Origin of the sequence: Nocardia sp. NPDC051911 (assembly GCF_040681035.1) — a bacterium.
In the GTDB taxonomy this organism is placed as follows: Bacteria; Actinomycetota; Actinomycetes; order Mycobacteriales; family Mycobacteriaceae; genus Nocardia; species Nocardia sichangensis.
Window position 1 is genome coordinate 171,437 of the sequence record NZ_JBFAXY010000003.1, and the last position, 115,343, is coordinate 286,779.

The window sequence follows — 115,343 nt, forward strand, 5'->3', positions numbered from 1 at the left end:
TGCGGGGGATCGACGGGTCCGCCGCCGACGGTGATCATGTCGCGGAACCGATAGGCGTGGTGGTGCGACTACTTCCGGGCACACCGGTCGGCGTGCGGGTGACGGCCGGTAAGGAGGTGGGGTGATGGCGGGGCTGAACCTGCGCTTGCGGGGGGTGTCGTGCCGGCACGGACGTGTCGACGTGGTCAGTGATGTCGACCTCGACATTTCTGCCGGTCAACGGGTCGCATTGACCGGTACCAATGGCTCGGGCAAGACGACGCTGCTGCGCGCGGTGATCGGCCTGCACGCGGCTGTGCGGGGCGAGATCTCCGTGGGAGGCCGTGGTGGTCGCACATCGGCGGACTATGCGTGGCGGCGGCGGGTGTGCGGGTGGATTCCCCAGCGGCCCGCGGCGGGCCGATTTCCGCTGCTGGCCGGTGAGCTCTTGGCCAGCAGTGGAGACGTCCGTCAGGCGCAGGCGATGGCGACACGGCTGGGTGTGGGCGAGCTGCTCGGCCGACCACTCGACACGCTCTCGGGTGGGCAACTGCAGCGTATGCACCTGGCCCGCGCGGCGGGGTGCGTGGCAGCTGGTGCGAGCGTCGTTCTGGCCGACGAACCCACGGCCGCGTTGGATTTCGCTGGTCAGGAGGAAGCCGCCGATGTCCTGACGGAGCTGCCTGTCACCCTCGTCGTGGTCACCCATGACCGCGCCATGGCGCGGCGTTGCGACCGAGTGCTGGAGATGGCCGCAGGCCGACTGCGGGAGTTGTCGTGAACGGGCCTGCGCAGCTGTTCGATCTGCTCGGAATGGGGTCGGTGCAGCGTGCCGGGGTGGCGCTATTGGTGGGCTCGATCGGGCTGCCGGTGGTCGGTGTGGCCATCGTGGGGCTGGAGATCATCCCGGTCCGGTTCGCGATGATGCACGTCGCGCTGCTGGGCGCCGCGGTCGGCATGCTGACCGGATGGGATCCGGCGTTGTGTGGTCTGCTCGCGTGTGCGGTGGCCGGGGCGGGGATCACTCCGCTGGCGCGCACGCCGGAAACCCTCTCCGGCGCAATGGGTTTGCTGATGAGTTCGGCCGTCGCGGCAGCGCTGCTGGTGCTTGCGGTGGCCGGAGTGAACGCTTCGGCGGCGTTTTCGCTGCTGTGGGGTTCGATTCTCGCGGTCCGGGTCCAGGACGTCGTCGTGTTGGCGGTGCTCGCGGTAGTGGTGCCTGCGCTGTTCTGGTGGCGAAGACGTGATTTGGCGCTGCTGTTGCACGATCGCGAGCTGGCGTTGGTTTCCGGTGTGGCGGTGGGGCGGCTCACGCTGATTCTGCTGGTGCTGATCGCGGTTGCGGTGGCCGGAGCGATCCGGCTGACCGGTGCGCTGCTCGTGGATGCGCTCACCTTGCTGCCGGCTTTGGCCGCGCGGCGGTTGGGCCGCTCGCTGATTTCGATCATCGTCTGGGCTGTCGGTATCGGCGTTGCGGTGAATTCCGTGGGATTCGTGCTGGCGCTGGCCTTCGATCTTCCTCCTGGGCCGGTGCTGGTCCTCACCGCGGGGGCAGTCGCCTTCGCGGCCCATCTGATTCCTGAACGGAGAACATTCTCATGGCACGCTTTCGACCATTGACCGCCGGTATGAGCCTGACGACTGTGGTCGCGGCAACCGTGCTGCTGAGCGGGTGTTCCAGCTCCGAAAGCGAACAGCACGACCACCATGGACACACCCACCCGGTCGTCGTGGCGACCACCACCTGGGAGGCTGCGTTCGCCGAAGCCGCAGGCGCGGCGGACGTGAAAGTCATTGTTCCGCCGTCGGTTCACCATGCTCCGGACTACGATCCCAAACCGTCGGATCTGACCGCGGTGGCGGAAGCGGATTTCGTGCTCTACGCGCCGTTCGAGCCGTTCGCGGCCAAGATCAAGGAAGCCGCGGGATCGAAGGCCGAAGTGATCGAAGTCGATCTGGACAACTCCGCGGCCAAGGTGAAAGCCCAAGTGCAGGCGCTGGGCGAGCGCTTCGGCACCACCGCGGCGGCGCAGGCGTGGACCGCGACGTTCAGCACCGAGTACGACAAGCTCGGCGGGGACGTCCGCTCGGCTTGGCCGGGTGGAAGGCAGCCGACGGTCATCGCCCAGGTGTTCTCGACGTGGGCGGCCGAGCTGGCAGGTGCGCAGATTGTGGGCACCTATGGTCCTGAACCCGTGACGCCCGGTCAGTTGGCGGAGTTGAGTGCGAAGAAGCCGCAGTTCGTGCTCGACAACGCGCACATGTCCACCGGCGCCGTGCTGCCGGACTCGGGCGTCGAACAGGTATCGATCGTGAACTATCCCGAGCAGGGCCAGGATCTTCTGTCCGTCTATCGGGGTGCGGCAACCGCGTTGAAGAAGGCGCTCTCCGGGTCCTGACCAGGCGGATCGTGAGGCGGGGCAGCCGTGGAATGGCTGCCCCGCAGTGTTTTCAGTGCCTGACGGCGGTGAACCGTGTTTGCAGAGCCGCGCGGTCGGGTTTGCCCGCAGGGGTCAACGGCAGGGCATCGAGCAGCAGGAGCGATTCGGGGTGTTTGCCTCGCTCCATGCCGTTGGCCGCCAGATGAGCACACAGCCCTTCCAAGTCGAGCATGCTGCCCGGCCGTGGCACGACGCAGGCCGCGAGTCGCTCACCGAGCACGTCGTGGGGGACGCCGATGCACGCCACGTCGCGGACATCGGGATGCGTGGCCAGCATGCGTTCGACCTCGGCGGGGCTGATGTTCGCGCCACCGCGAATGACGATCTCCTTGAGCCGCCCGACCACGTGCAGTCGGCCTGCGGGGTCGAGGACGCCGAGGTCACCGGTGCGTACCCAGCCGTCGCTCGTGCGATAACGTGAGTCCAATTGCGGGTCCCCGACGTAGCACAGCGGCGTCATCGGGCCCCGGGCGACTATTTCTCCGGTTTCACCCGGCGCCGCGGTCCGGCCGGTGTCGACCCGGTCGATGCGGATCTGCGCCACCCGCGGGTCGGGTCGCCCGACCAGCACTCCCGAAGTCCCGTCGTCGGAATTGATTTCGCCGGAATCGATTTCGTCGATGTCCGTGTGACAGTTGACGCCGTCGGCCGACCCGTAGAGGTTCACCACCGTGCATCCGAATGCTTGTTGTGCCTCCCGGGCGGTGGTGGCGTCGAGTTGGGAACCACCGAGCACCAGTGCCGTCAGTGCGGAGGTGTCGGTCTCGGCTGCGCCGTTTTCGAGCATCATCCGGATCATGGTGGGGACGCCGAGCACGTGCGTGGGACGATGCCGTTGGATCGACGCCAACGCTTCCCTTGGCGAGAAATGATCCAGCAGAATCAGCGCGCCGCCGTGGCGGGCCAGCGTCACAGCCGTGCCGTTGCTGCCGAACGCCGTGGCGAGCGGTACGAGAAACAGGCTGCGGGGCGGTCGGTCGTCGGTCAACAGCGATGCCATGAAGTTGCCGCGGCCGCCTGCCAGCGCGTTGTGAGAGTAGGCGACCATCTTCGGTTCCGACTCCGACCCGGAGGACACCAGGATGCGAGCGGCCGCGTCCGGATCGGGGCGATCCGGGACGAAATCGTCATAGTCGCCAGGGAACAGCTCGGCGAAAGGCACACAGCTTTTCGGCGCGAAGTCGATACCGACGGAGACTACGAAACGCAATGTCGGCAATTGGCCGAGCAACTGCGCGAGATCTGTTGCGTGGTGGTGTCCACGGAACTGGGCGGCGGCCAGGACACCGACGGCTTCCGATCTCCGCAGCAGCGACTCGGCCTCGCGCATGCCGCGGCCGGCGGGGAACGGCAGGGCTACCGCGCCCAGTGCGGCCAAAGCGAGGTCTGCGATGACAGCGGCGCGGCAATTCGGCAGCTGGATGCCGACGACATCGCCGGCTTGTACGCCTCGGGCGGCCAGACCGGCGGCCAGTTGCCGCGCCAGGGCGTCCAATTCCGCGTAGCTGACCTCGCCTTCGTTGTCGACCAGTGCGGTTCGGTGCGGGTGCTGGCAGCGGCGTGCCCGGAACAGCGAATACAGGTCGAGGTCGGGGTAGCTGCCGTCGGCCGCCCAGGTTCTGCGTAGCTTGCGGGGGACCAGATCGTGTAGTGCGACGCTCATCGGAACCTCCAAGGCGACGACACGGCGACGGCGCCGTGTTCGTCGCGTGTCATGGCGCCTGCGAAGCGAGAATCGGTGGGCAGGGTGGTGAGATCGGTGGTCACCGAGGTGGTGATGATGCCTCGGCCGCGAAGCATCGCGCAGGCGTCGTCGGTGGACAGCGCACGCACCTGTGCCGCGGTGTCGGCTGCCGCGACGGCGTGCTCGTCAGCGGGTGCGATGAGCCCGTCAGCGGTCGGCAACGGGCGACGGAATCCGGCGGGGTGACGGAGGGGAAGACCGTCATGCGCCCGGCGCAGAGCCGGCGCGGTCAGTAGTTGCGCGGCGGCCAACAGGGAGGATTCCACGCGCACGCCGCGGCCGGTGCGTTCGCGGGTCAGCAATCCGGCCAGAATCGCTTCGGCGCCCAGCATGCCGCCGAGCACGTCCAGCAGGGTCATCAGTGACGGTGTCGGTGGTTCGTCGGCTGGGCGGGCCGCCTCTCCGACGGCGGTGCGGGCTTGCACCATGAAGTCGGTGCCCATGGGGGCGTCGGGGAGCCGTCCTGCCCAGCCGCTGGTGTAGGCGTAGATCAGGCTCGGGTTGGCGGCCGACAGCGTGTCGGCGGCGAGCCCGAGATGCTCGGCTTTGCCGGGCGCCCAGTTGTGTAGAAAGACGTCGGCGTCGGCTGCCAGTTCGAGCAACCGCTGTCGGTCGGAGGGGGACTTGATGTCGATTTCGATCGTGTCCTTGCCCCGGTTGAGGGCCAGCCAGCGTGCGGAGATGTCCGAGCAGGTGGGTGGCATGCCACGCAGCGGGTCACCGCCTGGCGGTTCGATTCGCACGACGGTCGCGCCGAGCAGCCCCAGCAGGTGCGCGGCGAGTGGGGCCTGGACTCGACGCCCTGCCTCGAGCACGGTGAACCCCGCCAGAGGGCGCTCGTCGCTACATCGGCCGCGTGCCGGTATCGCCGCGGGGATCCCCGGGTAGGTGGCCAGTTCCCAGGGCAGCGTCGATTCTCCGCCGTCGTGCAGTTCTGCCGAGCGTTCGGCGAGGGTGTGTAATCGGCAGACGTCGGCGCCGGATTCGGCCGCGGCTGCCTGTACCTGTGCCCACGTGCTGGCCAGCGTGGCGTGATGCAGCTCGTCGGGGATCGGAGCGCAGGCGGTGGCATAGCGGAACTGGAAGGGTCGCCAGCCTTTTCGTGCGGCTTGCATCGGTGCTCGCATGGCCTGCCAGAATTCGGCCCACACCGCGACGTCCAGTGCTTCGAGTTCGAATCGAACGCCGTCGGCAGTGGTGAACGGTGGCCCACCAGGCGCCAGTGGGCTGGCTTCATCGTCCTCGGCGCACGCTGCGGCGAGGTACTGCGAGACGGTCAGCAGCGCCACGCGATCGAGCGAGACATCCGCCGAGGTGACCAAGGTGCCCCTCGCGCGGCCGATGAGCGCGGCCAACAGGCCTTGGACGGCGAGCACACCGGAAGCGGTCGAGACGTAGTCCACGGCCAGTCCGCGGGGTGAGCCGTCGCGACGTCCGTGCACGAGCATCAGTCCTGCGGCGGCCTGCGCGGTCGCCTCATCGCACACCTCGCTGTCCGGCCTGCCCCAGAACAGGCGGGTTTCGACTCTCGCGCCGTCGAGGTCGGTGAGAGTCAGCGCGTCATGGTCGGCCGTGGAAGGTTCGGCGCCCAGCAACCGCAGGTGCTGCGCCGCGATCGAGACCGGACCCGGCGGTCCACCGGTCTCGAGCTGCACCCCCTCCAATGGTTTCGCCGTCAGTTGGTTGTCGGAGGTCCGCGTAGCGCCGAGTGTCATGGCTCTCCTTCTCGAACAGAGTGACCGCCGCGGGAACTCGGTGGCGATCGCCGCCGACCACTCCCGCGGACAACAGCAGTCGCAGCGCGGGGACGTCGAGTTCCCGGCAGACGAGGAGAAGCCATGGACCCGTATGCATCCGACACCCGTATGTCCGCCGCCGCGATCGACGGCACGTCGCTGCGTGAGCGTGTGGAAGCCTTTGTGGCGAAACGAGTGATGCCACAAGAGATCCTGCTGGACACAGGTGGCCCGGATGCTGCGGCAGCCCGTTCGCAGTTGGCCGACGCCGCGCGGGCGGAAGGGCTGTGGGGGTTGCCGCTGCCGAGGGAACTTGGTGGTCGGGGACTTTCGTTCGCCGAGTACGTGTGCTTGGCCGAGGCCGAAGGCGCCAGTGACCACGGGCCTGCGGTGCTCGGCTCGGCCTCGCTGTTGGATGTGCGGATGTTGCAGCGTCATGCCGGTGACCGCGTTCGGGAGACCTACCTGGGGCGACTGGTTTCCGGGGAACTGCATGCGGCGTACGCGATGACCGAACCCGACACACCAGGCACCGATCCGACGTTGACGGCCACCCGAGCGACGGAGGCTCCGGACGGTTCGTGGGTGCTGTCCGGTCGCAAATGGTTCGTCAGCGGCGCCCAGGACGCCGATGTGATCACGGTGCTGGCTCGCACCGACGGGCGGGCGTCGGACCGGGATGGGCTGTCGTTGCTGCTGGTGCCGACGGACGCTCCGGGCTTCCGGCTCGTGCGTGAGCTGCCGGTCCTCGGCGTTGGTGGGCAGTGGGAGATCGCCCTGGACGAGGTGCGGCTGCCGAAAGACCATCTAATCGGCGAGCGGGGACGTGCGTTGCCGATCGCGCGGCAGCGGTTGCAGCTCGGCCGGACGTTGCGCTGCCTGCGCTGGCTCGGCCAGGCGCAGCGGGCCTATGACCTGATGTGCGAGCGAGCTCGCACGCGCGGTCAGTCATCGGGAACGCTGGCCGAACGCCAGCTGGTGCAGCAGCATGTTTTCGAGTCGCTGTTGGCCATCCGGAGCACCCGGCCGCTCGTGCACAAGGCGGCCGCGCTCCTCGACGCAGGTCATGACGCTCGCGTGGAATCCGGTTTGGCGAAGGTGGCCGCGGCGCGGACGCTGCAACAAGTGGCTGATTCCGCGATCCAGGTGTACGGGGCTGCCGGGCTGGGACCGGATACCGCGCTGCCGGGACTGCTGCGAATGGGGCGGATGGCGCGCTTGCTGGATGGTCCGGACGAACTGCATATCACCTCCGTGGCCAGGTCGGTGTTGCGCTGAGGCCGCGTCAGGTGTCGAAAGGAGCGATCAACCCGGTCTGTATGGCCAGAGCCGCGGCGAAGAAGAAATTGCCCCAGATCAGCTCGTGGTTGGTGGCAAGCCCGCGGCCGAAGTCGTAGCATCCGCCACCCAGCCTGCCCCCGGGTTGCGGCGCGCCGGGACCGCTCATGAAGTCCGTGGCAAGCCGTCGCGTGATCTCGGTGGCTCGCAGCCGCATCGCTGCGGACCGTGCTGTACGCGTTTGTGCTGCAGCAAGTTTCAGCAGCGCTACCGCCTCGATCGCGGCGGCCGAGGTGTCTGGTGGCGCGTCAGGATGGTTTTCGGCGGTTGGTACCAGGAGTTGATCGGCATCGAGGAGTGCACAGGCATCGAAGAGGAATTCCGGGGACAGGTACCGGCATGCGTCGGCCAGTGCGAGCAGGAGCCAGGCCCTGCCTCGGCTCCATCCTCGCTGCGGTTGCGGCGAGGGAAGCCATGTGCCATCCGACCAGGCCCATGCCGGGGTGCCGATCGGTGTTGTCCGCCAGAGGTGCAGGTGTGTTGAGAGATGTTCGCGGGCGATATCCGCGCCGCGGGGGTCTTTGTCTGTGGCCAGAAGTGGTACTAGGCCGGGAATTCCGTCCACGCGAGCGAGGAGGCGTGGGCCACCGAACGCTGAACCCCATGGCAGTACACGGAGATTGTGATCGAAGTCCGAACGGCACTGGCGTGCGGCACTCTCGCGGAGCGCTGAGGCGCGGGAGTCTTCCCCGCGCCTGGTTGCCAGGGCTGTTCCGTACCAGAGAATCAACCCGCGGGTGGAAGTGTCCGATGTCGCCCAGTCGGCCAGGCGTTGTGTCGTCTCTGCGGCGGCGTTGCGATGCTCGTGCCGACCGCTAGCTGATGCGCGCAGCCACAGCAGGCCTGCCCAGAAGCCGCCGGTCCAGGATCCGCGGGAGGTGGTTGTCCATTCGCCGGAAATGCTGTCGGCGTAGAGCGGAAACCGGGTGCCCACAGCGGCTTGTGTGCTCGATACGCGGTTCATGAGGGCATCGAATGCCTCGCACGCCCAATCCGTCACCATGTTGCGCCCCCGCACCATTCCGTCGTATGCAGCTGTTGAACTGTACGTAATTAAAACTGCTGTCGCGGCGCACGTTTCGTGCATTCACAGCGGCGCTTGTCATGCATATTCCTCACGCCCGCTCCTCGACGCGGGCCTCACGATCGCGCACTGCCCACAACGCCGCGACTGCCGCCGCGACAGCGAATTCCACCGCGACCATCAGCCAGCTGTTGCTGTATCCGATCGAGGGCACCACGGTGCCGAAAAACGGCGGGCCAATCGCGAATCCGGCGAAGAACCCCGCCGACACCAATGCCGAGTTGCGTCCGGCTCGTCCAGGGGCCGAGCGCTGGATCACCAACACCATGGACACCGCGTTGCCCGCCATGCCGAAGAAGCCGACGGCAATCACCGCGATCCACACCACCCCGGTCATCAGGGCGGAGGCGGCCAGCAGCAGCGCCGCGATGCCGGATCCGAACGCCAATCCGGCGGGCAGGACGACTGCCGCGCGCGGGTTCCCCGCCACACGTGCCCAGCCGATGCGACCTGCGATGCCCGCTACGCCGAGCACGGCCACCAGGGTCCCCGCTGCCGCAGCGCCGAGGCCGAGCCGTCGTTCGCCGAACAGCGCCAAGTAAGTGTTGATCGATGCCATGGCGGCTCCCAGAAACAGGGAGTACACGGCCAGCCAGTACACGATGCCGTCGTTCCCGCGTGGTTGCGGCTTGTCACCGATGCCCGAGCTGGACGCGCCGTGATGCTGTCGCGACGGGTCGGCGGGCAGGGTACGCCACACCCACAGCGCTACTAGCAGCGCGATACCCGCCGCCGTCCACACCGCAGTACGCCAGCCCGCCGAAGCGGCCAGCGCGGTGAGCGGCAATCCAGCGGCGATGGCGCCGAGTTGGACACCGGATTGTTTGGCGCCGGTCACCCCTGCGCGATAGGTCGGCGGGATTGCAGCCAGGATCGCTTTGTTCGTTGCGGGGTTGGCCAGTGCCTGCGGCACGCCGCCCAGGGCCACCGCGGCGAGGAGGACGCCGTAGGCCGGTGCGGCGGCGATGGCGCCGAGGGCCGCACTGACGGTCAGCAGCAGCGCGATCAGGCATCGTCGTGGACCGAGCAGATCCACCGCGCTACCGGCCAGCGGCGACAGCAGCGCGGCTGTTCCGAAGCCCATGGTCGTCGTCAATCCCAATGCGGTGGTGGACATCCCGAGATCCGGAACGAGGCGCGGGCCCAGCGCGCCGAGGACGAACAATTGCAGCATGGAGAAGGCCATGGCTGCTGTCAGTACGCCGGTCACCGAGGCTGTCGTCAGCCGGTCCCGTCCAACCGCGGGGTGTGTCTGCACTGCCGTCCTCCCAGCCATGCCACGCCGCCCATCAGCGGCCCTGAGGTCAGATAGTCGCGCGGCGTGCGGGTTCGGTTCCGCCAGCAGGCGAGTAGCGGAGCCCGGCCCTACCGATCGGAAGCGTCGGCGACGCGGTGGCGTCCGGTCCACCGATGTCGGGAACTTTCCGTCGGTGCGATCCGACCACTATGCGCGAGCTGTTTCCTCTGGAGGGCAGTACTTTCTGGTCGGAGGTCGGGTGGATCCAACGGTGGACGTGAATCGCGGAGATGTCCGTTGCATTGGGATCGTCGCGGTGGTGGTGTCGCTGACGCTCGTCACCGGCGCCGTGCTGGCGATGGGTGAGGTTCCTTACCGCGCGGCCGGCACGACGTATCCCGGGCTTGCGTCCGCGTTGGGCTACGCGCTGTTGCGGACGGTGGCCGCGCTCGCGGGCGCGGTGGCGCTCGGTTCTCTGGTCTACGCGGTGTGCTGTACGCGGGTCTCCGCACAGGGGCGGATCCTGGTCGACGGCTATGCGGGCTTGCGGCTGGCCGAGCGTGCCGGCCTGGTCTGGTTCGTCTCGGCGCTGGTATTGATACCGGTCACAGCAGCGGATGTCGGTGGGTTGAGCCTGTCGGGCCTGGTGCGCGCGGGCGCGCTCGGAGCGTTAATCGATGCGAGCGAGAAACCCAAGGCATGGGTTGTCGTCGCCGCGCTGGCCGCTGTGGTGAGTCTCGGTGCACGGCTGACGTTGTCCTGGAGCGGGGTCGTCTTGCTGACGTTGGTGGCGGCTGTGGGCGTGCTGCCGCCCGCGTTGGTCGGCAACGCGGGTGAAGGGCCGAACCACGATTACGGCACGGGCGCGATGATCCTCTTCCAGGTCGCGGTGTCGGTGGGGCCGGGGTTGTTCTGGTGTGTGGCCGAGCAGCTGCGGCGCGGTGGTTCGGACACGGCGGTCGCAGTTCGGCGCGCCGTGGTCATCGGGATGCTGTGCACGGTGACCGCGGCGGCCGGCGGGCTGGTGCTCGTACTCGTGCTGTTACCGTGGTCGTGTGTGCTCACGACCGGATACGGACGGTTGGCACTGTTCGCGGGATTGGGGCTCGTCGCGGCGGGGTGGACGCTGTGGCGCTCTTACCGCACCCGGGTGCCGGATGATGGGAATGTATTCGTATACGCCTGTAGCGCAGCGCTTTCCGCAGTGGTGCTGAGTGTACTGGTGGCGATGGCGGTGCAACCGGCGCCCGCGTTCGCCGACCGGTCGTTCACCGCGCAGGAGGTGTTCCTCGGTTTCGAACTGACGGATCGGCCCGCCTTGTGGCGGCTGCTGGCGTCGTGGCGTTTCGATTTCGTGCTCGGGACGGCGGCGTCGGTCGCGGTTGTGGCGTATGTCCTCGGCGTGTGGCGTCTGCGTCGTCGTGGGGACCGCTGGTCGCGATGGCGCACTCTGTCATGGATGGGTGGTTGTCTAGCGCTACTGATCGCCACGTCCTCGGGCATCGGCACCTACGGTCTCGCGATGTTCAGCATGCACATGATCACGCATATGGCTTTGAACATGTTCGTCCCGGTGCTTCTTGTGCTCGGCGCGCCGGTGACGCTGTTGCTGCGAGCTCTTCCGTCGGCGGCGCGGGGCGCGGTGCACGGGCCGCGCGAGTGGGTGCTGGCGCTGTTGCATGCCAAGCCGACCGCTGTCCTGGCTTACCCCGGCACAGCGATCGCGCTGTTCGTGGTCTCCTTGTACGGGCTGTATTTCACGACGCTGTTCGAGAACCTGACCCGCTACCACTGGGGCCACGTCCTGATGAACGTCCACTTTCTGATCGTCGGGTACCTGTTCTACTGGGGCATCATCGGCATCGATCCGGGTCCGCGCAGACTGCCTCATCTGGGGCGGCTGGGGATGCTGTTCGCGGTGATGCCGTTCCACGCGTTCTTCGGCATCGCGATCATGTCGATGAATTCCGTTGTGGGCCAGCGGTTCTACGGCAATCTCCAGTTGCCGTGGGCGATCGATCTGCTGGCGGATCAGCACGCCGGGGGCGGCATTGCCTGGGTGTCCGGTGAGGTCCCGATTCTGCTGGTGGTGGGCGCGTTGCTGACGCAGTGGGCGGCCCAGGATCGGCGCACCGCGGTGCGCACCGACCGCAAGGACGACGAGTACGGCGATTCCGACCTCGCCGCTTACAACGCGATGCTGGAGCAGCTGGCACGCAGCCGTAGGTGATCTTGCCCGAGCCGTTTGACCAAGATGCCCGGTACCCGATCACCCGCCCAGCCGCGCTCGGCGCAGGCGCAGGCTGTTGGAGACGACGAAGAACGACGAAAAAGCCATCGCCGCGCCCGCGATCAGGGGGTTCAGCAAACCCAGCGCGGCCACCGGGATGGCGACGATGTTGTAGCCGAAGGCCCACACCAAGTTCCCTTTGATGGTGCGCAAAGTCGCGTGCGCCAGCTCGATCGCGTCGGTGGCCGCGGCGAGGTCTTCGCACACCAGGATGACATCGGCGGCGGCGATCGCGACATCGGTGCCCGCGCCGATCGCCATGCCGAGGTCCGCGGTGGCCAGCGCCGCGCCGTCATTGATGCCGTCGCCGATCATGGCGACTCGATGTCCGCGCTCCTGCATCTGTGCGATCAGCTCGACCTTGCCTTCGGGCAGTAGCTCGGCCACCACCTCGTCGATGCCGATCTCGTCGGCGACGGACTGCGCGGCATACGCGTTGTCGCCGGTGAACATGAACACGCGCAGACCGAGTCGATGCAGTCGGGCGACAGCAGGAGCCGCGCTGTCTTTCACGGTGTCGGCCACCGCGACGAGCGCGACGGCGACCCGGTCCACCCCGACCAGCACAACGGTGCGGCCGACTCGTTCCTGACGGCGGAGCTCCCGCAGTAAGGCCCGGGGCACGTCGATGCGCTGTTGGTGAAAGAGACGGAGCCTTCCCACGTGCACTTGCGCACCTTCGACGATGCCGCGTGCACCCAGTCCCGGTAGTGCCTCGAAGGATTCGATCGTAGGCAGGGTGTCGTGGATTTGTCGTGCATGCCGGGTGATCGCGGCCGCGACCGCATGTTCGGAGGCCGATTCCACGGCCCCGGCCAAACGCAGCACCTCGCCGTCGGTGCGCGTGCCCTCGACGGTTACGGCGACGACGCTCATCACCCCGTGGGTGAGGGTGCCGGTTTTATCGAGCACCACGGTGTCGACGTCGCGAGTCGCTTCCAGCGCTGGATGACCCTTGATGAAGATGCCCAGCTGCGCACCACGGCCGGATGCCACCAGCAGCGCGGTGGGTATGGCCAGGCCCAGCGCGCACGGACAGGCGACGACCAACACCGCCAGCGCTGCCGCGGCCGCACGCTCACCTCCGCTCCCGGTCATCCACCACACGCCGAAGGTCACGCCTGCGAGCAGGAATACGCATGGCACGAAGACCGATGACACACGGTCGGCCACGCGCTGCATGCGCGCCTTACCGGTCTGAGCCTGCTCGACGAGCCGGATCATGCCCGAGAGTTTGGTGTCGGCACCGACCGCGGCGGCCTCGACGATCAGCCGCCCAGTCAGCGCGGTGGTGCCGCCGATCACCGCCATACCCGGCGTGATGTCGACCGGAAGGGATTCGCCGGTCATGGCGGAGGCGTCGATGCTGGATTCGCCCGACACGACCAGTCCATCAGTGGCGATCGTCTCACCTGGCCGTACCACGAATCGCTGCCCCTCCACGAGTTCGCTTATCGGAATGCGCATCTCGCGCTCGTCGCGGGTCAGCACAGTGACCTCGCGGGCGCCGAGTGCGGCCAGTGCCCGCAAGGCGCTGCCCGCCGAGCGCTTCGCCTTCGCCTCGAAGTATCGCCCCGCGAGAACGAACGCGGTGACGCCCGCGGCGACTTCGAGATAGATGGCGTCGCTGGCCCAGATCGCAGCCCACACTCCGTCCGGCGCGGTTCCGGTCCGGGATGGGTGCAGATACATCGTGTCCAGCGACCACAGGGTGGCGGTGAGTACGCCGACCGAGACCAGGGTGTCCATGCTCGCGGCGCCGACTTTCGCGCCCGTGAACGCGCGCCGGTGGAACGGCGCCGCCGACCATAGCACGACGGGCAGGGCCAGCGCGGTGAGGATGAACTGCCAGCCGGGAATTCTGGTGGACGGCAGAGTCGCGAACATCACCGACAGGTCGGCCAGAGGGAAGAACGCCATCAGGGCGACCACGAGGCGGCGCAGGAGGTCCTTGACCTCGGCGTCCTCGGGGGTGGCGCTGATCGCCTCGGTGTGGTCGATGATGGGTGACGCGCCGTATCCCGCGGCGTCGACTTCTGCGCAAAGGTCTTCGGCGGTGACATGGTCGGCGGCATCGATCGTGGCGACTCCGGTCGCGTAGTTCACCGATGCGGTGACGCCGTCGACTTTGTTCAGCCTGCGTTCGACTCTGTTCGCGCATGCGGCGCAGCTCATTCCGGTGACGGCGAGAGAGATCCGGTTGGGCGCGTGGGTTGTCGAGTCGAGCTCGATGGTCATGTGAGTCCCTCTTATTATGCGGCGGGATCTTGGGTCGAGCGGAGATGATCTGCGCGTCTGCCCAATCGGGCGCCTGTGGGCAGGACGAATTCAGTGGGTGCGCGGTCGCCGACCGGAGGAGAGGTGTCAGGTCGTCGCGTGCGGTGGACGATGGTGACCAGTGCGAGCGCGACGACCAGTACGCCGTGCGACGCCACGCGCGGCAGTGGCACCACGCCGGAATGCAGGTCGGCGACAACGAAGGCGCTGAGTACGGCGACGACTGCGGCGAGCACGGGCAGTATTCCCGCGGCCGTCGATGGACGTATCGCACAGGCGAGCAGTCCGACCCCGATGGCCAGGTTCCACGCGGTGCTCTCGTTGAGCAGGTGGCGAGTCATTTCGGCACCGTGGTGGCTCATTCCGAAGTCGAGGCCTGCGATTTGGGCCAGTGCGAGGGCGACCTGCACGACACCGAGCGCGCCGAGCAGCAGTCTCGTCAGCTCGACCCGCGAACTCGGCACGATTGCGCGCAATGTCGAGGAGACCGATCGCCTCGGCCGTTGCAGTTCGGCTGCGGCATAGATCACGTCGGTGAGGTCGGGTGCGCGCGACCGGCTCCCGCGCACGAGCTTCGAAACCTCCACGGCCGTGAGGTACCAGGAACAGCACTCTCGGCACTGCTCCAGGTGCTCATCCACCCGCGTCGAGGGGACGGCTTCGGGCTCACCGTCGATCCGAGCCGACAGTGCTGTCCGGCAAACTTCGCACTCCACGTGCAGATTGTCGTCCACTCCGACACTCGAGTTCCCCGAAGGCCGCGATTACCGTCCCGCGGGAAACCGCAGCCTCAGAGTGGACTCGGCTCGGAGGCGTGTGTGGCGCCGATCCAGGGCAAGAGTTGGTAGATCGTTTCGGTGGTGAGGCGGTAGCGCATGAAGCCGGTCTCATGCCCTGGCGCGTCGTCGGATGCGGTGTAATCGTGCTGACCGACCCGCCTGAAAAGCCGGAACACGAACCCTTCTTGTTCACGTGGCGGTAGATGGTGGGCCGGGTGACGCGGACCCCGTGCTTCCAACTCTGGAGGTGGACAGCCTCCATCGAGAACGGACGGCTGATGGGAGTGGACGTGAACATCGAGGAAATGCTGGACCGGCTCGGCTCGGTGATCGGGCCGCCGCCTGTGGGCGGAGTGGTATGAAGCCGCTGCGACCTCTTCACAACTGTCAATGGCTGGGCCGGCGAGCGTCGGGTGCCGGTCCGTGAATCACCCTCTACCAGGGCATATCCCGAACTTCGTTGGATTCTCGGTGAGTCCGGAACCCCTTCCAGGGGCATACGAGCAGGTCAAATATGGGATGGCACCAACAGCGAGCCCGGTGGCTGAGCATTTGGTCCCCGAGTGATGGGTCAGAGTGCTTGGGTCGTGTAGAGGGCGGCGGTCGCGATGGCCACGCCGCCGAGGGTGAAGCGCAGTGCGGTTTCCGGTAGCCGGGGTTGCAGGTGTGCGCCGAGGTATCCACCGGCCAGCCCGCCGATGCCGCAGCCAAGGCCGACGATCCAGTCCGGGGCTATGTCGGTGCCGCCGGTGGCGACGGCGATGCCGGCGTAGGTGGCCACGCCCGCGATCGAGGTGATCAGTGTGGAGGTCAGCGCCGCCGGTGCGAGTTCGGCCAAGGGGACGCCGCGTCCGGCCAGGATCGGGCTCAGCAGCGATCCGCCGCCGATGCCGTAGATTCCGCCGACGACGCCGACCCACCGCTTGGCCGACGCGCTCGCGGCGGGCGGCGCCCGGTGCGCCGAAGTCACCTTCCGCACCCCGGGCGCGGAGCAGGTACTCGAGACGATGGCGGCTCACGGCGGCCTGAGAGTCGGCGCGGGCACCATATTCACCCGGGATCAGGCGGAACGGGCCGTGGCCGCCGGAGCCCGCTTCGTCGTCTCGCCCGGCTACGACGAGGAGGTCGTAGCACGGTGCCAGGAGCTGAGTGTGCCCGTGGTGCCGGGCATAGCCACCGCCACCGAGCTGATGCGCGCCCTGCGGGCAGGCTGCCACACCCTCAAGCTCTTTCCCGCCGAACCACTCGGCGGATTGCGAACGCTGCGGGCACTGGCGGCGCCCTTCCCGCAGGCCCGATTCATTCCGACCGGCGGGATCGAAGAGCGCCACCTGGCTTCCTACCTCGCCGACCCCGCGGTCCTTGCCGTCGGCGGCAGCTGGATGGCGACCGTAACGCACCTGGAGCGGGGCGACTACGCGGAAATTCGCCGGCTGACTGCCGAGGCTGTCGATCGGAGCACGCCGTGACCGACGTCATGGCCCTGGGCGAGGTGATGCTGCGCTTCGACCCGGGCGAGGGCCGCATCCGCACCGCCCGCACCTTCCAGGTCTGGGAGGGCGGCGGTGAGTACAACGTCGTACGAGGCCTGCGCCGCTGCTTCGGACTGCGCACCGCGATCGTCACCGCCCTCGCCGACAACGCCGTCGGCCGACTGGTCGAGGACCTGATACTCCAGGGCGGAGTCGATACCTCGCTGATCCGTTGGATGCCGGGCGACGGCATCGGCCGCACCGCCCGCAACGGGCTGAACTTCGTCGAACGCGGCTACGGCATCCGTGGCGCGCTCGGCGTCAGCGACCGCGCACACACCGCCGTCAGTCAGCTGCGCAAGGGTGATTTCAACTGGGACGCCGTCTTCGCGGCAGGCCCGCGCTGGTTCCACACCGGCGGCATCTTCGCCGGCCTCTCCGAAACCACCGTCGATGTCGCCGAGGAGGCCATGACGGCCGCCCGCCGCCACGGGGTCACCGTGTCCTACGACCCCAACTACCGCGCCAGCATCTGGGCCGACAGAGGCGGCGCGGACAGGGCCCGCGAGGTCGACCTGCGACTGGCCCGGCACGCCGACGTCGTCGTGGGTGCCCTGGGGCTGGCCGGCACCCGCCCGGGTGATGTGCGTGTCGGTGCCGAGGAGATACCGGACGCGCTGGTGGAGGCGGCGGGCCGGGCCCCCAACGCGTCGGTCGTGGCGACGACGCTGCGCGAGGTCCACTCGGCCGATGTCAACGACTGGTCCTCGGCTGCTTGGTCCGCCGAGACCGGCTTCGTTTCGGGCCCCTGGATGCGCGGCCTGCATGTTCTGGACCGCGTCGGTTCCGGCGATGGCTTCGCCGCCGGACTGATCCACGGTCTGCTCACCGGCGCCTCGATCGAACGCGCTCTCGCCTACGGCACGGCCCACGGCGCCCTCGTCATGACGACACCCGGGGACGTCTCCATGGCCACGCTCGCCGAGGTCGAAGCACTCATCGAAAACGGATCAGCCCACGTCACACGCTGACCGCGATGGTTGACCACCGAGACGCGGTGACAAACTCCAAATACGCTGGCAACCACGAAATTTCGAAGCACTACATCGCGACACTGAGGTGGCCCTGCTTCTGGCCGGGGACTGCTTCGCTAAGGGTGTTTGCGGCGATCTCTATCAATAGGTTTGGACGTCGGGCCAGCGGTCGGCGAAGGTGATCGCGAACGCGTTGACCGCGGGCTTCCAGCGCATCGTCCTTCGTGCCCGACCGGCGCCGGTCGGGTCGAGTGATCGGGTGACCGGATACAGGCACTTCAGCGCGGCTTGCTCGGTCGGGAAGTGGCCTCGGGCTTTGATCGCGCGCCGGTAGCGCGGCCAATCCGCGCTCGAGCCCGCGACCGGCGGCTGCGAACGCAAGCGTAAGATCCTGCGCGTCCTGTTCGTGATGGCCGATGGGAGGTCGGTGAGCCAGTGGATCCCGCGCTCCGGCTCAGTCGGGCTGCCCCGGGTCCCTCGACGCTTCGGACGTCTCGGATCTGCAGTCCCCCTGGCCTGCGATGCGCAGGCTCGGTCGACTTCACCACCCGCGAAACCTGGCGCGAGGCTGTCTCGGAACTGACTGCCAGGGACCACGACGTCCACTTGGACCTGTCCGGCCTTACGTTCATCGACACTTACGGAACCTCGATTTTGGTAGAAGCCGCCACCCGATCCTCGGAGGTTCGGCGAATCGTGGTACATCGGCCCCCGGCGATGATGCTTCGGGTACTCGCGGTGTTCTGGCCCTCTCTACAGACGATCGAGGTAGTGCACACATGAGCTTGCCTGGCGTTACCGACCCATTCGTGCACCCCGCGCTGTTCTACCGCGACACGGCGGAGTACCTCGCGGGCACCCTCGGCTTCATCCGCCAAGGACTCGAGAACGGCGAACCGGTCGCGGTGGCGGTCCCCGGTCCCAATCTGTCGCTTCTGCGCACTGCACTGGGCTCCGACGCCGCCTCGGTCCAGCTGATGGACATGACTGTCGAAGGCCGCAACCCGGGCCGCATCATTCCCGGCGTGCTTCGCGCCTTCGCCGATAAGTACCCCGCCGGACGCGTGCGAATCATCGGCGAACCGATCTGGGCCGGACGCTCGTCGCTGGAGTATCCAGCCTGCGTTCAGCACGAGGCTCTGATCAACGCGGCATTCACCGGGCGGGAAGTGAGCATCCTGTGTCCCTATGACACCGAGCGTCTTTCGACCCAGGTCTTGAACGACGCGCACGCTACCCACCCTGTGCTCATCGATCACGCGGGCCGGCGAACGAGCAGCGCCTACAACCCCGACCACATCGTCGACTTCTACAACAGAGAACTGCCCTCCCCGCCCGCGGCCTCCGCAACCGTAGCCTTCGACGCGACGTCGCTGCCCCACATCCGGCGCCTGGCCATCGATTACGCCCGCGACGCCGGCATGCCCGAGCACCGCGAGATCGATCTCGAACTGGTGATCGCGGAGACCACCACCAACTCGGTCGTCCACGGCGGTGGGCGCGGCAGGCTCACGATGTGGGCCGAGCAGAACGAGATCCGCTACCAGATCAGCGATCAAGGACACATCACGAATCGCCTCGCGGGCCGCCTGCCCGCACAGTCCTATCGCCCAGGCGGCCGCGGGCTGCTGATGGTCAACCAGCTCACCGACCTCGTCCGAATCCACACCACCCCGCACGGCACCACCATCCAGCTCCACTTCGGCTTGGATCGCGATTCGCCTTAGCACCGCGCTCTGCACCCGGCGGCACCGTCCGTGCGCACCAGCACCTTGCGGCGCGCCGACGCCCCAGCCGCTCTCCGAGCCGGAGCGCGCAAGGGCGGTCGGCGGACCGGCCCGTGACGAGTTCACTGCGCTTTCGGCCTCGCGAAAGGTCTCGGAGGCAGAACTTTCCACCGTCGCCGCGTGCCGAGTTCGTACCGGACTCGCACCGGCGTCCTCGGTCGGCCGGTCTCAGCTGCCCGGGGAGTCTTGACCCGGCCCCACTTGAATACCCACCACGCACGTGTCGTCGTCGGTATCGGCATCGCTGCCGTCGAGCAATTCGTCCAGGCGCTCGTCCAGGGTTCCGCTGAGCTGTGCCGACCTCACGAGCAACCGTTCGATGCAGTCGTCCAGCAGCCGGTCTCGGCGCTCGATCAGCCCATCGGTGTAGAGCAGGAGAGTGTCGTCCGGCTCCAGTTGCAGTTCGGCTTCCTCGAACGTCGTCTCCGCCACAGCTCCGAGGAGCATCCCTTGGAGCAGGGGCAAGCTGGACGCCTGGCCTGCGCGCACCAGCACCGGCGGCAGGTGGCCCGCGCGGGCCCAGCGCAGGACGCGGGTCTGTGGGTCGTAGAGCCCGCAGATGGCGGTGGCGAAGATGTTGTCGGTCAGGTGGTGGGCCACCAGGTTCAGCCACGTCAGCATCTGCCCTGGACCTGCGCCGGTGGCGGCGAGGCCACGCAGGGCGTTGCGGAGCACCACCATGCCTGTGGCTGCCTTGACGCCGTGGCCGGTGATGTCGCCGACGGACACCAGGATCTGCTTGGAAGGCAGCACGACCGCGTCGTACCAGTCTCCGCCGACGGTGTATTCCTGCTCGGCGGGCCGGTATCGCACCGCTATGCGCAGACCGAACGCCTCGATGGACGGCTGCGCGTCCGGCATGATCGCCTGCTGGAGCTGCCGGGCCAGCTGGCTCTGTTCGGCGGCGTGCTGCTCGCTGTGCGCCAGCCGGTCGCGTGTCGCGGACAGCGCGACCTCGGTCCAGTGCTGCGCGGAGATGTCCTGATAGGCGCCGCGGATGGCGGCCAGGTGACCTGCCTCCAGGACCGGCTCGGCGACGATCCGGATGTGCCGGGTCACGCCGTCCGGCCGGATCAACCGGAAGGCCGTGGAAGCCGAGCGGCGGTAGCGCAGCAAGGTCCGCAGGAACCGGTCGACGGCATTCGCATCGTCGTCGTGGACGTGCCCCGGCAGTTGCGCGAGCGGGATCGGCTCCGCGGTGGGCGCGAGCCCGTAGAGAGCGAAAAGTTGACTGCTCCAGGTGATCTCGCCGCTTGCGGCGTTCTCTTCGAACCCGCCGACGCGGCCGAGGCGCTGTGCGTGCTGCAGCAGCGCCGCCAGCCGCGCCGTCTCGTCCTCCACCCGCCATACCAGCAGCACGGTGTCGCCGTGGCGGCTGATGCTGAGGGCGGTCGAGACGGTCAGCGGCACTTGGCCGACCAGTTCGGTCAGCATCATTCGGTCGGCACGGTAGGTCTCGCCGGTGGCGAAGACGTGCTCGATCCGCTCGAACAGCTGCCTGTCACTCGCCGCCATGGGGTACGCCTCGAGCAGCAACGCGCCGTTGACCAGGCCGCGCGGACGCCCGGCCGGGTCGACGAAGCAACTGTTGACGTGGTGGATGCGGAAGTCGGCGAGCGCGCCGTCCTCGCCGAGGTGGGGCAGCAGCACGAGCGCCGGGTCGAAAAGGCCGTCCGCGAGTCGCACGAGATCCGCGACACCGGGGCGGTCCGGCGCCCGCACGGCGGCGAGGTCCGCCTCCAAGGTGTGTGCGCACAGCTCGGCCAGTGCCTCCAACTGCCGGAGCACCTGGGGCGGCTGTGGTTCGAGCGGTTGCGGCCAGCACACCTCGAGGACGCCGAGCAGCTTGCCCCCCGCGCCCGCCGGAATCGCCGCCCTGCCGCCCTCGCGGTCACCGATGGACGGCGGCCCGGCCCGGTTCAGGTCATCGATCCATACCGCGTTGCGCTCCATCAGCGCCTGCCGGGCCGGAGTCACCACACCGGGCGGCACGTATCGCCAGCGCTCGGCCTCGTGGGGGCCGATGCCGGCGAAACCGGACAGGGTCAGCGACGCGTCGGCGCCTGCGGACCAGATCGCCACGGCGGTGGCGCCCAGCGGCGTCAGAGCGTGCTCCAGCACCGACTCCGCGACACGTTGACTGTCACCGGCTGCAAGCAGCCCGCTTTCGGCCGTACGCAAGCGCACGGCCGCGGATGGCTCTCCCGGTGAGGCGGCGCGCAGCAAGAACTCGCCCACCACCGCGCTGACCTTGTCCTGGGCCGACTGGTCGACCAGTTCGGCGGCCAACTCGAGCGGTGTGATGCCCGCTCGCTCGGCGAGGGCCTCGAGTTGCCGTGCCGCCTGCGCGGGCCCGCAGTGCAGCCGTTCGACCAGAACGCCTTTGGCCATCTCGATCAGCGCGCGTCCGTCGGCGGTGGCCTGGGCCTGTTGGATTTGCGCACGCAGCCGCTCTACGGTGGCCGCGAGGCGGTGGACCGCGGGGCCAACGGGCGAGGGAGCGTCAGCTGCCGCGCCGGCCTCGGTGTAGGGGTTGTCCAGGTCGGTCATCAGGCATCCAGCCAGTGCTGGATGCACGCGATCAAGGCGTCCGCGTCGACCGGTTTGGTGACGTAGTCGTTGGCTCCGGAGGCGAGGCTCTTCTCGCGGTCGCCCAGCATCGCCTTGGCTGTCACGGCGATGATCGGCAGGCTCTCGTACCGTGGCATCTCGCGGATCGTCGCCGTCGCGGTGTAGCCGTCCATCTCGGGCATCATCACGTCCATCAGGACCAGGTCCGTCTCCGGGTGGGCGATGAGCTTGTCGATGCCCTCCCGCCCGTCCTCCGCGTGCAGAACGCTCATGCCGTGCAGTTCGAGGATGCTGCTGAGCGCGAAGAGGTTGCGGGCGTCGTCGTCGATGATGAGCACCGTGCGGCCGGCGAGCTTGCCGTCCGGCCGCTGTGGCGCCGGGGCGGATGCGTCTTCGCGACGGACCAAGGGCAGCATGTCGCCGGGTGCCTCGGCGGTGACGTGCAGCGCGATCCGCTCCCGCAGATCGTCCAGGCTGGACAGCAGCTCCAGCGGCTGGCTTGTGGCGCGATGTTGCAGCATGCGTTCCTGCTCGGCGTCGAGCCGGCGGTTGTGAACCAGTACCGGGACGCTTCTCAATGCGACGTCCCCGTCCATCGTCTCCAGGAACCGCAGCGCGGCGCCGTCGGGCAAGTCCAGCTCGAGCACGACGCAATGGAACGCTTCGGCGGCCATCGCCGCCACCGCCTCTTCCACCCCCACCGTAGTGACGACCTGAACCGGACCACGCGGGTCGTTGCTGTCGGCCAGTTCGGCGACAGCGCTCTGCGCGACCAGCGACAGCAGGCCTTGCGGGCGCTCCTCGACGACCAGGAGCCTGCGGTGCTGTTGAGGTGTGGGAGCATGGGTGCGCTCCGGCCGACTGTCGGCCTGCTGCGTGTCGTCCCGCTCGCGAGGCGGCGCCTCCTGGAAGTCCGGCCGCGCCACCGGGAGGTAGAGGGTGAACGTGCTGCCCTCGCCCAGCGTGCTTTCGGCGCTGATGGCGCCGCCGAGCAGGTAGGCGATCTCCCGGCTGATCGACAGACCCAGGCCGGTGCCGCCGTACTTGCGGCTGGTGGTGCCGTCGGCCTGCTGGAAGGCGCCGAAGATCGACTCGAGCTGGTGTTCGGCGATGCCGATCCCGGTGTCGATCACCCGGAACGCGACGGCCGGGCCGTGCTGGCGCACTGCGGCGGGCAACTCGCTCGCCTCCGCCGGTTCGATCCGCAGCTGTACCGACCCGGTCTCGGTGAACTTGACCGCGTTGGACAGCAGGTTCCGCAGCACCTGCCGCAGCCGCGAGTCGTCGGTGAGCAGGTCCGACGGCAGGCCGGGTGCGGTCGTGACGCGGAAGCGCAGACTCTTCTGGGTGGTCATCGGCCGGAAGGTGGCCTCGAAGTAGTCCAGCAACTGACGCAACGACACGCGTTCGGGCGTGAGGTCCATCTTGCCCGCCTCCACCTTGGACAGGTCGAGGATGTCGTTGATCAGCTGGAGCAGATCCGAGCCCGCCGAGTGGATGATGCCCGCGTACTCCACCTGCTTGGGCGTGAGATTGCGGCTCGGGTTCTGGGCCAGCAGCTGGGCGAGGATGAGCAGACTGTTGAGCGGGGTGCGCAGCTCATGGCTCATGTTGGCCAAGAATTCCGATTTGTACTTCGACGCGAGCGCGAGTTCTTGGGCACGGGTCTCGAGTTCCTGCCGCGCCTGCTCGATCTGAAGGTTCTTGGCTTCGATGTCGCGGTTCTGCATGGCCAGCAGTGCCGCCTTGTCCTCCAGCTCGGCGTTGGATCGCTGCAGTTCCTCCTGCTGCACTTGCAATTCCTCGGAACGGGCTTGCAGTTCGGTGGTCAGGCGCTGGGATTCGACCAGTAGCTCGTCGGTGCGGGCGTTGGCGATGATGGTGTTGACGTTGACGCCGACGGTTTCCATCAGCTGGTCGAGGAAATCCCCGTGGATGCGGGTGAAGCGGTGCACGGAAGCCAGCTCGATCACGCCGAGGACCTGTTCCTCCACCACGATCGGCAACATGAGCAGGTTGACCGGTGCGGTCTGCCCGAGCCCGGAGGAGATGGTGACGTAATCGCCAGGCACATTCTCCACCGCGATCGTGCGGCGACTGCGTGCGGCCTGGCCTACCAGGGACTGGCCGAAGGCGAACCGCGACGGGCTGCCCGGTTCCTCCGGGCTGCCATAGGAGCTGATCAGCCGCAGCTCCGGCCGCTCGTCGCTGTCGTCGGCGAGGTAGAACGCGCCGAACTGCGCGGAAACCAACGGCACCAGCTCGTCCATGATCAGCCCGGCCACCACGTGCAGGTCGCGTTGACCCTGCATGAGACCGGAGATACGAGCGAGATTGGTCTTCAGCCAGTCCTGATCCTGGTTGGCTTTGGTGGTCTCGCGCAGCGACTCCACCATCGCGTTGATGTTGTCCTTCAACTCCGCGACCTCGCCGGAGGCCTCCACGGTGATGGAGCGGGTCAGGTCGCCCTCGGCGACGGCGCTGGTGACCGCGGCGATCGCGCGGACCTGGCGGGTCAGGTTGCCCGCCAACTCGTTGACGTTCTCGGTCAGCCGTTTCCATGTGCCCGAGACGCCCTCGACCTCGGCCTGGCCACCCAGCCGCCCCTCCGATCCCACCTCGCGGGCGACGCGGGTGACCTCGGCCGCGAACGCGGACAGCTGGTCGACCATCGTGTTGATCGTGGTCTTCAACTCGAGGATCTCGCCGCGCGCGTCCACGTCGATCTTGCGGGTCAGATCGCCTTGCGCGACCGCGGTGGTGACCTGGGCGATGTTGCGGACCTGGTTGGTCAGATTGTTCGCCATGGAGTTGACGTTGTCGGTCAAGTCCTTCCACGTGCCCGCCACATTCGGCACGCGTGCCTGGCCGCCGAGCATGCCCTCGGTGCCGACCTCGCGGGCGACGCGAGTGACCTCGTCGGCGAACGCGGACAGCGTGTCGACCATCGTGTTGATCACCCCGGCAAGCGCCGCGACCTCGCCCTTCGCCTCCACGGTGATCTTCTGACTCAGATCACCGCGCGCCACCGCCGTGGCGACCTGAGCGATCGAACGCACCTGGCCGGTCAGGTTCGACGCCATCACGTTGACGTTGTCGGTCAGGTCCTTCCACGTGCCCGACACGCCCCGCACAGTCGCCTGGCCACCGAGATTGCCCTCGGTGCCGACCTCGCGGGCCACGCGGGTGACCTCGTCGGCGAATGCCGAGAGCTGATCGACCATCGTGTTGATGGTCTCTTTCAGCTCCAGGATCTCGCCGCGGGCGTCCACCCTGATCTTCTGACTCAGATCGCCACGGGCCACCGCGGTGGTGACCTGGGCGATCGAACGCACCTGCGCGGTGAGGTTGTCGCCCATGACGTTGACCGACTCGGTGAGGTCCTTCCAGGTACCTGAGACGCCCTTCACGTCCGCCTGCCCGCCCAGCCTGCCCTCGGTGCCGACCTCGCGGGCCACGCGGGTGACCTCGTCGGCGAACGCCGAGAGCTGATCGACCATCGTGTTGATGGTGCTCTTCAGCTCCAGGATCTCGCCACGGGCGTCCACTCTGATCTTTTGCGACAGATCACCCTGCGCCACCGCGGTTGCCACCTGAGCGATCGAACGCACCTGCGCGGTCAGGTTGCCCGCCATGAAGTTCACCGAGTCGGTGAGGTCGCGCCAGGTGCCGGAGACGCCCTTCACATCCGCCTGGCCACCGAGGATGCCCTCGGTGCCCACCTCGCGCGATACCCGCGTGACCTCGTCGGCGAAGGACGACAGCTGATCGACCATCGTGTTGATGGTGTTCTTCAGCTCGAGGATCTCGCCACGGGCGCTCACTGTGATCTTTTGGCTCAAGTCGCCTCGCGCCACCGCGGTCGTCACCTGCGCGATGTTGCGGACCTGGTCGGTCAGGTTGCCCGCCATGAAGTTCACCGAAGCGGTGAGGTCGCGCCACACGCCACCGACGCCGGGCACCTCCGCCTGACCGCCGAGCCGGCCCTCCGAACCTACTTCGCGCGCGACGCGGGTGACCTCGTCCGCGAACGCGGACAGCTGGTCCACCATCGTGTTGACCGTGTTCTTCAGCTCGAGGATCTCACCGCGTGCGTCCACGTCGATCTTCTGGGACAGGTCGCCCCGCGCCACCGCGGTCGCGACCTGGGCGATGTCGCGCACCTGGCTGGTGAGGTTGCCCGCCATCGCGTTCACCGAGTCGGTGAGGTCCTTCCAGGTGCCGGACACGCCGGGCACCTCGGCTTGACCACCCAGCCGCCCGTCCGTGCCGACCTCGCGCGCGACCCGGGTGACTTCCGAGGTGAACAGCGACAGCTGGTCCACCATGCCGTTGAACACCGTCGCGATCTCGCCGAGCAACCCGTCGGCGTCCGTCGGCAACCGGGTGCCGAAATCGCCGTCGCGCACGGCTGTCAATCCGGCCAGTAGCTGGCGCAACTCGACCTGATCCGCGGCCGTGACAGCCTGCCTCGATGCGGTGCGGGCAGGTGCCGCCGTGTCTGTCATGCTCATCCTCGCTCTGCCCCACCCCATTCGGACGCGATGCCGCGCACGACGGGATCGCCGACCAGCGGTGCTGTGCTGGCTGCTGAACACAGAGACACCCGCGCATATCGCTTCGAAACTATCATTCACGAGACGCGATGCCCGGCGTCCGGTTTCGCGGAACCGATTTGGAAGGGCCCAACGGCCCAGCCCGCAGCAGCATGGCCATCAGGTTCGGCACGCGAAAGGAGCGCTGCATCCAGCCATGCGGCTGTGATGCGTGCGCGGCATGCAAGGGGACGGAAGTCGCCAATGGTAAGCATGCGAGATCGGTCGAGAGAGGGACCTTCGCCAAGGCTCGTTCAATCCAGCTGAGTTGGGGGCCGGGCACCGCCCCGTGACCGCTTCGCTCAGCGCGCACAGCGGCTACTTAAGACTGGTGTCAGGGCTTTTGCCGCTCACCCGACTTCAGGAACCTCCGCCGGGCATGGGTGGCGATGGGTGGAGCTGTGCGGGTGGCGATTTCGGCCAAGTCTGTGGCGCTGGTGATTTGGGTGATACTGGCGGGGTGAACGGGACTTGGGAGGCGTGGGGCGGGGTCGTGGTGGCCGCGATCGCCGCGATACCGGTAGCCGGTCTCGTGGCCTGGTGGCTGGTTGGGCGGCGCGGGTGGCGGGCGGCGCTGTGCGATGTCGGGATGGTGACGGGTACCGCGCCGTGGTTGTGGATGATCCTCACGCCGACCGGAACGGGTCGTTCGCTGAATCTTGTGCCGCTGCGTGATCTGGCCCAGCAACTGGCCGACGACCGGGTGATCGAGCAGTTCGGCGGGAATCTGTTGGTCTTCGCCGCACTCGGCTTCCTGTTGCCCGTGCGCCGACCCTGGTTCGCCCGCTCGTACCGCATCCTGTTGGCGGGAGCAGCAGCTTCGATCGCGGTGGAGACTGCACAGTTCGCCCTCGCAATCGGCCGTCACGCATCCGTCGACGACGTGCTGTTGAACGCGGCCGGTGCATGCCTGGCGGGCCAGCTTTCACGACATCTGTGGGCGTCGCGCGCAATTACCGGCCGTTCCGAGCCGGCTTTACCCGAAGAGCCGACACGGGGCATCGTCTCCGAGCGATACGGCGTCCTCCAGCCCACCTTCCCCGAGTAGGGAGATCATCGAGAAAGTGCGTGGCCGCTGGGGCGATGCCAGCCATGCGCGACGAGTTGCCCCGATCAACAGATCCCACACTGGAGACCGATCCCGCTGGATGCACGGAAATCGGCATGAGCGCGCACTCGAGTTCACTAGAGCCAGCTCGGTGATCGGCCGGGGGAGTGGTTCCGAGGTGTTGCCGAGCGGCGGTTGGACCCGTGAGCCGCGTGTAGAGATTATTCGGCTTCGGAACGAAGAGTTGAGCTCTCAACAGGGGTTTGACGTGCAGCGCGAGCGAAACTCTGTTCCCCGTCGGGTGAAAGCCGTTCGCTGCCGGGTGGGTGGATGGGCTCCGGGCGAGTGATGACCAAGCGGCGGATGGCTCGCATGTACTCGTCCTCGGGTGAAAGCGGTTCGCTGCCGGGAGGATAGAGCGGCTCCGGGCGAGTTCCGAATAGGTAGTCGCGGAAGGCTCGCAGGTACTCGTCCAGGTCCCGTTGATCGGCGAACCTGGTTTCGGTCCCGTCGAACCATTCATCCGGTGTCGGGCGCCACGCGATCATGTAGTCGAGAGCTTCGCGCACCATGTCCCCGTAGGTCGGATCCGTGGCGCAGACGGCGCGAAGCGCTGGGGCGCTGAGCCGCATTCCGCGGCCGTACTCGGCGTGGTGCATGGTCACCAGCGGCCACAGCAGCCCATTGATATGCGGGATTTCGTCCCGCCATGTGGTTTTCGTGTGCAGTGTCTCGCTGACCCGCATTCGGCGGCCCGATGCTGTGACGGGTGCCGGGTATTCGGAAGGCGCGCCTCTTCGGTCGATGGCGCGGGTCGGCCCGGTTTCAAGATTCACGGGTGGATACCACACGCCGCGCCACACCGGGACTCCGAGATAGCGAGGATTCACCGGCAGTGGCTCGGCCAGTGAGATGTCGGCCGTAATTCGGCGCACAGGTGGCATCGGTTCGTCGGGGAACAGCTTCGCCACCATCGACAGGCAATCCGGTACGTCGAATCCAGTCACGCCGACGCCCTGCCGGAACCGTGGGTCGGAGCACTGCTGTGGGTCGAATCTGATCCAGTACCGCCGCGGCGTGGTCATCCGCGATTTCCTTCCATCGGCATCAATGTCGAACGCTGACCCGATGGTCCCAGAGCTGATCGGCGTCTACCACTCGATAATCGGCAGAAGCGGATGTTCGTCGAGTTCGGACGTAGGGTGAGGTCCCGTGGAGTCAGACAGCAAGCTAGAGGACTTACGGTCGGTGCTCTCCTGCGTTTTCGAGAAGCTCGGTGCCGAGAGCCTCACCGAGCCCGACCGGATCGAGTTGGTGGCCCGCGCCGAGGTGGTTCAGGACCAGATCGACGCGATCGAGGATGTCATCGACGACGAGGAGCGCGTACGCGTGGGAACGACGCCCGTGCCGGAGCCTTCGGGTGATCGGCTGTTCTGAGGCGGCGCTGAACCGCCCGGGTCGCGACAACACAGCGCGTTCGAAGCCGAGACTCGGAGTGCTCGCGCAGCGCATCAGCGCAGTCCTCGTTCGGTAGCGGTGGCCGCCGATGCGCGCGGCGCCAGTGTCGAATTCGGTGAACCGCTTCAGATTGTTCATGCCGCACGTGGCGCTCCCCGAGGCAGTGGAACAAGGTCGAGGCTGCAACGGGATCTGGCTGCCCGCCAATGACACGGCGCGCGGGCACGGCATCCAGTGATCGTCGCCGACACCTGGAACGGCTGGTACTACAGCTCCGCCGACGTCACGGTGACCACGGCGGCCTTCCTGTCCTGGGCGGGTCCGGGGCAGCGGCCGCCGAACACCCCGTTCGTAGACTCGAAGCATGACGGTGCGTGCTGAGGAGACCGTGCTGCCGCCGAGCCTGGTGGATTTGGCGGTGCGGCATGTGCGGTCGGAGGTACTGAGCGGGGCGTACGCGCCGGGCGATCGGATCGGCGAGGAGGCGCTGTGCGCCCGGCTGGGCACCAGCCGGGCGCCGGTGCGGGAGGCGCTGCGGCTGCTGGTGCAGGAGGGGCTCATCGAGCATCTGCCGCGCCGCGGCTTCCGGGTGGTGGTGTGGTCGGCCACGGACGTGCGGCAACTGTTCGAGCTGCGGCGGGTCCTGGAGCGGCACGCGGTGGAGAGCGCGTTTCCGCTGCCAGCCACGGGAGATCCGCTGCGCGCGGTGCGCGCCGCGCTGGCCGACATGCGGGCGGCCGACGGCTGCGGCGACGACTTCGAGCGGGACAACGCGCACCGCCGCTTCCACGCCGCGATCGTCGCGCTGGCCGGCCATCGGCAGCTGGATCTGGCCTATGCGCCGATCCTGCTGAAGCTGCAGCTGCCGATGGCCCGCAACCTGCGGGAGGAGGCGCGGGCCACGCACCGCCGCGACGGGGTGCGCCGGCACGCCGCGCTGCTGGCCGCCCTGGAGACCAACGACCGGGACATCGTGCTGGAGGAGATGCGCACGCACGGCGAGCTGGCCTACCTCGATTTCGAATTCCGCTGACCGGCAACACAGCCGAAACACACGAATACACCGGGCTTCACGCATTCTGTCGACAATCGACAAATGCGCAGCACGGGACCCAGCATCGCCGAGATCCTGCATTCACACGAAAGCGGTAGCGGCTCACCGACGAACACCGCGGCGCGGGTCGCCGACGCGATCGCCGCCAACGGCGACGACGGCACCTGGATCACGCCGGTGCCCCGCGCGCAACTGCTGGCCGCGGCGGCCGAGATCGAGCGGCGGCCGGGCGCGCGCACGCTGCCGCTGTACGGCGTGCCGTTCGGGGTGAAGGACAGCATCGATGTCGCGGGCTGGCCCACCACCCTGGCCTGCCCCGACTTCGCCTATACGGCAACCGGAACCGCCCCGGCGGTGCAGCGCCTGCTGGACGCGGGCGCGCTGTTCGTCGGCAAGACCAACCTGGATCAGTTCGCCACCGGGCTGAACGGCACCCGCACCCCATACACCATCCCGCGCAGCGTCTTCGGCGGCGACCTCGTCTGCGGCGGGTCCAGCTCCGGCTCCGCGCGGGCGGTGGCCCTGGGCGAGGTGCCGTTCTGCGTGGCCACCGATACCGCCGGGTCCGGCCGGGTCCCGGCCGCGCTCAACGGCATCGTCGGCTGGAAGCCGTCGCGCGGGTTGATCAGCGCGGTCGGGCTGGTCCCGGCGTGCAAGTCGCTGGACTGCGTCACCCTCACCGCGACCTCGATCGAGGACCTCGACCGGGTCTTCGACGTGATCGCGGCGGTGGACCCGGACGATCCCTGGAGCCGCCCCCGCGGGCCGCGCCACCGCGGCGGTCGGCTGCGCGCCGGGCTGCCCGCCGCGGCGGAGCTGGAGTTCTTCGGCGACACGGTGTTCCGTGATGCGCACCTGACGCTGCGGGAGCGCCTGTCCGGGCTCGGATTCGACTGCGTGACGACCACTCTGGAGCCGTTCCTGGCGGCGGGCGAGCTGCTCTATCAGGGCCCCTGGGTGGCCGAGCGGCTGGTGGAGTTCGGCGACTTCCTGGCCGATCATCCGGACTCGATACTGCCGACAGTGCGCGAAATCCTCACCGGTGGCTACCGGTTCGACGCGGTGGACGTGTTCCGGGCGCAGCAGCGGCTACAACGGCTGCGCGCGCGAGTGGCCCGGATGTGGGCCGACTTCGACGTGCTGGTGCTGCCGGCTATCGGCACCACCTTCACCGTGGCGCAGGTGCTGGCCGATCCTGTCGCCACCAACACCGTGCTCGGGCACTACACCCATTTCGGGAATCTGCTCGACCTCACCGCCGTGGCGGTGCCGGTGGGCGTGACCGGCGACGGGCGGCCGCTGTCGGTCATGGTGGCCGGTCCCGCGCTCGCTGACGACACCGTGCTGGCGGCCGCGGCGCGCATCCTCGACGAACCCCGCACGGTGGTGACCGCCACGGCCGCCGCCCGAGCAGCGAAGGAGCGACAGTGACCGCCACACAGTCCATTCCGGCGCGGCCGGGACCCTTCCGATACGAGCCGGGCACCCTGGCCCTGCTGATCATCGATATGCAGCGCGACTTCCTGCTGCCCGGCGGCTTCGGCGAGAGCCTCGGCAACGACGTCGGACTGCTGCGCACGGTGATCGAGCCGCTGCGCGCGCTGCTGGCCGCCGCCCGCGAGGCGGGGGTGCCGGTGCTGCACACCCGGGAGGGTCACCGGCCCGACCTGTCCGATTGCCCCCCGTCGAAGCTGTTGCGCGGCAACCCCTCCCAGCGCATCGGCGACCCGGGGCGGTTCGGCCGCATCCTGATCCGCGGCGAGTACGGCCACGACATCGTCGACGAGCTGGCACCGCTGCCGGACGAGGTCGTGATCGACAAGCCGGGCAAGGGCGCCTTCTACGCCACCGGCCTCGCCGACGAACTGCAGCGCGGGGGCATCCGCTCCCTGCTGGTCACCGGGGTCACCACCGAGGTGTGCGTGCACACCACCGTGCGCGAAGCCAACGACCGGGGCTACGAGTGCCTGGTCGTGTCCGACTGCGTCGGTTCCTATTTCCCCGAATTCCAGCGAGTGGGGCTGGAGATGATCGCGGCACAGGGCGGCATTTTCGGCTGGGTCGCCGATTCGGCCGCTGTCGTCGCCGCGCTGACCACCCCCGCCCAGCTCGCCCCTTCCGCCGATACGCCCGGTCTAGTGAACAGGAAAGCCGATGTCCCTCGAAACGCAACCCAGTGACACTGCACCCGCCGAGGAACCCGCCGCCCTCCGCTTGCCCTGGTGGACGCGCGGCGACACCAACGCCTACTTCGGGCTCTGCTTCAACATCCTGGTCAACGTGCTCACCCTCACCACGCTGTCCATCACGGTGGTGAACATCTCCAGCAAGGACGTGCTGGGCAGCGTGCTGCCCGCGCTGGGGGTGGCCCTGGTGCTCGGCAACCTCTACTACGTGCTGCTGGCCCGCCGCCTCGCTCGCCGCGAACAGCGGGCGACGGTGACGGCGCTGCCGTACGGACCCAGCGTGCCGCACATGTTCATCGTGGTGTTCGTGGTCATGCTGCCGATCTATCTGGGCAGCCACGATCCGCTGAAGGCGTGGTCGGCGGGCCTGGCCTGGGCGTTCCTGATCGGCGTGATCGTCATGATCGGCGGCTTCGTGGGCCCCTACATCCGCCGCATCACCCCGCGCGCGGCAATGCTCGGCACGCTGGCGGGCATCTCGATCACGTTCATCTCCATGCGCCCGGCCGCGCAGATGTGGGAGGCCGCGTGGATCGCGCTGCCCGTGCTTGCGATCATCCTGATCGGCTTCTTCACCGACGTGCGGCTGCCCGGCAACGTCCCGGTCGGCCTGGTGGCGCTGCTGATCGGCACGGCGATCGGCTGGATCGGCGGGTTCATGTCGGTGCCGGACGTCAGCAAGGCCGCGCACGACATCGCGATCGGGCTGCCGACCCTGCACCTGCACTTGCTGTTCACCGGCCTCGGCAATCTCAGCCCGCTGCTGGCCACGGCGATTCCGCTGGGCGTCTACAACTTCACCGAGGCGATGAGCAACGTGGAGAGCGCCGCGGCGGCGGGCGACAACTACAACCTGCGCAGCGTGCTGCTCGCCGACGGGCTCGGCGCCGTCGTCGGCTCAGGCTTCGGCTCGCCGTTCCCGCCCGCGGTCTACATCGGCCATCCGGGCTGGAAGGACGCCGGCGGGCGCACCGGATACTCGCTGGCCAGCGGCGTCACCATCGGCGTGATGTGCCTGCTGGGGCTGTTCGGGGTGCTCGCCACCCTGCTGCCGATCCCGGCGATCGTGCCGATTCTGCTGTATATCGGCGTGCTGATCGGCGCACAGGCGTTCCAGGCGGTGCCCAAGTTGCACGCCGTGGCGGTGGTCGCGGCGCTGATCCCCAACCTCGCCGAGTGGGCGGTCGGCCAGATCGACAACGCGCTGACGGCGGCCGGTACCACCGCCGACAACGTCGGCGACGCCGCGCTCGGCCAAGCGGGCGTGGTGTACGACGGGCTGAAGACGCTGGGCTCGGGCGGCGTGCTGGCCGGTCTGGTGCTCGGCGCGGTCGTGACCTTCATCCTGGACAAGCGCTTCGTCGCCGCGGCCACCGCGTGCGCCGCCGCCGCGGCACTGAGCTGGATCGGCCTCATCCACGCCGCCCAGATCGCCTGGGCTGCGGCACCGAAGGTGGCGCTGGGCTATCTGTTATGCGGGCTGGTCTGCCTCGCCTACTCGCGGCTGGCCGGGGCTCGGAAGCCGCTCGCGGCGGTCCCGGCAGCGCCCGAACGGCCGACGCGACCGGCAGCGGCCATACCGGCGCAGCCCGAGCCGGTGGCCGCGGAGCCCGCCGCGACGCCGCTCGACTGAGCTAACCCGTTCTGTGTGCCACGGGATTGTCAGACGGGTCTTGCAGCGGGCGGCCCGCGTTGTTGATCAACATATCGAGATTCGCCGATCGGCAGTGGTCTACGACGGTGCGAGCTAGCTCAGCTGCCGACGAGCGGTCGGCTCGGAGGAACACCGACGGTTGCGGTGCTATCCGGCGAACTCGTCGGCGAGGGTGTTCCAGAACATGAGTTCGTAGTTCTGGAAGAGTCTGGCGTACAGGTGGGCGTCGTTCGGATTCAGTCGGTCGGTGTCGATTCCGGCCTGGATTGCGGCGAGGGCCCGCTGTTCATATTCGGGGCTATCGGCCGCGAAGAAGTCGAAGAATGCGCAGGCCGGGTCGTCGAACTTGTAGTTGGTGCGCATGCTGTCGGCGACCACACGGCAATAGCGGCCGAATGCGGCGACATTCGCGTAGATACCGGCAGTCGCTGCGGAGGGTTCGGCGTTGAGCGCCAGCCACGCGACATACGCGGGATAGGCCTGACAACCCGCTCTGGGCGGCTCCATGCCCTGATCTGGTCCGGCCGCCGCCACGAGTGCGTCCAACAGAGCCAGTGCCTGCTGCTCGCCGGGCGGGAGGCCGTCGAGGAACGCTCTGACGTGCGGGTCGTCCGCTCGCGCCGCCATGGCGTGGAAGCTGCGCCAGTCGCTGCTTATGATGCGCTGTTCCTCGGCGGCGATCGCCGCGAATACCGCGCGTGGCGCCCTGCCCACCGAGATCAGCGGAACCATGCGATTGTCGTCGTCGTGCGGGGCCAGCTCGGCCTGGATCCCGTAGAGCAGGTCACGAGCGGTAAGGGTCATCGGGAACCTCCCTGTGGGAATGCTTCCATTCAAGCGCTGTCCGCCCGCCCGCGACAGGTGTTCAGTCGCCGTGCTCGGCATCCCAGTGTCGGCGCGCGTCGGCGATGCGGTCCTTGTGCTCGCGCGACCAATCGGCGAGTGCGCTGATGGCCGCGGCCAGGCTCTGGCCGGTCTCAGTGAGCCGGTATTCGACCTGCGGTGGGATCGTCGGGTACGCGATCCGCTCCACCATGCCGTCGCGGCACAGGCGTTTGGTGGTCAGTGTCAGCATCCGCTGTGAGATGCCCGGAATCGCCCGCTCCAACTCACGGAAACGCCGCACCCCTTTACTCAGTTCGACGATCACCAATACCGTCCACCGATCCCCCAATCGGTCGAGCACATCGCGGATGCCGCAGTCGTCATCGCCACAGGGCCCGTCGGGAATAGTGCCCGCGACCTGCGCGGTGACCGCAGTGTTCGTGACCGACATGAAAGTGCCTCCTTATGCCGCGCGCCGCGGCCGCCGATGCTGGGTCGAATCCAGCAACTACAACAATCGGGAGTGTTGCGATGATCCTGGTAACCGGCATCTCCGGAGCCCTCGGCGGCCTCGTCCACCGCGGCCTGTCCACCCTCGACGACCTGACCGTAGCGGCGGGCAGCCGCTCCGGTGACGACATCACCACGCGTCGTATCGATTTCGACGACCCGGCGACGCTGTTCGCGGGACTGCGGGATGTCGATGTCCTGGTCCTGATTTCGGCCGGATACGCCGAAGACGATGTGGTGTTGGCCCGCCACGGTGCGGTGATCGACGCCGCCAGCGCGGCCGGTGTCCGGCACGTGATCTACACCGGTCTCGCGGGATCCGGCGATCTGATGACCATCGCCCTGCCGCACCGCTGGACCGAAAAACGTCTCGCCGCAGCACCTTTCGACGCGACCGTCCTGCGCAATGGCCTCTACGCGGAGGTGCCGGTCGGCCTCGCCGTCGCCGGTGCCGCCTCCACGGCCGAATCGGGTGTATTCGCGGCGGCATTCGGCACCGGCCGGATCTCGGTGGTGGCGCGCGAGGACCTGGCCGAGGTAGCCGTTCGGGTAGCCGCGGAATCCGAGCGTGATCTGGCTGAGGGGCGGCCCAGCAGACATGCGGGCAAGGTATACGAGCTCGAGGGTGTGACCGCGATCGGTGGCCCGGATATCGCCGAGATCCTGAGCGAATCCCTCAATCGCCCAGTGCGATACGTGCCGATATCGCTCGGCGAAACGCGGGATATGTTGCAGGGCAGTGGATTGGAGCCGTACCAGATCACGCATACCCTCTCGTTGTTCGCGAATCTCGGTGCCGGACTGCTCGAGGCATCTAGCACCGACCTCCTCGAGCTGCTGGCGGGCGCACCGCGCGACGTTCGGACGCTCATCACCGACGCGGTGCAGGCGGGCGGGTTTCAGTCGGCATCGGTGAACGCGTCGCGCTGAACAGCAGGCCGGGCGAGTCAAGAATGTCCAGCTCCTGTGCGATATCGCTGTAGCGCATTCCCGACAAGATCTGGGTCCACGGATCGATCCGCGTGCGCGACGGTCACGCCGCCACACTCACCGCATCCTCGCGCAACAGCGTGAACTACCAGCGTTTCCTCGAAATGCTCGAACCGGCCAACCCCACCGGTGATATCTATGTCATCACCGACAACCTCTCCAGCCACAACAGCAAATCCGCCCGCGAATGGCTCGAGGGTCACCCCCGGATCAAACATGCCTTCATCCTGGTCGGGGCATGCTGGCTCAAGCTGCAAGAGCCGAAACCCAGGACCCTACGCCGCCGTTTTATCTACCACCTTTGAGGAACGCAGCATTAGCAGGATCGGTTAGAGGCGGAACCCGTCTGCGTCGATCGGCAGTGGAATCGTCGGCATCGAGTCCTCCCCATGCGCAACGGCGAGCAAGGCGGGGAACGAGGCGAGTTTGCGCCTCGGCCGTCCCTGAACCGCGCCGAGGTCGCGCTCGGTCCGATCGATCGCCCTCCACTCGTGCACACCGACGGCGGTGGGCCGGCGCTGCCGGACCAGTGCGTCGAGGTCCTGCGGGGTTGTTGCCGGGGCGGGAAGCAATCCCGCGGAATGGTCGGCGAGGAGTGCGGCGACAGTGTCCAGTGCGCATTTCTTGTTGGCGCCGATGCCTCCGGACGGGCCCCGCTTGATCCATCCCGCCGTGTAAACGCCGGGGATGGGTTCGCCGGTGCCGGCGAGGACTCGGCCGAAGTCGTTGGGCAGCACACCGCGGTCATGGTCGAAGGGCAGGCCGGACAGCGCAGCGCCGCGGTAGCCCACCGCCCGGAGTACCAGGCCCGCCTCGATGGTCTCTTCGATTCCGGTCGGGACAGCGCGGACGCCGCCGCCGGGGCCGTGTTCGAGCCGATTGCGGGCCACCCGCACCCCGGTGACTCGTTGATCGCCTGAGATCTCCAGCGGAGAACACAAGTAGCGCAGGACAATACGGCGCGACGCGCTGCGGTGGCGTGTGGTGAGTTCCGCGGCAGCCTGCGCTTTGGCCAGCCCGATCGGGTCCGATCGAAGTGCGGCGAGCTGGTCGGGATCCAACCTGGCCTCGTCGGGCAAGGCGAGGACATCGGCGCCGTCGAGGTCGGTCAGGGCGAGCAGCTCGGGAGTGGTGTACGCGGCCTGCGCGGGGCCGCGCCGGCCGAGCACCACGACTTCCTCGATCGTGCCTGCGGCCAGGGCGGCCAGCGCGTGGTCGGCCATATCGGTGGCGGCGAGCTCCGCGGGATCGGCGACCAGGAGGCGGGCGATGTCGAGGGCGACGTTGCCGTTGCCGACGACGACCGCACGGCGACAGGAGAGATCGAACGTGCGGTCGATGAAGTCCGGGTGGCCGTTGTACCAGTTCACGAACTCGGTTGCCGACGCGCTGCCCGGCAGGTCCTCGCCGGGAATCCCCAGGCGGCGGTCACCGGAGGCCCCATAGGCATAGACGACGGCGTGGTGCGCTGCGGCCAGCTCGTCGTGGGTGATGTGGGTACCGACCTCGACGTTGAGGTGGAAGCGGAAGCGGCCATTGGCGGCGGCGCGCTCGAATACCTCGGTGACGGATTTGGTGGACGGGTGGTCGGGGGCCACGCCGCCTCGCACCAGACCCCACGGTGTGGGCAGCCGGTCGAACATCGTGACTGTCGCGCCCGGATGCTCGAGCAGCTCGAGTGCGGCATACGCGCCCGCGGGCCCGGAGCCCACCACCGCGACTCGAAGCTCCTCGATCTCGGCCCGCGCAGCGGGCGGCGAGGCGTCGGGGATGCCGGGCGGCAGCGGGTTTCGCTGGTAATAGGCCTCCGCCAGGTCCAAGAACCGGCCTGCGGCGGGCGCGGTGTCGCGGGTGATCGCCCCGACCGGGCACTCGGCGACGCAGGCGCCGCAATCGATGCAGCTGGCGGGGTCGATGTAGAGGGCTTCGGCGGAGGCGAAGCCCGGTTCGTCTGGGGTGGGATGGATGCAGCCGACCGGGCACACCGGCACACAGGAGGCGTCGTTGCAGCACGGCTGGGTGATGACGTGGGGCATGGCGTTCCTTGCTAGCGGGAGTCGGGGAGCGGTTCCACGGTGACCGGGATTCCGTTGAGGGCGGCGTTTCCGCTGACGGTGTCCAGGAACAGCGGGTCGGTGACATCGTTGGCGCTCGCGCCCGCGACGCGGGAGGCCACGGACAGCCGACTTTCCGCCGCCGCGTGCCCGTACCCGTGCGGCAGGCTGACCGTGCCCGCCATGATGTCGGTGGTCTGCCTGACGTCCACCCGCACGGCGCCGGTGCGCGAGCGCAGCACGGCGGGCCCGTCGGCCAGTCCGAGGCGGGCCGCGTCGGCAGGATGCATGAGCAGATGGTGCCGTTGCGGACCGGCGACGAGGCGGGCGTAGTTGTGCATCCAGGAATTGTTGGAGCGCAGGTGCCGTCGGCCGATCAACAGCAGCGACCCTGGGTCCGCCGGAGCCGTACCCAGGTCGGAGCGCAGGGTGTCGAGGGCGTCCGCGATCTCCGGTGGCACGAGGTGTAGTCGGCGGTCGGGAGTGCGCAGGCGATGCTCGACGCCCGGCCGCAGCGGGCCCAGGTCCAGCCCGGCCGGGTGAGCGAGCAGTCGCCGCACGCTCAGTTTGTAGCGACCTGTGCGCAGGAGCAGGTCCACCAGCCGGCGCGGTGGTGTCCGCAGCCGAATCTCGGTGGCCACGGCGGGCCTACTGAGGCGACGGCGCAATACCCGCATCCGGCCGCCTCCGAGGTGGCGTTGGTAGGCCGAGCCGAGGTCGCGGAAGATCTCCCAGTCGTGCCGCGCGCCGCGCGGCTTGGGCAGCACCGCGGGCGAGTATTTCGCGGTATTGCGGACGGCGAAGGACCGGAAAACCAAATCGTAGTGGTCTCGTTCCAGCGCGCTGGTCGGCGGCAGGATGACGTCGGCGTGGCGAGTGGTCTCGTTGAGGTAGAAGTCCACGGCCACCATGAAGTCGAGGCCGCCGAGCGCGGTGCCGAGTGCGGCTCCGGCAGGAGTGGACAGCACCGGGTTTCCCGCGATCGTCAACAGCGCCCGGACCTGCCCCTGGCCCGGCGTCGTGATCTCCTCGGCAAGGGCGGCGACCGGAAACTCCCCGGCGAAGGAAGGAAGCCCGCGCACACGGCTGCGGCGTCGGCCGAAATGGCCCGGGCTCAGCAGCCGTGTCATGTCGATGGCCGGGTCGGTGAACAGCGTCCCGCCCTCGCGCCCCAGGTTGCCGGTGATGATATTGAGCACCTGGATGGCCCACTGGCACACAGTGCCGTGCCGCTGGGTCGACACGCCGAACCTGCCGTAGCAGGCGGCGGGACCCGCGTCGGCGAAGGAGTGGGCGAGGCGGGTGATCGTGGCGGCGGGCACGCCGCTGAAACGGCCGGCGGCTTCCGGCGTGAACTCGGCGACCGCGTCTCGGAGCGCGTCCGCACCCGTGATGTAGTCGGGCAGGCGCGGTGCCCGGTCTCGCAAGACGACGTGCACCATGGCCAAGAGCACCGCGGCGTCCGTGCCGGGCCGGATGAATACGTGCTCATCGGCGTCCGCGGCCGTCTCCGTGCGGCGCGGGTCGATGACGGTGACCCGCCCGCCGCGCTCGCGGATTTCCCGCAGCCGCCGCGCCATATCCGGCGCGGTCATCAGGCTTCCGTTCGACGCACGCGGGTTGGCACCGAACATGAGCAGGTGCTGTGTCCGGTCCAGATCCGGCTCCGGCAGCAGGAACTGGTGCCCGTACAGCAGTGCCGAAACGACCTGGTGCGGCAACTGGTCGACCGAGGATGCCGAGAAGTGGTTGTGGGTTCGCAGCAATGAGGCGAACGCGGACCCGTGGGTCATCGCGCCGAGGCTGTGGACCGAGGGGTTGCCCAGGTAGACCGCCACCGCATTCGCGCCGTGCCGCCGACGGGCCTGAGCGAGTCCGCGGGCCGCCGCGTTGATCGCCTCGGACCAGTCCACCTCCACCCATTCTCCGTCGATCTTGCGCAGCGGCCGCCGTAGCCGGTCCGGGTCGCTGTGCACGTCGGTCATCGCTACGGACTTGGGGCACACGTGGCCGCGGGATAGGGGGTCGTCGCGGTCGCCGCGCACACCGACGGCCCTCCCGCCCTCGATGGTGATCTCGATCCCGCAAATCGCCTCGCACAAGTTGCAAGCGGCCTTCGCGGTGCCGCCGCCCCCGGAGCCGCGTATCGCCCGCCCCGCCTCGGTCAACGCATCGACGGCTGCCCCGGTCGCGCTCATGGTGTAGTCGCCTCCGCAAGAGATCCGCTGAAACATGAACATGACGTCATGTTATTTTTTTCGTGTCTACCATGGATGCCGTGCCCGACGCCAGCCCCCTCCGCCGCGAACCGGTCCAGCAGCGCAGCCGCGAGCGCGTCCAGCGGATCTTGGACGCCGCCGTGGAGATCATCACGGCCGAGGGAACCGACGCGGCGACGGTCCGTTCCGTGGCGGAACGTGCTGGTGTCCCGTCCGCGACGGTGTACCAGTTCTTCACCAACCGCGACGCCATCTTCGAGCAGCTGCTCGCCCGCGAACTCACGCGCCTCGATAGCGAACTGGAGGAGTCCCTCGCCACCGCCCGGCCACACCCGGACATCGCGGCCGCCGTCGAGGCGTTCATCGCCTTTCACGGCCGCCACTACATGTCGCACCCGGACTTCGTCGCGCTCTACTACGCCTCCCGGCACAACGAGGCTCTCCGCGACGACATCAGAGAACACCTCGGCAGGCTCACCGACCTGCTCCACCGCCACCTGCTTGCCACCGGCCTGCTCGCGCCCGGCACCAGCCGACGCGTCGTCGAGGTGGCCGTGGAGCTGGGTGACCACGTCTTCGAGCTGGCCCACCAGCGCGGCGACGAGAGTGACGCGCTGACCGACGAGGGTCGGATCGCCATCACTCGCTACTTGCAGGTCTATGCTGCCGCCCGCCACGACGAGCCGATCGGGCTCCGTGAGCGGATGGTCCGCGCCGAGCCGATGGCTTCGGCTGTTTCACCGAGCGCGCAGGCGTCGTCGTAGCGTCGCGCATGCAGCGTATGCGCGCCAGCACTATTCCCCCTGACCAGCGGCTGGAGTCGCGCGGCGCGTGGCCCACCGACCGGCGTTCGGTGGTGTGCCGGCCCTGGTAGAGCATGCGGTGCTCCGGCCGCGATGGCCCAGCTAGCGTTGCCCCCTCGAGATGGTTGCCGCAGGCTCCCGCCGTTGACGACCGCTGAGTCTATGGAGTCGAGCCGACGCGCGGCAGGTCCAACGGCGGTAGCGGGCGTCGGCAGATCTCGTGGGCTTCCTCGGAGGAGAGCCCGAACATGCGCAGCAGGTCCTCGGCCACCTGGTCGGCGGCCTCGGCGTCGTCGCGTTCGGGATGGTCGTGCAGCAGGCGTCCGAGGCCCAGGGCCGCGGCGGCGACGATGGTCATCGACAGTTCCGGGTCGCGGATGTCGAAGCGCCCGGCTTCGGCCGCGGCCTCGATGTCGCGGCGTGCGCGAGGCGCGAGCCCGCGGTCCGAGTTCGCCACGCCGAGCCCGTCATTGAGCAAGACCTTGCTGAGGGTGGGATGCAGGCGGTGCAGGCGGCCGGTGAGGCGGAAGCTCTGCGCGAAGACCTGAGCCGGATCCTCGACGTCTTCGCACAGCAGATCGAGCAGTGCTCCGTGCCGGTCGAGTGCCTCCTCGACGGCAGCATGGAACAGCTCCTCGCGGCTCTGGAAATGGTTGTAGAACGATCCCATGCCGACGTCGGCGGCCTGGGTGATCTCGAGGATCGGCACATTGATCTTGCCCTCGGCCAGCAGTGATTGCGCCGCGCCGACCAGCGCGGCGCGCGTGCGGGCCTTGCGGCGTTCCAGGCGATTGGGTGCCGACCCATTGTGCGTGGTCATCGATGCATCTCTCCTACTGGACAGGCTCACCATCATAGCCGCTCGATTCAATTTTGACGGAATCGTCAGATGGTATTGACTGACGCCGCTCTCGTGAGTGACGATATCGTCAGTTATTGGAAGGGAGTGGTCGATGAGCGGCCATCACGATGTACACAGCGGTCTGCACAGCGAGCAGGGGGCGCACGCGGGTGAGCATCCGGGCCGGGCGCGCAATCCCGTGATCAAGGTGCTGGACTTGGCGTGGCTGGAGTTCGAGAAGCCCGACCTGGACGGGGCGGAGGCTTTCGCCCACGCCTTCGGGTTCGCGACCGCCATGCGGACGGCCGACGAGTTGCAGCTGCGCGGGACCGATCCGGGCGCGCCATGCGTGCTCATCCGGCGTGGTGTCCGCTCGCGCTTCGTCGGTCCGGCCTTTCGTGCCGCCGATTCCGCCGATCTGCTGCGACTGGCCGCCGCGACCGGTGCGCGAGCCATGCCATTGCCGGAGTCACTGGGCGGACTGACCGTCGACCTTTCCGATCCGAGCCGCCTGCGGGTGCGAGTGGTCGCCGAGACGCACGAACTCGAGGCTTTGCCGACGCAGCAGCCCCACATCTTCAACTTCGGGCACGAGGTGGCGCGGGTGAATGCCACGCAGCGACCGCTGCGGGCACCGGCACGCGTGCGTCGGCTCGGACACGTGGTGATCCAGTCGACGAGATACCGCGAGACCCTCGACTGGTATCTGCGGAATCTGGGCCTGATCGTCAGCGACTTCCTCTTTTACCCGGGCCAGCGGGAGCGTGGTCCGGTCATGAGTTTCATTCGCTGCGACCAGGGTTCGGTGCCGACCGACCATCACACGCTCGCGTTGACGCTCGGGCCGTCGAACCGCTATGTGCACTCCGCGTATCAGGTCGCCGACCTGGACGCGCTCGCGGCGGGTGGAGAGTACCTGCGCGAACAGGGTTATCGCCGATCGTGGGGGATCGGCCGCCATATCCATGGCAGCCAGATCTTCGACTACTGGCGCGATCCCGACGGGTTCATGGTGGAGCACTTCAGTGACGGCGACATGTTCGATTGCACCCTCGAGCCGGGCTGGGCGCCGATGAGCGCTTCCGGTCTGGCGCAGTGGGGCCCGCCCGTGACCAAGGACTTCCTCGGCATCAAGCCTGGAGCCGAATCGCTGCGCGAACTGCGCTCGATCGTCGACGCGCTGCGTGAGGACAACGAATTCGATATCCGCCGCCTGCGCGGCCTGTTGAAAGTGGCCAACTCATGAGCACATCCATCCTCCGCACCGCCGACGCCTGGTGGGTGCAGACCCCCGCCGGTGCCGCCCGTATCGATACCACCGCGACGACCACGCGGGAACTGCTCGCCGACCGTGAGGCGATCGCCGCGGCTGTGTCCGGCGCGGAACCCGTGGCAGTGCAAAGCCTTTCGTTGATCTCCCCGGTGACCGCGCCGTGTCGGGTGGTTGCGCAGATGACGAACTTCGCCTCGCACGTGAGGGATTCGGGGATGGACCCCGAGACGGTGCCGCTGACGTTCTTCCGCAAGGCGTCCGGATCGATCAGTGGACCCCACGACGACGTCATCCGGCCCGCGCATGTGCAGCTGCTCGACTACGAGGTGGAGATCGGCCTCGTGTTCGGTCGCGAGATGCCGGTCGGCGCTGATGTCTCGGCGGAGAACCTCGCGGACTACGTCGCGGGCCTGGTAGTTACCAACGACATCTCGGCGCGCGACGTGCAGCTGCCGAAAACGCAGTTCTACGAGGCGAAGTCGTATCCGACCTTCACCCCGGTCGGCCCGGCGCTGGTGCTGCTCGACGCCGATGAGCTGAAGCGGTTCGGAGATCTGCGGCTGCGGCTGTGGGTCAATGGCCAGCTGCGGCAGGACATGACGGTCGCGGACATGATCTACCGGCCGGTCGAGACGCTGCGCGCGCTGGCCCGATTCCAGCGCATGGACGCCGGGGATCTGCTACTCACCGGAACCCCGATCGGCACCGCGCTCAGTGCCCCGCCCAAGCCGGTGGAGATCATCGGCTCGCTGCTGCCGCCGAAGGTCAAGTGGAAGATGTTCTTCCGAGGCCAGGCCAAGAACCCGAAGTACCTGAAGGACGGGGACGTGGTCGAGGCCGCGATCGGCACCGACGACGGCGCCCTCGACCTGGGCCGCCAGCGCACGGTCGTGAGGTACGCCCGATGACCGACAACACGACCCTCGAGACCTCGACCGAGGACTTGCTCTGGCCCCGGTACACCGGCCCGGAGGACCTGGCCGCCATCGAAGCGATACCGCTCGAGGCGCGCGGCCTGCCCGAATCGACCTACGCCCTGCTCGTCCGTGCGGCGACGCGATGGCCGGAGCGCACCGCGATCACCGTGCTGCCGGATGCGGCGCGATGGCGAGAGCCGTTGCGGCGCACCTACTCCGAGCTGCTCGCCGACGTGCACAAGTACGCGAACCTGCTGCACGAGCTGGGTGTGCGCCGCACCGACGCGGTCGCACTGATCGCCCCCAACTGCGCACAGCTGATCCCGGCAACCCTCGCCGCACAGCTGGCGGGCATCGGCGCACCGATCAATGGCGGCCTGTCGCACGAGCACGTCGCGGAGCTGCTGCGCCGCTCGGGCGCTCGGGTCTTGATCGCCGCCGGTCCGGAACTCGAGCCTGACACCTGGACCACCGCACGCGAACTCGCGGCGCGCGGTCTGTTGGATGCCCTGCTGGTGTTGCGTCCGACGGCAGCTCCGGAGCCGCCGCCGACCCTGCCAGGCATCGGCGGCATCCGGATCGGCTACCTCGATACCCTTGCCGCCGAGGAGGATTCGATCCGCTTTCACGGAGAGGCGCCGGCGGCATCGGATCTGGCGTCGCTGTTCCACACCGGCGGCACGACGGGCGTGCCGAAACTGGCGGCGCACCGACATTCCGGTGAGGTCTCCAATGCGTGGATGATCGCCGCCAACTCGCTGCTCGATGAGGAATCGGTGGTCTTCGCCGCGCTGCCGCTGTTCCACGTCAACGCGCTGGTCGTCACCCTGCTCGCGCCGCTGTTCCGCGGTCAGCCGGTGGTATGGGCCGGTCCGCTGGGATATCGGGACTTCACGCTCTACGCGGAGTTCTGGAATATCGTGGCGCACTTCCGGATTGCCGCGATGAGCGCCGTGCCGACGGTGTATGCGGTACTTGCCCAATGCCCGATCGACACCGACATCACCAGCTTGCGCTACGCGATGGTCGGCGCGTCCCCGCTGCCGCTCGCGGTCCGCGAAAACTTCCAGCTGCACACCGGGGTCACTCTGGTGGAGGGTTACGGCCTCACCGAGGCGACGTGCGCCACCGCACGCAGCTTCCCGGATGTTCCCCGGCCCGGCGCGGTCGGGCAGCGAATGCCCTATCAGCAGGTCGCGGTCGTCCGCACGGCTGAAGACGGGGTGGGGGAGACACTCCCCGACGGGGAGACCGGCGTCCTGGTCATCAGCGGCCCCACGGTCTTCGCCGGATACGTGACCGGCCGCGACGAACACGGTCACCGCCTCGATGGACTGGGCGCCGTGGTCGACGGCTGGCTGAGCACCGGTGACATGGCCCATATCGACGAGGAGGGATTCATCCATCTGCACGGTCGCGCAAAGGATCTCATCATTCGCGGCGGCCACAACATCGATCCCGCGAGCATCGAGGACGCGCTGCTGAGCCACCCGCAGGTGAGCGCGGCCGGAGCGGTGGGCCGCCCGGACGTACACGCCGGCGAGGTCCCGGTCGCCTACGTCGCTCTCACCGCGGGCGCCGAGGCCACCGAGGGCGAACTGGTGGCGTGGGCGGCCGAGCGGGTGCACGAGCGCGCCGCCGCCCCCAAGACGGTCACCATCCTCGACTCGCTGCCCGTCACCGATGTCGGAAAGCCGTACAAGCTGGGCCTGCGCGCCGATGCCACTCGCCGCGAACTGCTCGACGCGCTCGCCGAGACCACCGGTGTGGCGGGTATCTCCGCCGCGGTCGAGGACGGCGCGATCGTCGCCACCGTCGTCCTGGACCCCGATGTCGATCCAGCCGCTGCCGAGGCGATCCTGGGCCGCTATGCGATCGACGCGAGAATCGAGGTGCGGCGATGAAAACCGTGGCGAAGGTGCTCGGGGGCGTGCTGGCAGCCGAATTCCTATACCTCGGGACGGCCAAGGTCGCCGCCGTCGCGGCGATGCGCGAGCGTGCGGCGCATCTCGGGTACTCCACCACCGCTTATCGCGGCATCGGCGCGGTCGAACTCCTCGCGGCCGGTGGGGTGCTGCTGGGACCGGTTCGCCCTGCGATCGGCCGGGCTGCCGTGGCCGGGCTGGTGCTGTTGATGACCGGTGCGGTCGCCAGCCATCTCCGAAACGGCGACGGCACGACCGAAATCGCGCCCGCGGCAGGTACGGCTGTGGTCGCCACGGCCTACGTGGCCACGTTGATCGGTGGATCCCGATGACTTCGCCGACAGTTCCGGTGGTGATCGTCGGAGCGGGCCCGTCCGGGCTCACCGCGGCCACGCTGCTCGCCCAATACGGCATCGAATCGCTGGTCCTCGAGCGGTGGGAGGGCGTCTACCCGCAGCCGCGCGCGGTCCATCTCGACGGTGAGATCCGGCGGATCGTGGAACGTCTCGGCATCGGGCCGGGGTTCGACGCGATCGCCCGGCCCGCGCCGGGGTTGCGCCTGGTGGATCCGCGGCATCGGGTGCTGGCGCAATTCGACCGCGATCCGGTCGGGGGCCGCAACGGATTCCCCGATGCCAACCTGTTCGACCAGCCGGAGCTGGAGGCGCTGTTGCGGGCCAATCTGGCACGGCATCCGGCCGTCTCGCTGCGCGGCGGAGTGGAAGTCACCGGGCTGACGGTCGAGAAGGACTGTATCCGGGTTGATTTCGAAGACCGCGCGACCGGCGCGTCCGAGTCGGTGCGCGCCCGCTACGTGCTGGGTTGCGACGGCGCGAACAGCCTGGTGCGCACCGCGATCGGCGCGCGCATGCGGGACTTGCGATTCGAGCAGCGCTGGCTGGTCGTCGACCTCGCGACCACGGTCGATCCTGGGCACTGGGGAGGCGTGCATCAGGTATGCGACCCGCATCGAGCCGCGACATACATGCGCATCGGCACGACCCGCCACCGGTGGGAATTCCGTTTGCGGCCCGGCGAATCCGCCGACGACTACCGTGATCTGGCTCGACTGTGGCCCCTGCTGGCCCCATGGCTGGCCGACGCCGACCGCGAGGGCTTGGAGCTGGTCCGGGTGGCGGAGTACACCTTCCGCGCGCAACTGGCCGACCGATGGCGTGCCGGACGCGTATTCCTGCTCGGCGATGCCGCCCACCTCACCCCGCCGTTCATCGGGCAGGGCATGGGCGCGGGCGTGCGCGATGCCGCCAACCTCAGCTGGAAGCTGGCCGGGGTGCTGCGCGGCGAGCTTCCGGAGCCGGTGCTCGCCACCTATGAGACCGAGCGGAAACCGCACGCGCACATGATGATCCGGCTGGCCAAACTCATGGGTTTGACCATGACCGAGGGCGGCGAACTGGGCAATCGACTGCGCGGCCTGCTCGCTCCGCGACTGCACCGGCTGCCCGGGCTGACCCGGACGATCATCAGCGGAGAGTCACCGCCGCTGCACCGCTCCGCGCTGGTGACCGCACCGCCGCTGCGTCGAGGTCTGGCCGGACGGCTGGTCCCGAACGAACGGATGGCCGACGGGCACCGGGTCGACGACCTCATCGCCGGGCGTTACGCCATCATCACGACATCGGCCCCATCACCGGTGCAGGCGGCGACCGTCGAACAGCGCGGCGGTGTGGTGTTGCGGGCCGTGCCGGGCACCGCGCTGCACCGCTGGCTGCGCGGCGGGCGCGCCGACGCCGTGCTCGTCCGCCCCGACGGCACCGTGCAGACCTGCGGGAGAACGGTGTCGGATCTGTACTCGTCACTGCCGAGTTTCGCGCCGAGTGCACGTCCGGCGCAGACCGGCTCGCCAACCCCGAAAGCCGCTGAACGCGTCGAACCCATCAGTCGCCCGCCCAGTTCCGGCGGCATTGTGCAGGCAGACGCGCTGACAGTGAGCGACTCCTAGCTAGGCGAGGGACCAGCCGAACGGGTCATCCCGACTGGTCGACCTCGACCGCCGAACTCGGCTCAGGATGCCTTGCGGTGCTCGTCGTTCTCGTGCTGAGCGATCACGGCCAGGAGTTCACGCACCCACGCCGGTCGCTGCTCGCCGGTTCCGGCCTCGGTCACGTCGCGTTCGATCAACGAACGCATATAGGCCGACTGCGACATGCCGAGGTTCGCGGCGCGGCGCTTGCACGCCTGAGCGAGGTCACGGGTCAGCTTCACCGATCGGGGGATGAGGACCGGTTCGGTGCCCGGGCCGGTCTCGATCGGCGGGGTGACCGGTTCATCGGTGAACTCGAGGCGCTCGGTCATCGCCGCCACTTCGGCCGGGCTCATGCTCGAGAACAGCTGCTCACGCGTGCGCGCATCCGCCGGTAGGGCGACCAGGCCGTCGGAGATCTGCCCGACCCCAAGGCGTTTGAGCTTGCGCCACAACGCGATCCGCGGCGTGGACGGCTCACGAGGCATGCGATACGACAGCATCACCCATTGCCCAGGCGTCGCCGCTGGCGAGTCGGGCACGAAATCCTCCGGTCCGGTGGTGGCATTTCACCGCACCTGCCCCCAGCGTAGTTTCGAAACCACGGTTACATCGAGTGGGAGGTGGGTGATGCCCCCGACGCGCACACTCGCGGCGCTGCTGGGCGCCGCAGCCGTAGTGGTGGGCGGATGCTCGACCTCCCCACCGGCGGGACCCCCGTATGCCGGTGAGCTGCCGCTGCGGCAAGTCGCGCAGGTGGCGCTGACCGGCGGGCCGGTGCGCTTCGACTACACCAGCCTCGATGCCAGGCGCGGGCGGCTGTTCCTCGCCCATATGGGTGCCGGTGAGGTCATCGAGGTCGATGTACGTGCCCACCAGGTGGTCCGCACCCTCCCCGATGTACCGAACGTGCACGGGGTGATCGTGGTCCCCGACACCCACCGGCTGTATGCCACCGCGACCGGCCGCAACCAGCTGGTCGCCTTCGACGCCGACACCGGCGCGGTGGTGTTCACCGCCCCGACCGGTGACTACCCCGACGGAGTCGCTTATGACCCGGTCCGTCGTGCGGTGTGGACGACCAACGAGCACGCCGGCACCGAGACCGTCGTCGACGCGGACACCGGGGCGGTGCGCGCCACCGTGGGGTTGGGTGGTGAGGTCGGCAACGTCGTCTACGACCCGGTCACCGACCGCATGGTCGTGGCGGTCCAGGGCCGCGACGATCTGACGGTGATCGATCCCGCGACTTTCGTGGTGACCGACCGGATCCCGACGCCGGGCTGCGACCATCCGCACGGCCAAGCCCTCGACGCCGCCGATCGAGTGATGTTCGTCGGCTGCGAGGCCAACTCCAGCATGGTCACCGTGGACCTGGCCGCCCGCACCGTCACCGGACAAGACCGTGTCGGTGAGACTCCCGACGTGCTGGTCTACGACCCGGGCGCGCACCGGGTCTACCTCGCGGCCGAAAGCGGCTGGGTCAGCGTGTTCGACCGCCGCGACGGCCGCACCCTCGCCGTCGGCTCCGCGCACCTGGCCGACGGGGCCCACTCGCTGGCGCTGGACCCCGCCACCCACCACACCTACTTCCCGGTCCCCCGGGGCGCCGACGGTGCGCCGGTGCTGTGGGAGTTCGAACCCACCCACTGAACCGTCGGGCACAACATCTTTCGACGACATGGACATGCCATGGCAGTTTCGACACGTCGACCCCCATTACGCGCGGCCACAATGGCCGCGTTGCTGGCGCTCACCGCGGCGGCAGGATGCTCGAGCGCCGACACCTCGCCCACACCCGCGACCACTTCCGCCGCGTCCGGGCGCCAACCGGTGGCGACCACCGACGCGGACTGGAAACCGGTCACCGACACTTTCGGGCGCACCGGCAAGTTCGGTGACAACAACACCGCCTACCGCATCCCGCTGGTGCGCACCGATCTGCAGGTCACCACCGCGGGCGTGTTGTCGTTTTTCAGCGTCCCGCACGGGTGCGACCTCCACATCCCTGGGGAGAGCTGGTGGGTGGCGGCACAATACGTCGCGTGAACGCAACGCACCCTGGTCCTCACCAGAGCCGATCACCCGCCCAGTCGCCCGAACCTCGGGGGGTCGGTGTCCCGGAGCAGGCGGGAGAGAACCGCTTGGCCCTGGCTGCGGTGACCGACGCCTTCGTCGCGCTGGTCGTGGGTTTCGCATTGTCGCAACGTGCCTTTCATGCTTTCAACGGTGTCGTGGAGTTCCTGGGCGCGTTCATTCCGTGTGTGCTCGCGTTGTCATTCGCCAACCACGTCCTCGGCACACTGCTGCTGCGGGGGAGTGTCGCGAAGCTGCTGTTCGGAATGCGGGTCCTCCGATGGAAGGACGGCCGACGCCCCCGGTTGTGGCAGACGGTCGCACGATGGCTGTTCGGATTCGTGGTGATAGGACTGCAATACCTGCTCGAAGGCGCGAGCGTGGGCCAAGCCTTCGGATTGCGCACAGTGCGTCGACGCGACCAGCGCCACCCGGTCGGCCAGTCGGCAGCGAATCGTTGACCGCATGCACCACGGCAGTCTCGGTGACCGCAGCTCGCATGATGAGTTCGGCCGTACGCCGGATATTTCGGCGGCATCAGGCGGCTCATGCTGTCGACCCGACAATTGGTACCGCTGTGCCCGCTGCACTGTGGCTGCGATGTGAAGTGTGCGCACCTGTCGTGTCCAGCCTGATCGGCGAAGGCCATGGCATGGCGAAGTCGGTCCGGACCGAATCGGTCAGGCGTGTGGTGGTTCGCCGGTGACGATGTGGTCGGCGAGGTTGAGTCCTTCGCGGACCAGTCGGGTGAGGTGGCCGTCGCGGACGCGGTAGATGATGCGGCGGCCTTCTCTTCGGGTGTCGACCAGGCCGGTGAAGCGGAGTTTGGCGAGGTGTTGGCTGACCGCGGTGCGGGAGGCGCCGACTGCTTCGGTGAGGGCGGTGACGTCGGCTTCGCCGTCGGCGAGGATCCACAGGATGTGCAGCCGGGTGGGGTCGGACAGCATGCGGAAGGCGCCGGTCGCGGCATCCAGACGCGGTTGGTCGGGGCTGATCGGGTGCAGGAGGCTGGGCACGGGAGGGTCAGCGGCCGGATTCGGAGGCCCTGCCATCGTTCACCGCCTTCCTGCTGGCACCGCCTCCGGTTCGGTCGGCGTGGTCGCGGGCCAGACGCGGGCGGCTGTGGTTGCTGCAAGTGTAGCGATGGCGGCCAGGGTCAGTGCGGCGGTGAGCTGGCCCGCTCCGGCGCCGACCCATCCCGCGATGGGGTAGGTGAGCAGGAAGCAGGCATGGGAAAGCGAGAACTGGGCGGTGAAGACCGCTGTGCGGTTCTCCGGTGTCGATTCCGCGCGCAGCAGACGCGCGGACGGTGTGTTGATCATCGAGGTGCACGCGCCGAGCGCTGTCCATGCCAGGGCCAGCAGAAACCAGCCACACTCGGCGGAGGGCTGAATCGCGGCGATCGCGGCGGCGGCGAGCAGCCCCACCGGCAGCGCAGCGCTGCCGGTGAGCATGACTCGGCGGTCGCTGAAGCGTGAGAGCAGCCGCGGCATGGTGAGCGCGATGAGCATCGAGCCGCCGCCGTAGCAGGCCAGGGCGAGGGCGACACCGGCGGCGGAGCCGTGCAGCAGGTCCTGGACGTAGATCACGGTGTTCACCACAACCAGCGCGGTCGCGGCGGCGACGGCGAGGTTCATGGCCAGCAGGCCGCGTAGCACCGGTCGCTCGACCATGACCTGAGCGCCGCGGGTGATCCGCTCGATCAGCGGCACGGTTCGGCCACCGGGCACCAGGCGCGGCAACGGGGTCCTCACCACCAGCGCGGCGGAGGCGGCGAACCCGGCGGCGGTGCCGACGAACAGCAGGTTGTAGTCGATCAGCGTCAGCAATGCGGCGGCCAGCACCGGGCTCAGCAGTGATTCCAGGTCGTAGGCCAGCCGTGACAGCGACAATCCGTGGGTGTAGTCGTCCTCGTCGACCAGCACCGCCGGGATCACTGCCTGGAAGGCGGGGGTGAATGTCGCCGAGGCGGCTTGCAGCACGAAGATCAGCAGATAGATCTGCCACACCTCGGTGACGAAAGGCAGTGTCACGGCGATCACCGCCCGGATCGCGTCCGCGGACACCAGCAGCACCCGGCGTGGCACGCGGTCGGCAACCGCCGCGATCACCGGCGCGACGAAGACGTAGGCGACCATCTTGATCGCCAGCGCGGTACCCAGCACCGCCCCGGCGTCGCTACCGGCCAAATCGTAGGCCAGCAGTCCGACCGCCACCGTCAGCAAACCGGTCCCGACCAGCGCCACCACCTGCGCGGTGAACAACCGCCGGAACCGGCGACGCCGCAATACCTCGATCACGCTGACCTTCCCGAACTCGCTCGACTAAGGGCGACCTTACGCCAATAGGTGCGCAGATGCGAACCTATTGGCGAGTAGGGTACCGCGGACGGTCACACGCCTTCGGCTGGTCGCGGCGGATGGGATGGCGCGGTTCATCCCCGAGCCGTTGACGCGGCTATCTCGAGGAGAGGCGGTGCAGCCATCGGCGCCCGACGGCGGCGAGCAGCAGATGCGCGACCAGTATCAGGCCCACGGCGGCGGCTCCGAGCCCGGCCATGCTGCCCAGCCCCACATGCACGGCCAGGCCGATGACGATCAACACAACAGCGAGGACCCGCAGCACGCCCGTCGAGTGCCTCATCGAGTGGCTCCCGGCTTCAGGGCTGTGATGTAGCGGATCCAGGGATGCAGGTCGCCTGAGCCGATTTGCTCGAAACCCGCTTCAGCGACCATCGGCTCGAGCAAATGGATGGGATTGTGCTGCATCGAAGGACCGGTCAATGCACCGACCAGATGGCGGCCCAGAGGGTTGGCCGGTGGCCGGAACTCGCCGATCAACAGGCGGCCCCCAGGACGCAGCACCCGCCACATCTCCTCCAGCGCTGTCGCGCGCACATCCTCCGGCAGGTGATGCAGCATCAAACAGTTGGTCACCACATCGAACGAACTGTCCTCGCCGGGAAGCGATTCGGCGACGCCGACGGAGTAGGTGCAATTCCGTTCGGTGGTGATCTTGCGGGCGCGCTCGAGCACCGCCGCCGACGCATCGACACCGACCACCGTCCCCGCATCGGCTACCGCGGCCAAGCGGCGCGTCAAATATCCGGTCCCACAACCGATATCGAGCACGCGGTCACTCGGGCGGGCGCCGCTCAACTCGGCGAGGCGGCGATAAATCCGGTCGCGTCGTCCGCCGAAGAACACCGCGCCGAACACGTCGTAGGTACCGCCGTGGTCGATGGTGAGTCCCGCGGTGTCCGGGTTCGGGGTGTGATGCATCAAATGTCCGAGGCCCATGGCCCCTCCTTAACTTAGTGATGACTAAGATGGTGAATAACTTAGTCGCAACTAAGTTGTTGGGCAAGGGCGGATACGATGACTGCATGGCACGCGCATCCTCCGATCCCGCCGAACAGCGGCGCACTCGATTACGCGCCGCCGACCGGCGCGCGTCGATCATCGGCGCCGCCACTGTGGTGTTCGCCGAGTCGGGGTTCCAGCGCGCCACCATGGCGCAGATCGCGGCTCGTGTCGGTGTCACCGAGCCGGTGCTGTTCCAGAATTTCGGCTCCAAAGCCGCGCTCTACGCCGCTGTCGTGGCACACGCCTCCAGGCATATGTGCGCCATGATGCGCACCGTCGCCTCCGAAACCGACTCCGTCGCCACGTTGCTGGCCCACCTGCTCAGCCCCGGCCACATCGACGAACTCCACGCACCCGGCTCGCTCGGAGTGATCTTCGCCGACGCCATGACCATGACCGCCGAGCCCGCTGTCGAGCAGGCGGTCCGCCACCACATGGGCGAACTCGCCGACGTCCTGGCCGAAGTGATCACGCAGGGCCTGCGAACCGGGGAACTGCGCGCGGACCTCGACCCGCAAGCGGCCGCATGGGCGGTGCTGTCCTTCCTAGCGGGACACCGCTTCCGTGCCGCCGTCATGCCCGACCGGCAACGACTCGAAACCCACATCGCCCACATGACATTGCGCGCACTACTCGACGACGGCGCCAACAAAGTCTGATACCGGCCTCCCCGACGCTTCCGATCCGGCGCGAGGGATTGCGGCCGCGGATGGCCACCAAGTCCTGCGGCACCGCCGGGTTGGGCGGTGTTTTGCACCGTAGCGGGCTTGCCAGTCGTGGCTCCTGATTCGCCGGGAGTCATCGGCGAGGACGGGCCGCCCGGCCGGCTGCCACAGTCCCCGGAGTTGGAGGCGGGTGTAGTGCTCCGGCCTTCGTCGCGGGGTTGCCAGCAGCCGTGGTGACCACGTCGCCCGGTGTGTCCGGGGCGGTGTTCCTGCTGCGGTAACCTGGATTCCGGAGAATCGGCGGGCAGGCAGTCAGGAGACTGTCATGTCCATGCCTGGTTCATCGCTTCCCTCGCGCGTGCCGCCAAGCTGGTCTTGTTTCTTTCCGACCGAGCCAGTTTCGAGTACGACCATGGAGTCGCAGGGTGCAGTCCACCGAATCGCAAGGATTAGTGGGGCAATCGAGACGCATCCGGGCGTAGCTGGCATTGCTTTCAGCGGAGTGCGCTGCAAGTTCGGGTTGCGTCCACATCGCTGGCTTGCTTCCGTAATGACTGCAGGACAGACTCTTTCGCCCTCGGCCCACTGCCATCGGCTTTCGATGCGCGCCCGTACGCTGCTTCGGCTAGTCCGCACATCCTCTCTGCGGACATGCGCTGAGTCTTCCGAGGCGACTGCGCGTTCTGCCATCTTCAGTCCAGCACTGGGCGTTGAAAGCGTGGCGTCCCAGCATGTCTGCTGAGACCCAACAATCGCAGGGTTAACAGAGAAGGCATCATCGAAGTGGTTTGCCCCGACAGCCCACCCGCGCTGACCAACGACGCGGCCAGGGCACTGCTTGCGCTTCGGCTTCGACATTTCCGCGAACACTCCGGCGAGAGGGACGACGATGCCGACCGAACCCAACGAATGGGCCGTCCTCGACGAACTGCTGGGACTGGTACTCGTATGGCCGACATTTCGGCCGCTGGCCCCAACGACGGACAAGGAGCGCCCGGACATCACAACCTAGCCGGCGAACCCGGGGCACAGGTTGGTGGTGGCGGCGCTGACGAAGAGCACGCCCTGGTGGAACTGGTATGTGGTCTCGACCGCGGAGATCTCGTCGAGTACCGAGGTGCCGCCGCGCAGGTGATCGCAGGTCGCGTACCCGGCGGCGACCATCTCGTCGGCTTTCTTGCCGGGCAGGGTGGCGTTGTTGAGGCTGATCTCCTCGAGGAAGGAACCCTCGGCACTCGGGTCGGCGGTGGCGATGGTGTCGCCCAGCACGGTTGCGCCGAGCGCGGCGGCGGTGAGGGCGGTCGCGACGGCGAAGGTGCGGAAGCGGTTGCGGGTGATCCCCATGATGTGGTTCCTGTTCGAGAGGTGTTGTGGCTGTGGGATTTAATGATTCCGCCCCGGCGCGCCCGGAAGTAGCCACCCCAGGGATGAGTCGGCCACCCCCTGCGGCGCGCTGGACGCACGGGAAAGGCCCGGTGCGCGGACGGGGGCGCGCTACCTTGTCATCGATGACGGCTGTTCTCATTCCGGCTCGTCCAAGGGCGGACTGGCCTCGCCGAGCATGTCCCGCGGGGGTCTCCGGACATGCCGGGAGGATTCAATGTGCTCCGGTGACGACATCGGTTGGGTGTCGCACTGTTCAAGCGTCGTCTGCGGTGTGGAGCACCCAAACTCGCTGAAGGCCGGGCGGCTCCGAGCAGCCTGGTCCCGGGGAGGATCTGCATTTTGGCGTGCGGGACCTTACTGCGACAGCGGGGGAGTAAGGACTGCGCGAGTTGTATATGTCAAGTCTGCCGGTGGGTGCGAGGGGACGCTAGCCGAGGGCTGCAAGCCAATCCCGTCGACCCGTACGGAGGCCGGTCGAGTCGCTGAACAACGTGTTTCACTGACGCCCGTACCTGCGATGAAACTCGTCAACACTGCTCCGGCCCCGTGTCGTAGCCCGTACTGGTGGTCAGTTCAGTGCGTGAGCGAACCAGCCGCCGGGTGCGAGATCGGGGCGTGGGGAGGACGGTGGGTTCCACGTCGAGGTGGGTTGTTCCGGCCACAAGACCTGTGCCCGTTCGGCGGCGCTGCGGAAGGGTTCTGCGTCGAGGTCTACGCGGTGCTCATCGATTCCAGCGGTCGGCCAGGCGACGATTATCGACAGGCGTCCCGGTGGCGGGACGGGTGTCAGGTAGTAGGTGTAGCTGCTGAAGTCGGGGCTGCCACCGCCACCACCTGACATCAACACCGCGGTTGTGCTGTTGTCATCCGAGGGGGAGTCGTCGATGTTTGTCGCGGTGCGGCCGTCGGCGAACTCGACACCGAGTAGATACTGGTCGCTACCGCCTCCGTGGAGTCCTGCGAAGGCCGCGGTAGCCGACACAGCGCCGGGCTGGCGAACGTGCAGCCGGAGGAATAGTTCGATTCCCTGGGTGTAGGCGCGGGCACCGCTGAGCGCGATCACGATGTCGTCGGTGCGCGCGAGCACGGCGTCGAGGGCCACGATCGCGGGAAGCTCGTTCGACGGCCTGGTACGCCTCCGCAAGTCGGACGCCAGTTGGTCAGCGGGGGAGAGCTTTTCGTCCAATGGTGGCTCCTTTTCTTGTCGCCCGTTTCGGTGCAGGCGCGTATGAGGGGACGGTAGCGTTCCCCTCCGACAGCCAGGCGGCGATAGCTCCACCATTCGGGACTTTCTGGCATACAGGGCGGGGCAGAACTGTCCGGCGTTCATCCGCCGGAGTGGTGGTGCGCGGAGACCAGCGACTACACGTGGTGGTTGCTCTGGAACCAGGCGGCCCCATGGTCCCCGCCGGAACACCACCCTCATCCGAGCTTCGGAATCCACTCGATAGTGTGAGGTTCTCGCCCATCTGGCCGCTGCGCTCAGGTGCTCTGGCCTGGCTGTGCGGTGACCCGCCCGCAACGGCAGCCGTCAATTGCTCCCGCACCACCGTGTCTACGCAGGTGTTCATTTGCAGTGTTCAAATGACTCTGGGCCGTTGGGTTTTCGGCTAGCGTTGTGTGGTTCATCAGCGTTGCTTGCGGGGAGCACCGGCGACAACCAGACACCCACCCCACCGGCGCCGGCCTCGCAGCCGCCGCGTGATCCGGCAGAACGCGCGCCGGGGTCGGGCTGGCCACCCTGTCGAGAAGGCCGTCACCGCCGCGGAATAGTGACTTCAGGCGTTGGAAGTCGCGTCGTCTCAGCGCGTCAACGCCGAGTTGGTGCCATGGGCGGCGCCTATCTTGGTCTCTCGGCTGAGTGTCAGCTCGCGATGTGGCCTTGGATGCCGTCGAGGAGAAACTCTAGGCCGGTGCGGAAGGTTTGGTCGGCGTCCAGGTGGGCGGCGTCGCGTATGACCGTGGCCAGCGCGGGGAATCGGCCGGTGGCAAAGGTTCGCTCCAGATAGGGTCCGGAGATGGCCTGCCACTGCTTCTCGTTCATCCCGGTGGCCCGCTCGGCGCGCCGCTCGGCGATCTCCCGGCGCACCGCACCGACCGCATAGGCATTGACCGCCGCGACCACCGGCATCACGATGTCCACGTTGACGCCGCTCATCGCGGCCACCACAGCTTCTCCTCTGGCCAGCGCGTGCGGCCCGAGCTGGGGCCGTCCACCGATCAGGTCGGCGAACCATTCGTGCTGGTGCGCGGCCTGCCGGGTGGTTTCGGCCAGAGACCGCAGCACCGCTCGCCAACCGTCTCCGACCGGCCGCATCTCGGCATAGACCGCATCGACCATGAGATCGAGCAGTTCCTCTTTGGTGGCGATGTAGCCGTACAGCCGCATCGGCCCGACCTCCAGATCGGCGGCAACTTTGCGTAGCGATACCGCCGCCAGCCCGCCCGCGTCGGCCAGCCGGATCGCAGCTCGTACGATCCGCTCCCGGCTCAGCGGGGCCAGCACTCGTCGATCCGGCGGCTCGGGCCGCTCCCACACCAACATGCCGCTGACAATACATCGCATACTTCGATACAGTGTATTTCGTAATTCACTGTATCGAAGGGCTGAACTATGAAGCAGGCTGTATCCACGGATGTTTTGATCGCGGGCGGCGGATCCGTCGGGCTGATGCTCGCGGTGCTGTTGCGCCACCACGGCGTCGAGCCCCTGGTCGTCGAGGAGAAGCCGGACCTTTCGCCCCACCCCAGGGCCACCGGCATCGGGTCGCGGTCGATGGAGATCTTGCGCGAGGTCGGCCTGGATCACGCCGTCAACGAGGCTGCGGTCGACTTGCGGGCGGGCAAGATCAGAGGGCGCACGCTCGCCGAGGCCGACTTCGCCGAAGGCGTGGAGTGGAAGGCGAAGACCGCAGCCGAACTCACCTACACCCCGGCCCGGATCCGCGGCACGTGCGGTCAGAACCTTCTCGACCGCGTGCTGATCGCCAAGGCCGGCGACGTGGAGTTCGGCGTGGCGCTCGACTCCTTCGAGCAGGACTCCGGCGGCGTCACCGCGACATTGTCCGACGGGCGTGTCGTGCGGGCGCGCTATCTAGTGGGGGCCGACGGGGTGCGCAGCCGGGTCCGGCAGGTCCTCGGTGTCGGCCTCACCGGTCCCGGTGTGATGGGTCGGGAGACGACGAGTGTCCTGTTCCGCGCTGATCTGCGTCCGAGCGAGCCGTTCGCCATGTGCAATATCGAGCATCCGGACGCGACCGGCCTGCTGGTGACCGTCGACGGCGCACGCGAGTGGGTGTTCCTCACCGGCCTCGACACCGAGCCGACTCCCGAACTCATCCGCACCGCGCTCGGCGACCCGTCCATCGAAGTGGAGATCCGGAGTGTGCTTCGGTTCCGGGGACGCGGCCAGGTCGCCGATCGCCTGTCCGTCGGCCGGGTCTTCCTGGTGGGCGACGCGGCGCACGCGATCCCCCCACTGGGCGCGTTCGGGTTGAACACCGGCATCGCCGACGCCCACAACCTGGCGTGGAAACTCGCACACGTGCTGCGCGGTGAGGCCGGGCCCGAACTGCTGGAGACCTATCACGCCGAACGCCATCCGGTGGCCCTCATGACGATGGAACAGGCACGCCTGCGGTTCAACGATCCGTCCCTGCACTGGGGCAAGGACATGGCACAGGCGCGCAAGAAAGCAGGGGCGATCAACGCGCCGGTGGTGCACCTGGGCTACCGGTACGGCGGCGCGGAACTCCCCTCCACCGAGGACGTAGCCCTCGACCTCGACGGGTCCCCAGGATCTCGCCTGCCGCACATGTGGGTGGCCGACGGGGTGTCCACGCTGGATCTCGTCGGATCGCAGTGGTGTGTACTCACGGCCGATCCCGGCGTGGAGGCCGACATTCCAGTGCACCTCGTTGATAGCTGGCCATACGGGACGGTGCTGGTCCGCCCCGACGGTTTCGTGAGCAGCTCGTACAGCTAGCGCCGCCTTCGGGCAGGTGGTCGGTATATCGCGGAGGCCCTTCTTCTCCTACGCGGTGTTCAACACGCGGCCATCCCATCCCGACCGAAGTACGAACGACGTCGCTGGGCCTGGTGTTCCGTTGGCCGATCGGTCAGCGGAACACCGCAGCCGCTGCACTCCGGCCCTGGTCACGGTGTGCCGTAGAGGTTGTTCCGCGAACTGTTCCGATGAACCCCCTGCGGCACCACCCGCCGCAACCGCACCGGGCTCGACAACGCACTCGCCGCGGTCACCTCCTCCGCCGCGGTCAGTTACAAACGCCAGGTGGTGCTGACCACGGCGAAGTTCGACCGGTTCGCCCGCAACACGGCCGAAGCCAGCGAGATCCTGACCAGCCTTCGGAAGCAAGACATAGTGTTCGGGCTCGGCAACTCGATCTACGACTGGCACGACCCGTTCGGCAAGGTCTTTCTGCAAACCCTGGCCATGGTCGCCGAGTTCGAGGCGAACCTGAATCACCTGCGCACCCGCGAGGGCATGGCCAAAGCCCGCGCGAAAGGCCGGCTCAGGGGCAACAGCCGAAACTGCCTCTGGCAGCACGCAAAACAATCCTCCGCCGCTACCACGACCCGGATGACGACGCGAGCCTGGCCGACCTCGCCGAGGAATGCAGCGTCGGCCGCTCCACCATCGCATCGCCAGCGGCCCCACACCACGGACGTAGTCCCACCCGGATCGCAACATGAAAACTGCTCTCTACCAGCCGATTACGGCATATCCGCCCGATTTTCGGCGAAAGCTACCGGAATCCCTTTTCGTACTCGAAGACGACACCCACGCCCTCGTCGAGTCTGTCCTCGACTCGAGGCACCGGGCCGCTACCCCTCCAGCGTCCGTATCGACTCCCTCGTACCCGCAACAGACGCGTAGCGCGCTGTTCGGCGCCACGCGTCTACATCGCGATGTCGCCGAACAAGTCGAGCTGCTCACTGCCGGTGAGCCCGAGACGGTTAAGCGGGCGCGCCGCCGTGCCGCCGAGCAGGGCGCGGACCCGGTCGCGGTCGGGTGCTTGCTGCCCGAGGCGGGCGGCGACGACCGCGGGTGGGAGGCCTTCGCACAGCATGCGTTGTTCGGCGGTGGCGCGCAGCGTGCCGGGGGAGATGTCGAGGCCGGCGTCGGTGCCGACGGCGCGGATGACGTCGTCGACGGTGCGTACGGCCAGCCGCCGGTGCGGGGCGTGTTCGGTGAGGAACAGGGCGACCTGTTCGGGGTGGCCGCGTAGCTGGCGGCGGCGTTCGGCCAGCCAGGCGACCAGCGCGGCGCGGGTGCCCGGCTGCAAAGGGACGGTGCGCACGTTGCCGGTGGAGTCGGTGATCGCGAGGGTGCCGGGCCAGTCGGCCAGATCCAGGCCGGTCAACGCTAGGGCGGCGATCTCGGACTTCCGCGGCCCGGCGTCCAAGCCGAGGACGATCATCGCGAACGCGCGCGGCCCGCGCGCCGCGGCGGCGCGCAGCAGGGCGCGTTGCTCGGTGGGGCCGAGGGTGCGGGGGTTGATCGGCTCCACCACCCGCGGTGTGGCCGGGGCGCCCAGGCCGAGCCAGGTGTAGAAGACGGTGAGCGCGGTGAGGGTGAGATTGACGGTGCGCCCGACGATCCCGCGTTCCTCGATGGCCGCGGTGAGGTAGGCGTCGATGGCGCGGTCGCGGCCGCCGGGGGAGTGCAGGGCGTCGTCGTGGCCGCGGTCGGCCGCCAGCCAGCCCAGGTAGTGTCCGACGCGTTCGAGGTAGGTCTCCCGCGAGCGGGTGGCGAGGTCGTCGCGGTCGGCCAGCGCGGCGGCGAACCCGGCCAGCATCGGGTCGGCGGCGATCTCGATGGAGAACAGCCCTGGCATGTCCTGGCCGTTGTCGTTCACCGCCGCCCTCCATGCCGAAACCCGTTGGGTACCAGCATCGCAGCAGGCACTGACAGGACCACGGCGGAGATCAGCGGCGGATTGGGCAACTGGGGTCGCCGCTAATCTCCCATCGCGCGGGCCGCGCGGGGAATATGCGCTGCCGTGGAGCCGATCCGCACCATGTCGCCGACCTGGGGTTCGCGCTTACCCTGGGACTCGCGCAAACCCCTCTGGTGTCACTTATAGGACTCGTGCATAACTGCTGTGTGGCGTGGTCTAGGCTGCTGTCCGCTCGACGGATCTTTTCCACCACCTACCGACACCGAAAGGCGCACATAGTGGTTCGTGGAAGACTTTTCGCTTCGATACTCGCGTTGACCGCCGCTGTACTGGTCAACGCGGCCGGGCCGGCCAGCGCAACGACCAGCATATGGATCGGGAGAGCGTTCCCAGACGCACACGGCGACTACAGCTGGTGGGTCGTCGCCGAGATCACCTACGTCTGCGAACCCGGCCAGGCCAACGCCCTGTGGGTCAAGGTCGAGTCCGAACGGTTCAAAAGCCCGGAAGGCCGACCCGTCCGCATGAAAGACGAGGCCCTGGATCGGGTGACCTGTGACGGCGAATCTCGGCAGACGAAGGTCAGGGTGCCATTGGGCTACGACTACGGCGAGGGCCCGAATCGCGCAGATGCTCACGACGGCGACGGCATTGAACTCATGACGTATTACTACGATGACCGTGCGGTCGAGATCACCGCCGCGTTCGCCTACCTGCCGCCTGACGCCGAGGACATGAGCCAGGTCGAGATCCAAAAGGACACCACCGAGAACCGGACCCTGACTCTGACTCAGGAATAGTCCTCGGCCCGCCTCGGTCCGCACGGGACTGCGGCGCAGCGTGCGACCGTGGAACGCGAGAACCGGCCAGATATCCGCTGGCCGGTTCTCGTTGTGTTCGGGGACCTCAGGCGTTGAGCTACAGGAACGCGCACCGGATTCACGCCCATCCCCGCCAGGTCTCCGTCGTAGTGCTCGGCAAAGGCGGTCAGGTCTCCGCGATAGGCCCGGAGGGTGTCGGCAGGCCGGTTGGCGTTGGCCAGGTCGGTGAGGAAGTCCTCGATGTGCACCGCCATCGGCAGCACCGTCTCGTCGGTGCCGATCGCGTCGTCGATGTGGCGCACGGTCTCCCCTTTCCGAAGTTGCCCGATAACCAGGAATCGAACGGCGCGGCGCGGTCGGCGTTGCGCCAGCCGTTGGTGGGGTCGAAGTGTGCGTGTCGGCCTGACACGGACGCCTGTGTCTTCAGCAAGTTGAACACAACCTCCATACCACCGGGAGCAGGCTGGTTGTTCTTCTGAGAGAGGGTGCTCTCCAGGTCGCTCGACGGGGGATCGGTCCGCGCGGTCACCGGAGAGCCCGGCCGGAGCTGTGTAGCAGAAGTGACGAAACCGTGACGCGCCGATGGTCGAACACACTTTTGCGGCTGTCATGTGGACAGAATCACCTCATGGACGTGGATTTCGCGGGCGGAGCCCGCACGAGCAGCGTCGGCGAGGGGTGAGGCCGATGCGGATCATGCTGACCGGCGCTGCCGGATTCATCGGATCGCGGGTGCGCCGGACCTTGTCGGAGGCCGGTCACGAGGTGATCGCCGTCGATTTGATGTTGCCGTCGGCACATGGCCACGGTGCACTCGCCCCTGACGGTGTCCATCGGGTCGACGTCCGCGATCGCCGCGGCCTCGAGCCGTTGCTGCGGGGCATCGACGTGGTGTGTCACCAGGCCGCTGTCGTTGGGGCGGGAGTGAGCGTCGCGGACGCGCCCGCCTACGCCGGGCACAACGACTTGGGCACCGCGGTTCTGCTGGCCGGTATGGCGGAAGCCGGTTGCCGCAGGCTGGTGCTGGCGTCGTCGATGGTGGTCTACGGCGAGGGCCGCTACCGCAACGCGCGCGGAGAGGTTGTGGAAGCAGGGCTGCGTACTCCGGCGGATCTCGAACGCGGACGGTTCGAACATCGCTGCGCGGAGACAGGGTCAGCGTTGGACTGGGAACCGGTGCCGGAGGACGCTCCACTTCGGCCACGCAGCCTGTATGCGGCCAGCAAGGTGGCGCAGGAGAACTATGCGGCGGCGTGGAGCGCCGCCACCGGCGGCATGGCCACGGCGCTGCGCTATCACAATGTGTATGGCGACGATATGCCCAGGGACACGCCATATTCCGGTGTCGCGGCCATATTCCGGTCGGCCCTGGAAGCGGGGCATCGGCCGCGCGTGTTCGAAGATGGCGGGCAGACAAGGGATTTCGTGCACGTCACCGATATCGCGGCCGCGAATCTCGCCGCGGTCGAGCAACCGCTGCCCGGATTCTCGGCATTGAATATCTGCTCGGGACAGCCCATCACGATCGGTGAGGTCGCCGCGGTACTGGCGAGCGCCCGCGATGGCTTGCCTCCGGTCGTCACCGGCGACTTCAGGCCCGGCGACGTCCGCCATATCGTGGCCAGTCCCGAGGCAGCGCGGCGGGCGCTGGGGTTCTGTGCGCGAGTAGGGCCGCGGGAGGGGCTCGCGGAGTTCGCGTTCGCGCCGTTGCGTGCGACGACCGGGGCGCTCACACCGACGATCTGACTCGGTGCCCTGGAGAGGGCAGCCGCACTTCGAACCGGCAACCCTGTTCGCGATTGCGCGCGGTGATGTCGCCACCGTGCGCTTCGACCAGGCCCGCGGCAATGGCCAGTCCCATGCCGCTGCCTACCGGTACGCCGGCGGCGGCTACTTGCGATCGGGTGGACGCGCCCCGGTAGGCGACCTCGAAAATGCGCGGCAGATCGTTCTCGGCGATGCCCGGGCCGGTGTCGTCGACTCGCGCCCAGGCATGCCCGTCGTCGGATCCGGCCGAGATCGCCACCTGACCGCCGGGCGGGGTGTGCGCGATCGCATTCGACACGAGATTGGCCAGCACACGACCCAGGGCCCGGTCGTCAGCGGTCACCGTGATCGCGGAGTCCGGGTGCTCGGCATGGAGCGCGACCGCGGCGCGCTCGGCGGTCACGCGGTGGGCGGCGAGTACCTCATCGATGAGTTCACGCAGGTCGAGCAGCTCCGGCTCCAGCCGCAACGCACCGGCGCTGATCTTCGACATCTCGAACAGATCGTCGACCATGCCGGCAAGCCGGTGCACCTCCCGGCCGATCTGAGCGGCGTAGCGCGATACGTCGGCGCTGTCGGCCACCACGCCATCCGCGAGCGCCTCGGTCATGGCGCGGATACCCGCGAGCGGGGTACGAAGATCGTGGCTCACCCATGCGACCAGCTCACGCCTGGCATGTTCGGCGGCTCGCTCCTGCTCACGGATCTGCTTCTCCCAGACGGTCTTGCGGGCCTGCTGCCGGCCGAGCAGCACCGCCGCGGGCACGGTGACCACGGAGACGACGAGGAGCACGAGCAGGGTGCGATGCAGTTCGGCGGTGAACATCAGACCACTGACCACGGTCATACCAGCCAGCGCCGAGAGAATCGGGACCAGAACCAGCACGACCATGCTGCTGGTCAGCGACCGCTTGCCCGCCGCGCGCAGCAGAATCGCGCCGAGCAGGACCACCGGCACCGAACCGGCCGCGGTGAACAGGATAATGTGCGCCGTCGACTCATCCATGCGAAGCCTCGCGCTCGTCACCGGCGCGTTTCCACGCGTAGCCGCGTCCCCATATGGTGTCGATCCGGTGCTGGTCGCCGAGCTTGGCACGCAGTCGTTTGACGTGCACGGTGACCGTGGACAGATCGCCGAAGTCCCAACCCCACACCCGTGCCAGCAGATCTTCGCGGCTGAACACCGTACCCGGATGCCGGAGCAGAAAGTCGAGCAGGTCGAACTCACGCGGGGTCAGGTCCACCGCCACACCGTCGACGGTCGCGAATCGCGCCGCGGGGCGCACCTCGATGCCGCCGTCGCGCAATATCGGTTGGCCAGAGGTCACCGGAAGCCGGGACCTGCGCAACACCGACGCCACCCGCAGCGCGAGTTCGCGTGGGCTGAACGGTTTGGTCACGTAGTCGTCGGCGCCCGCTTCCAGCCCGAGCACCCGATCCTCTTCTTCGCCGAGCGCGGTGAGCAGAATGATCGGCATGTCCGGATGCGCCCCGGAGCGAACGGACCGGCAGATGTCGATGCCGTCGGGGGCAGGCATCATCACGTCCAGCACCGCGAGCTCGACCTGCTCGGTGTCGTCGCGGCGGGCCAGCGCCGCCGTGGCGCTTGCCCCGTCGGCGGTCTCGATCACGGTGAGGCCGTCGCGTTCGAGGTAGCGGCGCACCACCTCCCGCACTACGGGGTCGTCGTCGGCGACAAGTATGCACATGGCGATCACCAATTCGTCAGGATCAGATGGACCAGCAGCAACGTGCCCACCGCTTGCACCGTAAGCCAGATCCGGACCGACGGCCCGGGCAGGAAAGCGGTGCCTGCGAGCAGCCACACGTCGAACGGCAGCCAGATCCGCTCGGTCTCGGCCTTGCTCAAACCGCTGGCGTCGGCGAGGAGGACAGCGCACAACCCGGCGACCACCAGCAGCGCAGCCGGGTCCCTCGAGCGCCACCGGGCCAGCACGCCCGGCATCGCCGCGACGGTGGCCAGACCGACAGCGCACACGGTGGCGGCGAGATTTCCCCACCACCAGTAGCCGAACGGCCGCTCGGCGGCGATTCCCTGATAGTAGCGCTGAACCACCGAGTGGTATCCGTCGAGCCACCAGAACCCGGCGGCGGTGAACGCCAGAGCCACCCCGAGCGCACCCCCGAGCGCGGGAAGAAGCGGCCGCACCGTCCGACCGGCGATGAGCACGGCCGCAGCCGGAAAAGCCATGAGCACCAGCCCGTAACTGAGATACGCGCCGAGGCCGAACAACACTCCCGCCCCGACAGCAGCCGCCACGCGGCCGGAACGGGCCGCGACAGCGAGCAATGCGACAGCCCATGCGGTCGCAGCGGCGAAAACCGCGTCGGCCGATACCGCGATCCACAACGCCGCGGGCGCGAGCACGAGGAACGGCAACGTTGCCCGCGCGCGTGCCCGAGCACCGAGCGCGTCCAGCGCGACAGCCACGGCGATCACCGCACTGCACCCGATCAGCAGACAGGCCCATGCCGCCGATGTCCCGCCACCGAGTCCGGCCCGCTCCAAGAGCACGAAGAACAACAGCGCCCCTGGAGGATGGCCAGAGACGTGCGTGGTCCACGAGTCAGGCTGGAAGTCCAGAATTCGTCCCGAGAACCCGCGAAGCATCGCGGCCAAGTCGGTGACCCCGGGAACCTCGTACAGGTACTCGTTGCGATCCATCAGACGCTCGGTGAAACCCCGCTGCCATCCGTCGATCAGCGCCAGCGACAGCGCCCAGCACACCGACGCAGCGTAGGACGCACCCAGCAGCCGCCGCCACGACAACCGGGCCGCGACCGCAGGACCGGACGTGACGATCGCTCCGGCTAGCAAGATCGCCGGGACGGTGCCCCATCCAACGTGTGGCAGCCATACGCCGAAGATCGGGGCCGCCCCCGCGTAGAGCGAGCGGCGCCATTGTTCGCTGAAAATTCGCGGAATGATGAACGCTGCGGCAACCAGCGCGCAGGCGGCACCGCCGGCGAGTACATCGCCGCGCAGGCGGACCGCATGGCCCCGTGCGGCTTCGGTGAGATCGTGCACAGAGGTCACCATAGGCTCGCGCGATTCCCGGATCAGCGGAGAAGGGAAGCGATTCGCATAACGTCAGAGTTTCGTCACGAGTTTCGAGGCCCTCCGACGCGTCCTTGCGCCTAGCGTCGGCACGGTGACCCAATCCATGGACGAGCGAGACGGAGTGACCGTCGTCATCCCGTGCCGCGACGAAGCTGAAGCGTTGCCCGGCGTTCTGGCGGCCATTCCCGGCAGCTACCGAACGTTGGTTGTCGACAACGGATCCACCGACGCCACCGCGGCCGTCGCCCGCGCGGCGGGAGCCCGGGTGATCGCCGAACCACAGCCCGGATACGGCGCCGCGGTTCAAGCGGGTATTGCCGCGGCGCAGACCGAGTTGATCGCGGTCCTCGACGGAGACGGCTCGATGGACCCCGCCGAATTGCCGATGCTCGTAAGGGCGGTGCTGGCAGGCGCGGACCTCGCGGTCGGCCGACGCAAACCCGTCCACCCTGGCGTCTGGCCCTGGCACGCACACCTCGGCAACCGGATAATCGCCGGTCGATTGCGCCACAAATATCGTGTGCCGGTCCACGACATCGCCGCGATGCGAGTCGCACGACGCTCTGCGCTGCTCGCGCTGGGCCCGCTGCACACCCGCTTCGGCTACCCGCTGGAACTACTCATCGGTGCGGCGCGAGCCAATTGGCGAATAGTGGAAAAGGACATCACATACCGGCCACGAGCCGGTGGCGCGTCGAAAGTATCCGGCTCTTTGCGCGGCTCGGTGCGTGCCACGGCCGACTTTTGGGCGGTCCTGAAATGAGACGGCCGACAACCGTAGCGGCGACGCTGCTGGTACTGGCGAAGGCGCCGGTCGCCGGATTCGCCAAAACACGTCTCACACCGCCACTCACATCGCACGAGGCCGCTGACCTCGCCGCAGCGTCGTTGCTCGACACGCTCGACGCCGTGCTGCGCAGCAACGTCGCACACCGTGTTGTCGCCCTGACCGGCGACCTGACCGCAGCGGAGCGCCAGGGCGAACTACGGCAACTGCTGACCCGGGTCCAGGTCCTGCCACAGCGCGGCCGCACCTTCGGAGAGCGACTGGCCAACGCGCACGCCGACGCGGCCCGGGCCGCACTGCCAGTGCTGCAGATCGGCATGGACACACCGCAGATCGGCGCCGATCAACTGACCTGCGCCGCAGGCGAACTCGTCGACACCGAAGACGCCGTCCTCGGCCCAGCCACCGACGGCGGCTGGTGGGCCCTCGGTTTGCCCACACCGCAGCCCGCGCGCGCCCTGATCACCGTGCCGATGTCGACCCAGCGCACCGGCCTGCTGACTCGAAAGGCCGTGCGAGAATGCGGACTTCATGTGCGCACGCTGCCCACCCATTCCGACGTCGACCTGTTCGAAGACGCCCTGCGCGTCGCCGCGTCCACTTCAGGACAGTTCGCCGAGACGGTGCACCGCCTACGCGGCCGACACTTGGCGATCCGATGAGCGGAGTGTTCGACCGGGCACTTACCGGCGCCGAATGCTGGATCCGTGCCGGGGACGGAACCCGACGCGCGTTGCCGACCCGACGGTGGCTGAACTCCTCCGACTCTGCCGACCGTCGTGCCGACACCGCCCTGACCCGAGAGTGCGACGGGCCGACGATCGACCTCGGCTGCGGACCAGGGCGACTGGTCGCCACGCTGCTGCGGCGCGGCGTCATCGCCCTCGGCGTGGACATCTCCGCCACGGCCGTGGCGATCACGCGAGGTCGCGGCGCGCCCGCCCTGCAGCGCGATCTGTTCGGACCGCTGCCCGGCGCCGGACGATGGTCTTACGCGCTGCTGGCGGACGGCAACATCGGCATCGGCGCCGATCCTGATCGTTTGCTGCGCCGAGTCGGTGAACTGCTCGCGAGCGATGGGGTCGCCGTGATCGAATTCGACCGTCCCGGTAGCGGTATGGTCACCCAGCGTATACGCGTGGAGACCGCGACCTCGGCGGGGCCGTGGTTCTCGTGGACCCGGGTCGGCGTCGAGTACGCCGAACCTCTGGCCGGGGCCGCGGGCTTCCGGGTGCGCACGACAGTCGAGGTGGCTGGGCGACACATTGCTTGGCTAGACCGCGACAGGACCACCGCAGCGGCGGCGCTCGCATGACCGCACGCGACTCCGCCGAGCAGCGACCGCACGAATCTACTAGCGGCAGTGAGCGTTTCAGCCCCGGACCACGCGGGCCGGAACTCGCCGGCCGGGTCGGTATCCCACTCGGCATCACGATCCTGATCTGCTTCACGACCGGTCTGGTCAGCCACTGGATCCAGCATCCACCGATCTGGTTCTGGTGGCCCACGCGACCCGTGTGGCTGTACCGGCTCAGCCAGGGCGCGCACGTCATCGCCGGAGTCGTCGCCATTCCGCTGCTGCTGGTGAAGCTCTGGGCGGTCTATCCGAGGCTGTTCCGACGACCGAACCTGCGATCGCCCCTGTGGATCGCCGAACGTGGATCGATCGGCTTGCTGGTGGGATCAGTCGTATTCCAACTGTCGACCGGGCTTGCGAACATCGCGCAGTACTATCCGTGGAGATTCTTCTTCCCCACAGCGCACTATGCGATGGCATACGTCGCGATCGGGGCCCTCGCAGTGCATCTGGCGGTGAAGCTGCCTGTGCTGCGCGACGTGTTGAGCCGCCCGCTCGATTCGTCGGCCGATGCGGCATCCGACGTGAGTTCAGCACAGTCGTCAGCGCCCGCATCACTATCGACCAATGACTTCTCCGCGGCGAAAGCACGTGACAATCCGATCGCAGTCGGTCCCGCGACCGACGTCTCCCGTATTTCCCGCCGTGCGGTCCTGAACGCGGCATGGGTTTCCGCGACAGTCGGCGCGCTGGCGATATCGGGCCAGACTGTCCCATTCCTGCGCTGGACCGCGATCCTCGCGCCCCGTAGCGGAGAAGGACCGCAAGGTGTTCCGGTCAACAGATCAGCGGCTGCGGCCGCGGTCGCCGATCTCGCACGCGATCCGGGCTACCGGCTGGTCATCACAGCAGGTAACCGGGTACACCAGTTCACTCGAGAGGAATTGGCCGCCTTACCGCAAACCAGCGCCCGACTGCCGATCGCGTGCGTCGAAGGGTGGTCGGCATCCGCCTCTTGGTCCGGTGTCCGGCTGCGCGAGCTGCTCGCCGCGGTCGGTTACAGCGGGGGAGACGTGCGCTTCGATTCCCTCGAAGCCGGTGGAATCTATCGAAGCTCGGTCCTGCCCGCGCATCATGTCATCGACCCGGACACGCTCGTCGCGCTGACGCTGAACGGGCAAACGCTCGACCTCGACCACGGCTACCCGTGCCGTCTCATCGCGCCGAACCGACCGGGCGTGCTGCAGACGAAATGGCTTTCCCGAATAGAGGTGCTGTCGTGATCACCGCCGCACGGGCAGCCTTACTCGTAACAGGCATCGGGCTCGGCTGGTACGGCATCACCGCACTGCTGAGCTTCGCCCCCGCGGAGCTGCTGTCCGTCGTGGCGTGGTTCTGCGGCGGAATCCTGCTGCACGACGCCGTCTTCGCTCCACTGTCGGCGGCCATCGGACTCGGCGCGAGACGAATACTCCCCTCTGGCTGGTGGGCGCCCGCAGCGTGCGGCGCCGTATGCACCGTCACGCTCACCGTGATCGCCGCGCCAGTTGTCGGCCGTCGACACGCGATGCCCGACAATCCGACCGTGCTGGATCGCGCCTACCTGCTCAACTTGACCGCCGCCCTGGTCGTCGTATGGTCGCTGGTCGCCGTCATCCTGCTATTACGCCGATGCTTGCGATGATCTCGATCCAGTACGCCGTTTCTCAGCCGGGGCTGCGCTCCAGAAAGCAGCTTGGACAGACTCGGACGACCGGATGGGAAGGGCAGCAGGCCGTGGCGACGGGACTTTGCGAAGGCTGGCTTCCCGTGAGTACTCGACTACCTACTTAGATTCGCCAGCCTGTCGAACGGCACGCAGTGTGACCGCGTCCGGCCAGAGGCGCCGTCGCGCTCGGCGACTGACACTGCGTCATCGGGTGGTCCGCAGGCGCGATTTCGAGTAGTCGAGTACCCGACTCATTGGATATTGACTGATTCATACTATTGCTGAGAAGTAGCCACAGCTGGAATGGCATAGAGAGAATTGTACGTACGGATCGACTTTGTGACATCTGTGATTTGTTTGCGAGTTCCTGGCATCCGCCGTTGGCGCAGACTGTAGAAGAAGTGAATCACTGAAGCGGTGTGATAGGAGGATGGCATGAGAACATGCACGCCCAAGCAGGGGCCGGAGCGGCAATATATGGGGATGGACGAGCTGGCAAGTGCGGAGCCTATTCCTGCCACTATGGATATACCCGCCGACATGGCGGATATATTGAAACCCGAATCAGGATTCTATGTGCAGTCGGCGCATAAGCCGAAGATGGATTTCTTGGTCGAGCATGTGGCTGGGTCGGTCGACATGTGGCGGATTACCGAATCTACGGACAACGAAGAGAGGTTGCGTACATCGATTCCCGTCCTGGATCAAATCGAACTTTCTCCCAAGGATTTCTCTGCTCTCCCGCAAGCCGACAAGACTCGCAGTCAGAGTCGGCGTCCTCCATGGATGGCGCAATATTTTCTCCCAAGACTTGCACCTTTCCGCATTGATGAGGTCCGGTCACGCTTGCTCCCAACGCGCACATTCTTGGAGCCCAAGGCTTATGAGGCGACGAAGCGGCTTGAGTACCCATGGTGCACGGTCGGCTACATACACTGGGAGAAATCTGGCAAAAAAGTCCGGGCATCCGGCACTCTGGTCGGCTCGAATCTGGTCCTCACTGCTGGGCACGCCTTGCCTTGGGGTGACTCGAGTTGCTCAATCGAGTTCATCCCTGCCTACAGTAAACAAGCAAACGTTGTCGCGCCCTACGGAAGCTCGTACGTTAAATCCTTCACGGGTTACCCGCCTACCACGCCTTTCACTGCAACAGGGTATGACTACGCCGTTTGCGAGCTCTACAAGCCGGTTGGCGATGCACTGGGCTGGATGGGTGTCGAGTGGTCTCCCAACGAAAGCTATTATTTGGGTCGCCAATACAATTCGTCTGGGTATCCGGTGTCGTTCGCCGGCAGGCCAGCGGTTGAATTCGGCCTGAAGATTGTCGATATCGACAGCGATAGTCCGGGAATCGAACTCGAAACCGACTTGTACCTTGATTCGAATGTATATGGAGGATGGTCGGGCGGGCCGCTCTGGTATTACGACGGCGCAGACCCGATGATTGTCGGCACAGTGTGTGGCCACGAGCAAGACGTCTTCGATCCCGAAAGAGTCGTTCACTCGGGAGGCAAAGCCATGTTTGATCTAGTGTAGTGCAACTGCAGCGACGGGCGACGCCGCGAGGGCTCGCGAACGATGCGGGAGGCGGATCATTGTCTCTGGAATGCAAGGCCAGTGCACGCCGACGGTAGGCATTTTCTCAATGCAGGTGCCCCGTGAAAATTTTCGAGTAGTTCAGTACACAGGCGTATGGGGCCGACTGGTGCGAGAATCCCAGAGGGAACAGTTTCGCAGGCGTCCTCGGAGAAAGGACCGCAAAATGTGCGGAAGCGTAAATGTCACGGGTGCACTGGACATCTATTTCGAGTGCCCTGTGGATCCAGGCCAATATGTGGGAAGCGCGGGTGGTCCGAATACGGGAGGTCACGTGCCGCCGGATTGGTTCATCCAGTACGGAATGGACCTCAAAGGCAAGCCGGGCGCGAAAGTATATGCGGCGTTCGACGGCACCGTCAGTGCATACAAGCCACACGCTCCTGCCGACGACACCCCCAAAATATTCGGTGCCCAAATCTTCATCAGATATCCCTACCCGGCCGGGCAGATGGGTGGCTTCTACACCCACATCACCGGTGTGCCGAGCGCCATCGCTGTCGGCAAGGAAGTGTCACGCGGGGACTTCCTCGGAAAGATAATCGACCGGGGACCGGCCAGCCATCTACACCACGCCGTGATGGAGTATGTCAGCGGCGCAAAGGTCGGCGTCGACCTCTACAGCTTCTACCTGGCTCTGCAGACCACCTACTCGGCGTACGCTTTGCCCGTTCGCTTCAAGCAGGATGGCAACCCTCCAGAAGTCCTATGGCCAATTCGGCACGACGAGCAGGCCGCCAACAAAGCCAAGGAACCAGCTCAGCGCTACCAACCCTGAGCGAGTACAGAAGCCGACAGCCACACTGAGGCGTTTGATTTGCAGTCGATCTCTCTCGTACGCGCGACTATCCGTGGATAGGCGAAGTTTATAGGGAGTAGTGGGATCATGATCGAGCATACGATCAACGGACTGACTGCCTGCTGTCGCAAGCCAGGAACGGTCGACTTGTTTGTAGGTGATGAGCAGGGCGGAGTTTGGCACCGCTCTGGGCGTGTCGAGGCAGCTACCTCCCAGCTGAACTGGAGCACCTGGGTAAATCTCGGTCGGCCGCCGATTCCCGGTACGGCGGCGCCCTCGGCCGACTGGCTAAACGTCACTTCCTCGGGCACGGACCGCCTCGAGTTGTTCGTCCGCTCCGGGGTGAACGTGTACCACCGGCGATTTGCTGGCGGTGCCTGGACCCCGAGTTGGGCATCTCGTACCCTTCCCGACAATAGCGTTACTTCCGGGTTTGCCACGGCAGCGACAGATCTCGACGACCTTCACATCTTGTACACCGTCGGTGCGGAGGTCGTGCATTGGCGACTCAAGGACAATTCGCGTATCCGGATGCAAGGCGGACCGTCGCGGCGGCTGCGCGCGATACCCATTCCGGGCGGATTCCAGCTGTATGTGACGAATCCGGCCAATCCGCCCGGAAGTCGTTACCGCTGTCGCCAATACACGGGGTCTTGGGGGACGCCGTCGGATCTGGATGGTCTTCCCCTGGGCGATCGCCCGTTCTCGGACACCTTCGCGGCGTCGGCGAATCAACTGATGCTGGCCCCGGGCCGAGACCAGCGCCTGTGGATTCGAACGGTTGCGACCGCTCTGTGGCGGGACATAGGCGGCGTCATCACCTCCGACGGCGATCGGTACGACATCCTCGCCGCCGCGGCCACCAGTAGTACGCGCACCGATATTTTCTCCTTGTGTGCCCCGGCGGGTCTGGTGCATCGCCGCTACGATTCCGCGCTCGGGGATCTGCATGATTCGCGTGCCTGGTCGCCGTGGCAGCTGGTGGATACCTGGGCAGGCCCCCTCGCCGGGTACACGCTGCTGCGGCCCGACGACCTGCTGCATGTCCATGTGCGAGACAGCGGATTTCGACGCGGTGTGAACGCGCAGGGCGCGCCGGAACTCATCGCGGAAAAAGACGCCCGTCTGGATGTCAATTTTCCGCCGCAGCACATGGCCGAGGAAGCCAGCGAGGCCAGTCAAGCTCGCTCCGCCGGCCCTTCACGGCTGCGGTTCAAAATTCCTCCATCCACAGTCGTACCCCTGTCTGTGCAAGGTGTGCTCGACACGATGATCGCCCGCGAATTCCGGCCACCAGAGGGTCAACCGGACTCCGGATCGGTGCTGGAACTGCCGTGGCGGTTACTGATGGCGCTGCCCTCGGGAGGTCGGTGCGCGCCGGCGCCGCTGCCGGTGAAAAGCGCAGGCGGTGTGACCGGTTTGTGGCACTGCCAGATCCTCAATCGAGCCGGAGGCCCGGTGGTGTCCCTGCGCCCGTTCCGGGCCCTACACCGCCAGAACACTTTTCAGAAAACGCCGTTGGGTGCGGGTAACGAGACGGTGGACTTGATCGTGGAGAGGGCAGCCCAACTGCCGGTCACCGCGAACCGGCTGATCCTCAGTAGTCTGGGCGCCTGGTTCTCACTGACCGCAGAGTTCGGCGGCACTCCGGAACTCAAATGGAGCCACCGCGCCGCGATGGGCCGCGACTACTACGTCCGCGTCGTCAAAAGCGGCCGACTGTTCCCATTCGGGCACCGTGTGGTGCACATCGAGACATTCGAGCGTGTCTTCAGACCCGACATGCTCGGTGATCAGAGCAGTCACCCCGCTGCGCTGCAGGTGAAGCATACGTTGGTCATTACCGAGCCGGTGCGCGACTTCGGCGCTGGTGCGGGGGGTAGCCACGAGCGGGCGTTCCCGTTCCAGCGGGTGAGCTTCGCAGGCCAGTTGACATGGGAAGTCGACGGCCCGCCTGAAGGCAAACAGATGTTCTGGCCGCAGCAATACGGCGATCCGATCTACTTCGCACTGATCCTGCAGTCAGGGCGGGAGACCGTCGAGGCCACCTTGCCGCTGCTGTTCGTGACCGACGGGACTCCGGCAGGATCCCAGGAATTGGACGACGAGTACAAAAAAGGGCCCCCGAACGTGCCCGGACGACCGGCAGCGGGCATCGACCGCGCTATCCCGCTGCTGGTGACTTCCGGCGCCAACGGCTATGAGCCGGTGAGCGACTCCATTCAGCATGTGCTCAGTGCCGAATTCGGCATCGGCCAGGCGCCCAACGGCACCCATCCGAAACTCTCCCAGCTGAAGGTGGCACTTCCGGCTCTGCAGAAGCTGATCGGCGCCAAGGCGCCGGGCGGAATCCGCGCAACGCTGAGCGCACAGTTGTTGAGCGATCCCAATGCGACCGTCCTGCTCGACCTTGTGGACACCCCGAAGATCGACTTCGCCGAGGCCGGCGCTGCCACCGGTGCGGTGGCCGCGCCCGCCATGCCCGCCGTGAACGGTGTCACCCGCAACCGCGGACCGATTGTCAAGCCTCCGTCCGGTAAACCTTATCCGAGCCCTACTGCGTTGTTCAGCGACGATGCGACCTTGTTCGGTGTCATCAAACTGAACAAGCTGATCCAGGCAGTCACCGATCAACCCGCCATTACGTGGCGCAACGGTGCGGCCCTGCTGCAGTGGACCCAACAGCTGTCCGGCGCGGCCGCCAGTCCCATCGACCCATTTGTGCCCGGACCCACCTCGACGCTGGCTCTCGCCTCAGGCCCGGATGAGACCAAGGGGCGTGTCACGGACTTCTCGCTCAACATTCCCGATCGCGCACGGCAGGTCGTGGTCATCGAGCTGAACGAAGTAGCCTTCACAAGCCGGTCGGCTGGGCCGACCGCACGACCCACCGTCACAGTCGACGTGCGTGAAGTCAGTCTCGACGGCGCCTTGCGCTTCGTTCAGACACTGCAGTCTTTCATGCTGAAATCCGCTGGCGGGCCGGAAATCGCGGTTCTGCCGACCGAGGTTGCGGTGCGCTATGTGGCGGCCGTGCCGGCCGTCTCGGTCGGGGTTTTCAGCATGACGAATCTGGCGATCGAGGCCGGTGTCACGCTGTCTTTGGTCAACAAGCCACTTACGGTCGATTTCAAGTTCGCTACCCGGCAGCGGCCGTTCCTGGTCACGGTGTCGGGCCTCGGGGGCGGCGGTTACCTCGAGCTGGCCGTGGCTGCCGGTGGTCAACCAGATGGACTGACCAAATTGGTAGGAGGCATCGAGTTCGGCGCCAGTGTCGCGGTGGACTTCGCCGTAGTGGCAGCGGAAGTCCATGTCTTCGGTGGGATCGTGTTCGTCTATGACCGTCGCGTCAGTATCACTGGATACCTGCGCATCGGCGGCAGCATCGACCTGCTCGGGCTGGCCAGGGTGGCCGTGGAACTCACCCTCGGCCTCACCTACACCCCGAACAGGCTGGAAGGATCCGCCAAACTCGTTGTCGTCATCGATCTGACACTGTGGTCGGCAAGCTTCGAACTCACCTGCCGCAAGAGCTTCGCCGGCCCCGACATGCTAGCGCCGGAGCGAGGCGCCATTGCTGCGCCACCGGCGTCGTCAGTGGCGGCCACGCTGGGTCCGGTGGGAACTTCCTATCCCTGGCGGACTTACTGCCGGGCGTTCGCAGGAGAATGACATGGAGCCTGCCGTCGTACTTAGTCGACAGTTCGTATGGACCGCCATCCCCGCGGGCCGCATCATTCCACGCCTGGGCCGGCAGGTGGGAGTGGTGTCAGTGCTGCTCACCCCGCGCCTGTTCGGGCCGAGTGGCGCACCGTTGACGTTGAAAAGCTTCGGGCTGGACACATGGCCGAAGTGGCTGGACAGCACCGGCTTCACGTTCACCTGCGGCAGTGCTGAAGTGGATCTCGGTAAGGTGCAACGCATTCCGCATGGATTCACCGTCCAGCAACAGCTATCGACGTGGGCCGCGGTGTTCGGCGCGAGTATGACCGTGAGACCGTATCGGGCCATGTCCTATGCCGGCAGGCCGATCCGTGTCTTCCCGGCGGCGGCTGCGGTGACGGAAGTTCGGAATGCCTATAGCGCCACGGGCAGAGCCTATGCCCGGTATTCGGCGCCCGGCAGCGAAGAGCAGCTGCACCGCGCGCTGGCCGATGCGACGGCGCAATGGCAGGGCAGCCTGGCCGCCGACGAGACCGAGGACAGCAGGAGAGTGCGGTCCTCGGCGCTCGATCAAGCTTTCGCCTTCTACCAGCGTGATCGCGACGTAACGCCGCTGGAGCCGCGCCTGGACGCGGCCGACGACCAGCGCGAATTCCACACTACAGTGGCGCAATTAGCTGACCATCCAGTTCTGCTGCGGGCGCTGGGTCTGCTACTGGACTTCGGCATCGACGCGACCGTGCTCAACGGGCAGAAGGTTCTCAGCGTCCGCCCGATGTGGTCGACCGCCAAACCTCCGGGGTGGACGAACACGGGCCTTGCGGACGACCCCACACGGCCGGACCTCTCACCGTCCACCGCATACGTCGTGACCGGTACACGCTTCGTCCCCGACCCCACCGGCAGCCCGATCGCCAATGGAGTGTTGGCGATCGGAAGCGCCGGACTCGCCGAGGTGGCCGGAGCCCGCTTCGAATCTCTAGCGTTCGACATCGACGGTGCCGCGCTGCGCATGGTCGGTGCGGGTCGCGCCGATCGCCGCGACGCCCGCGCTGTGGCAGGAAATCTGCCGGCCCTGCGGTCGGCAGGTGTGTCGCTGGTCGACCGGGGCCGGGCGAGCGCCCTGCGCGAACGGATGAGTCGCGGCGCGGCAACCTCGGCGGATCTGCTTGCGCAGCCCCTGCTGGCCGGAGACCTGGTGGGCGGGTACCGCATCGACATCCAGGACGCCGCCACGTGGTTGTCCACATGTCAGCGGCGTGTGAGCTACACCGTCGGTGGGCAACCCCTTGGCTCAGAGGTACTGGAGGAAGGCTATATTCGCCCTGACGCGCTGACCACAGGTGGCGGTCCGCACGACGCGTTGTACATCCATGAACTGGTCGCGCGATGGGACGGATACAGCACTGCCGTGCAGCGGCCCGGCCGCACGGTACCTACCGGCGACTCGATGCCGCCCACGCCGGCTGATCCGCCCTTCCGAGTCAGCGACAATGTCGAGCCGGGCACTCTGCCACGACTGAGGTTCGGCCGCAAGTACCGCATGCGCGTACGCATCGCCGACCTCGCCAGCGGCGGTCTCGGGCCGAGCGAACTGCTGCCCGCGGACAACGCGCAGTCACTGGAATTCACACACCAGCGATTCGAACCCATTCCACCGCCGGAGATTCTTCCCGGTGCCGGCCTGGCCGCCGGCGAGGCGCTGGACAGGATGGTCGTCGACGACACTCGCACAACCGCACGCCGTCACCTGGTCTGCCCGGCCGCGTCGCTGGACTTGGCGCTGCAGCATTCCGTCTTCGATGCGGCGCTGGGTCCGCACGCCACCGACCAGCAAATCGACGAATTCTTCGCGATCGCCACGCGCGCGGATAAGACGGCGACGGATGCACCAGGCGCACGCCTGGAGGGAAGCGGAGAAGCTCGTTACATCGTGGTCCCCGGCGACACGATGAACGCTCCATGGCTGCCCGATCCCGGCGCCCAGCGCGTGGTCATCGCGGTGAAACGCCGTCCGCCGGATCCTGACGGCCATCCGCTGCCTGCCATTCACGGCATCCCCACCCGGCCGGTGTGGGCTTCGTGGCCCGATCGGCCGGCCATCCGGTTGGATCTGGTGGCCGTCGAATCCGGCTGCAAGGCAACAACCTCGGCGGACCACAGGGTTGTCAGGGTGGAGCTAGGCCGTGCAGAGCAGCTCACATTGAACATCCTCTCGACGATGAACCCGGACGACGTCGGCAAGTTCGGCATCGCGAGCTGGATCAGCGCCGGGCTTGTCGAGGACGACGTGGCGCGCGGCATCGCCGACAACGGGAACGCGTTGGTGACCCCGCCCCGCGAACTCACTGTGGTGCACGCCGTGCAGAAGCCGCTCGCTGCACCGACCGGGAACTTGGACGCGCGGCGCACCACGGCGGGCACCGACGCCGTGCTGGTTACCTCGGGCCTCGAAGTGCACATCCCGAGTACCGGGCGCCTGGAGATCAGCGCCGCCTGGACGGACCCCGACCAGACCCCTGGCCAAGGCCCCGGCGGGACGACTCGCACCGTCGCGCTGGGTAGCTTCACCGTCGGGCAAACGCTGCGGGACAACGCTTTACCGGTGATCAGGCACGAGTTCGCCGATACCCGCCGCCGCAAAATCACCTACACGGTGACCGCGGTGTCGCGTTTCGAAGACTGCTACCCCGGTGCATCGGCCGCGGCGTGCCGGGTGGTCGCACCATTCAAGGTGGATGTGCCGAGCACCGCACGGCCACCGGCGCCCGATGTCTCGCACTGTGTGCCTTCCTTCCACTGGTCGACCGACGTCACCGCCGACGGCAAGGTGCGTCGGCTGCGCCACGGTGGGCGTGTGCGGGTGTATCTGCAACCACCGTGGAACGTGACCGGCGCCGAAGAAATGCTGGCCGTCCTGATCAGCCCGACATCCACGACGGGCGTCGAAGTGCCCCCTGACCTTAGCTTCGTCGGCCGTGACCCAGTGTGGCTGGGTAGCGCCATCCCGACATTACTGATGGCGCAACACCTCGCCGCGCCTGTGACTTTTACCGCCGACACTGCGCAGAGCCCTGCCCACCCCGGTGTGGCCTACCCGGTGGAGTCCGACAGCGCGGCCCGGCGCTGGTACGCCGACGTGGACCTGTCGCCCTACCCGGGTCGCGCGTACTGCCCATTCGTCCAGTTGGCGTTGGCCCGTTACCAGGCCCACACCACGAACACGAGGAAACTGGCGCTTTCTGAGGTGACGCGTACCGAGCCGATTCAGTTGTTACCCGATCGGCAGCTGGAGATCACGCCGGATACAACAAATCAGCGGTTGAAGCTCCGGCTTACCGGGGTGGGCCCGGTGGCGCCGCACGACCGCAGCGTCGTCACCGCCGAAGTGCAGGTCTACGACGACGATTCCGGGCAACCGCCGGCCGGGCACGCCGCGTCGGAGGTGATCGGCAGCCCAGGGTGGATCACCGTGGTCACCGCGAGCGACAAATTGAACAACACCTTCAGCATCCACGTACCCGACGCCGGTGGACGGCCCCGTCGCATCGTGCTCACCGAAGCCGAAAGCTATCCGCCCCCGCCGGATGCCGGATCGCCCGTAGACGGGCCGGCGCGGCTGATCTACGCCGACATCATCGCCATCGGACCCAGCGGCCAACTCGACACAAGGAACACCAGCCATGTCGACTGAGTTCTACCCAACCAGCTGGACCACACCACACCAGTTGGCAAGCCAACATTCGGCTCGATTCACCTTCACCGCCTCAGCCGAAAAGGGATCTCATTTCGCCCGCGTCGCGATGCGCCCTGACCGGGGCGACGTCCTCACGTTCCGCCTACAGGCCGGATCGGGGGAACCGGTGGAACTGAGGGAAGGACAGTGGGTCGACGTATTCGAGGAAGGATACCCGGAACCAGCCGGGGAGGCTTCGGTCACCACCGAGGACAACGGACTGCACCTCACCGAGATCCAACCCAACAGCACCGGACTCGACTGGACCCTGACGATCGAAAACACCGACCAATTCTCAGTGTTGATCAACGCGGTCGCAGGCGATTCCGGGCACGCGACGTTGGTGCCTTGGCTCCACGTTGCAGTCGAACGCGGATTCATCAACCCCAATCTGCCACCCGCTACGGTCATCAATCGGGGTACCGCCACCGTCTGGATCGATGAGCCCATCGGAGTACATCTCGGCAGCCCGGACTCTCCGTATGTGCTACGCGACCTACCCTCCCAGTTGGAACCGGGCGCTGTGGGAATCCTCGAGGTGGAATGCGTTATCGGCTTCCCGACAATCGGATCCCCCCACGGACCACCGGTGATCACTCACCAGCTGCAGTGCAACGACCCCGATCCGGAGCACACACTACTCACGATCTTACTAGTAGAACCAGAGCTGCCGCACAGCAAATGCCACGCTCCAGGGTGTGACTGCCGCGAGTATGAACCAGGTGGCGCCTGGGGGGGATCCCACAAGGTGCCGGAACTGTGGGCATGACCCACACACTCATTTCGGTGAATAGAAGGAGGCACCGAACACCTGTGAGAGCTCCGACGAAACAGAACGGATTGTCCGAAACCCGCTGTAGAGCTGCCGCATCGAATAGTGACCGCGAAGACTGATGATCCCCCGATACCATTGGAGGCCAGCGATGGATATCTTGTTCATCTTATTCCCCGACGACTGGCAGAGCAGTCCCAAGGAATTTCCTGCCGGAGACAGTATTTCAGTCGCCTTCCCCGCAAGATCACCGATTGGAGTAATCCACATCCGGATCGCGGTGCGTGACGTCGATCCCGAGCTGATGAGGCTTTCGCTACAGGCCGGCGCGGGCGCACTGTTCGAGTTGAGTGCCGGAGCCGCCGTCGACGTGCTCGACGAGAACGAAGATCCGGATCAGCCGGCGGGCACCGCCTCCCTGGTCGATGAGGGGCACGGGGTCTACCACATCGAGATCACCTTCAACGTCCAGGACCAGCAGTGGACGCTGTCCGCGGAAAATTCCGCCGATACCAGCGCGAGCATCAATGTCGCGGCTGCCGGCACCGACGACCCCGATAGTGACACCCTACGGCCATGGATCGATCTGCCCAGAGGGAAGATAATCCTGAAATCGCACGGATTTCAGCCTGCGCCAGAGACCGCGGAGATTCGGTTCCGCAACTGCGGAACCGCCACGCTCAAAATTACCCAGAGTCCAGGTCAGCCACTACCGGGCGACATATTCACACTCGAATCCGTCGAGCCCGACGTTGTCGAGCCCGGAGAGGAAGGGACGCTCGTCTTCCGAGCGCTGGAAGGCAAAGTGGGATTGCTCGACCACAAAATCGAATGCAATGACAAAGACGACGGTCACAGACGAATCCAAATCGAGCGAGAGGAACTGAAAGCGCCTCCGCAGCCGTGGGGTCCGTGTAATACCTGCAGTTCGCGCCCTCCAGGGCAACCGAAGTGCAGTGTGTTCCTCGGCGATCCCATCAGCTTGAACAGCCTGTGCGAGAGAACATTTTGCCGTCACAAACTGATCGCTCATTCTTAACGTCGGGCGCGAGCCTGTACTCGGGACATCAGCGGCGCGCCGCGATCCGGCCGAAGCCCAAAGTCGCGATGAGAGCGGAAGTGGGTGAGCATGAAAGCGCTGTCCGAAAGAACTAGATGCAAAACATTGCCGGACGCGTGGGCGGCTATGGCCCAGGTTCGACAGAGAATGCCGCCATCCGACCGGCGGCGCGACAACGTAGGAGATTTCTGATGGCTGTCGAACTATTTCCATACGGCTGGAACGCCCCTCGAAGCATACCGGCAAGAGACTCCGCCGAGTTCGCCTTCACCACAGTGGGACGAGACACATTCCATGTGCGGGTGGCGGTGCGGCCGGTGAGCTTGTCAGCGCTGACGATGTCGGTTCGAGCCGAGGGCGGTCGATCGGTCGAGTTGTCCGGCGCTCCCGTCGAGGTGTTCGACAGCACAGACACAAAGGATCCAGCCGGGACGGTGTTCGTTGAAGACGAGGGCCATGGCGTCCACCGTATTTTCATAGAACTCAACTGCTCCGGCCAACAATGGACCTTCACAGCCGATAACACCGCCGACGCCCCTGTCAGTATGAATGCTGTGGCTGCAGGCACCGACGATGAAGCGACGCGGCCGTGGATCGTACTGTCCCAACGGGAAGATCGGGCCGTCACGCTGGGTGTACCGCCGATCCCCGGCAGTGTCAGCATCCGCTTTCAGAACTGGGGTACAGGCACTCTTATGATCAACCAGGACAGCGATACCCGAACAGAGGGTAGGTACACGCTTGAAAGAGTCGACCCTGATCACGTAGAACCTGGCGGAGTCGGCACGCTGACCTGGGCGGTTCCCGAAGATAATACGGCAGATGGCACGAGCGCTGAGCAAATGATCAAATGCAACGATCCCGACACAAGCCACGCGCTCGTTCGAATGCTGACGGATACGCCGTACAAGGCGGACTAGCAGCACCTCCGAGGGGCGGCGAAAGCTGGCTGCCAGGAATATGGAGCTGCCCGTCGGCGTGCTCAACAATGGGCTCCAACCACCCGCGCGCGAGCACACCCGCAAACATCGTGCAGGCAGCCGCTCCGATCCGGCGATGGATCAGGTGATTCTGTGCGGATGTTTGCGCGGGATGCTCGCTGCGACCCCGCCGCACCCGGTGGTAGCCGAACTCACCCCGGTGCTCACCGACCGCAGCGCAGCCGAACGAGTCGGGTTGCCCGCGACCGCATCCGCCGTGAAGGCGTACACGGCTGCTAACAAGCCGCTGGGCCAAGTTCAGCGGCGGGTGATCTCGGCGATGTCGGCCGCGGAGGACGCCGCTCTGACCGCGCAGATCGGCACCTACACCGCCGCGTCGCCCGCTGAGCATCAGCCTTCCGGCTGGAACCCAAACGGTGGGCAGGTCAATGTGCCAGCTACTCCTCTCAGTCGGTATTGCTTCGTCGCCAGGCGAGTCTAAGTAGTCACTCCGACAGCATCAGTAGTAATACAATCCCCAGAATCCGTTTTGCCCGGCAACGGCGAGGAATTCTCCCGGTTTCGAGGGAGGGTCAGCATTCGCAAGATCGACCAGATAGCTGACGTCGGAATAGAAACTGCTCTTATGCCAGCTCTTGGCGGCACTAAGGGACGCTGTGCGCCTTTTCTCTGCAATTGCGTCTTTCACCGACGCATCCTTGACTTCTTCAGTGACGTAGTCGTAGCTCATCTGATTGCACCTTTCCCGTAATGGTCCGCCGCAGAACTCGGACCATTAGCCTCAGATTCCCAAACGCCGCCCACCGCGTCGTGTCCGGCGGGCTTCCACGCATCCCGCCTCGGATCCTTACATATTCGGACCTGCACGAGTCAGCACGGGCGTGCGGCAGGACAGCGTGTTTGGACCACAACCCCCATCAGGTTCGCAGCTCCGAACAAGCTTGCCCGAAGCCAGGTCTCAATTATTCCCGCTTCGGCGTCGGATGTCACTAATGGTTCGCACATCTAACCGTCACACCTATTCTCATGGAGGGGTACAGTTCAACGGATGGCCGCGGGTCGCCGATTACAAAGCTGGGCGACGAGGTCGGAGCATCTCCTTGACATAATTCTCTTGTCGGCACGACAGGTGCATCACCCACGCATTTTGCGGGTGTGCCGGATCGGGGGCGGAAGGTGGTGTTGCCCACCCCGATCCCGGACGTGTTGGTGCAACAGGTGATCGCCGACATGCAGACGCCGACGTGATCGACAGCATCGAGTGCCGGGCATCAGGCGCGACCGGATGTGGGTGGCGCACGTATCCGAGCACGGAGTGTACGGGTACGTGCAGACGCTGAAAGCGGTGCGCCAGAGCATCGTAGACGGGCTCGCGCACATCGGCGTGACCGCGAAGGTCACCGTCCTGTCCCATGCTACGCCGCACCTGTAATATCACCGGGCTCAACACATCAGCCTGAAGCGGGTGCCGAGGACGGCCTGGAGAGCGACGAGGCCCGTCGCTCTACGCGGAGCGACGGGCTTCGATGCACAGACGCGGCTGCGCTACGCGAATGGCTTGATCATCCGCAGGATGTAGCTCTGGACCGGTTGGTAGTCCGCGTTACGCGGACGCTTTCGGGAACGGAGTCAATCCGTGGCGGGTTGATCCGGCCTAGAGAAGTACACCGGAACGGGCAAGACCAAGGACGCGGCCGAGAAAGACGCCTGGAACAAGGCGCAAGCGGCTGCACCCAAGGGGCGGAAGGTCAAGCACTGCCGCGTCGAGAGCTCATCGAAGAAATAGCAGAAAGGGTTGTACGTGGACGACGACGAACGCCAAGTGTGGGAGTTCGCGGTAGGACTCGGGTTGCCGGACGCGACCGGGCCCGGTGCCCTCGACGGTGAGGGAATCCACCCGGTTGCGCTGGCGCTCGAGGAGAGCACCCATCGGATCCGCGGGGTGAACCGTATCCCGTGCTTCACCAGCTTCGGACCGGTCACCGCGGTCGATGAGTTCGCTCAGCGCGCGTGGGGCGACGCATACGACCCGGCGCGCGTCCCAGTTGAATGCCGTCTTGCCGTCTATGTGACCGACGACGAGCTGGACGAACTGGTGTCAGCGATGGTCGAGGATCTCGGCATCGATGAGGAAGGATACTCGGTGGTAGTCGGCCGGAAGGTCGCCGTCGGCCTGCGAGCCATATCGCTGGAGTCGCCGGAGAACAGCTTCTACCAGCACCTCGTGGGCCAATACCGGGTGGCGTCGGTCCGGTCCAGATCCTCGAAGTAGCAGGACAATGTCACGGTCCACTTGGCGGTGAGTTCGAACTGCCAGTGCGGGTGTGCCGCGTCGACGGGTTCGGCCGCAATCGTCGGTGTCTCAGCCTGTGCGATGCCGATCCCGGCTGTCATGCGCCCGCGATGCACGCAGCCGTCAGCGCGATTGTTGTGACAAGTCGCCGCCCGGCCGAAATGGTTCGTATGTCGTCCCCTCCGTTGGTTTGAAGGTATCTCCTTCACTGCTCTTGGACGATGCTGCGGCACAACAGGTTCCATCAGTGACCGGTGTCACAAGGTCGCCACAGGTCCATCTAAGGCGGTCCGCGAGTTGATCGACAGCCGAGCACCAGGCACCGAAAAATTCTGCCCGATACTGCTCAGCGTCATACGCACCACAGTCTGCCGTAGAGAGCTATTGCCTGATAACTACGGTTATCGGGCAAGATCGCCTAGGATCGGTTCAGACGAGCTGTGGGAACCCCACTGTCGCTTCATCGTTCGATTTATGGCTATCGGGCAACTTCGGGAAGTGGAGGCTGTGCGCGACGTCGACGATGCGATCGACACCGACGAGGTGGCGCTGCCGATGGCGGTGCACATCGAGGAGTTCCTTACCGACCTCGCGAACGCCAACCGGCCGGCCAGCACCCTCCGGGCCTACCGCGGGGACCTGACCGCCTGTCAATGTCCGTAGTCGGCTGCACGGATGTCCGAACTCCTGTGCACTCGTGCCAGCCGGCCGTCTGGAGGCTGGTGCAGTCCCAGTCGGCGCCGCGCGTAGGCAGGGATGGCGGCGGCCAGCCAGGCGGATAGGTCTGGGTCGGCGTGTTCGGGCCATCCATCGCTATTGACGGCGCGGTGCCAGCTTTTCACCGGCGGCGACACGCCGACACCCACGATCTCAGGCCGGAGTCTAGGCTCCCGGCATGAGCACGGCCCAAACCGAGAAAAGCCGACCGGGGAACCGGCGATTGCTGTCACGGCTTCGCAGGCATCTTCTGCTCGTCTGCACCATCGTGGCCTGCCTCGGGATACTCGTCCCTGCGAGCAAGCCGGCCAACGCCGAGCTGATGTCGTTGTCCCCGTGGCAGATCCTCGGGGGGACTTTCGTGGCGGTTGTGGTGTGGACCGTGGTCATCTGCTACCCGATCCTGGCAGTCCGATCCCGGCGGGTTCGGGTACCTGAGCTCGGCCTCCTGGCTGCTCCCGCACTGATTGTCGCGCTCACGGCCATTCTATGGAGCGCAGACCTGCCAATGGCTGTGCGCTGGCACTTCTCGGCGCACGCCTTCGACGATGCGACACAGCAGGTGAGTGCCGGGATCGATCCACGGACGTTCGAAGGTGACCGCCTCGGCCTTTATCGCATTCGCGGTGTGGTACGCCTCAGCGACGGCATCTACTTCAGGACTGGCCCTCTGGGGTCCTATTGCTCGGAGGGAAGTGGCTTTGCCAATCTTTCTGGCCACCGGCCCGCGACAGGCGCATCTCGTCATCTCAGCGGCGACTGGTATTGGTTCTGTTTCACCAGCGCGGTTGCAGCGCCCGACCACCCCATCGGCGGAGCGTACTAGCCGGTGACGAAACCGCTGGCCTGAAGCGACGAAGGCCAACAGGCCTGAGGCGGTCGGCAGTTGCGCACGAAGGTGATTCGATACGCTGACCTGCCTCCCCAGACCAACACGCCAATCCGACCCGAGCAGGTTCGCATCACCACCCGGTTCCGGGTGTCGAGATAATTCGGCGTCATTCTGGGGTACACCCCAACACCCGCTCGTGATCATCATGTAGTCGCGTTGTGCAGTCGGTCCCGGTAGATCCTGTATGCCTTGCGGTCGGCGGCCGACGTGCTCTCCCCGACTGTTTCGGCGGCGGCCAATAGCGCCTGGTGGACGTGCGGCGGGGCGGTGATGTGCAGGCTGTAGCCTTGGCCGCGTCGTACTTCCAGGCCGTGTTGCAGGGCGTGACGCTCGGATTCACCGAGGTCGGCGGTGTGACCGGTGAGACGGCGGGCGATCTTGCCCGGCATAGCGCACTCATCAGCAAGGACGCCTTCGAGCAGACTCAACTACGGCTCGCCGCCCTCGGCCCGCAATCGACGGGCAGGACCACGACCCGTCGTCAGCACCCGTACGCCTTCAAGGGACTGTTGTTCCACGATGCCTGCGGACGCCGCATGCAAGGCAACTGGAACCACGGGCTGCCGCACTACCGCTGCCGGTATCCCTCCGAGTCCGCCCTCGCCAATAAACTCGACCACCCGACGACCGTCTACCTGCGCGAAGACCAGCTCAGCGGCCCGATCGATTCATGGTTGGCCGACATCTTTCACCCCGACCGGATCGAGCATTCACTGACCGTACTTGAAGGTGCCGGACCGACAACACGGCCACCATCGAGAGTGCACGGCGATCGCTTGCCGAACACGACCGCAAACTGTCCCGGTACCGAGCAGCACTGGAAGCGGGCACCGACCCGGCCCTTGTGGCGGGCTGGACCCAGCAGGTCCAGCGCGAACGCCGGGCCACCGCGGCACAGCTCGCCGCGCTGGAAGTTGAGCAACGCGCGGATCACCACATGAGCAAGGAGGAGATCCACCAGCTTGTGACCTCGCTGGGCAGCCTGGTCCACATACTGAAGGCGGCTGACCCCACCGACAAACTCGAGGTCTACCGGCAACTCGGCCCGAAGCTCACCTACGACCACGAAAAACGGGTAGTCGTGGCAGAAACTGCTCCACAACCACCCATGTGCGTAGTGTCTGTGTCCGGAGGGGGACTTGAACCCCCACGCCCGATAAAGGGCACTAGCACCTCAAGCTAGCGCGTCTGCCATTCCGCCACCCGGACCGGTGTGCCCAGCAAGATTATCGGATCATCTCCGTGTGGACCAAATCGCGGCTTGACCTGCGGATTCTTGAGCGTTTGCGGGCGAAGGGCGTGTGGGCCGCACCGGTGGAAGGAGTGCGGCCCACGCGGGGGACTCAGAGAAGTTCTTCGAAGGTGCGTTCGAATCCGAGGGCTCCTCGGCCGTCGGCTACCTGGCGGTCGAGGAGGGTTTTCAAGGGGGCGATGAAGTCGAGGGTGACGTGGGCGTCGCGGCTGGCGCGGTTGATCGCGTCGAGTGCGGCTTTGTGGAAGGCGATGGACTGGATGGGGTCGGTGTAGGTGGCGGTGTCGATGACGGTGCCTTGGTGCGGTAAGGATTGGGTCATCGCGGTGAGCCATGCGGCGGCTCGTCGGCCGAATTCGGCGGCGGGGACGCCGACCGACCGCATCATGGCCGCGCCGTGCAGGAAGCCGCCGAACATGGCGTACATGGCCGCCAGCAGGGCGAAGTCGTAGGTCGAGGCGAGGCCCGCGTCGTCGCCCAAGTATTCTGCGGCAGCGAGTAATTCGAGGGATTCGTGGTGTGCGTCGAAGACCGCCCGTGAGCCGCTGTAGAGGATGGACGCGCCCGGCTGTCCGATCATGGGTGGTATCGCCATGATGCCGCCGTCGAGGTAGTCGCAGTCGTGACGGGCCGCCCAGGCGGCGAGTTCGCGGGCCTCGTTGGGGGCGGTGCTGGTGAGGTTGATCAGTTGCCGTCCGGCCAGTCGGTGGGCTACCGGGTCGAGGGTGGCGTGCACCGAAGCGTGGTCGAGCAGTACGGCGATGATCGGGCCGTCGGTGTCGATCGCCTCGGCGATGGTGGCGACGCTCGTGGCTCCGGCGGCGCGGAGGTCGGCGTCCTTGCCGGGGGTGCGGTTCCACACGGTGGTCGGCAGCCCCGCCTTCAGGAAGGTCGCGGCGAGCGCCTGCCCCATCGCGCCGAGTCCCAGGATGGTCACCGGGGTCTTCGTGGTCTCCGCCATTGCGGGTTCAGCTCCTTTGAGGTCGAGAAAATCCTGGTCAGCGCGCTGAAATCAAGAGTGCTCGACAACCGGCGGGCGGGCAAGTACCTACTATTTTGTGGGGTACTTACCGAATGGTTTGTGAACAGGTGGAGAAGGTGAACGATGGGCTCGAAGCGGTCGGGGCCGTACTTCTGTGGGATCGACGCGGCGATGGATGTCGTCGGCGGCAAGTGGAAGGCGCTGATTCTCTGGGAGTTGGACAACCACCGGGTTCGGCGCTTCGGCGAGCTCCGCAAGGGGCTGCCCGGCGTCTCGGAGAAGATGCTCATCCAGCAGCTGCGGGAGCTGGAGGAGGACGGCATCGTCGACAGGACCGTCTATCGGGAAGTGCCGCCGCGGGTGGAGTACCGGTTGACCGAGATCGGTGTCGCGCTGAACGCCGCGCTGGAGCCGCTGGGCGCGTGGGGGCGGGAGCGGATCGATCGGATCGGCGCGCGGCGGGTGCATGAGTAGCTCGGAAGTGAATCCTTCAAAAGTGAATGTTTCACTTGGGCAACATGGTTCAGCGGAAGATCAAGCTACTAGTTGGTAACTTGAGTTAATTTTGTGCACACCGAAGGTAATTGACGCCTAACCGGGCGCGTCGTATGTTCCACGTCACAACTTTTGCAAGATGTGGGTGGCTTCGCAGATGTCGGATGATGGGTACGGCCTACGGGTCTTGCTGACGCGGGCGCTCCGCCGGATTCAGGAGTTGGAGGCGCGGCCGCAGCGTGAGCCGATCGCCATCGTGGGAATCGGCTGTCGCTTTCCCGGCGGCGCGGAATCCCCGCAGCAGTACTGGGAACTGCTGTCCTCGGGCCGCGACGCGATCGTCGAGGCGCCGGAGAACCGTTGGGTGATAACGGATTCGGCGCCTCGACGGGCGCGGCGGCGAGCCGGGCTGCTCGCAGGTCCGATCGATGCGATGGACGCGGAGTTCTTCGGGATCGCGCCGCGCGAGGCGGCGTCGATGGATCCGCAACAGCGGCTGGCACTCGAAGTGGCTTGGGCGGCAATGGAAGACGCCGCACTGGTGCCGGGTGGTCCGGCCGCGGCCCGCACGGGGGTGTTCCTCGGTGTCAGCTGGCAGGAATACCAGCGCACGATCACACCGGACTGGGTGAGTTCGGTGGACGCGCACACGCTCACCGGGACGATGTCGAGCATCGTGGCGGGGCGGGTGTCCTACGTGCTCGGATTGCGTGGTCCCGCAGTGGCGATCGACACCGCGTGCTCGTCGTCGCTGGTGGCGGTGCATCAGGCGTGTCGCAGTCTGCGGGCTGGGGAGTGCGACGTCGCGTTGGCGGGCGGAGTGAATCTGCTGCAATCCGAGCTGACTTCGGAGGCGCTGGCCCGCATGGGCGCGCTCTCTCCGGATGGGCGCTGTCGCCCCTTCGACGCGCGCGCGAACGGGTATGTGCGTGGCGAGGGCGCGGGTGTCGTTGTGCTCAAAACGCTTTCGCGAGCGCTCGCCGATGGTGACGAGATCAGGGCGCTCGTCCGAGGCTCGAGCGTGAACCACGACGGTCGTTCCATGGGGCTGACCGCACCGAATCCGACGGCACAACGCGAGTTGCTGCGCGACGCGTTGACCGACGCCGGGTGCGCCGCCGATCGGATCGGCTACGTCGAGACGCACGGCACGGGCACGCCGCTGGGCGATCCGATCGAGATCGAGGCGTTATCGCAGGTGGTCGGCGTGCCACGTGCGGATGGGTCGGTGTGCCTGCTCGGTTCGGTGAAGTCGCAGATCGGGCACCTCGAGGCGGCCGCGGGCGTCGCCGGGCTGATCAAGGTGGTGCTGCAGATGCAGCACGAACGAATTCCACGTCAGCACGATTTCGCCACAATGAATCCGAAGATCAGGCTCGACGGCACGGCGCTGGCGGTGCCGACCGATGACGTCGCCTGGCCGCAGACGCGGCAGCCGCGATTGGCAGGGGTGAGTTCGTTCGGATTCGCGGGCACCAACGCACATGTGGTGCTGGAGCAGCCGCCCGAGCCCCTGGCGCGTGCCGATCCGAATGAGCCTGCGCTGTTGGTCATTTCGGCGCGCACCAGGTCGGCCCTCCATGCGCTGGCCCACCGCTATGCGGAGCAGTTGGACCGGCAGGAGATGCCGCTCGCCGACGTCGCCGCCACCGCGGCGCTGGGACGCACGCATTTCGCGTACCGGCGAGCGGTCGTGGCCAGGACAGCCGAGGAAGCGGCGCGCGATCTCGCGGCACCGTCAGATCGGTCCATCGATCCGGATCCGGGCAAGCCGCGGGTCGCGATGCTGTTCACCGGGCAGGGCGCACAGTACGCCGGGATGGGCGCGGCGCTCGACCGCAGGTACCCGGCTTTCCGCACGGCGCTCGACCGGTGCGACGAGTTGTTGGGACCGCTTCGCGACGGCCTGCGTCTGCGGTCGGTGCTGTTCGAGGCGGACGACGATGTGCTGGCCCGTACCGAGTACGCGCAACCGGCCTTGTTCGCGCTCGAATGGGCCTGCGCCGAGCTGTGGTCGGCGTTCGGCGTTCGCCCCGATGTCGTGTTGGGGCACAGCCTCGGTGAACTGGTCGCGGCGACCGTCGCGGGCGTGTTCGATCTCGCCACCGGCTTGCGTCTGGCTGCCGAACGGGGCCGGTTGATGCAGGCAGTGGCGCAGCAAGGGGCGATGGCGGCGGTCTTCGCCGCGCCCGCGGAGTTCGAAACACTGTTGGACGAGCTCTCGGCGAGTGTGTCGGTCGCGGCGGTCAACAGCCCCGGGCAATTCGTTGTGTCGGGATCGGTGGACGGGGTGCAGCGGGTTGTGCGGGCTGCTGAGGAACGGTCGATCCGTGCCGTGCGGCTGCCCGGGACGGCGGCGTTCCACTCGCCCCTGCTGGATCCGATGCTCGACGACTTCGAAGCCAGGGTCGCCGAGTTGGTTCCCGTCCCGCGCGCGGCGACGATTCCGCTGGTGTCGAACGTGACCGGCACGCGGATCGAGGGCCTCATGGATGCGGCGTACTGGCGCGCGCATGCCCGTGGCACCGTCCGTTTCGCCGAGGGTGTGCGCTCGGCCGCCGAGTCGGGCGTGGATGTCTACCTCGAGGTGGGACCGCATCCGGTGCTGTCGGAATTCGGGCGGCACACCGACCCCGCCGCTGTGTGGGTGCCGAGCATGCGCCGGACGTCCACCGACGACGAGGTGCTGTTGACCGGGCTCGGCGAGCTGTATCGCCTGGGCGTTGAAATCGACTGGAGCGCAGTGGTTCCGCTGGACGCGCGCAGGCGCAACGGCCTGCCCACCTACCCCTTCGAACGAGAGCGGGTCTTTGTGCCGATCGAGAGCGCGTCGCCGAGCACGGGATATCTCGCCGAGCATCGCTTCCGCGACCGTGCGGTGATGCCCGCGGCGGAGCTCGCGTTGCGCGCATTGCGTGCGGCCGGAGGCGCAGGCCGCGAGCTGATCGACTTCGTCGCCGCGCGACCGGTGCCGCTGGAGGAGTTGTCCGAGCCGCTGGTGTCCGATGCGGGCGATCGCGCCGAGGTGCGGTTCCACGTCGACGAGGGCGCGGTCACCGCGGTGTCCGCGACAGTTCGAGCCGCCACGAATCGACCCCGCGATTCCGACGAACTGTCCGCGGCTCGGCTCGCGCTGTCCACCGAAGAGAATGTCGCGGCTTTCTACCGCCGGTGTGCCGATGCCGGATTGACTTTCGGCCCGCGATTCCGCTGGATCACGCGATTGTGGTCCGGCGAGGGCCGCGTGCTCGCCGAACTGACGCGCCCGGCGGAACTCGCCGACGAACCGGACGCCTGGCTGCCGTGTCTGCTCGACGCCGCGATCCAGACCGGTCTTGCGTTGGTGTCCGCAGATGGCGACGCGGCGCGTCTGCCGGTGGGTATCGGCGGTCTGCGTCTGTCCGGCCAGGATGCGGGGGCAACGGCGTGGGCGCTGGCCGAGCGCACCGGCCGCACCGTTCGTCTGACGGTCTTCGATACCGCCGGCGCGGTGGTCTGCGATATCGAAGACGTATGGTTCGCCGAGTCCGGCACTGCCGGGCAGCCGCAGGATCGGGATAGCATGTCCGGCTTCACCCACCGTCCGACCTGGGAGCGCGTCGTGGCGTCGCCGAGCGGACGGGCGCCCGCCGCCGCGTTGGTGGTCGGCGTCCGGCAGCAGGCGGACCGGCTCGCCGCCGCGCTGCGCGCCGCGGGTACCGATGCGGTATCCGTGGAGCGTACGACCGATCCGGACGTGTGGCCCGGCGACGACCGTGCGGTGATCTACCTCGCCGATGCCGAAGCGGACGACAGCGCCGAATCGGCGCGGGTGGAAACGCGATTCGCGCTCGCGGTGGTGCAACGGATGGCTCGGCTGGTTTCCGACGCACCGTTGTACCTGGTGACAATGGGGGCGACCGGAGCGCTCGCCGGGGAACCCGTGCGTCCGGCCGCCGCGACCCTGTGGGGATTGGGTGCGGTGACGCGCACCGAACTGCCCGAGTTGCGGTGCCGCCTGATCGACCTGCCCGCGGACGCGCGCTGCGACGACCACCGCTTGGTGGACGAGATTCGCTCCGGCGCCACGGATTCCGCGATCGCGCTGCGCGGGCGTCACCGTTACACGATGCGGATGCAGCCTTCCGACGGACCGGGCGGGGCACCCGAGGTGAAGCGTGGCGGTGCGTATCTGATCACCGGCGGACGTGGCGCGCTGGGGTTGACTGCCGCGCGGACGCTGGCCGAGGCCGGCGCGGGCACGATCGTGCTGGCCGGGCGCAGCGGCCCGACCTCGCGAGACGAGCGGGAGATGGCGCGGATCGCGGCTTCGGGGGCGCGAGTCGAGACCGCGGTGGTCGATGTCGAAGACCGGAATGCGTTGTCCCGCCTGATCAGCCGCTTCGGCGTGGAGTTGCCGAGGCTGGCCGGGGTCGTGCACTGTGCGGGAGTTCTGGACGACGCCCTGTTGTTCGAGCAGACCGCCGGGCACATCGACCGGGCGTTCGCGGGAAAGGTCGCGGGCGCGTGGCACCTGCACGAGCTGACCGCGGGACAGCCGCTCGATCTGTTCGTGCTGTTCTCCTCGGTCAGCGCCGTGGTGGGCACAGCCGGGCAGGGCAATTACGCCGCGGCGAACGCGTATCTCGATGCCCTCGCCCGCCTGCGGCTGGCTCGAGGACTGCCTGCCCTGAGCATCGCGTGGGGGCCGTGGGCGAGCATCGGCATGGCCGAAGGGCTGAGCGACGCCGCCCGCCGCGCGTGGGCACGCCACGGTGTCGGCGAACTGGCCGCCGAAGACGGTGTCCGAGCACTGCGTTGGCTGCTGTCGGCGGAGGGAGTCGTGTCGGTCTTTCCCGCCGCCACAGAGGTTTCGGCGGAGCCGGAACCGATCGCCGCGGTCGAATCCCAGGATTCGCGCGATCCGGCGGAACTGCGGGAACTGGTGCGCACCCACGCCATGACGGCACTCGGCCGCACGACAGCGGTTTCCGACCGCACGCCGCTGCGAGAACTCGGGCTCGATTCGATGATGGCGGTCGAGCTGCGCAACGCGCTGTCCGCGGATCTGGGGATGCGACTTCCGGCGACGCTGCTGTTCGATCATCCGACGGTCGCCGCGGTTTCGGAGGAGATCGCCCGGCTCGGCGCCACGTCCGCCCCCGGCCGCACGGCAGGGCAGCAGGCCGAACAGCAACCGACCACGCGCATCTCCGAGCAGCTCACAGCCCCGGTATACCCAACGAAACTTCCGGTTACACCTAGTACACCGAACGTGTCTCAGCTCACAGCGCGCGAAGCCGAGCCTGCCCCGGACGATTACGCCGACGCGATCGCGATCGTCGGCGTCGGCTGCCGTTATCCCGGCGGCGTGCGCGGGCCCGCCGATCTGTGGCGCCTGCTGACCACCGAAACCGACGCGGTGACCGAGGTACCCGCGCACCGCTGGGACGTGGACGCCGTCTTCGATCCGGACCCGGATGCCGACGGCAAGACTTACACCCGCTGGGGCGGTTTCGTCGACGGTGTCGAGGATTTCGATGCCGGATTCTTCGACATCTCCGTCGGCGAGGCGCGGATGCTGGACCCGCAGCAGCGGCTGCTGCTCGAAACGGCGTGGGAGGCGCTCGAACACGCCGGTTATCCGGCGAGCCGTCTGGAGGGCAGCCGGACCGGCGTCTTCGTCGGTGTGATGTCCAACGACTACGCCGAACGGATGGCGCGGGCCGACCTCGCGCCCGATGCCTGGTTCGGCACCGGAAACCTCTCCAGCGTCGCCTCCGGCCGGCTGTCGTATTTCCTCGGCGCGCAGGGGCCGAGCCTCACCATCGATACCGCGTGCTCCTCGTCGCTGGTGACCGTCCACACCGCGGTGCGCAGTCTGCGCAGCGGCGAATGCGATCTGGCGCTGGCAGGCGGCGCCACCGTGGTGCTGACGCCTTCGCTCGACATCTACTTCGCGCGGGCGCGCGGCCTGGCCGCCGATGGCCGGTGCAAGAGCTTCGACGCACGCGCCGACGGCGTCGTCTGGAGTGACGGCGCGGGAATGCTGGTGCTCAAGCGGCTGGCGGACGCGCGGCGGGACGGCGATCGGGTGCTGGGGCTGGTGCGCGGCTCCGCGGTCAATTCCGACGGCCGCAGCCAGGGATTGAGCGCACCCAACGGTCCGGCGCAGGAACGGGTCATCCGCGCGGCGCTGGCGGACGCGGCCGTCGAGGCGGGGGACATCGATTACGTCGAGACACACGGCACCGGCACGGCACTCGGTGATCCGATCGAAGTGAACGCCCTGGCCGCAGCCCTAGGGGAGGGTCGCACGGAAACCACGCCGCTGTGGATCGGGTCGGTGAAGTCGAATCTCGGGCACACCCAGGCGGCGGCGGGCATCGCGAACATCATCAAGGTGATCGAGTCGATGCGCCACGAGCGCATTCCCGCCTCGCTGCATTTCCGTTCGGGCAATCCGCATATCGACTGGGATTCGGTCGCTGTCCGGGTGGTCGCCGAAGAGCGACCGTGGCGGCGTTCTCGACGGCCCCGGCGGGCGGGGGTGAGCGCCTTCGGGATCAGCGGGACGAACGCGCACGTGGTGATCGAAGAACCGCCACAGGTCTCGGAGGCCGATGCCCCAAAGGACGCCGGGCCTCATTTGCTGGTCCTGTCGGCGAAAAGCGCCGATGCCCTGCGCGAACTGGCGGCTCGCTACCGGGATCTGCTCGTCGCCCACCCTGAGATCGCATTGGTGGATCTGTGTGCGCGCGCCGCGCTGGGCCGAACACACTTCGGTGAGCGCGTGGCGATCGGTTTCGACACTGCCGCGCAGCTGCGTGCCGCGCTCGAGAACGTCGCCTCCGGGGTCACAGTGAGCGGGTCCGTCGCTGAAGTGTCGAGCGGGTCGCTCGAACTGGCTCGACGGTATGTCGATGGCGCCGAGATCGATTGGGGTGCCGTCTATTCCGGTCGTCATTGGCGACATGTCGATGTACCGACCTACCCGTTCCAGCGCAAACGGCATTGGCTCGAGCTGACGCCGCGCCGGGACGACTCGAGTTCGTCACGCGCCCTGCGGCTCACCCCGGAGATGTTCGCAGGACATCGGCTGCGTGGTCTGCCGACAGTGCCCGCGGCGTGGCTGAGCGTTCAGCTGAACGAGATCGCCACTCGACTGCCCGGGGCATGGGAAGTCAGGAAGCTGCGGCTGATCACGCCGTTGGAGGTCACCGCCGAAGCAGTGGTGCGGGTCGTGGTCGAACCCGGCCCGGACGGCCATGATGTGCGCTTCCTCGGCTCCGACGACGCCCGAGCCGGTTATGCGCAAGCGACACTCACTGCGGCGCAGCCTGAGCCGGTGAAACCGTATGCGGCAGACTCCGCTCATTCCGATGCGCGCATCTGGCCCACTTACTACGACACCCTCGCCCGGCTGGGCCTTGACCTGGGTCCTGCCTACCGCTGTGCCCTGGAGTTCCGGCGGATCAGCGAAACCGAGGCCGAGACAGCGTTCCGGTTGCCCGGTGACGGCACGGCGCTCGATCCGATCCTGCTCGATGCCTGTCTGCACAGCATCGTGGTGACAGCTACCGGGGGCGAGGAGTTGTTCTTGCCGTCGGAGATCGATCGTGTCCGATTCTTCGGCAACCCGACGGCCGGGGATGCGACCGTGCGGTGCCGGGTGCGGGTGACCGAACGAGGGAGGCGGATCATCGTCGGTGACGCCACCCTGTACTCGGAGTCCGGCCGGCCGCTCGCCAGCGTTCAGGGTGTGAGCCTGCTGGCCGCGATGTTCGATACCTTGCCGAAATCGTTTGCCGCGGAGTCGGACTCGACAAGACTCGCACGTCTGCTGCATCACGTGGAATGGGCTCCTGTCGAGGGTGGCGTGCGCGAGGAACCTGCGGGTCGATGGCTGATCTTCGGTGACGGAGCGGTCGGGGACGCTGTCGCCGCCGGATTGAGCGCGCGGGGCGCTGAAATCGTGATGATTCGCCCCGAGGACGGGCACGCAGCCGACGAGATCCTGTCTTCCGAGGCCGCGAATTCGTTTCAAGGCATAGCCTTCGCGTGGGCGGCGGCTCCTGCCCAGGTTCGCATCGAAGCCGCCCTGCGGTTGACGCGCGCTCTGGACTCGGCAGCACACCGGCCTGCCGCGCTCTGGTTGCTGACCGTGAACGCTCAGCGCGTCACCCCGGCCGACCTGCCGGACCCTGATCAAGCTTTGCTGTGGGGTTTCGGACGCACGCTGGCCACCGAGCACCCCGAGTTCGGATGCCGATTGCTGGACCTGCCCGCGGAAACCATCGTGGACAGCGCCCCGATCGTCGATGGTTTGCTCAGCGGCCGCGCCGCAGGCGAATTCGCCCTCCGCGACGGCCGTTGGCTGACCGCGCGCGTCGCCGAAGGCCTCGCGTCCACCGACTACCGGTTGGTCGCGCACCGTTCCGGCGAGTTCGAACGGATGCGGTTGGAGCCCGGTATCCGACGCGCACCGGCAGCAGGGGAAGTCGAAATCGTCGTCGCCGCCACCGGCCTCAACGCCCACGACCTCTGGGTGGCCTCGGGCATCCATCCGGATGGGGCGGGACCGCTGGGTTCCGAGTGCGCGGGCCGGATCACCGCGATTGGTGCCGGGGTCGAGCAATTCGCGGTCGGTGACCGCGTCGTCGCCTTGGCGGCCGACAGTTTCGCCCGCCACGTGACGGTGGACCAGGCCATGGTGGCCCGGCTGCCGGACGACCTGCCCTTCGCCGACGGCGCGACCGTGCCCTACGCCTTCACCACCGCCTGGCACGCGCTGTTCGACCTCGGCGGTCTGCGCGCCGGGGACCGGGTGCTCGTCCACGGCCCCGCCGATGGCATCGGCATGGCCGCGGTGCAGCTCGCCGTGCACGCCGGAGCGCAGGTGTGCGCGACCGCCGCGCTGTGTCGCTGGGCGCGGAACACGGGTCTGCCGGTCACACAGATCCATACCTGGCGCAGCCACGAGTTGGGCGAACGGGTTCGGGCGGCGACCGCCGGGCACGGACTGGACGTCGTCGTGCACACCTCGGGGGACGGCTTCGCCGCACACGCATCCGAAGTACTGCATGCGGGAGGCCGATTCGTCGAGATCGTCGACCCGGTGCAGACCGGAACGGTGCATCGGCATGCGGATGTCGACCACCGGACCTTCGATCCGGTCGCTGTCGACCCGCGGCGACTGGGCGCTGCCTTGCGCAGTGTGCTGGCACTGTTCGAGCAGCGCGCTTTGACCACGCTGCCGCACGCTGCCTACGGCATCGATCGTGCCGCCGAGGCGTTCCGCGCCATGTCGCAACGAGATCATCCCGGTCGCGTCGTCCTGCTCGGCAAAGACGTCCCGGTCGCCGCGGGCGGCGACCGGTTGCCCGATGGCACCTATCTTGTGACGGGAGGGTTCGGCGGCCTCGGCGCCGAGGCTGCGCACTGGCTGGCCGACCGCGGAGCACGGCATTTGGTGCTGGTAGGCAGACGCGCGCCGGATCCCGCAGGGGAACGGCTGCTGGAATCGCTGCGCGGCACCGGCGCTCGAGTGACGGCGCGGCAGGCGGATGTCGGCGACCGCGCGGCCGTCGCGGAACTGCTGCAAAGCATTTCGGAATCCGGATTCCCGCCACTGCGCGGCGTGGTCCACTGCGCGGGAGTGCTCGACGACGGCGTGATCAGCGAGCAGACCTGGTCGCGGTTCGAGACCGTGCTCGGACCCAAATACCATGCGGCGCGCCACCTCGATGAGCTCACCCGCGATCAACCGATCGAACTCTTCATCACCTACTCCTCCGTCGCGGGCGTACTCGGCACCCCTGGCCAGGCGAATTACGCCGCGGCCAACGCGGCATTGGATGCGCTGGCCTGGCGGCGGCGTGCCGAGGGACTGCCCGCGCTGAGCATCGGATGGGGGCCGTTCGCCGACGTGGGCATGGCCGCCGATCGGCCCGACGTCACCGCACGTCTCGTGCGGCGCGGGCTGCCTCCGCTGTCCGCGGGCGACGCGGCCGCGGCGCTGGAGCACCTCGTCCGGCACGACAGTGCTGCCCCTGGCGTCTTCGAATTCGTGCCGGAGCGGTGGTATGCGCAGCGCATGCCGCAGATCGCGCCGGCCGTACCGCCGACGATTCCACGGGAGACCACCGGGGTACCGCGAACGCAGTCGGCGTCCGACGATCTCGCACCGTGGGAGGCGCTCGTCCAGCGCGTCGCGATGCGGGTACTCGATCGCGCGGGCGAACTCGATCCTGATCTGCCACTGCACGACACGGGCGTCGACTCCCTGACCGGAATGGAACTGCGGGCCGCGCTCGCCGTCGAGGTCGGAATGCCGCTGCCTGCCGGGCTCGTCTTCGACTATCCGACTGTGCGTGAGATGGCGCGGTTCCTGCACCGCAAGGGCGCAGCCGCTCCCAGCGGAGGCGCAGCCGCTCCCGCCGGCGGCGCGAACGTGATCGCCGCTGATGTGCCCTCGTACGCGGCCGATTTGCCTCTGGCCGGGGCTGACGATTTGTCCCCCGCCGGGGCTGAGGTGCCCCCGGTCGTCGCCGACGTGCCTCTGGTCGCGGCTGACGTGCTCTTGCCTGCGGCGGACGTGTCCGCTGTCGCGGCCGACGTGTCCCCGGTGCCCGCTGACGCGCCCTTGGTCGCGGCTGATGTGCCCCCGGTCGCTGACGAGGTGAACCCGGTCGCACCCACGCCGCGGTACCCGATCGCGACTCCACCAGGACGGCTTGCAAGACAGGATGTTTCGCCGGGCATCGACTTCGAGACCGACCGGACCGACGACGACCCGATCGTCATCGTCGGCATGAGCTGTCGTTTCCCCGGCGGGGTGCGCACACCGGAGGACTTCTGGGACCTGCTGTGGCACGGACGCGACGCGATCACCGAGGTGCCGCCGCAGCGCTGGGACATCGACGCCTACTACGACCCGGACCCGGCGTCTCTGGGCACGATGTACACCCGCTGGGGCGGTTTCGTCGACGACGCCGCCGAGTTCGACCCCGCGTTCTTCGGTATCGGCGCGGCGGAGGCACGCGCGATGGACCCGCAGCAACGCCTGCTGCTCGAAACCACGTGGGAGGCGCTGGAGCGCTCGGGCCGCGCACCCGGCGCGTTGGCGGGCAGCCGCACCGGCGTGTTCGTCGGACTGTGCTTCAGCGAATATCCGGCCACGCCGACCCGAGCCGACCATCCGACCGCGATCGGCGCCTACTCGGTAATCGGTTCGGCGCCGAGCGTCGCGGCCGGACGCTTGGCCTACGTTCTCGGGCTGCAGGGCCCGGCGATGACGCTGGACACGGCATGCTCCTCCTCGCTGGTGGCGCTGCAAGCGGCGGAAGACGGGCTGCGAGCGGGCCGTTGCGATCTGGCACTGGTGGGCGGGGTGAACCTCCAGCTGGCTCCGGAGACCACCATCGGTTTCTGCCGCCTGTCCTCGCTGTCGCCCGATGGACGCTCGCGAGCGTTCGACGCCGACGCCGACGGCTACGTCCGCGCCGACGGCTGCGGCGTGCTGGTGCTGACCCGGCTGTCGCAGGCCCGGCGCAACGGCGATCGGGTGCTGGCGATCGTGCGCGGCGTCGCGGTGAATCACGATGGACGGTCCAACGGTCTCACCGCACCCAACGGCCCGGCCCAGCAGCGCGTCATCACCGACGCGCTGGAACGGGCGGGCCTGCGGCCGGACACGGTGGACTACGTCGAGGCACACGGCACCGGCACCCCGATCGGCGATCCGATCGAGGCCACCGCGCTGGCCGAGGTGTACGGATCGGGCCGCACGCAGCCTCTGCTCATCGGGTCGGTGAAAACCAATATCGGGCACACCGAGGCGGCGGCAGGTGTCGCGGGCGTCATCAAAGCCGTGCTCATGTTGCAGCACCGCCGGATCCCGCCGAGCTTGCACTTCCACACTCCGAACCCGCTGATCGACTGGGCCGGGCTGCCGTTGGAAGTGGTGCGCGAGGCGCGGGATTGGCCGCGCACCGGGCACGAACCGGCGATCGGCGTCAGCTCTTTCGGGATGAGCGGCACCAATGCGCACGTCATCCTGGCGCAGGGTGATCCGGTACCCGCGCCGCGACCGGAATCGCCGACCGCGCAGGTACTCGTCCTCTCCGCGCGCGACGAGACCGCCCTCGCCGACAGCGCGCGGCTCTGGGCAGACCGAATCGACTCGGCGCAGGCGGCACTCGGCGATCTGGCCTACACCGCCGCGACCGCGCGGACACACTTCGAAGAACGGCTCGCGGTGGTCGCCGACACCAGCGCCGGCGCGGCACGAGAGCTGCGTGGGCCGATTCCGATCCGTGGCCGGGTGGAGCGAACCGCGCGCACGAAGGTGGCGCTGCTGTTCACCGGGCAGGGATCGCAGTACCCGGGCATGGCACGCGAGTTGTTCGACTCCGAACCGGTCTTCCGTGACGCGCTGCGGCACTGTGACGCGGCGCTGGGGCCGATCGCGGACGGTATCGGACTGATCGAGGCCCTCTACGGCGATCACGGTCCGGAGCTGTTGCGTCGCACGGTGTTCACGCAGCCGGTGTTGTTCGCGGTCGAGTGGGCGCTGTGGGAGCTGTGGCGGTCGTGGGGGATCGCCCCGGCGGCGGTGCTCGGGCACAGCGTCGGGGAATACGTCGCGGCCTGCGCCGCCGGGGCGATGAGCGTGGAGGACGCCCTGCGGCTCGTGGCCGTGCGCGGTCGCCTGATGCAGCGCCTGCCGGACGGAGGCGCGATGGTGGCCGTCGACGCCCCCGCCGAGCAGATCTCGCCGCTCGTCGCACGGTATGCGCCCGCGGTGTCGATCGCGGGATACAACGGACCGGCTCAGGTGGTGGTCGCCGGACCGCGAGCCGCACTCGATCCGCTGCGCGAGCAGTTGTCGGCCGACGGTATACGGTCCGCCGATCTCACCGTCTCGCACGCCTTCCACTCCGCGGCGATGGACCCGATTCTCGACGACCTCGCCGCGGCGGCGTCCCGGGCGAGGATGTCCGATCCCGTGATTCCGCTGATCTCCAACCTCACCGGTGCGGTGCTGCGCCCGGGCGAACTCGACCCGCGGTACTGGGCGCGGCATGCGCGTCAGCCGGTCCGGTTCGCACAGGGCTTGCGTGCGCTGGCCGAGCTGGGGATCGACGAGTTCCTCGAAATCGGGCCGCATCCGACGTTGTCCGCGCTCGGCGGGCGCGTGCTGGGTGACTCGGCGCGGTTCGTCGCGTCGCTGCGTCGCGGCCGTGGTGATCGCGAGACGATGATGACGGCGCTGGGACGCCTGTATGTCGGGGGCGTGGCGGTGGACTGGGAGCAGGTGCACCGTCCGCACGATCGTCGGCGCGTGTTCGCCCCGACGTATCCTTTCCAGCGGCAGCGCTATTGGGTCGAATCCCGGTCCTACGCCGCTGGGGCGGCACCGAGCAGCGCTGGCGACGGGCACACGCTTATCTCCACGCGGTCGGGCAGCGTCTCGGAGGAGCCCGGAACCGCACCGACACCCGCCGTGGGCTACTCGACGCGTCCGGTCGACGCAGTCCTTCCGCACTCTGAGGCCGCCGGCGCAGGACACTCTAAGGTTTCGATGCATCTGCATGCCGAGCTATCGGATCGCAGCGTCACGACCCATCCAACTCGCGGTTACGAGACGGTCCCAGGATCGGGCATCGCAGCCGAGCCGAATCCTCTGACGCGCCTCGGGGCCGCGCCTCCGTCGGCCGAGGTGGATGCCGTCCCTTATGCGGGTCTTCGGACGCGGCAAGAGATCGCCGCGGCTGCGGCCCGGCAGGCAGATCATTCGATATCGAGCAGCACCGCGACGAATTTCGATCTGACGCTCGGGCCGGATTCTCCGTCATATCTGGCCGACCATGTCGTGGATCGGACTGTCGTCGTGCCGGGCGCCTGGTTCGTCGCCACCATCGCCGACGTCGCGCGCGGACTCGTCGCCGGTGACGTCGTCGCGATCGAGGACCTCGTGATCACCAGCGGACTCGCGCTGACCGGCCCGCAGCAGGTACGAATCGTCTTCGACCCGGCCGCCGACGGATTCGCGGTGCACGTGCGGACGGAAAGCTCAGGCACACACGCCCGCGCCCATGTCCGCACCGGAACGCACCGGATCCCGGATGGTGCCTCTCTCGGGGAGATTCTCGGCGCCTGCCCGGAACACCTGGCCGCAGCGGAGTTCTACCAACGGCTGACCCGCGCGGGCCTGCCTTACGGACCGGCGTTCCGCCGTGTCGTCGGCCTGCGCCTGGGTCGGCGCGAAGCCTTGGCCACGTTGTCGGATTTCGAGACCGATACCGGCCCTGGGGCGGTGCACCCGGTTCTGCTGGACGCGGCGTTCCAAGCCACCTACGCGGCGATGTCGCCGCGGGCCGACGAGCAGACGTGGGTGCCGTTCGCGGTGGACCAGGTACTCGTCTCCGCCGCGGCGGGCACCGTTCGATTCGGCCATGTGCGCGTCCTCGAGCAGACGCCGCAGCTGTGTGTCGCCGATGTTCGACTGCTCGATGAGGAGGGCTCTGCGGTGCTGGTCGCGAACGGATTGCGAGTGATGCCCACGCCGAATTCGGCCGGGCAGTCGTCCGCCCCGGCGTTCCCCGATCGGTCGGTCGCGGACACCTACCGGATCGACTGGCGGGAGACCGGCCCGGCGGCACCGGCCTCCGCGGCCGGGCGCTGGCTCGTCATCGGTGCGCCCGGAAGCTTCGCCGACGACGTCGCGGACGAGGTGCGGGCACGTGGCGGGGAGTGTGTAGTCGCCAGGCCCGGTGACGGGTTCAGGTTCCGCGGGGAAGACGAGTTCGAGATCGACCTCGGCGTGCCCGCGGCCGTGCGGGCGTTGCTCGGCGCGGTGGCTGACGGTCGCGCACCGATGCGCGGGATCGTCTCCGCGGTCGCGCTGCCCGACGAGGACGCGCCCGCACCGGTGGCCGCGGAACGTCTGGTGGTGGGCGCGCTGCATCTCGTGCAGGCCGCGGCGCTGGCCGGAGAACCGGCGGTGTGGCTGCTCACCCGTCACGGTCAGCGAGTCGAGCCTTCCGATCGGGTGGCGCCGCAGCAGTCGGCGCTGTGGGGATTCGCCCGCAGCGCGCAGCTCGAACACCGCGAAATGGGCTGTCATGTAATCGATCTCGATAAGGACGCCGACGTTCGCTCCGTGGTCGACACGTTCTTGACACCCTCGTCGCCGCGGCAGCTCGCGCTGCGTCAGGGGCGTCGTCGGGTGCCTCGGCTCGTGCCGTTGACAGTGCCCAGCGCGCCGACGGTCGCCTCCGGCGCGGGTGGGACGGTGCTGATCACCGGTGGCCTGGGTGGTGTCGGTCTGCGGCTGGCGCGCTGGTTCGTCGATCGCGGTTGGCCGGACCTGGTTCTCGCCGGGAGATCCGCGCCCGATGCTCGAGCGGAGTCCGCCATCGCCGAATTGCGGGAGCGTGGCGCTCGGATCGAGGTGCGGTCGCTCGACGTCGCCGACCGTACGGCCGTGGCGGCCACGCTGACGTGGATCGACCGTGAGCTGCCGCCGCTGGCGGGCGTGGTGCACCTGGCCGGGGTGCTCGACGACGGCGTGATCGCGGAGCAGACGGCCGCACGGGTCGGGCGGGTGCTCGCGCCGAAGACGTTCGGGGCTTGGCATCTGCACGAGCTGACCGAGAGCCGGTCCTTGCGATTCTTCTTGCTGTTCTCCTCGGCCGCGGCAGTGGTCGGACTGCCCGGTCAGGCCGGCTACGCCGCCGCGAACGCCTTCCTCGACGGCGTGGCCGAGTCGCGCGACGCGTCGAGCACGCCCGCGCTGTCGATCGCGTGGGGCCCGTGGGCGGACACGGGAATGGTCGAGCGGCTCAGCAGCGGCGCGGTGCAACGGCTGGCCCGCCGTGGTTACGGCCTGCTGCGGCCCGACCGGGCTTTCGACACGCTCGCCGAACTGATCGGTTCCGCGGCTCCGGCGGTCACCACTATGCCGTTGACGATGTCGGGTATGACCGCCGCCGACGTGCCGGACGTGCTGCTGGACTTCGTCGCGCCGATCGAAAATGCGTCCACGCCGACAGATTCGGCCGCCGACCTGTCCGCGCGCACGGAGGCGCTGGTGCGCCGCTGCCTCGGGTTGGCGCCCGGCGATGATCTCGATCGGCCGCTGCACGAACTCGGGCTGGACTCGGTCGCGGCGCTCGAGATCCGCGACGAACTGTCGCGCTCCAGCGGTCACCGCCTGCCCGCCACCCTCGCTTTCGAGTACCCCACCCCGCGCGCGGTGGTCGGCCTGCTGGTGCGGCTGACCTCCGCGCAAGCGCCGTCCGCGCCGCCGCCGATCGACAGCAATGGCGATTCCTCCGATCGGACGGCGGCGCGGACGCCCGCTCCCCGGCTGAACGTGGAAATGGCCGTGGGCGGCACCGTGCCGATGTCGAACGGCGTCGCGACCGTGCCGCCGCGGGCAACGGATACCGCCCCACGCACTCACCAGACCGGCACAAACGACGCGGCCGCTGCCGACCGCTCGGCTTCGCGCGACCGGCGGCCCGTGACCGCGCACGCATCGGCAGACCCGTTCGGGTCGTCCGCGCCCAGCGTCGGTCGGCAGGAGGTTCGACATGCGTCGGCCGAGTCGTTCGCATCGCGCGAGACACCGACCGCGGCCGCCATCTCGAACACCGATCGCCACATCGACGCGGTGGGGGACATCGCGATCGTGGGCGTGAGCGGACGCTACCCGGGCGCGGACGGGCTCGACGAGTATTGGCGGGTGCTGGTCGAGGGACGCGACTGCGTCACCGAGATCCCGCGGCAGCGGTGGGATCACAGCCGCTATTTCGTCCCCGACCGCCACAACCCTTTCACCGCGTACACCAAGTGGGGCGGGTTCCTCGACGACGTCGACTGCTTCGATCCGCTGTTCTTCGCCATCTCCCCGCGCGAGGCGGAGATCCTGGACCCGCAGGAGCGCCTGTTCCTGCAAACCGCCTGGGCCGCATTGGAAGACGCCGGACACTCCCGGGCCGACCTGGCCCGTGGCGGCCTGCGTCCGGAGCAGGCCGGTGTGTTCGTCGGTGTCATGTGGGGCACCTATCAGATGTTCGGGGCCGAGGAGTCCCGGCTCGGGCGCGGCACGCTGCCCGGGTCGACGTTCTGGAGCATCCCGAACCGTGTCTCGCACGCCCTGGACTTCCAAGGGCCGAGCATGGCGGTGGACACGGCGTGCTCGTCCTCGCTCACCGCACTGCACCTGGCCTGCCAGAGCATCCGGGCCGGCGAATGCAGGCTGGCGCTGGTCGGCGGCGTCAATCTGTCACTGCACCCGTACAAATTCGTCGCGCTCAGCCAGGGGCAGTTCGCCTCCACCGACGGCCGCTGCCGTTCCTTCGGCGCAGGGGGCGACGGGTATGTGGCCAGTGAGGGTGTGGGGGCGCTGGTGCTGCGGCCGCTGGCCGACGCCGAAGCCGACGGCGACACCATCTACGGCGTCATCAAGGGCACCGCGATCAACCACGGCGGCCGGGTCAACGGGTTCACGGTGCCCAATCCCGATGTGCAGGCGGCGGTGATCCGCTCGGCGCTGCGCACCGGTGGCGTGGACCCGGCGTCGGTCTCCTACGTCGAAGCGCACGGCACCGGCACCGCGCTGGGCGATCCGATCGAAATCGCCGGTCTGGCAAAGGTGTTCGGCACGTCCGGCGTGGCCGAGCTGCCGATCGGTTCGGTGAAGTCCAATGTCGGCCACCTCGAGGCCGCGGCCGGTGTCGCGGCGCTGACGAAGGTGCTCCTACAGTTGCGCCACCGGACCATCGTGCCGTCGCTGCACGCCACGCCGCCCAACCCGAACATCGACTTCGCGGCCACACCGTTCCGAATCCCGTCCCGCCCGCTGCCATGGCCCGGCGGAGATCCGGCGCGGCCGCGCCGGGCGACGGTGAGTTCGTTCGGGGCAGGCGGGGCCAACGCGAACGTGGTGATCGAGGAGTACGTGGATCGCAGGCCGCAGACGCGGTTCAGCGGCGGTCAGGTCGTCCCGGTCTCCGCGCGCGACGGCGAGCGGCTCACGGAGTACGTCACCGCGCTGGATCGTTTCCTCTCCGGGCAGCAGCCGAACCTCGCCGATCTGGCCTTCACCATGCAGGTGGGTCGGCAGGCGGGCAGCGCGCGCGCCGCGTTCGTCGCGCGCGACATCGGCCAGTTGCGCGCCGCGGTCCGCGCCTGGGTCGAGGACGTGCCGGGCGCTAGATCCTGCCGGGACGCGGCGGAAGATTCCCGGATCGCGCGTTGGCTCGGCGGTAAGGACCTCGATTGGGCCACCGTCCGTGATCCGGGACCGCGACGCCGGATTCCCGCGCCCACGTACCCGTTCGCCCGAGAGCGGTACTGGATTCCGGACGTCGCGTCCAGCGTGGAACCGGGTGCCGGGCACAGTGACCAGTCCACATTCACGCCGGACAACACCTCGCTGCCGCAGCCCACGCCGACTTCGGGACCTGTTCCGGTCGCGCAACCCGCGCTGAATGGGCAGGCCACGCTCCAAGCGGGAGCACCGCAACCCGTATCAGCGCAATGGCTCGCACTCGAGCCGTTGTCGGAGCTTTCGACGGGCGGATTCGAGACGGAGGCCGGGATGCGGGAGTCCGCGCCGACCCGCCGGGCAGCAGCGCAACGGTTGCTGGTCCCGGTCTGGCGAGAAGCCGCGCTGCCCAGCGGTGACCTGCGTTCCCGCCGCGCCCTGCTGGTATACGACGCGCGAACCCCGCACCACCTGCTGGAGGCGCTGACCGCCGCTACCGGTGATCCGGGCCGCCTGGTGCGGCTCTCCGAACTACCGGGCGACCTGCACCGCGACGACTTCGACGCGGGCGCTGCGCTCGGCCGGGCGCTCGCGGCCCGTTATCCCGACACCGACTGCGTCCTCGATGTGTGCGATCTCGTCCCCGCGGCGACCGGACGACCCACCGGCGACCTCGGCCGAATGGGGTTCTACCAAGGCGTGATCGAGGCGCGCGCCGGTTCGCTCGCGCTGCTGCACATCGCCGCCGGACACCCCGGCGCGGACGGCCCGGAGTCCGCGCCGCTGGGCGGCCTGGTCGCCGCGCTCGCCGAGGAGATCCGCGACGTGCGCACACGGAGCGTCCATATAGGTGACGAGCGCGACGCGGTGTGCGCCGATCCCGCGCGATTGCTGGCGATACTGGGCGCGGAGAGCGCGGCCACCGAGGACAGCGCGCCGCGGGTGCGGTATCGCGGTGGAATACGCGAAGCCGTCGAACTCACCGACGCGACAGCCCGCGACGGTCTGGTGGTGGATCCCGCCCGCACCTATGTGGTGACCGGCGGCACGCGCGGACTGGGTGCGGCGTTCGCGGCGGCGTTGGCCGAACGCGGAGCGCGCCGCTTGGCCGTCCTCGGCCGGGAACCGCTACCGCCGCAGACGGAATGGGACCGGGTCGCTGCCGGAACCGGCCCCGAGGCGGAGAAGGTTCGGCGGCTGGTGCAGTTGCGTGACCGCGGCGTCGCCGTGCGCACCTACTTCGGCAGCCTCACCGACGAGGCGGGCTTGTCCGGCTTCTTCGACCGAGTGCGCAACGAGCTGGGCCCGATCGGCGGCGTGCTGCACTGCGCGGGAAGCGTATCCGCGGAGAGCCCGGCGTTCGTGCGCAAGACAGGCGACGCCGTCGCGACCGTGCTCGCGCCCAAATTGGGGGGCACCGCGGTCCTCGCCGACGTCTTGGCCGCCGACCGTCTCGACTTCTTCGTCTTGTTCTCCTCGGTGTCGGCCGTGCTGCCCGGCTTGTCGGTGGGCCTGTCGGACTACGCGATGGCCAACGCGCACCTCGACCGCTTCGCCGAGGCCCAGCACGCCCTGGGACGACACTGGTTCCGGTCGATCAATTGGCCGTCGTTCCGTGACACCGGGTTCGGTGAGGTGACCAGCGCGGCCTACCGCGCCACCGGCCTGCCCACCCTCAGCGCCGAGGAAGGATTCGAGCTACTCGACGCGGCACTGGGTCTACCCGCCCCGGTAGTCTTGCCCTATCACGGTGCGGCACTTCATCTTTCGACACGGACGAATCGACCTGCAGCAGAGGTGGCGCCCGTGCCGACCGCGCGGCCCACGGCGGCGAACGGCTCCGCGGCGGCGTATCAGGAATTGCTGCGCATCTTCTCCGACGAACTGAAATTGGCCCCCAGCCGCTTCGAGGGCGACAAACGGTTCGAGGAGTACGGCGCGGATTCGGTGTTGATCGCCTCGGCGGTGCGCCGGATCGAGCAGGTCGTCGACGCGCCCTTCGACCCGGCGCTGGTACTGGAGTTCCCGACCCTGGACGACTTGGCGGGTCTGTTGACCGAGCAGTTCCCGGAACGTTTCGCGCCCGAAGCGCCGCCGGATCCACCGGCCGATCCGCAGCGGCCACCGGCTGATCATCAACGCACACCCGACAGCGGGACATACCGTCCCAGTGCGGCCACCTGGGCGGCCGACGCCCGCAGTGGCCGGGCAGCCGAGCCCATCGCCGTGGTCGGCATCGGTTGCCGCCTTCCGGGCGGCGACACTCCGGACGCGTTCTGGCGCCTGCTCGCCACGGGCGCCTCCGGCATCCGGGAGGTGGACCCGACTCGCTGGGATCCCGCCCGGTTCTACCGCCCGGGCGGCGGGCCCGGTCTGACCAACAGCAAATGGGGCGGGTTCGTCGACGGTGTCGATCTGTTCGATCCGCAGTATTTCGGGGTCACCGACGAGCTCGCTTGGCAGATGGACCCGTTGCAGCGGCTGCTGCTCGAGACGTCGGTGCTGGCCACCACCGACGCCGGATACCGGCGCGAAGAGTTGGCGGGCAAGCGAGTCGGCGTCTACGCCGGCAGCAGGGCGGCGAATTACTTCAACCGCATCCCGGTCGCCGACCGGCACACCATCATCGGCATCGGGCAGAACTTCATCGCCGCGCGCATCTCGGACTTCTTCGACTGGCACGCGGGCAATGTCGTGCTCGACAGCGCGTGCTCGTCGTCGTTGCTGTCGGTGCATCTGGCCTGCCAGGCGTTGCGGGCGGGCGAGGTCGACGCGGCGCTGGCCGGTGGGGTCGAAGTGCTGCTCGACGAGATGCTGTTCGTCACGTTGTCGGCGGCGGGTGTGCTCTCGCCGAACGGGCGGTGCGCGACGTTCTCCGAGGACGCCGACGGTTTCGTGCCGGGCGAGGGCGCGGCGCTGCTGATGCTCAAGCGGCTGGACGACGCGCTCGCCGACGGCGATCGGGTCTACGCGGTGCTGCGCGGCTCGGCGATCGGCAACGACGGGCACACGATGGGCATCACCACACCCAACATGCGGGCACAGATCGAGGTGGTCACCGCGGCGCTCGAAGTGGCGGGCATGTCCCCGGACGCGCTGTCGTATCTGGAGGCGCACGGCACCGGCACCATGATCGGCGACCCCATCGAACTGAAGGGGTTGGCGACCGTGCTGGGCGACCGGTCGCGCGGCCCGGAGCCGTGCGCGGTCGGCAGCGTGAAAACCAATATCGGGCACCTGCTGTCCGCGGCGGGCATCGCCGGGGCGGTCAAGACGATCCTGGCCGTGCACCACGCGGCGCTGCCGCCGTCGCTGCACTGCGACAACCTCAATCCGCGATTCCAGTTCGCCGGATCGCCGCTGCAGGTCAACCGAGAACTGCGCCCGTGGCGGCCGGGCGACGGCAGGCCCCGCGCGGCGGGCGTCAGCTCGTTCGGCTTCGGCGGCACCAATGCCCACCTCATCGTCGAGCAGGCGCCCGATGGGCACCGTCCGACACGCCACCCCCTGGATCCACCCGCCTTCCGCAAGAGGAGCTTCATGCTGCCGAAAACGGTTCCCAGCACATCGACGGAGCCCGCGCCGCGGATCGTGGTGCCGATCAGCGCGCCCGCACCGTCGTTCCTCCAGGTGGAGCCGCTGCGATGAGCGGGATCGAATTGGACAGCTTCGCCACCACCCTGCGCGCCGAGGACCCGGTGGTGCGCGACCATCGCGTGCACGGTGTGCGGATCCTGCCGGGCGTGGTGTATCTCGACATGATCCTGCGCGCGGCGATGGCGGCGGGGTACCGGCCCGGCGAGCTGACGATCCGAGAGGCGTTGTTCCAGCGTCCGGTCGCCCTCGCCGACGACGACGCGGTGCGCATCGCGTTCCGCGTGGATCGTCCGACCGGCCGGATCGCCATCGACGTCCAGAGCCTGGACGCGAAAGGCGTGCCGGTCGGCGCGATCGAGCCTGTCGCGGAATGCGTTGTGGTGCGGTCTGCTTCCTCCGATCAGCCGCCGGGGATCGATGCGGCCGAGTTGCGGGCGGCGTCGCGTGCGCGTGGCATGGCGGAGCTGTACGCCCAGACCGGCGGCCGCGGTATCGATCATCGCGAATTCATGCGGGCCACTGGGTATTTCGCTCGGCGCGACGATGTGGTCACCGCGACGCTCGGTCTCGGTGCGGAGGCCGCGGCGCATCTGCCCGGCTTCCTGCTGCATCCGACGTTCCTGGACGCCTCCACGATCGTGCCGTTCATCGATCCGCAGCGGCTCGGCGTGGACGACGACAGCGCGTTCATCCCCATCTTCTTCGGCGACGTCCGCGCCTGGCGAGCGACTCCCGAGGAGGTGCTCGTGCGAGCGGCGGTCCGCGGTGGCGGGCACGGCGGGGACCTGCTCGAAGCCGATGTGGCGCTCTACGACCGGGACGGGGCGCCCGTGGCGCGGTATCGGCTGACGTCCAAGCGTGTGCGTGGCAGCGCGGATATCCAGCGGTTGCTGACGCGGCCGCAGGCAGCACCCACGGGACAAGCCACGCCGCGACCGACGACTGTGCCGGTGGCCTCAGGTGATCCGCGTGCGGTGATCACCGCCGATCTGGCCGCTCTCGTGGCCGGTGAACTCGGCGCCGACGCCGCGGGGATCGCCACCGACGTCGGGTTCTACGAGCTCGGATTGGATTCCGGTCGTCTGCTGCGGCTGACCGCCGAGTTGGAGGCGAGGGTCGGCGAGCCGCTGTATCCGACGCTGCTGTTCGAGTACCAGACCATCGACGCGCTCGCCGGACATCTCGCCGACACCGCCGGCGCGAAGTATCGCCCCGCCACGTCGGCCCCGGACACCGTGCCCGCCGAATCCACCGTGGTCGCCGAGGTGGCGGGCCCGCCGACAGTGGACCAGGTCGCGTCGCCGGAATCGGTAGCGGCGGAAGACCTCGTCGTTTTCGGGTTCGACTGGGAGCCCGACACCACCGCGCATACGCGTCGGGAACCCACCAGCCTGCTCGTCTTCGATACCGCCGAGCACCCTTACCCGCACGGCGCGGCCGCGACTGTCATCCGGGTCCGTCCCGGTGGCGAGTTCGTCTCCGGTACAGACGCTTTCGTCGTCCACCCGGCGGACGCACGGCACATGGAGTCGCTGGTCGACCAGCTGACGGCCCGGCGGCTGCGCTTCGACGCCGCGGTGTACCTGTGGCCCGAAACGACGACAGACAGTGACCCGCAGGCGCTGATCGAACGGGTGTACCTGCCGCTGCGCGATCTGCTGCGCGCGGTCGCGGGAGTGTCCGAACCGCCGGTGCGCCTGGTGCTGGCTCTCACACCGGCGACACCCGCGGGTGAATCGAGTTGCGCCCTCCTGGGCGGTGCGGCCCGCACACTGCGGCTCGAGCAGCCGCAACCGTTGCTGCGGGCCATCCAACGCGACCCCGCCCGTCCGATCGACGACATCGTGGCCACCGAGCTGGGCGTCGACGAACGCGACCCCGCCACCGAGATCCGCTACCACGGCGCAGAACGCCGGATCCGCCGGACCCGCCCGCTCACCGATGCCACGCCGAGTTCCGGCGACGCGGTGCTGCGCACGGGGTCGGTGGTCGTCGTCACCGGTGGATTCGGCGGGATCGCCCGTCACCTGGCCCGCCGCCTCGCCGCCGAGTACAGCGCACGGCTGGTGCTGGTATCGCGCCGTCCGCTCGACGCGTCGGCCGCGGGACTGCTGGCCGAGCTCGGCGAACTCGGCGCGGAAGCCGTACACGTGCGCGCCGACGTGTCGGTCGCGGCCGACGCCGAACGCGTCGCCACGATCGCCCACGCCACCTTCGGGCCGGTCGACGTGCTCTACCACGGTGCGGGTCAGTTGCGCGACGGACTGCTGTCCGGCAGCAGCCGCGACGACGCGAGAACCGTTCTCGCACCGAAGGTCTACGGCGTCGAGCACTTGACGCGGGCGCTGCCGGAGACCCGCCTGACCGTGTTGTTCTCCTCGGTCTCCGCGGTGCTGGGCAACCCGGGGCAAGCCGATTACGCGGCGGCCAACCGCTATCTCGACGTCTTCGCCGAACAGCGCGACCGAGCCGGAAGCAGGACGATCAGCATCGGCTGGCCGCTGTGGGCCGAAGGCGGTATGCGTCCGCCCGCCGAGCAGATAGCCGCGCTGCGGCGCGCCGGTGTGGGACTGCTGCCCACCGCGACCGGACTGGACCTGCTGTTGTGCTGCGCGACGCTCCACCGCGCACAACTGGCCGCGGTATGGGGCCACAGCGACATCCTGCGAGCACGACTACAACCGGCGACCGCACCGTCCGACGCGCCATCCGCGCCGGGCGATGCGCATCACGCGACCGTGCCGGTCGACGAGCATCGCAAGCCCGTCGAGGAGCCCATCGCGATCGTCGGAATCAGCGGCCGCTACCCCGACGCGGAAAACATCGAGGAGTTCTGGCGCAATCTGCGCGACGGACACGACGCGGTCGGCCCGGTCCCCGCCGAACGCTGGTGGCTCACCTCCGTCCGAGGCACGCCCGGCGCGCCACCGATGACCGGCGGATTCCTGCGTGACGTGGGTGGTTTCGACCCCCAGTTCTTCCGCATCCCGCCGGTTCAGGCGCCGCTGCTTGACCCGCAGGAGCGATTGTTCCTGCAGCAGGCGTACGCGGCGCTCGAGCACGCCGGCTACCACCACACCGACCCGGCCGTGCGCGACCGCCGGGTGGGTGTGTTCGTAGGCGCCACCTGGAGCGACTACCGGCTGCTCGGAGTGGCGGCCAGCCGCGACGGCGATCCGGTCGCGGTGGCCTCGATCCCGTCGTCGATCGCGAACCGCACCTCCTACACCCTCGGTCTGCGTGGACCGAGCCTCACCGTGGACACCGCGTGTTCGGCGTCGCTGACCGCACTGCATCTGGCGCGGCGCA

At 67.7% G+C, this 115,343-nt stretch carries 83 protein-coding genes, 1 tRNA gene and 3 pseudogenes (1 of these 87 cut by a window edge); 52 read left to right on the forward strand and 35 right to left on the reverse strand.

The window, feature by feature from the left end:
* Window positions 1–124: 124 nt before the first annotated feature.
* The 3 genes from AB0L97_RS05465 to AB0L97_RS05475 are packed head-to-tail and all read left to right on the forward strand — an operon-like array spanning window position 125 to window position 2,378.
* Window positions 125–760, forward strand: coding sequence for an ABC transporter ATP-binding protein (locus tag AB0L97_RS05465; protein ID WP_364425496.1), 636 nt, complete (start codon window positions 125–127; stop codon window positions 758–760).
* Window positions 757–1,599: a metal ABC transporter permease gene (locus AB0L97_RS05470; protein WP_364425498.1), complete on the forward strand. Its 843-nt coding sequence runs from the start codon at window positions 757–759 to the stop codon at window positions 1,597–1,599. Before AB0L97_RS05465 ends, AB0L97_RS05470 begins: the two co-directional genes overlap by 4 nt.
* An 8-nt stretch (window positions 1,600–1,607) precedes the next feature.
* Window positions 1,608–2,378 (forward strand): zinc ABC transporter substrate-binding protein, encoded by a 771-nt coding sequence (locus AB0L97_RS05475; protein WP_364425500.1) that lies wholly within the window; start codon window positions 1,608–1,610, stop codon window positions 2,376–2,378.
* A 52-nt stretch (window positions 2,379–2,430) separates the two neighbouring features.
* Here AB0L97_RS05475 and AB0L97_RS05480 read toward each other — a convergent pair whose 3' ends face one another.
* Together AB0L97_RS05480 and AB0L97_RS05485 are read right to left on the reverse strand one after the other, a co-directional pair.
* Complete coding sequence (locus AB0L97_RS05480) at window positions 2,431–4,083, reverse strand: class I adenylate-forming enzyme family protein (RefSeq protein ID WP_364425502.1); 1,653 nt, start codon at window positions 4,081–4,083, stop codon at window positions 2,431–2,433.
* Window positions 4,080–5,879, reverse strand: coding sequence for a CoA transferase (locus AB0L97_RS05485; protein WP_364425504.1), 1,800 nt, complete (start codon window positions 5,877–5,879; stop codon window positions 4,080–4,082). Before AB0L97_RS05485 ends, AB0L97_RS05480 begins: the two co-directional genes overlap by 4 nt.
* Window positions 5,880–6,002: 123 nt before the next feature.
* Between AB0L97_RS05485 and AB0L97_RS05490 the strand changes: the two genes are divergently transcribed.
* Window positions 6,003–7,178, forward strand: a complete 1,176-nt coding sequence (locus AB0L97_RS05490; protein WP_364425507.1) for an acyl-CoA dehydrogenase family protein — start codon at window positions 6,003–6,005, stop codon at window positions 7,176–7,178.
* 7 nt (window positions 7,179–7,185) lie between these two features.
* On the opposite strand, the gene AB0L97_RS05495 is transcribed toward AB0L97_RS05490, so the two are convergent.
* The gene (locus AB0L97_RS05495; RefSeq protein WP_364425509.1) at window positions 7,186–8,202 is read right to left on the reverse strand and encodes a hypothetical protein; all 1,017 of its coding nucleotides are present in this window, start codon (window positions 8,200–8,202) and stop codon (window positions 7,186–7,188) included.
* 151 nt (window positions 8,203–8,353) lie between these two features.
* Window positions 8,354–9,532, reverse strand: a complete 1,179-nt coding sequence (locus AB0L97_RS05500; RefSeq protein ID WP_364425511.1) for an MFS transporter — start codon at window positions 9,530–9,532, stop codon at window positions 8,354–8,356.
* Window positions 9,533–9,878: 346 nt separating this feature from the next.
* Here AB0L97_RS05500 and AB0L97_RS05505 point away from each other — a divergent pair, with 346 nt between their 5' ends.
* Complete coding sequence (locus tag AB0L97_RS05505) at window positions 9,879–11,789, forward strand: cytochrome c oxidase assembly protein (protein ID WP_364425513.1); 1,911 nt, start codon at window positions 9,879–9,881, stop codon at window positions 11,787–11,789.
* A 39-nt stretch (window positions 11,790–11,828) separates the two neighbouring features.
* On the opposite strand, the gene AB0L97_RS05510 is transcribed toward AB0L97_RS05505, so the two are convergent.
* From AB0L97_RS05510 to AB0L97_RS05520, 3 genes and pseudogenes are all read right to left on the reverse strand, one after another.
* Window positions 11,829–14,087: a heavy metal translocating P-type ATPase gene (locus AB0L97_RS05510; protein WP_364425515.1), complete on the reverse strand. Its 2,259-nt coding sequence runs from the start codon at window positions 14,085–14,087 to the stop codon at window positions 11,829–11,831.
* A 14-nt stretch (window positions 14,088–14,101) separates the two neighbouring features.
* Window positions 14,102–14,713, reverse strand: coding sequence for a hypothetical protein (locus AB0L97_RS05515; RefSeq protein WP_364425726.1), 612 nt, complete (start codon window positions 14,711–14,713; stop codon window positions 14,102–14,104).
* A 33-nt stretch (window positions 14,714–14,746) separates the two neighbouring features.
* Window positions 14,747–14,860, reverse strand: a pseudogene (locus AB0L97_RS05520) (zf-HC2 domain-containing protein); the annotation flags it as partial.
* Window positions 14,861–15,120: 260 nt separating this feature from the next.
* On the opposite strand from AB0L97_RS05520, the gene AB0L97_RS05525 reads away from it, so the two are divergent.
* The gene (locus tag AB0L97_RS05525; RefSeq protein WP_364425517.1) at window positions 15,121–15,267 is read left to right on the forward strand and encodes a hypothetical protein; all 147 of its coding nucleotides are present in this window, start codon (window positions 15,121–15,123) and stop codon (window positions 15,265–15,267) included.
* 209 nt (window positions 15,268–15,476) lie between these two features.
* Here AB0L97_RS05525 and AB0L97_RS05530 read toward each other — a convergent pair whose 3' ends face one another.
* Window positions 15,477–15,875, reverse strand: coding sequence for a TSUP family transporter (locus AB0L97_RS05530; RefSeq protein WP_364425519.1), 399 nt, complete (start codon window positions 15,873–15,875; stop codon window positions 15,477–15,479).
* Between AB0L97_RS05530 and eda the strand changes: the two genes are divergently transcribed.
* A complete protein-coding gene (eda, locus tag AB0L97_RS05535) occupies window positions 15,829–16,374 on the forward strand; it encodes a bifunctional 4-hydroxy-2-oxoglutarate aldolase/2-dehydro-3-deoxy-phosphogluconate aldolase (protein ID WP_364425521.1) in 546 nt (181 codons plus the stop codon). The two genes, AB0L97_RS05530 and eda, sit on opposite strands and share 47 nt — an antisense overlap.
* On the forward strand, window positions 16,371–17,408 hold the full coding sequence (locus AB0L97_RS05540; RefSeq protein ID WP_364425523.1) for a sugar kinase: 1,038 nt from the start codon (window positions 16,371–16,373) through the stop codon (window positions 17,406–17,408). The genes eda and AB0L97_RS05540 overlap by 4 nt, the downstream gene beginning before the upstream one ends.
* 144 nt (window positions 17,409–17,552) lie before the next feature.
* Here the strand turns inward: AB0L97_RS05540 and AB0L97_RS05545 are convergent.
* Window positions 17,553–17,747, reverse strand: a pseudogene (locus AB0L97_RS05545) (IS256 family transposase); the annotation flags it as partial.
* 99 nt (window positions 17,748–17,846) lie between these two features.
* Between AB0L97_RS05545 and AB0L97_RS05550 the strand changes: the two are divergent.
* A complete protein-coding gene (locus AB0L97_RS05550) occupies window positions 17,847–18,194 on the forward strand; it encodes an STAS domain-containing protein (RefSeq protein WP_356964031.1) in 348 nt (115 codons plus the stop codon).
* On the forward strand, window positions 18,191–19,138 hold the full coding sequence (locus AB0L97_RS05555; RefSeq protein ID WP_364425526.1) for a sensor histidine kinase: 948 nt from the start codon (window positions 18,191–18,193) through the stop codon (window positions 19,136–19,138). Before AB0L97_RS05550 ends, AB0L97_RS05555 begins: the two co-directional genes overlap by 4 nt.
* Window positions 19,139–19,366: 228 nt before the next feature.
* Here the strand turns inward: AB0L97_RS05555 and AB0L97_RS05560 are convergent, their stop codons facing one another.
* Together AB0L97_RS05560 and AB0L97_RS05565 are read right to left on the reverse strand one after the other, a co-directional pair.
* Complete coding sequence (locus tag AB0L97_RS05560) at window positions 19,367–21,748, reverse strand: SpoIIE family protein phosphatase (RefSeq protein ID WP_364425528.1); 2,382 nt, start codon at window positions 21,746–21,748, stop codon at window positions 19,367–19,369.
* Window positions 21,748–26,277, reverse strand: a complete 4,530-nt coding sequence (locus AB0L97_RS05565; RefSeq protein ID WP_364425530.1) for a HAMP domain-containing protein — start codon at window positions 26,275–26,277, stop codon at window positions 21,748–21,750. The genes AB0L97_RS05560 and AB0L97_RS05565 overlap by 1 nt, the downstream gene beginning before the upstream one ends.
* Before the next feature lie 580 nt (window positions 26,278–26,857).
* Here AB0L97_RS05565 and AB0L97_RS05570 point away from each other — a divergent pair.
* Window positions 26,858–27,412, forward strand: a complete 555-nt coding sequence (locus AB0L97_RS05570) for a VanZ family protein (RefSeq protein ID WP_364425532.1) — start codon at window positions 26,858–26,860, stop codon at window positions 27,410–27,412.
* Between the two features lie 221 nt (window positions 27,413–27,633).
* Here the strand turns inward: AB0L97_RS05570 and AB0L97_RS05575 are convergent, their stop codons facing one another.
* The gene (locus tag AB0L97_RS05575; RefSeq protein WP_364425534.1) at window positions 27,634–28,383 is read right to left on the reverse strand and encodes a hypothetical protein; all 750 of its coding nucleotides are present in this window, start codon (window positions 28,381–28,383) and stop codon (window positions 27,634–27,636) included.
* Window positions 28,384–28,624: 241 nt separating this feature from the next.
* Here AB0L97_RS05575 and AB0L97_RS05580 point away from each other — a divergent pair, with 241 nt between their 5' ends.
* The 5 genes from AB0L97_RS05580 to AB0L97_RS05600 all read left to right on the forward strand — a co-directional run bounded on the left by AB0L97_RS05580 (window position 28,625) and on the right by AB0L97_RS05600 (window position 33,743).
* A complete protein-coding gene (locus AB0L97_RS05580; RefSeq protein WP_364425536.1) occupies window positions 28,625–28,849 on the forward strand; it encodes a hypothetical protein in 225 nt (74 codons plus the stop codon).
* 385 nt (window positions 28,850–29,234) lie between these two features.
* Entirely contained in the window at window positions 29,235–29,903 is a 669-nt protein-coding gene (locus AB0L97_RS05585; protein WP_364425538.1) for a GntR family transcriptional regulator, read from the forward strand.
* A 63-nt stretch (window positions 29,904–29,966) separates the two neighbouring features.
* Entirely contained in the window at window positions 29,967–31,355 is a 1,389-nt protein-coding gene (locus AB0L97_RS05590; protein WP_364425540.1) for an allophanate hydrolase, read from the forward strand.
* The gene (locus tag AB0L97_RS05595) at window positions 31,352–32,104 is read left to right on the forward strand and encodes a cysteine hydrolase (RefSeq protein WP_364425542.1); all 753 of its coding nucleotides are present in this window, start codon (window positions 31,352–31,354) and stop codon (window positions 32,102–32,104) included. The genes AB0L97_RS05590 and AB0L97_RS05595 overlap by 4 nt, the downstream gene beginning before the upstream one ends.
* Window positions 32,079–33,743, forward strand: a complete 1,665-nt coding sequence (locus AB0L97_RS05600) for a regulator (protein WP_364425544.1) — start codon at window positions 32,079–32,081, stop codon at window positions 33,741–33,743. The genes AB0L97_RS05595 and AB0L97_RS05600 overlap by 26 nt, the downstream gene beginning before the upstream one ends.
* A 168-nt stretch (window positions 33,744–33,911) precedes the next feature.
* Here the strand turns inward: AB0L97_RS05600 and AB0L97_RS05605 are convergent, their stop codons facing one another.
* Both AB0L97_RS05605 and AB0L97_RS05610 read right to left on the reverse strand, forming a co-directional pair.
* Window positions 33,912–34,568, reverse strand: a complete 657-nt coding sequence (locus AB0L97_RS05605; RefSeq protein ID WP_364425546.1) for a hypothetical protein — start codon at window positions 34,566–34,568, stop codon at window positions 33,912–33,914.
* A 61-nt stretch (window positions 34,569–34,629) separates the two neighbouring features.
* Window positions 34,630–35,040: a helix-turn-helix domain-containing protein gene (locus AB0L97_RS05610; protein ID WP_364425548.1), complete on the reverse strand. Its 411-nt coding sequence runs from the start codon at window positions 35,038–35,040 to the stop codon at window positions 34,630–34,632.
* 80 nt (window positions 35,041–35,120) lie between these two features.
* Between AB0L97_RS05610 and AB0L97_RS05615 the strand changes: the two genes are divergently transcribed.
* Both AB0L97_RS05615 and AB0L97_RS05620 read left to right on the forward strand, forming a co-directional pair.
* Window positions 35,121–36,029 (forward strand): NmrA family NAD(P)-binding protein, encoded by a 909-nt coding sequence (locus tag AB0L97_RS05615; RefSeq protein ID WP_364425550.1) that lies wholly within the window; start codon window positions 35,121–35,123, stop codon window positions 36,027–36,029.
* 92 nt (window positions 36,030–36,121) lie between these two features.
* Window positions 36,122–36,394, forward strand: coding sequence for a hypothetical protein (locus AB0L97_RS05620; protein ID WP_364425552.1), 273 nt, complete (start codon window positions 36,122–36,124; stop codon window positions 36,392–36,394).
* A 24-nt stretch (window positions 36,395–36,418) separates the two neighbouring features.
* On the opposite strand, the gene AB0L97_RS05625 is transcribed toward AB0L97_RS05620, so the two are convergent.
* On the reverse strand, window positions 36,419–38,125 hold the full coding sequence (locus AB0L97_RS05625) for an FAD-dependent oxidoreductase (RefSeq protein WP_364425554.1): 1,707 nt from the start codon (window positions 38,123–38,125) through the stop codon (window positions 36,419–36,421).
* Between the two features lie 11 nt (window positions 38,126–38,136).
* Window positions 38,137–40,383 (reverse strand): molybdopterin-dependent oxidoreductase, encoded by a 2,247-nt coding sequence (locus tag AB0L97_RS05630; protein ID WP_364425556.1) that lies wholly within the window; start codon window positions 40,381–40,383, stop codon window positions 38,137–38,139.
* 38 nt (window positions 40,384–40,421) lie between these two features.
* Here AB0L97_RS05630 and AB0L97_RS05635 point away from each other — a divergent pair, with 38 nt between their 5' ends.
* Window positions 40,422–41,126: a TetR/AcrR family transcriptional regulator gene (locus AB0L97_RS05635; protein WP_364425558.1), complete on the forward strand. Its 705-nt coding sequence runs from the start codon at window positions 40,422–40,424 to the stop codon at window positions 41,124–41,126.
* A 199-nt stretch (window positions 41,127–41,325) separates the two neighbouring features.
* Here AB0L97_RS05635 and AB0L97_RS05640 read toward each other — a convergent pair whose 3' ends face one another.
* Window positions 41,326–41,985 (reverse strand): TetR/AcrR family transcriptional regulator, encoded by a 660-nt coding sequence (locus tag AB0L97_RS05640; protein WP_364425560.1) that lies wholly within the window; start codon window positions 41,983–41,985, stop codon window positions 41,326–41,328.
* A gap of 133 nt (window positions 41,986–42,118) precedes the next feature.
* Between AB0L97_RS05640 and AB0L97_RS05645 the strand changes: the two genes are divergently transcribed.
* The 5 genes from AB0L97_RS05645 to AB0L97_RS05665 are packed head-to-tail and all read left to right on the forward strand — an operon-like array spanning window position 42,119 to window position 48,084.
* On the forward strand, window positions 42,119–43,252 hold the full coding sequence (locus AB0L97_RS05645; RefSeq protein ID WP_364425562.1) for a VOC family protein: 1,134 nt from the start codon (window positions 42,119–42,121) through the stop codon (window positions 43,250–43,252).
* Window positions 43,249–44,187 carry a fumarylacetoacetate hydrolase family protein gene (locus AB0L97_RS05650; protein ID WP_364425564.1) on the forward strand — a complete coding sequence of 313 codons (939 nt, stop codon included), beginning with the start codon at window positions 43,249–43,251 and terminating at the stop codon, window positions 44,185–44,187. The genes AB0L97_RS05645 and AB0L97_RS05650 overlap by 4 nt, the downstream gene beginning before the upstream one ends.
* Window positions 44,184–46,100 (forward strand): acyl-CoA synthetase, encoded by a 1,917-nt coding sequence (locus tag AB0L97_RS05655; protein WP_364425566.1) that lies wholly within the window; start codon window positions 44,184–44,186, stop codon window positions 46,098–46,100. Before AB0L97_RS05650 ends, AB0L97_RS05655 begins: the two co-directional genes overlap by 4 nt.
* Window positions 46,097–46,453: a DoxX family protein gene (locus AB0L97_RS05660; protein WP_364425568.1), complete on the forward strand. Its 357-nt coding sequence runs from the start codon at window positions 46,097–46,099 to the stop codon at window positions 46,451–46,453. The genes AB0L97_RS05655 and AB0L97_RS05660 overlap by 4 nt, the downstream gene beginning before the upstream one ends.
* Entirely contained in the window at window positions 46,450–48,084 is a 1,635-nt protein-coding gene (locus tag AB0L97_RS05665) for a bifunctional 3-(3-hydroxy-phenyl)propionate/3-hydroxycinnamic acid hydroxylase (RefSeq protein ID WP_364425570.1), read from the forward strand. Before AB0L97_RS05660 ends, AB0L97_RS05665 begins: the two co-directional genes overlap by 4 nt.
* Window positions 48,085–48,146: 62 nt before the next feature.
* On the opposite strand, the gene AB0L97_RS05670 is transcribed toward AB0L97_RS05665, so the two are convergent.
* Window positions 48,147–48,647, reverse strand: a complete 501-nt coding sequence (locus tag AB0L97_RS05670; protein WP_364425572.1) for a hypothetical protein — start codon at window positions 48,645–48,647, stop codon at window positions 48,147–48,149.
* Window positions 48,648–48,735: 88 nt separating this feature from the next.
* On the opposite strand from AB0L97_RS05670, the gene AB0L97_RS05675 reads away from it, so the two are divergent.
* From AB0L97_RS05675 to AB0L97_RS05685, 3 genes are all read left to right on the forward strand, one after another.
* Entirely contained in the window at window positions 48,736–49,758 is a 1,023-nt protein-coding gene (locus AB0L97_RS05675; RefSeq protein WP_364425574.1) for a YncE family protein, read from the forward strand.
* An 81-nt stretch (window positions 49,759–49,839) separates the two neighbouring features.
* Window positions 49,840–50,154 carry a hypothetical protein gene (locus AB0L97_RS05680; RefSeq protein WP_364425576.1) on the forward strand — a complete coding sequence of 105 codons (315 nt, stop codon included), beginning with the start codon at window positions 49,840–49,842 and terminating at the stop codon, window positions 50,152–50,154.
* A 95-nt stretch (window positions 50,155–50,249) separates the two neighbouring features.
* Window positions 50,250–50,642 carry an RDD family protein gene (locus tag AB0L97_RS05685; RefSeq protein ID WP_364425578.1) on the forward strand — a complete coding sequence of 131 codons (393 nt, stop codon included), beginning with the start codon at window positions 50,250–50,252 and terminating at the stop codon, window positions 50,640–50,642.
* Window positions 50,643–50,861: 219 nt separating this feature from the next.
* Here the strand turns inward: AB0L97_RS05685 and AB0L97_RS05690 are convergent, their stop codons facing one another.
* The 4 genes from AB0L97_RS05690 to AB0L97_RS05705 all read right to left on the reverse strand — a co-directional run bounded on the left by AB0L97_RS05690 (window position 50,862) and on the right by AB0L97_RS05705 (window position 53,480).
* A complete protein-coding gene (locus AB0L97_RS05690; RefSeq protein WP_355079489.1) occupies window positions 50,862–51,233 on the reverse strand; it encodes a metalloregulator ArsR/SmtB family transcription factor in 372 nt (123 codons plus the stop codon).
* A 3-nt stretch (window positions 51,234–51,236) separates the two neighbouring features.
* Window positions 51,237–52,481, reverse strand: a complete 1,245-nt coding sequence (locus tag AB0L97_RS05695; RefSeq protein WP_364425581.1) for an MFS transporter — start codon at window positions 52,479–52,481, stop codon at window positions 51,237–51,239.
* Window positions 52,482–52,638: 157 nt separating this feature from the next.
* A complete protein-coding gene (locus tag AB0L97_RS05700; RefSeq protein WP_364425583.1) occupies window positions 52,639–52,824 on the reverse strand; it encodes a hypothetical protein in 186 nt (61 codons plus the stop codon).
* A complete protein-coding gene (locus tag AB0L97_RS05705) occupies window positions 52,821–53,480 on the reverse strand; it encodes a methyltransferase domain-containing protein (RefSeq protein ID WP_364425585.1) in 660 nt (219 codons plus the stop codon). Before AB0L97_RS05705 ends, AB0L97_RS05700 begins: the two co-directional genes overlap by 4 nt.
* Window positions 53,481–53,566: 86 nt before the next feature.
* Here AB0L97_RS05705 and AB0L97_RS05710 point away from each other — a divergent pair, with 86 nt between their 5' ends.
* Window positions 53,567–54,205 (forward strand): TetR/AcrR family transcriptional regulator, encoded by a 639-nt coding sequence (locus AB0L97_RS05710; protein ID WP_364425587.1) that lies wholly within the window; start codon window positions 53,567–53,569, stop codon window positions 54,203–54,205.
* Between the two features lie 1,014 nt (window positions 54,206–55,219).
* On the opposite strand, the gene AB0L97_RS05715 is transcribed toward AB0L97_RS05710, so the two are convergent.
* From AB0L97_RS05715 to AB0L97_RS05725, 3 genes are all read right to left on the reverse strand, one after another.
* A complete protein-coding gene (locus AB0L97_RS05715; protein ID WP_364425589.1) occupies window positions 55,220–55,555 on the reverse strand; it encodes a DUF732 domain-containing protein in 336 nt (111 codons plus the stop codon).
* 610 nt (window positions 55,556–56,165) lie between these two features.
* Entirely contained in the window at window positions 56,166–56,783 is a 618-nt protein-coding gene (locus AB0L97_RS05720) for a hypothetical protein (RefSeq protein ID WP_364425591.1), read from the reverse strand.
* 678 nt (window positions 56,784–57,461) lie between these two features.
* A complete protein-coding gene (locus AB0L97_RS05725) occupies window positions 57,462–58,142 on the reverse strand; it encodes a TetR/AcrR family transcriptional regulator C-terminal domain-containing protein (RefSeq protein WP_364425593.1) in 681 nt (226 codons plus the stop codon).
* A gap of 69 nt (window positions 58,143–58,211) precedes the next feature.
* On the opposite strand from AB0L97_RS05725, the gene AB0L97_RS05730 reads away from it, so the two are divergent.
* Window positions 58,212–59,582, forward strand: a complete 1,371-nt coding sequence (locus AB0L97_RS05730; RefSeq protein ID WP_364425595.1) for an FAD-dependent monooxygenase — start codon at window positions 58,212–58,214, stop codon at window positions 59,580–59,582.
* A 282-nt stretch (window positions 59,583–59,864) separates the two neighbouring features.
* Window positions 59,865–60,494 (forward strand): annotated as a pseudogene (locus tag AB0L97_RS05735) (recombinase family protein); the annotation flags it as partial.
* 22 nt (window positions 60,495–60,516) lie between these two features.
* Here the strand turns inward: AB0L97_RS05735 and AB0L97_RS05740 are convergent.
* A complete protein-coding gene (locus AB0L97_RS05740) occupies window positions 60,517–61,476 on the reverse strand; it encodes a site-specific integrase (RefSeq protein ID WP_364425597.1) in 960 nt (319 codons plus the stop codon).
* Window positions 61,477–61,832: 356 nt separating this feature from the next.
* Between AB0L97_RS05740 and AB0L97_RS05745 the strand changes: the two genes are divergently transcribed.
* Window positions 61,833–62,318 carry a hypothetical protein gene (locus AB0L97_RS05745; protein ID WP_364425599.1) on the forward strand — a complete coding sequence of 162 codons (486 nt, stop codon included), beginning with the start codon at window positions 61,833–61,835 and terminating at the stop codon, window positions 62,316–62,318.
* On the opposite strand, the gene AB0L97_RS05750 is transcribed toward AB0L97_RS05745, so the two are convergent.
* Window positions 62,309–62,641: a hypothetical protein gene (locus AB0L97_RS05750; protein WP_364425601.1), complete on the reverse strand. Its 333-nt coding sequence runs from the start codon at window positions 62,639–62,641 to the stop codon at window positions 62,309–62,311. The two genes, AB0L97_RS05745 and AB0L97_RS05750, sit on opposite strands and share 10 nt — an antisense overlap.
* Before the next feature lie 385 nt (window positions 62,642–63,026).
* Here AB0L97_RS05750 and AB0L97_RS05755 point away from each other — a divergent pair, with 385 nt between their 5' ends.
* The gene (locus AB0L97_RS05755; RefSeq protein ID WP_364425603.1) at window positions 63,027–64,085 is read left to right on the forward strand and encodes an NAD-dependent epimerase/dehydratase family protein; all 1,059 of its coding nucleotides are present in this window, start codon (window positions 63,027–63,029) and stop codon (window positions 64,083–64,085) included.
* On the opposite strand, the gene AB0L97_RS05760 is transcribed toward AB0L97_RS05755, so the two are convergent.
* From AB0L97_RS05760 to AB0L97_RS05770, 3 genes are read right to left on the reverse strand one after another with little or no spacing between them, the layout of a single operon-like run.
* Entirely contained in the window at window positions 64,069–65,112 is a 1,044-nt protein-coding gene (locus AB0L97_RS05760; RefSeq protein ID WP_364425605.1) for a HAMP domain-containing sensor histidine kinase, read from the reverse strand. The genes AB0L97_RS05755 and AB0L97_RS05760 overlap by 17 nt on opposite strands.
* The gene (locus AB0L97_RS05765; protein ID WP_364425607.1) at window positions 65,105–65,815 is read right to left on the reverse strand and encodes a response regulator transcription factor; all 711 of its coding nucleotides are present in this window, start codon (window positions 65,813–65,815) and stop codon (window positions 65,105–65,107) included. Before AB0L97_RS05765 ends, AB0L97_RS05760 begins: the two co-directional genes overlap by 8 nt.
* Window positions 65,816–65,820: 5 nt before the next feature.
* A complete protein-coding gene (locus AB0L97_RS05770; RefSeq protein ID WP_364425609.1) occupies window positions 65,821–67,155 on the reverse strand; it encodes a hypothetical protein in 1,335 nt (444 codons plus the stop codon).
* Window positions 67,156–67,291: 136 nt separating this feature from the next.
* Here AB0L97_RS05770 and AB0L97_RS05775 point away from each other — a divergent pair, with 136 nt between their 5' ends.
* The 13 genes from AB0L97_RS05775 (at window position 67,292) to AB0L97_RS05835 (ending at window position 84,028) form a co-directional block, all read left to right on the forward strand.
* Window positions 67,292–67,951: a glycosyltransferase gene (locus AB0L97_RS05775; RefSeq protein ID WP_364425718.1), complete on the forward strand. Its 660-nt coding sequence runs from the start codon at window positions 67,292–67,294 to the stop codon at window positions 67,949–67,951.
* Window positions 67,948–68,637: a DUF2064 domain-containing protein gene (locus AB0L97_RS05780; protein WP_364425611.1), complete on the forward strand. Its 690-nt coding sequence runs from the start codon at window positions 67,948–67,950 to the stop codon at window positions 68,635–68,637. Before AB0L97_RS05775 ends, AB0L97_RS05780 begins: the two co-directional genes overlap by 4 nt.
* Window positions 68,634–69,290: a methyltransferase domain-containing protein gene (locus tag AB0L97_RS05785; protein ID WP_364425613.1), complete on the forward strand. Its 657-nt coding sequence runs from the start codon at window positions 68,634–68,636 to the stop codon at window positions 69,288–69,290. The genes AB0L97_RS05780 and AB0L97_RS05785 overlap by 4 nt, the downstream gene beginning before the upstream one ends.
* Complete coding sequence (locus tag AB0L97_RS05790; RefSeq protein WP_364425615.1) at window positions 69,287–70,555, forward strand: molybdopterin-dependent oxidoreductase; 1,269 nt, start codon at window positions 69,287–69,289, stop codon at window positions 70,553–70,555. The genes AB0L97_RS05785 and AB0L97_RS05790 overlap by 4 nt, the downstream gene beginning before the upstream one ends.
* Window positions 70,552–70,956 carry a hypothetical protein gene (locus AB0L97_RS05795; protein WP_364425617.1) on the forward strand — a complete coding sequence of 135 codons (405 nt, stop codon included), beginning with the start codon at window positions 70,552–70,554 and terminating at the stop codon, window positions 70,954–70,956. The genes AB0L97_RS05790 and AB0L97_RS05795 overlap by 4 nt, the downstream gene beginning before the upstream one ends.
* A gap of 459 nt (window positions 70,957–71,415) precedes the next feature.
* A complete protein-coding gene (locus tag AB0L97_RS05800; RefSeq protein ID WP_364425619.1) occupies window positions 71,416–72,516 on the forward strand; it encodes a trypsin-like peptidase domain-containing protein in 1,101 nt (366 codons plus the stop codon).
* A gap of 334 nt (window positions 72,517–72,850) precedes the next feature.
* Window positions 72,851–73,354, forward strand: a complete 504-nt coding sequence (locus tag AB0L97_RS05805) for a peptidoglycan DD-metalloendopeptidase family protein (protein ID WP_364425621.1) — start codon at window positions 72,851–72,853, stop codon at window positions 73,352–73,354.
* A 108-nt stretch (window positions 73,355–73,462) separates the two neighbouring features.
* Window positions 73,463–77,047, forward strand: coding sequence for a hypothetical protein (locus tag AB0L97_RS05810; RefSeq protein ID WP_364425623.1), 3,585 nt, complete (start codon window positions 73,463–73,465; stop codon window positions 77,045–77,047).
* Window position 77,048: 1 nt separating this feature from the next.
* The gene (locus tag AB0L97_RS05815; RefSeq protein ID WP_364425625.1) at window positions 77,049–80,732 is read left to right on the forward strand and encodes a hypothetical protein; all 3,684 of its coding nucleotides are present in this window, start codon (window positions 77,049–77,051) and stop codon (window positions 80,730–80,732) included.
* On the forward strand, window positions 80,722–81,543 hold the full coding sequence (locus tag AB0L97_RS05820; RefSeq protein ID WP_364425627.1) for a hypothetical protein: 822 nt from the start codon (window positions 80,722–80,724) through the stop codon (window positions 81,541–81,543). The genes AB0L97_RS05815 and AB0L97_RS05820 overlap by 11 nt, the downstream gene beginning before the upstream one ends.
* Before the next feature lie 154 nt (window positions 81,544–81,697).
* Complete coding sequence (locus AB0L97_RS05825) at window positions 81,698–82,585, forward strand: hypothetical protein (RefSeq protein ID WP_364425629.1); 888 nt, start codon at window positions 81,698–81,700, stop codon at window positions 82,583–82,585.
* A gap of 212 nt (window positions 82,586–82,797) precedes the next feature.
* Window positions 82,798–83,526 carry a hypothetical protein gene (locus AB0L97_RS05830; protein ID WP_364425631.1) on the forward strand — a complete coding sequence of 243 codons (729 nt, stop codon included), beginning with the start codon at window positions 82,798–82,800 and terminating at the stop codon, window positions 83,524–83,526.
* A gap of 40 nt (window positions 83,527–83,566) precedes the next feature.
* The gene (locus AB0L97_RS05835; RefSeq protein ID WP_364425633.1) at window positions 83,567–84,028 is read left to right on the forward strand and encodes a hypothetical protein; all 462 of its coding nucleotides are present in this window, start codon (window positions 83,567–83,569) and stop codon (window positions 84,026–84,028) included.
* A gap of 18 nt (window positions 84,029–84,046) precedes the next feature.
* Here AB0L97_RS05835 and AB0L97_RS05840 read toward each other — a convergent pair whose 3' ends face one another.
* A complete protein-coding gene (locus AB0L97_RS05840; RefSeq protein WP_364425635.1) occupies window positions 84,047–84,277 on the reverse strand; it encodes a hypothetical protein in 231 nt (76 codons plus the stop codon).
* Window positions 84,278–84,838: 561 nt separating this feature from the next.
* Between AB0L97_RS05840 and AB0L97_RS05845 the strand changes: the two genes are divergently transcribed.
* The 4 genes from AB0L97_RS05845 to AB0L97_RS05860 all read left to right on the forward strand — a co-directional run bounded on the left by AB0L97_RS05845 (window position 84,839) and on the right by AB0L97_RS05860 (window position 87,383).
* A complete protein-coding gene (locus AB0L97_RS05845) occupies window positions 84,839–84,979 on the forward strand; it encodes a hypothetical protein (protein WP_364425637.1) in 141 nt (46 codons plus the stop codon).
* A 369-nt stretch (window positions 84,980–85,348) separates the two neighbouring features.
* Window positions 85,349–85,819 (forward strand): hypothetical protein, encoded by a 471-nt coding sequence (locus AB0L97_RS05850; protein WP_364425639.1) that lies wholly within the window; start codon window positions 85,349–85,351, stop codon window positions 85,817–85,819.
* Between the two features lie 528 nt (window positions 85,820–86,347).
* Window positions 86,348–86,503 (forward strand): hypothetical protein, encoded by a 156-nt coding sequence (locus AB0L97_RS05855; protein WP_364425641.1) that lies wholly within the window; start codon window positions 86,348–86,350, stop codon window positions 86,501–86,503.
* A gap of 232 nt (window positions 86,504–86,735) precedes the next feature.
* Window positions 86,736–87,383, forward strand: coding sequence for a hypothetical protein (locus tag AB0L97_RS05860; protein ID WP_364425643.1), 648 nt, complete (start codon window positions 86,736–86,738; stop codon window positions 87,381–87,383).
* Window positions 87,384–87,592: 209 nt separating this feature from the next.
* Here AB0L97_RS05860 and AB0L97_RS05865 read toward each other — a convergent pair whose 3' ends face one another.
* The 4 genes from AB0L97_RS05865 to AB0L97_RS05880 form a co-directional block, all read right to left on the reverse strand.
* The gene (locus AB0L97_RS05865; protein WP_364425645.1) at window positions 87,593–87,838 is read right to left on the reverse strand and encodes a hypothetical protein; all 246 of its coding nucleotides are present in this window, start codon (window positions 87,836–87,838) and stop codon (window positions 87,593–87,595) included.
* Between the two features lie 299 nt (window positions 87,839–88,137).
* Entirely contained in the window at window positions 88,138–88,515 is a 378-nt protein-coding gene (locus AB0L97_RS05870; protein ID WP_364425647.1) for a hypothetical protein, read from the reverse strand.
* 58 nt (window positions 88,516–88,573) lie between these two features.
* Window positions 88,574–88,658 (reverse strand) — tRNA-Leu (locus tag AB0L97_RS05875).
* A 134-nt stretch (window positions 88,659–88,792) separates the two neighbouring features.
* Window positions 88,793–89,662 (reverse strand): NAD(P)-binding domain-containing protein, encoded by an 870-nt coding sequence (locus AB0L97_RS05880; protein ID WP_364425649.1) that lies wholly within the window; start codon window positions 89,660–89,662, stop codon window positions 88,793–88,795.
* A gap of 144 nt (window positions 89,663–89,806) precedes the next feature.
* Between AB0L97_RS05880 and AB0L97_RS05885 the strand changes: the two genes are divergently transcribed.
* From AB0L97_RS05885 to AB0L97_RS05895, 3 genes are all read left to right on the forward strand, one after another.
* Window positions 89,807–90,157 (forward strand): helix-turn-helix domain-containing protein, encoded by a 351-nt coding sequence (locus tag AB0L97_RS05885; protein WP_355077950.1) that lies wholly within the window; start codon window positions 89,807–89,809, stop codon window positions 90,155–90,157.
* Window positions 90,158–90,335: 178 nt separating this feature from the next.
* A complete protein-coding gene (locus AB0L97_RS05890) occupies window positions 90,336–112,085 on the forward strand; it encodes an SDR family NAD(P)-dependent oxidoreductase (RefSeq protein WP_364425652.1) in 21,750 nt (7,249 codons plus the stop codon).
* Window positions 112,082–115,343: the 5' portion of a thioester reductase domain-containing protein gene (locus tag AB0L97_RS05895; protein WP_364425654.1), read on the forward strand. The gene runs 8,651 nt beyond the window's last position; 3,262 of the gene's 11,913 nt are visible here — the first part of the coding sequence; it begins with the start codon at window positions 112,082–112,084; its stop codon lies beyond the right edge, outside the window. Before AB0L97_RS05890 ends, AB0L97_RS05895 begins: the two co-directional genes overlap by 4 nt.

Coding starts and splice junctions, on each gene's coding strand:
- AB0L97_RS05465 (WP_364425496.1), top strand. CDS start 125: ATGGCGGGGCTGAACCTGCGCTTGCGGGGGGTGTCGTGCCGGCACGGA.
- AB0L97_RS05475 (WP_364425500.1), top strand. CDS start 1,608: ATGAGCCTGACGACTGTGGTCGCGGCAACCGTGCTGCTGAGCGGGTGT.
- AB0L97_RS05480 (WP_364425502.1), bottom strand. CDS start 4,083: ATGAGCGTCGCACTACACGATCTGGTCCCCCGCAAGCTACGCAGAACC.
- AB0L97_RS05485 (WP_364425504.1), bottom strand. CDS start 5,879: ATGACACTCGGCGCTACGCGGACCTCCGACAACCAACTGACGGCGAAA.
- AB0L97_RS05490 (WP_364425507.1), top strand. CDS start 6,003: ATGGACCCGTATGCATCCGACACCCGTATGTCCGCCGCCGCGATCGAC.
- AB0L97_RS05495 (WP_364425509.1), bottom strand. CDS start 8,202: ATGAACCGCGTATCGAGCACACAAGCCGCTGTGGGCACCCGGTTTCCG.
- AB0L97_RS05510 (WP_364425515.1), bottom strand. CDS start 14,087: ATGACCATCGAGCTCGACTCGACAACCCACGCGCCCAACCGGATCTCT.
- AB0L97_RS05555 (WP_364425526.1), top strand. CDS start 18,191: ATGAGCTTGCCTGGCGTTACCGACCCATTCGTGCACCCCGCGCTGTTC.
- AB0L97_RS05560 (WP_364425528.1), bottom strand. CDS start 21,748: ATGACCGACCTGGACAACCCCTACACCGAGGCCGGCGCGGCAGCTGAC.
- AB0L97_RS05565 (WP_364425530.1), bottom strand. CDS start 26,277: ATGACAGACACGGCGGCACCTGCCCGCACCGCATCGAGGCAGGCTGTC.
- AB0L97_RS05585 (WP_364425538.1), top strand. CDS start 29,235: ATGACGGTGCGTGCTGAGGAGACCGTGCTGCCGCCGAGCCTGGTGGAT.
- AB0L97_RS05590 (WP_364425540.1), top strand. CDS start 29,967: ATGCGCAGCACGGGACCCAGCATCGCCGAGATCCTGCATTCACACGAA.
- AB0L97_RS05600 (WP_364425544.1), top strand. CDS start 32,079: ATGTCCCTCGAAACGCAACCCAGTGACACTGCACCCGCCGAGGAACCC.
- AB0L97_RS05605 (WP_364425546.1), bottom strand. CDS start 34,568: ATGACCCTTACCGCTCGTGACCTGCTCTACGGGATCCAGGCCGAGCTG.
- AB0L97_RS05610 (WP_364425548.1), bottom strand. CDS start 35,040: ATGTCGGTCACGAACACTGCGGTCACCGCGCAGGTCGCGGGCACTATT.
- AB0L97_RS05615 (WP_364425550.1), top strand. CDS start 35,121: ATGATCCTGGTAACCGGCATCTCCGGAGCCCTCGGCGGCCTCGTCCAC.
- AB0L97_RS05625 (WP_364425554.1), bottom strand. CDS start 38,125: ATGCCCCACGTCATCACCCAGCCGTGCTGCAACGACGCCTCCTGTGTG.
- AB0L97_RS05630 (WP_364425556.1), bottom strand. CDS start 40,383: ATGTTCATGTTTCAGCGGATCTCTTGCGGAGGCGACTACACCATGAGC.
- AB0L97_RS05640 (WP_364425560.1), bottom strand. CDS start 41,985: ATGACCACGCACAATGGGTCGGCACCCAATCGCCTGGAACGCCGCAAG.
- AB0L97_RS05645 (WP_364425562.1), top strand. CDS start 42,119: ATGAGCGGCCATCACGATGTACACAGCGGTCTGCACAGCGAGCAGGGG.
- AB0L97_RS05650 (WP_364425564.1), top strand. CDS start 43,249: ATGAGCACATCCATCCTCCGCACCGCCGACGCCTGGTGGGTGCAGACC.
- AB0L97_RS05655 (WP_364425566.1), top strand. CDS start 44,184: ATGACCGACAACACGACCCTCGAGACCTCGACCGAGGACTTGCTCTGG.
- AB0L97_RS05660 (WP_364425568.1), top strand. CDS start 46,097: ATGAAAACCGTGGCGAAGGTGCTCGGGGGCGTGCTGGCAGCCGAATTC.
- AB0L97_RS05665 (WP_364425570.1), top strand. CDS start 46,450: ATGACTTCGCCGACAGTTCCGGTGGTGATCGTCGGAGCGGGCCCGTCC.
- AB0L97_RS05675 (WP_364425574.1), top strand. CDS start 48,736: ATGCCCCCGACGCGCACACTCGCGGCGCTGCTGGGCGCCGCAGCCGTA.
- AB0L97_RS05680 (WP_364425576.1), top strand. CDS start 49,840: ATGGCCGCGTTGCTGGCGCTCACCGCGGCGGCAGGATGCTCGAGCGCC.
- AB0L97_RS05690 (WP_355079489.1), bottom strand. CDS start 51,233: ATGGCAGGGCCTCCGAATCCGGCCGCTGACCCTCCCGTGCCCAGCCTC.
- AB0L97_RS05700 (WP_364425583.1), bottom strand. CDS start 52,824: ATGAGGCACTCGACGGGCGTGCTGCGGGTCCTCGCTGTTGTGTTGATC.
- AB0L97_RS05705 (WP_364425585.1), bottom strand. CDS start 53,480: ATGGGCCTCGGACATTTGATGCATCACACCCCGAACCCGGACACCGCG.
- AB0L97_RS05710 (WP_364425587.1), top strand. CDS start 53,567: ATGGCACGCGCATCCTCCGATCCCGCCGAACAGCGGCGCACTCGATTA.
- AB0L97_RS05715 (WP_364425589.1), bottom strand. CDS start 55,555: ATGGGGATCACCCGCAACCGCTTCCGCACCTTCGCCGTCGCGACCGCC.
- AB0L97_RS05725 (WP_364425593.1), bottom strand. CDS start 58,142: ATGTTGGTGTGGGAGCGGCCCGAGCCGCCGGATCGACGAGTGCTGGCC.
- AB0L97_RS05730 (WP_364425595.1), top strand. CDS start 58,212: ATGAAGCAGGCTGTATCCACGGATGTTTTGATCGCGGGCGGCGGATCC.
- AB0L97_RS05755 (WP_364425603.1), top strand. CDS start 63,027: ATGCGGATCATGCTGACCGGCGCTGCCGGATTCATCGGATCGCGGGTG.
- AB0L97_RS05760 (WP_364425605.1), bottom strand. CDS start 65,112: ATGGATGAGTCGACGGCGCACATTATCCTGTTCACCGCGGCCGGTTCG.
- AB0L97_RS05765 (WP_364425607.1), bottom strand. CDS start 65,815: ATGTGCATACTTGTCGCCGACGACGACCCCGTAGTGCGGGAGGTGGTG.
- AB0L97_RS05775 (WP_364425718.1), top strand. CDS start 67,292: ATGGACGAGCGAGACGGAGTGACCGTCGTCATCCCGTGCCGCGACGAA.
- AB0L97_RS05780 (WP_364425611.1), top strand. CDS start 67,948: ATGAGACGGCCGACAACCGTAGCGGCGACGCTGCTGGTACTGGCGAAG.
- AB0L97_RS05785 (WP_364425613.1), top strand. CDS start 68,634: ATGAGCGGAGTGTTCGACCGGGCACTTACCGGCGCCGAATGCTGGATC.
- AB0L97_RS05790 (WP_364425615.1), top strand. CDS start 69,287: ATGACCGCACGCGACTCCGCCGAGCAGCGACCGCACGAATCTACTAGC.
- AB0L97_RS05800 (WP_364425619.1), top strand. CDS start 71,416: ATGAGAACATGCACGCCCAAGCAGGGGCCGGAGCGGCAATATATGGGG.
- AB0L97_RS05810 (WP_364425623.1), top strand. CDS start 73,463: ATGATCGAGCATACGATCAACGGACTGACTGCCTGCTGTCGCAAGCCA.
- AB0L97_RS05815 (WP_364425625.1), top strand. CDS start 77,049: ATGGAGCCTGCCGTCGTACTTAGTCGACAGTTCGTATGGACCGCCATC.
- AB0L97_RS05820 (WP_364425627.1), top strand. CDS start 80,722: ATGTCGACTGAGTTCTACCCAACCAGCTGGACCACACCACACCAGTTG.
- AB0L97_RS05825 (WP_364425629.1), top strand. CDS start 81,698: ATGGATATCTTGTTCATCTTATTCCCCGACGACTGGCAGAGCAGTCCC.
- AB0L97_RS05830 (WP_364425631.1), top strand. CDS start 82,798: ATGGCTGTCGAACTATTTCCATACGGCTGGAACGCCCCTCGAAGCATA.
- AB0L97_RS05835 (WP_364425633.1), top strand. CDS start 83,567: ATGGAGCTGCCCGTCGGCGTGCTCAACAATGGGCTCCAACCACCCGCG.
- AB0L97_RS05840 (WP_364425635.1), bottom strand. CDS start 84,277: ATGAGCTACGACTACGTCACTGAAGAAGTCAAGGATGCGTCGGTGAAA.
- AB0L97_RS05860 (WP_364425643.1), top strand. CDS start 86,736: ATGAGCACGGCCCAAACCGAGAAAAGCCGACCGGGGAACCGGCGATTG.
- AB0L97_RS05865 (WP_364425645.1), bottom strand. CDS start 87,838: ATGCCGGGCAAGATCGCCCGCCGTCTCACCGGTCACACCGCCGACCTC.
- AB0L97_RS05880 (WP_364425649.1), bottom strand. CDS start 89,662: ATGGCGGAGACCACGAAGACCCCGGTGACCATCCTGGGACTCGGCGCG.
- AB0L97_RS05885 (WP_355077950.1), top strand. CDS start 89,807: ATGGGCTCGAAGCGGTCGGGGCCGTACTTCTGTGGGATCGACGCGGCG.
- AB0L97_RS05890 (WP_364425652.1), top strand. CDS start 90,336: ATGTCGGATGATGGGTACGGCCTACGGGTCTTGCTGACGCGGGCGCTC.